Origin of the sequence: Nocardia sp. NPDC005825, assembly GCF_040630175.1 — a bacterium.
In the GTDB taxonomy this organism is placed as follows: Bacteria; Actinomycetota; Actinomycetes; order Mycobacteriales; family Mycobacteriaceae; genus Nocardia.
Genome location: NZ_JBEXXC010000016.1, coordinates 1 through 110,623 on the forward strand (window position 1 = coordinate 1; position 110,623 = coordinate 110,623).

Annotated in this window: 116 protein-coding genes, 2 pseudogenes and 1 riboswitch (1 of these 119 cut by a window edge); of the genes and pseudogenes, 46 read left to right on the forward strand and 72 right to left on the reverse strand. The window is 69.4% G+C overall.

Going from position 1 to position 110,623, the window contains the following annotated elements; translation table 11 throughout:
• Positions 1 to 112: 112 nt before the first annotated feature.
• Positions 113 to 1,150 carry a beta-ketoacyl-ACP synthase III gene (locus ABZ382_RS31115; RefSeq protein WP_357096415.1) on the reverse strand — a complete coding sequence of 346 codons (1,038 nt, stop codon included), beginning with the start codon at positions 1,148 to 1,150 and terminating at the stop codon, positions 113 to 115.
• Between the two features lie 97 nt (positions 1,151 to 1,247).
• Here ABZ382_RS31115 and ABZ382_RS31120 point away from each other — a divergent pair, with 97 nt between their 5' ends.
• The 3 genes from ABZ382_RS31120 to ABZ382_RS31130 all read left to right on the forward strand — a co-directional run bounded on the left by ABZ382_RS31120 (position 1,248) and on the right by ABZ382_RS31130 (position 3,382).
• Positions 1,248 to 1,832 (forward strand): TetR/AcrR family transcriptional regulator, encoded by a 585-nt coding sequence (locus ABZ382_RS31120; protein ID WP_357096418.1) that lies wholly within the window; start codon positions 1,248 to 1,250, stop codon positions 1,830 to 1,832.
• Positions 1,833 to 1,923: 91 nt separating this feature from the next.
• On the forward strand, positions 1,924 to 2,940 hold the full coding sequence (locus ABZ382_RS31125; RefSeq protein WP_357096421.1) for an aldo/keto reductase: 1,017 nt from the start codon (positions 1,924 to 1,926) through the stop codon (positions 2,938 to 2,940).
• A 4-nt stretch (positions 2,941 to 2,944) separates the two neighbouring features.
• On the forward strand, positions 2,945 to 3,382 hold the full coding sequence (locus ABZ382_RS31130; protein ID WP_357096423.1) for an RpiB/LacA/LacB family sugar-phosphate isomerase: 438 nt from the start codon (positions 2,945 to 2,947) through the stop codon (positions 3,380 to 3,382).
• On the opposite strand, the gene ABZ382_RS31135 is transcribed toward ABZ382_RS31130, so the two are convergent.
• From ABZ382_RS31135 to ABZ382_RS31150, 4 genes are all read right to left on the reverse strand, one after another.
• Positions 3,383 to 4,978, reverse strand: a complete 1,596-nt coding sequence (locus ABZ382_RS31135) for an acyl-CoA synthetase (RefSeq protein ID WP_357096425.1) — start codon at positions 4,976 to 4,978, stop codon at positions 3,383 to 3,385. It lies immediately after the preceding gene.
• Between the two features lie 34 nt (positions 4,979 to 5,012).
• Positions 5,013 to 5,471 (reverse strand): gamma-glutamylcyclotransferase family protein, encoded by a 459-nt coding sequence (locus ABZ382_RS31140; protein ID WP_357096428.1) that lies wholly within the window; start codon positions 5,469 to 5,471, stop codon positions 5,013 to 5,015.
• Entirely contained in the window at positions 5,468 to 6,244 is a 777-nt protein-coding gene (locus ABZ382_RS31145; RefSeq protein ID WP_357096431.1) for an MBL fold metallo-hydrolase, read from the reverse strand. Before ABZ382_RS31145 ends, ABZ382_RS31140 begins: the two co-directional genes overlap by 4 nt.
• Positions 6,245 to 6,334: 90 nt before the next feature.
• Positions 6,335 to 7,243: a LysR substrate-binding domain-containing protein gene (locus ABZ382_RS31150; protein WP_357096434.1), complete on the reverse strand. Its 909-nt coding sequence runs from the start codon at positions 7,241 to 7,243 to the stop codon at positions 6,335 to 6,337.
• Positions 7,244 to 7,350: 107 nt separating this feature from the next.
• Between ABZ382_RS31150 and ABZ382_RS31155 the strand changes: the two genes are divergently transcribed.
• The 4 genes from ABZ382_RS31155 to ABZ382_RS31170 all read left to right on the forward strand — a co-directional run bounded on the left by ABZ382_RS31155 (position 7,351) and on the right by ABZ382_RS31170 (position 10,124).
• A complete protein-coding gene (locus ABZ382_RS31155; RefSeq protein ID WP_213556646.1) occupies positions 7,351 to 7,938 on the forward strand; it encodes a peroxiredoxin in 588 nt (195 codons plus the stop codon).
• A gap of 24 nt (positions 7,939 to 7,962) precedes the next feature.
• Positions 7,963 to 8,502, forward strand: a complete 540-nt coding sequence (locus tag ABZ382_RS31160) for a carboxymuconolactone decarboxylase family protein (protein WP_357096437.1) — start codon at positions 7,963 to 7,965, stop codon at positions 8,500 to 8,502.
• 158 nt (positions 8,503 to 8,660) lie between these two features.
• Positions 8,661 to 9,410, forward strand: coding sequence for an HNH endonuclease family protein (locus tag ABZ382_RS31165; RefSeq protein WP_357096440.1), 750 nt, complete (start codon positions 8,661 to 8,663; stop codon positions 9,408 to 9,410).
• Between the two features lie 21 nt (positions 9,411 to 9,431).
• Positions 9,432 to 10,124 carry a PhzF family phenazine biosynthesis protein gene (locus ABZ382_RS31170; RefSeq protein ID WP_357096442.1) on the forward strand — a complete coding sequence of 231 codons (693 nt, stop codon included), beginning with the start codon at positions 9,432 to 9,434 and terminating at the stop codon, positions 10,122 to 10,124.
• A 4-nt stretch (positions 10,125 to 10,128) separates the two neighbouring features.
• Here the strand turns inward: ABZ382_RS31170 and ABZ382_RS31175 are convergent, their stop codons facing one another.
• The 3 genes from ABZ382_RS31175 to ABZ382_RS31185 all read right to left on the reverse strand — a co-directional run bounded on the left by ABZ382_RS31175 (position 10,129) and on the right by ABZ382_RS31185 (position 12,602).
• Positions 10,129 to 10,488, reverse strand: a complete 360-nt coding sequence (locus ABZ382_RS31175; protein ID WP_357096445.1) for a VOC family protein — start codon at positions 10,486 to 10,488, stop codon at positions 10,129 to 10,131.
• A 150-nt stretch (positions 10,489 to 10,638) separates the two neighbouring features.
• Positions 10,639 to 11,865: an aminotransferase class III-fold pyridoxal phosphate-dependent enzyme gene (locus tag ABZ382_RS31180; protein ID WP_357096448.1), complete on the reverse strand. Its 1,227-nt coding sequence runs from the start codon at positions 11,863 to 11,865 to the stop codon at positions 10,639 to 10,641.
• A gap of 128 nt (positions 11,866 to 11,993) precedes the next feature.
• Entirely contained in the window at positions 11,994 to 12,602 is a 609-nt protein-coding gene (locus ABZ382_RS31185; RefSeq protein WP_357096451.1) for a DUF5134 domain-containing protein, read from the reverse strand.
• A 189-nt stretch (positions 12,603 to 12,791) separates the two neighbouring features.
• Between ABZ382_RS31185 and ABZ382_RS31190 the strand changes: the two genes are divergently transcribed.
• Entirely contained in the window at positions 12,792 to 12,986 is a 195-nt protein-coding gene (locus ABZ382_RS31190) for a hypothetical protein (RefSeq protein WP_357096454.1), read from the forward strand.
• A 323-nt stretch (positions 12,987 to 13,309) separates the two neighbouring features.
• Positions 13,310 to 13,765: a GNAT family N-acetyltransferase gene (locus tag ABZ382_RS31195; protein WP_357096457.1), complete on the forward strand. Its 456-nt coding sequence runs from the start codon at positions 13,310 to 13,312 to the stop codon at positions 13,763 to 13,765.
• Positions 13,766 to 13,775: 10 nt separating this feature from the next.
• Here the strand turns inward: ABZ382_RS31195 and ABZ382_RS31200 are convergent, their stop codons facing one another.
• Positions 13,776 to 14,405, reverse strand: coding sequence for a Pr6Pr family membrane protein (locus ABZ382_RS31200; protein WP_357096459.1), 630 nt, complete (start codon positions 14,403 to 14,405; stop codon positions 13,776 to 13,778).
• A gap of 138 nt (positions 14,406 to 14,543) precedes the next feature.
• Between ABZ382_RS31200 and hrpA the strand changes: the two genes are divergently transcribed.
• Positions 14,544 to 18,776 (forward strand): ATP-dependent RNA helicase HrpA, encoded by a 4,233-nt coding sequence (gene hrpA / locus ABZ382_RS31205; RefSeq protein ID WP_357096462.1) that lies wholly within the window; start codon positions 14,544 to 14,546, stop codon positions 18,774 to 18,776.
• A 111-nt stretch (positions 18,777 to 18,887) separates the two neighbouring features.
• Here the strand turns inward: hrpA and nrdR are convergent, their stop codons facing one another.
• The 3 genes from nrdR to ABZ382_RS31220 form a co-directional block, all read right to left on the reverse strand.
• Positions 18,888 to 19,364 (reverse strand): transcriptional regulator NrdR, encoded by a 477-nt coding sequence (gene nrdR / locus ABZ382_RS31210; protein ID WP_357096465.1) that lies wholly within the window; start codon positions 19,362 to 19,364, stop codon positions 18,888 to 18,890.
• A gap of 105 nt (positions 19,365 to 19,469) precedes the next feature.
• The gene (locus ABZ382_RS31215) at positions 19,470 to 20,693 is read right to left on the reverse strand and encodes a hypothetical protein (protein WP_357096468.1); all 1,224 of its coding nucleotides are present in this window, start codon (positions 20,691 to 20,693) and stop codon (positions 19,470 to 19,472) included.
• A 178-nt stretch (positions 20,694 to 20,871) separates the two neighbouring features.
• The gene (locus tag ABZ382_RS31220; RefSeq protein ID WP_357096471.1) at positions 20,872 to 21,276 is read right to left on the reverse strand and encodes a hypothetical protein; all 405 of its coding nucleotides are present in this window, start codon (positions 21,274 to 21,276) and stop codon (positions 20,872 to 20,874) included.
• A 318-nt stretch (positions 21,277 to 21,594) separates the two neighbouring features.
• Here ABZ382_RS31220 and lexA point away from each other — a divergent pair, with 318 nt between their 5' ends.
• Positions 21,595 to 22,287 (forward strand): transcriptional repressor LexA, encoded by a 693-nt coding sequence (gene lexA, locus ABZ382_RS31225; RefSeq protein ID WP_357096740.1) that lies wholly within the window; start codon positions 21,595 to 21,597, stop codon positions 22,285 to 22,287.
• A gap of 68 nt (positions 22,288 to 22,355) precedes the next feature.
• On the opposite strand, the gene ABZ382_RS31230 is transcribed toward lexA, so the two are convergent.
• The 5 genes from ABZ382_RS31230 to ABZ382_RS31250 all read right to left on the reverse strand — a co-directional run bounded on the left by ABZ382_RS31230 (position 22,356) and on the right by ABZ382_RS31250 (position 27,001).
• Positions 22,356 to 22,820, reverse strand: a complete 465-nt coding sequence (locus tag ABZ382_RS31230) for a DUF2231 domain-containing protein (RefSeq protein WP_357096474.1) — start codon at positions 22,818 to 22,820, stop codon at positions 22,356 to 22,358.
• An 86-nt stretch (positions 22,821 to 22,906) separates the two neighbouring features.
• Positions 22,907 to 23,554, reverse strand: a complete 648-nt coding sequence (locus ABZ382_RS31235) for a hypothetical protein (protein WP_357096477.1) — start codon at positions 23,552 to 23,554, stop codon at positions 22,907 to 22,909.
• A 291-nt stretch (positions 23,555 to 23,845) separates the two neighbouring features.
• The gene (locus ABZ382_RS31240; RefSeq protein ID WP_357096480.1) at positions 23,846 to 25,519 is read right to left on the reverse strand and encodes an alpha/beta hydrolase; all 1,674 of its coding nucleotides are present in this window, start codon (positions 25,517 to 25,519) and stop codon (positions 23,846 to 23,848) included.
• A gap of 80 nt (positions 25,520 to 25,599) precedes the next feature.
• Positions 25,600 to 25,908: a hypothetical protein gene (locus tag ABZ382_RS31245; protein ID WP_357096483.1), complete on the reverse strand. Its 309-nt coding sequence runs from the start codon at positions 25,906 to 25,908 to the stop codon at positions 25,600 to 25,602.
• Positions 25,909 to 26,020: 112 nt separating this feature from the next.
• Positions 26,021 to 27,001, reverse strand: coding sequence for an acyl-ACP desaturase (locus ABZ382_RS31250; RefSeq protein WP_357096486.1), 981 nt, complete (start codon positions 26,999 to 27,001; stop codon positions 26,021 to 26,023).
• A 221-nt stretch (positions 27,002 to 27,222) separates the two neighbouring features.
• On the opposite strand from ABZ382_RS31250, the gene ABZ382_RS31255 reads away from it, so the two are divergent.
• Entirely contained in the window at positions 27,223 to 28,260 is a 1,038-nt protein-coding gene (locus ABZ382_RS31255; protein ID WP_357096489.1) for a YbhN family protein, read from the forward strand.
• Between the two features lie 17 nt (positions 28,261 to 28,277).
• On the opposite strand, the gene ABZ382_RS31260 is transcribed toward ABZ382_RS31255, so the two are convergent.
• Complete coding sequence (locus ABZ382_RS31260; RefSeq protein ID WP_357096492.1) at positions 28,278 to 28,532, reverse strand: hypothetical protein; 255 nt, start codon at positions 28,530 to 28,532, stop codon at positions 28,278 to 28,280.
• Positions 28,533 to 28,703: 171 nt separating this feature from the next.
• Here ABZ382_RS31260 and ABZ382_RS31265 point away from each other — a divergent pair, with 171 nt between their 5' ends.
• Together ABZ382_RS31265 and ABZ382_RS31270 are read left to right on the forward strand one after the other, a co-directional pair.
• On the forward strand, positions 28,704 to 28,979 hold the full coding sequence (locus ABZ382_RS31265) for a YggT family protein (RefSeq protein ID WP_357096495.1): 276 nt from the start codon (positions 28,704 to 28,706) through the stop codon (positions 28,977 to 28,979).
• A gap of 44 nt (positions 28,980 to 29,023) precedes the next feature.
• On the forward strand, positions 29,024 to 29,536 hold the full coding sequence (locus ABZ382_RS31270; protein WP_357096497.1) for a DinB family protein: 513 nt from the start codon (positions 29,024 to 29,026) through the stop codon (positions 29,534 to 29,536).
• Between the two features lie 66 nt (positions 29,537 to 29,602).
• On the opposite strand, the gene ABZ382_RS31275 is transcribed toward ABZ382_RS31270, so the two are convergent.
• Positions 29,603 to 30,577 carry an oxidoreductase gene (locus ABZ382_RS31275; RefSeq protein WP_357096500.1) on the reverse strand — a complete coding sequence of 325 codons (975 nt, stop codon included), beginning with the start codon at positions 30,575 to 30,577 and terminating at the stop codon, positions 29,603 to 29,605.
• A 249-nt stretch (positions 30,578 to 30,826) separates the two neighbouring features.
• On the opposite strand from ABZ382_RS31275, the gene ABZ382_RS31280 reads away from it, so the two are divergent.
• Positions 30,827 to 32,086 (forward strand): KasA/KasB family beta-ketoacyl-ACP synthase, encoded by a 1,260-nt coding sequence (locus ABZ382_RS31280; protein ID WP_357096504.1) that lies wholly within the window; start codon positions 30,827 to 30,829, stop codon positions 32,084 to 32,086.
• Positions 32,087 to 32,506: 420 nt separating this feature from the next.
• Here the strand turns inward: ABZ382_RS31280 and ABZ382_RS31285 are convergent, their stop codons facing one another.
• Positions 32,507 to 33,283, reverse strand: coding sequence for a GntR family transcriptional regulator (locus tag ABZ382_RS31285; RefSeq protein ID WP_357096506.1), 777 nt, complete (start codon positions 33,281 to 33,283; stop codon positions 32,507 to 32,509).
• Positions 33,284 to 33,425: 142 nt separating this feature from the next.
• Between ABZ382_RS31285 and ABZ382_RS31290 the strand changes: the two genes are divergently transcribed.
• The 8 genes from ABZ382_RS31290 to ABZ382_RS31325 all read left to right on the forward strand — a co-directional run bounded on the left by ABZ382_RS31290 (position 33,426) and on the right by ABZ382_RS31325 (position 41,059).
• On the forward strand, positions 33,426 to 34,874 hold the full coding sequence (locus ABZ382_RS31290; RefSeq protein WP_357096509.1) for an AarF/ABC1/UbiB kinase family protein: 1,449 nt from the start codon (positions 33,426 to 33,428) through the stop codon (positions 34,872 to 34,874).
• Positions 34,875 to 34,949: 75 nt separating this feature from the next.
• Positions 34,950 to 35,516, forward strand: a complete 567-nt coding sequence (locus ABZ382_RS31295) for a DJ-1/PfpI family protein (RefSeq protein ID WP_357096511.1) — start codon at positions 34,950 to 34,952, stop codon at positions 35,514 to 35,516.
• A gap of 80 nt (positions 35,517 to 35,596) precedes the next feature.
• Positions 35,597 to 36,742: a TDT family transporter gene (locus ABZ382_RS31300; RefSeq protein ID WP_357096514.1), complete on the forward strand. Its 1,146-nt coding sequence runs from the start codon at positions 35,597 to 35,599 to the stop codon at positions 36,740 to 36,742.
• Positions 36,743 to 36,866: 124 nt separating this feature from the next.
• Positions 36,867 to 37,439: a sigma-70 family RNA polymerase sigma factor gene (locus ABZ382_RS31305; protein WP_357096517.1), complete on the forward strand. Its 573-nt coding sequence runs from the start codon at positions 36,867 to 36,869 to the stop codon at positions 37,437 to 37,439.
• Positions 37,436 to 38,131: a Rieske 2Fe-2S domain-containing protein gene (locus ABZ382_RS31310; RefSeq protein WP_357096520.1), complete on the forward strand. Its 696-nt coding sequence runs from the start codon at positions 37,436 to 37,438 to the stop codon at positions 38,129 to 38,131. The genes ABZ382_RS31305 and ABZ382_RS31310 overlap by 4 nt, the downstream gene beginning before the upstream one ends.
• Positions 38,132 to 38,239: 108 nt before the next feature.
• Entirely contained in the window at positions 38,240 to 38,734 is a 495-nt protein-coding gene (locus ABZ382_RS31315) for a cupredoxin family copper-binding protein (RefSeq protein WP_357096523.1), read from the forward strand.
• 44 nt (positions 38,735 to 38,778) lie between these two features.
• Complete coding sequence (locus ABZ382_RS31320; protein ID WP_357096743.1) at positions 38,779 to 39,681, forward strand: metallophosphoesterase; 903 nt, start codon at positions 38,779 to 38,781, stop codon at positions 39,679 to 39,681.
• A gap of 160 nt (positions 39,682 to 39,841) precedes the next feature.
• Positions 39,842 to 41,059, forward strand: coding sequence for an Ig-like domain-containing protein (locus tag ABZ382_RS31325; protein ID WP_357096526.1), 1,218 nt, complete (start codon positions 39,842 to 39,844; stop codon positions 41,057 to 41,059).
• On the opposite strand, the gene ABZ382_RS31330 is transcribed toward ABZ382_RS31325, so the two are convergent.
• Positions 41,032 to 42,327 (reverse strand): oligosaccharide flippase family protein, encoded by a 1,296-nt coding sequence (locus ABZ382_RS31330; protein WP_357096529.1) that lies wholly within the window; start codon positions 42,325 to 42,327, stop codon positions 41,032 to 41,034. The genes ABZ382_RS31325 and ABZ382_RS31330 overlap by 28 nt on opposite strands.
• 199 nt (positions 42,328 to 42,526) lie before the next feature.
• Between ABZ382_RS31330 and ABZ382_RS31335 the strand changes: the two genes are divergently transcribed.
• Positions 42,527 to 43,138: a DUF4126 domain-containing protein gene (locus tag ABZ382_RS31335; protein ID WP_357096531.1), complete on the forward strand. Its 612-nt coding sequence runs from the start codon at positions 42,527 to 42,529 to the stop codon at positions 43,136 to 43,138.
• A 10-nt stretch (positions 43,139 to 43,148) separates the two neighbouring features.
• Here the strand turns inward: ABZ382_RS31335 and ABZ382_RS31340 are convergent, their stop codons facing one another.
• The 4 genes from ABZ382_RS31340 to ABZ382_RS31355 all read right to left on the reverse strand — a co-directional run bounded on the left by ABZ382_RS31340 (position 43,149) and on the right by ABZ382_RS31355 (position 46,982).
• A complete protein-coding gene (locus ABZ382_RS31340) occupies positions 43,149 to 44,114 on the reverse strand; it encodes a DUF1152 domain-containing protein (protein ID WP_357096534.1) in 966 nt (321 codons plus the stop codon).
• A gap of 39 nt (positions 44,115 to 44,153) precedes the next feature.
• Positions 44,154 to 44,864: an alpha/beta hydrolase gene (locus tag ABZ382_RS31345; protein WP_357096537.1), complete on the reverse strand. Its 711-nt coding sequence runs from the start codon at positions 44,862 to 44,864 to the stop codon at positions 44,154 to 44,156.
• 29 nt (positions 44,865 to 44,893) lie between these two features.
• Positions 44,894 to 45,859 carry an alpha/beta hydrolase gene (locus ABZ382_RS31350; protein WP_357096540.1) on the reverse strand — a complete coding sequence of 322 codons (966 nt, stop codon included), beginning with the start codon at positions 45,857 to 45,859 and terminating at the stop codon, positions 44,894 to 44,896.
• Positions 45,860 to 45,959: 100 nt separating this feature from the next.
• Positions 45,960 to 46,982 carry a GlxA family transcriptional regulator gene (locus tag ABZ382_RS31355; RefSeq protein ID WP_357096542.1) on the reverse strand — a complete coding sequence of 341 codons (1,023 nt, stop codon included), beginning with the start codon at positions 46,980 to 46,982 and terminating at the stop codon, positions 45,960 to 45,962.
• Positions 46,983 to 47,056: 74 nt separating this feature from the next.
• On the opposite strand from ABZ382_RS31355, the gene ABZ382_RS31360 reads away from it, so the two are divergent.
• Both ABZ382_RS31360 and ABZ382_RS31365 read left to right on the forward strand, forming a co-directional pair.
• On the forward strand, positions 47,057 to 47,659 hold the full coding sequence (locus ABZ382_RS31360) for a TetR/AcrR family transcriptional regulator (RefSeq protein ID WP_357096545.1): 603 nt from the start codon (positions 47,057 to 47,059) through the stop codon (positions 47,657 to 47,659).
• A 117-nt stretch (positions 47,660 to 47,776) separates the two neighbouring features.
• Positions 47,777 to 49,021, forward strand: a complete 1,245-nt coding sequence (locus tag ABZ382_RS31365) for a prolyl oligopeptidase family serine peptidase (RefSeq protein ID WP_357096548.1) — start codon at positions 47,777 to 47,779, stop codon at positions 49,019 to 49,021.
• Between the two features lie 31 nt (positions 49,022 to 49,052).
• Here the strand turns inward: ABZ382_RS31365 and ABZ382_RS31370 are convergent, their stop codons facing one another.
• Positions 49,053 to 49,748: a DUF2993 domain-containing protein gene (locus tag ABZ382_RS31370; RefSeq protein ID WP_357096551.1), complete on the reverse strand. Its 696-nt coding sequence runs from the start codon at positions 49,746 to 49,748 to the stop codon at positions 49,053 to 49,055.
• Between the two features lie 107 nt (positions 49,749 to 49,855).
• Between ABZ382_RS31370 and ABZ382_RS31375 the strand changes: the two genes are divergently transcribed.
• Positions 49,856 to 50,869 (forward strand): NADP-dependent oxidoreductase, encoded by a 1,014-nt coding sequence (locus tag ABZ382_RS31375; RefSeq protein ID WP_357096554.1) that lies wholly within the window; start codon positions 49,856 to 49,858, stop codon positions 50,867 to 50,869.
• Between the two features lie 3 nt (positions 50,870 to 50,872).
• Here ABZ382_RS31375 and ABZ382_RS31380 read toward each other — a convergent pair whose 3' ends face one another.
• The gene (locus tag ABZ382_RS31380; RefSeq protein WP_357096557.1) at positions 50,873 to 51,529 is read right to left on the reverse strand and encodes a hypothetical protein; all 657 of its coding nucleotides are present in this window, start codon (positions 51,527 to 51,529) and stop codon (positions 50,873 to 50,875) included.
• Between the two features lie 76 nt (positions 51,530 to 51,605).
• Positions 51,606 to 52,265: a hypothetical protein gene (locus ABZ382_RS31385; protein ID WP_357096560.1), complete on the reverse strand. Its 660-nt coding sequence runs from the start codon at positions 52,263 to 52,265 to the stop codon at positions 51,606 to 51,608.
• Positions 52,266 to 52,507: 242 nt separating this feature from the next.
• On the opposite strand from ABZ382_RS31385, the gene ABZ382_RS31390 reads away from it, so the two are divergent.
• On the forward strand, positions 52,508 to 52,834 hold the full coding sequence (locus ABZ382_RS31390; protein WP_357096746.1) for a hypothetical protein: 327 nt from the start codon (positions 52,508 to 52,510) through the stop codon (positions 52,832 to 52,834).
• A 6-nt stretch (positions 52,835 to 52,840) separates the two neighbouring features.
• On the opposite strand, the gene ABZ382_RS31395 is transcribed toward ABZ382_RS31390, so the two are convergent.
• The 5 genes from ABZ382_RS31395 to ABZ382_RS31415 all read right to left on the reverse strand — a co-directional run bounded on the left by ABZ382_RS31395 (position 52,841) and on the right by ABZ382_RS31415 (position 57,279).
• Positions 52,841 to 53,686, reverse strand: coding sequence for a hypothetical protein (locus tag ABZ382_RS31395; protein ID WP_357096562.1), 846 nt, complete (start codon positions 53,684 to 53,686; stop codon positions 52,841 to 52,843).
• Positions 53,680 to 54,399, reverse strand: a complete 720-nt coding sequence (locus ABZ382_RS31400) for an HAD-IB family hydrolase (protein ID WP_357096565.1) — start codon at positions 54,397 to 54,399, stop codon at positions 53,680 to 53,682. The genes ABZ382_RS31395 and ABZ382_RS31400 overlap by 7 nt, the downstream gene beginning before the upstream one ends.
• The gene (locus tag ABZ382_RS31405) at positions 54,396 to 55,184 is read right to left on the reverse strand and encodes an AfsA-related hotdog domain-containing protein (RefSeq protein ID WP_357096568.1); all 789 of its coding nucleotides are present in this window, start codon (positions 55,182 to 55,184) and stop codon (positions 54,396 to 54,398) included. Before ABZ382_RS31405 ends, ABZ382_RS31400 begins: the two co-directional genes overlap by 4 nt.
• Before the next feature lie 13 nt (positions 55,185 to 55,197).
• A riboswitch (SAM riboswitch) is annotated at positions 55,198 to 55,307 on the reverse strand.
• 38 nt (positions 55,308 to 55,345) lie between these two features.
• The gene (locus ABZ382_RS31410) at positions 55,346 to 56,569 is read right to left on the reverse strand and encodes an MFS transporter (protein ID WP_357096571.1); all 1,224 of its coding nucleotides are present in this window, start codon (positions 56,567 to 56,569) and stop codon (positions 55,346 to 55,348) included.
• Positions 56,570 to 56,712: 143 nt separating this feature from the next.
• A complete protein-coding gene (locus tag ABZ382_RS31415) occupies positions 56,713 to 57,279 on the reverse strand; it encodes a hypothetical protein (RefSeq protein ID WP_357096574.1) in 567 nt (188 codons plus the stop codon).
• Positions 57,280 to 57,444: 165 nt separating this feature from the next.
• Here ABZ382_RS31415 and ABZ382_RS31420 point away from each other — a divergent pair, with 165 nt between their 5' ends.
• From ABZ382_RS31420 to ABZ382_RS31430, 3 genes are all read left to right on the forward strand, one after another.
• Positions 57,445 to 58,365 (forward strand): hypothetical protein, encoded by a 921-nt coding sequence (locus ABZ382_RS31420; RefSeq protein WP_357096577.1) that lies wholly within the window; start codon positions 57,445 to 57,447, stop codon positions 58,363 to 58,365.
• Positions 58,366 to 58,449: 84 nt separating this feature from the next.
• Complete coding sequence (locus ABZ382_RS31425) at positions 58,450 to 58,782, forward strand: DUF732 domain-containing protein (protein ID WP_357096579.1); 333 nt, start codon at positions 58,450 to 58,452, stop codon at positions 58,780 to 58,782.
• Positions 58,783 to 58,981: 199 nt separating this feature from the next.
• Positions 58,982 to 59,353, forward strand: a complete 372-nt coding sequence (locus ABZ382_RS31430) for a hypothetical protein (RefSeq protein WP_357096582.1) — start codon at positions 58,982 to 58,984, stop codon at positions 59,351 to 59,353.
• A 32-nt stretch (positions 59,354 to 59,385) separates the two neighbouring features.
• Here the strand turns inward: ABZ382_RS31430 and ABZ382_RS31435 are convergent, their stop codons facing one another.
• The 8 genes from ABZ382_RS31435 to ABZ382_RS31470 form a co-directional block, all read right to left on the reverse strand.
• Entirely contained in the window at positions 59,386 to 60,114 is a 729-nt protein-coding gene (locus tag ABZ382_RS31435) for an enoyl-CoA hydratase/isomerase family protein (protein ID WP_357096584.1), read from the reverse strand.
• 49 nt (positions 60,115 to 60,163) lie between these two features.
• Entirely contained in the window at positions 60,164 to 60,580 is a 417-nt protein-coding gene (locus tag ABZ382_RS31440) for an AMP-binding protein (RefSeq protein WP_357096587.1), read from the reverse strand.
• A 308-nt stretch (positions 60,581 to 60,888) separates the two neighbouring features.
• Complete coding sequence (locus ABZ382_RS31445) at positions 60,889 to 62,034, reverse strand: acyl-CoA dehydrogenase family protein (RefSeq protein WP_357096590.1); 1,146 nt, start codon at positions 62,032 to 62,034, stop codon at positions 60,889 to 60,891.
• Positions 62,035 to 62,237: 203 nt separating this feature from the next.
• Positions 62,238 to 63,113 carry a lysophospholipid acyltransferase family protein gene (locus tag ABZ382_RS31450; RefSeq protein WP_357096592.1) on the reverse strand — a complete coding sequence of 292 codons (876 nt, stop codon included), beginning with the start codon at positions 63,111 to 63,113 and terminating at the stop codon, positions 62,238 to 62,240.
• A 70-nt stretch (positions 63,114 to 63,183) separates the two neighbouring features.
• On the reverse strand, positions 63,184 to 64,875 hold the full coding sequence (locus tag ABZ382_RS31455; protein ID WP_357096595.1) for an AMP-binding protein: 1,692 nt from the start codon (positions 64,873 to 64,875) through the stop codon (positions 63,184 to 63,186).
• Positions 64,876 to 64,912: 37 nt separating this feature from the next.
• Positions 64,913 to 65,464 carry a nuclear transport factor 2 family protein gene (locus ABZ382_RS31460; RefSeq protein ID WP_357096597.1) on the reverse strand — a complete coding sequence of 184 codons (552 nt, stop codon included), beginning with the start codon at positions 65,462 to 65,464 and terminating at the stop codon, positions 64,913 to 64,915.
• Between the two features lie 93 nt (positions 65,465 to 65,557).
• On the reverse strand, positions 65,558 to 66,832 hold the full coding sequence (locus ABZ382_RS31465) for a helix-turn-helix domain-containing protein (RefSeq protein WP_357096748.1): 1,275 nt from the start codon (positions 66,830 to 66,832) through the stop codon (positions 65,558 to 65,560).
• Positions 66,833 to 66,987: 155 nt separating this feature from the next.
• The gene (locus tag ABZ382_RS31470) at positions 66,988 to 67,614 is read right to left on the reverse strand and encodes a TetR/AcrR family transcriptional regulator (RefSeq protein ID WP_357096600.1); all 627 of its coding nucleotides are present in this window, start codon (positions 67,612 to 67,614) and stop codon (positions 66,988 to 66,990) included.
• A gap of 95 nt (positions 67,615 to 67,709) precedes the next feature.
• On the opposite strand from ABZ382_RS31470, the gene ABZ382_RS31475 reads away from it, so the two are divergent.
• The gene (locus ABZ382_RS31475; protein ID WP_357096603.1) at positions 67,710 to 68,507 is read left to right on the forward strand and encodes a thioesterase family protein; all 798 of its coding nucleotides are present in this window, start codon (positions 67,710 to 67,712) and stop codon (positions 68,505 to 68,507) included.
• Here the strand turns inward: ABZ382_RS31475 and ABZ382_RS31480 are convergent.
• Positions 68,479 to 69,303, reverse strand: coding sequence for an alpha/beta hydrolase (locus ABZ382_RS31480; RefSeq protein WP_357096606.1), 825 nt, complete (start codon positions 69,301 to 69,303; stop codon positions 68,479 to 68,481). The two genes, ABZ382_RS31475 and ABZ382_RS31480, sit on opposite strands and share 29 nt — an antisense overlap.
• Positions 69,304 to 69,418: 115 nt before the next feature.
• Between ABZ382_RS31480 and ABZ382_RS31485 the strand changes: the two genes are divergently transcribed.
• Both ABZ382_RS31485 and ABZ382_RS31490 read left to right on the forward strand, forming a co-directional pair.
• Complete coding sequence (locus ABZ382_RS31485) at positions 69,419 to 70,321, forward strand: helix-turn-helix domain-containing protein (protein WP_357096751.1); 903 nt, start codon at positions 69,419 to 69,421, stop codon at positions 70,319 to 70,321.
• 68 nt (positions 70,322 to 70,389) lie between these two features.
• Positions 70,390 to 71,862: a hypothetical protein gene (locus ABZ382_RS31490; protein ID WP_357096608.1), complete on the forward strand. Its 1,473-nt coding sequence runs from the start codon at positions 70,390 to 70,392 to the stop codon at positions 71,860 to 71,862.
• A 28-nt stretch (positions 71,863 to 71,890) separates the two neighbouring features.
• Here ABZ382_RS31490 and ABZ382_RS31495 read toward each other — a convergent pair whose 3' ends face one another.
• Both ABZ382_RS31495 and ABZ382_RS31500 read right to left on the reverse strand, forming a co-directional pair.
• Positions 71,891 to 72,505 (reverse strand): helix-turn-helix domain-containing protein, encoded by a 615-nt coding sequence (locus ABZ382_RS31495; RefSeq protein WP_357096611.1) that lies wholly within the window; start codon positions 72,503 to 72,505, stop codon positions 71,891 to 71,893.
• 54 nt (positions 72,506 to 72,559) lie between these two features.
• Positions 72,560 to 73,294, reverse strand: coding sequence for a hypothetical protein (locus tag ABZ382_RS31500; RefSeq protein WP_357096614.1), 735 nt, complete (start codon positions 73,292 to 73,294; stop codon positions 72,560 to 72,562).
• A 177-nt stretch (positions 73,295 to 73,471) separates the two neighbouring features.
• Here ABZ382_RS31500 and ABZ382_RS31505 point away from each other — a divergent pair, with 177 nt between their 5' ends.
• Positions 73,472 to 73,672: a hypothetical protein gene (locus ABZ382_RS31505; RefSeq protein ID WP_357096617.1), complete on the forward strand. Its 201-nt coding sequence runs from the start codon at positions 73,472 to 73,474 to the stop codon at positions 73,670 to 73,672.
• Positions 73,673 to 73,903: 231 nt separating this feature from the next.
• On the opposite strand, the pseudogene hflX reads toward ABZ382_RS31505, so the two are convergent.
• Positions 73,904 to 75,373, reverse strand: a pseudogene (gene hflX, locus ABZ382_RS31510) (GTPase HflX); the annotation flags it as partial.
• 105 nt (positions 75,374 to 75,478) lie between these two features.
• Positions 75,479 to 75,853 (reverse strand): MerR family transcriptional regulator, encoded by a 375-nt coding sequence (locus ABZ382_RS31515; protein WP_357096620.1) that lies wholly within the window; start codon positions 75,851 to 75,853, stop codon positions 75,479 to 75,481.
• A gap of 60 nt (positions 75,854 to 75,913) precedes the next feature.
• Between ABZ382_RS31515 and ABZ382_RS31520 the strand changes: the two genes are divergently transcribed.
• Positions 75,914 to 77,011 (forward strand): alkene reductase, encoded by a 1,098-nt coding sequence (locus ABZ382_RS31520; protein ID WP_357096623.1) that lies wholly within the window; start codon positions 75,914 to 75,916, stop codon positions 77,009 to 77,011.
• Between the two features lie 8 nt (positions 77,012 to 77,019).
• Here ABZ382_RS31520 and dapF read toward each other — a convergent pair whose 3' ends face one another.
• The 4 genes from dapF to ABZ382_RS31540 are packed head-to-tail and all read right to left on the reverse strand — an operon-like array spanning position 77,020 to position 80,489.
• Positions 77,020 to 77,940 (reverse strand): diaminopimelate epimerase, encoded by a 921-nt coding sequence (gene dapF, locus ABZ382_RS31525; protein WP_357096626.1) that lies wholly within the window; start codon positions 77,938 to 77,940, stop codon positions 77,020 to 77,022.
• Positions 77,941 to 77,945: 5 nt separating this feature from the next.
• Positions 77,946 to 78,767: a TrmH family RNA methyltransferase gene (locus ABZ382_RS31530; RefSeq protein ID WP_357096629.1), complete on the reverse strand. Its 822-nt coding sequence runs from the start codon at positions 78,765 to 78,767 to the stop codon at positions 77,946 to 77,948.
• Positions 78,768 to 78,789: 22 nt separating this feature from the next.
• Entirely contained in the window at positions 78,790 to 79,698 is a 909-nt protein-coding gene (miaA, locus tag ABZ382_RS31535) for a tRNA (adenosine(37)-N6)-dimethylallyltransferase MiaA (protein ID WP_357096632.1), read from the reverse strand.
• Positions 79,695 to 80,489 (reverse strand): hypothetical protein, encoded by a 795-nt coding sequence (locus tag ABZ382_RS31540; RefSeq protein WP_357096634.1) that lies wholly within the window; start codon positions 80,487 to 80,489, stop codon positions 79,695 to 79,697. Before ABZ382_RS31540 ends, miaA begins: the two co-directional genes overlap by 4 nt.
• A 174-nt stretch (positions 80,490 to 80,663) precedes the next feature.
• Here ABZ382_RS31540 and ABZ382_RS31545 point away from each other — a divergent pair, with 174 nt between their 5' ends.
• The gene (locus tag ABZ382_RS31545) at positions 80,664 to 82,100 is read left to right on the forward strand and encodes a DUF349 domain-containing protein (protein ID WP_357096637.1); all 1,437 of its coding nucleotides are present in this window, start codon (positions 80,664 to 80,666) and stop codon (positions 82,098 to 82,100) included.
• A 350-nt stretch (positions 82,101 to 82,450) separates the two neighbouring features.
• Here the strand turns inward: ABZ382_RS31545 and ABZ382_RS31550 are convergent, their stop codons facing one another.
• Positions 82,451 to 83,032: a hypothetical protein gene (locus ABZ382_RS31550; protein WP_357096753.1), complete on the reverse strand. Its 582-nt coding sequence runs from the start codon at positions 83,030 to 83,032 to the stop codon at positions 82,451 to 82,453.
• Between the two features lie 333 nt (positions 83,033 to 83,365).
• A complete protein-coding gene (miaB, locus tag ABZ382_RS31555; protein ID WP_357096640.1) occupies positions 83,366 to 84,892 on the reverse strand; it encodes a tRNA (N6-isopentenyl adenosine(37)-C2)-methylthiotransferase MiaB in 1,527 nt (508 codons plus the stop codon).
• A 255-nt stretch (positions 84,893 to 85,147) separates the two neighbouring features.
• On the opposite strand from miaB, the gene ABZ382_RS31560 reads away from it, so the two are divergent.
• The 5 genes from ABZ382_RS31560 to ABZ382_RS31580 all read left to right on the forward strand — a co-directional run bounded on the left by ABZ382_RS31560 (position 85,148) and on the right by ABZ382_RS31580 (position 88,746).
• Positions 85,148 to 85,876, forward strand: a complete 729-nt coding sequence (locus ABZ382_RS31560) for an amino acid ABC transporter ATP-binding protein (RefSeq protein ID WP_357096756.1) — start codon at positions 85,148 to 85,150, stop codon at positions 85,874 to 85,876.
• A gap of 24 nt (positions 85,877 to 85,900) precedes the next feature.
• On the forward strand, positions 85,901 to 86,740 hold the full coding sequence (locus ABZ382_RS31565; RefSeq protein WP_357096643.1) for a glutamate ABC transporter substrate-binding protein: 840 nt from the start codon (positions 85,901 to 85,903) through the stop codon (positions 86,738 to 86,740).
• 82 nt (positions 86,741 to 86,822) lie between these two features.
• Positions 86,823 to 87,503 (forward strand): amino acid ABC transporter permease, encoded by a 681-nt coding sequence (locus ABZ382_RS31570; RefSeq protein WP_357096646.1) that lies wholly within the window; start codon positions 86,823 to 86,825, stop codon positions 87,501 to 87,503.
• Positions 87,500 to 88,411 carry an amino acid ABC transporter permease gene (locus ABZ382_RS31575; protein WP_357096649.1) on the forward strand — a complete coding sequence of 304 codons (912 nt, stop codon included), beginning with the start codon at positions 87,500 to 87,502 and terminating at the stop codon, positions 88,409 to 88,411. Before ABZ382_RS31570 ends, ABZ382_RS31575 begins: the two co-directional genes overlap by 4 nt.
• Before the next feature lie 59 nt (positions 88,412 to 88,470).
• Complete coding sequence (locus ABZ382_RS31580; protein ID WP_357096652.1) at positions 88,471 to 88,746, forward strand: hypothetical protein; 276 nt, start codon at positions 88,471 to 88,473, stop codon at positions 88,744 to 88,746.
• A gap of 614 nt (positions 88,747 to 89,360) precedes the next feature.
• Here ABZ382_RS31580 and recX read toward each other — a convergent pair.
• The 3 genes and pseudogenes from recX to ABZ382_RS31595 form a co-directional block, all read right to left on the reverse strand.
• Positions 89,361 to 90,899 (reverse strand): annotated as a pseudogene (gene recX / locus ABZ382_RS31585) (recombination regulator RecX); the annotation flags it as partial.
• Position 90,900: 1 nt separating this feature from the next.
• A complete protein-coding gene (gene recA / locus ABZ382_RS31590; protein WP_357096655.1) occupies positions 90,901 to 91,938 on the reverse strand; it encodes a recombinase RecA in 1,038 nt (345 codons plus the stop codon).
• A gap of 171 nt (positions 91,939 to 92,109) precedes the next feature.
• Entirely contained in the window at positions 92,110 to 93,132 is a 1,023-nt protein-coding gene (locus tag ABZ382_RS31595) for an AsnC family transcriptional regulator (RefSeq protein ID WP_357096657.1), read from the reverse strand.
• A 95-nt stretch (positions 93,133 to 93,227) separates the two neighbouring features.
• Here ABZ382_RS31595 and ABZ382_RS31600 point away from each other — a divergent pair, with 95 nt between their 5' ends.
• Positions 93,228 to 94,625 carry an MFS transporter gene (locus ABZ382_RS31600; protein ID WP_357096660.1) on the forward strand — a complete coding sequence of 466 codons (1,398 nt, stop codon included), beginning with the start codon at positions 93,228 to 93,230 and terminating at the stop codon, positions 94,623 to 94,625.
• 3 nt (positions 94,626 to 94,628) lie between these two features.
• On the opposite strand, the gene ABZ382_RS31605 is transcribed toward ABZ382_RS31600, so the two are convergent.
• The 3 genes from ABZ382_RS31605 to ABZ382_RS31615 all read right to left on the reverse strand — a co-directional run bounded on the left by ABZ382_RS31605 (position 94,629) and on the right by ABZ382_RS31615 (position 96,567).
• Positions 94,629 to 95,081, reverse strand: coding sequence for a nuclear transport factor 2 family protein (locus ABZ382_RS31605; RefSeq protein WP_357096663.1), 453 nt, complete (start codon positions 95,079 to 95,081; stop codon positions 94,629 to 94,631).
• 35 nt (positions 95,082 to 95,116) lie between these two features.
• Positions 95,117 to 96,025, reverse strand: a complete 909-nt coding sequence (locus ABZ382_RS31610) for a pyridoxamine 5'-phosphate oxidase family protein (RefSeq protein WP_357096666.1) — start codon at positions 96,023 to 96,025, stop codon at positions 95,117 to 95,119.
• An 89-nt stretch (positions 96,026 to 96,114) separates the two neighbouring features.
• A complete protein-coding gene (locus tag ABZ382_RS31615) occupies positions 96,115 to 96,567 on the reverse strand; it encodes a VOC family protein (protein WP_357096668.1) in 453 nt (150 codons plus the stop codon).
• A gap of 155 nt (positions 96,568 to 96,722) precedes the next feature.
• On the opposite strand from ABZ382_RS31615, the gene ABZ382_RS31620 reads away from it, so the two are divergent.
• A complete protein-coding gene (locus tag ABZ382_RS31620) occupies positions 96,723 to 97,274 on the forward strand; it encodes a CGNR zinc finger domain-containing protein (protein WP_357096671.1) in 552 nt (183 codons plus the stop codon).
• A 7-nt stretch (positions 97,275 to 97,281) separates the two neighbouring features.
• Here the strand turns inward: ABZ382_RS31620 and ABZ382_RS31625 are convergent, their stop codons facing one another.
• The 14 genes from ABZ382_RS31625 to pgsA all read right to left on the reverse strand — a co-directional run bounded on the left by ABZ382_RS31625 (position 97,282) and on the right by pgsA (position 109,771).
• Positions 97,282 to 97,473: a DUF3046 domain-containing protein gene (locus ABZ382_RS31625; RefSeq protein WP_357096674.1), complete on the reverse strand. Its 192-nt coding sequence runs from the start codon at positions 97,471 to 97,473 to the stop codon at positions 97,282 to 97,284.
• 129 nt (positions 97,474 to 97,602) lie between these two features.
• The gene (locus ABZ382_RS31630; protein WP_357096676.1) at positions 97,603 to 98,751 is read right to left on the reverse strand and encodes a nucleotide disphospho-sugar-binding domain-containing protein; all 1,149 of its coding nucleotides are present in this window, start codon (positions 98,749 to 98,751) and stop codon (positions 97,603 to 97,605) included.
• Positions 98,752 to 98,839: 88 nt separating this feature from the next.
• Positions 98,840 to 99,553: a PIG-L deacetylase family protein gene (locus ABZ382_RS31635; RefSeq protein ID WP_357096679.1), complete on the reverse strand. Its 714-nt coding sequence runs from the start codon at positions 99,551 to 99,553 to the stop codon at positions 98,840 to 98,842.
• 101 nt (positions 99,554 to 99,654) lie between these two features.
• On the reverse strand, positions 99,655 to 100,806 hold the full coding sequence (locus tag ABZ382_RS31640; RefSeq protein WP_357096683.1) for an ROK family protein: 1,152 nt from the start codon (positions 100,804 to 100,806) through the stop codon (positions 99,655 to 99,657).
• Positions 100,807 to 100,831: 25 nt separating this feature from the next.
• Complete coding sequence (locus tag ABZ382_RS31645) at positions 100,832 to 102,256, reverse strand: ABC transporter permease (protein ID WP_357096686.1); 1,425 nt, start codon at positions 102,254 to 102,256, stop codon at positions 100,832 to 100,834.
• Positions 102,257 to 102,273: 17 nt separating this feature from the next.
• Positions 102,274 to 103,047, reverse strand: a complete 774-nt coding sequence (locus ABZ382_RS31650; protein ID WP_357096688.1) for an ATP-binding cassette domain-containing protein — start codon at positions 103,045 to 103,047, stop codon at positions 102,274 to 102,276.
• Positions 103,048 to 103,056: 9 nt separating this feature from the next.
• Positions 103,057 to 104,211, reverse strand: a complete 1,155-nt coding sequence (locus ABZ382_RS31655; protein WP_357096691.1) for a substrate-binding domain-containing protein — start codon at positions 104,209 to 104,211, stop codon at positions 103,057 to 103,059.
• Between the two features lie 137 nt (positions 104,212 to 104,348).
• On the reverse strand, positions 104,349 to 105,293 hold the full coding sequence (locus ABZ382_RS31660; RefSeq protein ID WP_357096694.1) for an NADP-dependent oxidoreductase: 945 nt from the start codon (positions 105,291 to 105,293) through the stop codon (positions 104,349 to 104,351).
• A 72-nt stretch (positions 105,294 to 105,365) separates the two neighbouring features.
• Positions 105,366 to 105,542, reverse strand: a complete 177-nt coding sequence (locus ABZ382_RS31665) for a hypothetical protein (RefSeq protein ID WP_357096697.1) — start codon at positions 105,540 to 105,542, stop codon at positions 105,366 to 105,368.
• A 174-nt stretch (positions 105,543 to 105,716) separates the two neighbouring features.
• Positions 105,717 to 106,622, reverse strand: coding sequence for a hypothetical protein (locus ABZ382_RS31670; RefSeq protein WP_357096700.1), 906 nt, complete (start codon positions 106,620 to 106,622; stop codon positions 105,717 to 105,719).
• Positions 106,623 to 107,156: 534 nt separating this feature from the next.
• A complete protein-coding gene (gene pspA / locus ABZ382_RS31675; RefSeq protein ID WP_357096702.1) occupies positions 107,157 to 107,981 on the reverse strand; it encodes a phage shock protein PspA in 825 nt (274 codons plus the stop codon).
• Positions 107,982 to 108,168: 187 nt separating this feature from the next.
• On the reverse strand, positions 108,169 to 108,534 hold the full coding sequence (locus ABZ382_RS31680; RefSeq protein WP_213556733.1) for a helix-turn-helix transcriptional regulator: 366 nt from the start codon (positions 108,532 to 108,534) through the stop codon (positions 108,169 to 108,171).
• An 81-nt stretch (positions 108,535 to 108,615) separates the two neighbouring features.
• Entirely contained in the window at positions 108,616 to 109,110 is a 495-nt protein-coding gene (locus tag ABZ382_RS31685; RefSeq protein WP_357096759.1) for a CinA family protein, read from the reverse strand.
• A 52-nt stretch (positions 109,111 to 109,162) separates the two neighbouring features.
• Complete coding sequence (gene pgsA / locus ABZ382_RS31690) at positions 109,163 to 109,771, reverse strand: CDP-diacylglycerol--glycerol-3-phosphate 3-phosphatidyltransferase (RefSeq protein ID WP_357096762.1); 609 nt, start codon at positions 109,769 to 109,771, stop codon at positions 109,163 to 109,165.
• A gap of 228 nt (positions 109,772 to 109,999) precedes the next feature.
• Between pgsA and ABZ382_RS31695 the strand changes: the two genes are divergently transcribed.
• On the forward strand, positions 110,000 to 110,542 hold the full coding sequence (locus ABZ382_RS31695; protein ID WP_357096706.1) for an amino-acid N-acetyltransferase: 543 nt from the start codon (positions 110,000 to 110,002) through the stop codon (positions 110,540 to 110,542).
• 41 nt (positions 110,543 to 110,583) lie between these two features.
• Positions 110,584 to 110,623, forward strand: partial view of a YciI family protein gene (locus ABZ382_RS31700; RefSeq protein WP_357096708.1) — the 5' end (the start) only. The gene runs 245 nt beyond the window's last position; the window shows 40 of its 285 coding nt (coding positions 1–40); its start codon is at positions 110,584 to 110,586; the stop codon falls past the right edge of the window.

Here is a 110,623-nt window from a genome sequence, read left to right on the forward strand (position 1 = left end):
TACCTTCTTCTCTAACAGCACCTAAACCACGCGCCCCGCACAGCCAGGCTGTGCGGGGCGCTTCGTTTTTCGTCGTTTCACACAACGGATTTCGTTGTCTGGCGGCCGATCGTCACGCGATCGCGGGGAGCGTGACCACCTGACCGGCGTAGGCCAGGCCCGCGCCGAAGCCCAGCAGCAGCGCGGTGTCGCCCGGCTTCGAGGCGCCCGAGCGCAGCAGCTGCTCCATCGCCATCGGGATCGACGCGGCGCTGGTGTTGCCCGCCTCCGTGATATCCCGTGCGACAGCGACGTTCTCGGGCATGTGCAGTGCCCGGACCAGCGCGTCGGTGATGCGCCCGTTGGCCTGGTGCGGCACGAAGGCGTCCAGATCCTCCACGTTCACACCCGCCTGGTCCAGCGCGTCGCGGCAGGCCTTCTCCAAGAACGTTACGGCCCAGCGGAATACGGCCGCGCCGTTCATCCGGATGTAGGGCCGCTCGGTGGTGCCGCCGCCGGCCTCCGCCGCGGCGACCTCGGCGAAGTAGGTCTTGAAGTCCTTGTCCTGCTTGATCGCGGCGGTCTGGCTGCCGTCCGAGCCCCAGGCCACCGGCCCGATGCCCTCGACGTCGGAGCCGCCGACCACGACCGCGCCGGCACCGTCGGCGAAGATGAACGCGCAGGTCCGGTCGTCCTGGTCGAGCAGGTCAGAAAGCCGCTCCACGCCGATCACCAGGACGTGGCGGGCCTGACCGGCGCGCACCAGGTTGGCTCCGTTGGCGAGCGCGTAGCAGAAGCCCGCGCATCCGGCCGAGACGTCGAAGGCGGCGGTGTCGTGCATGCCGAGTTCGGTCGCGACCACGGCTCCGGCGGACGGTCCCAACACCATCTGCGAGGAGGTGGCCAGGATGACCGCGTCGATCTGCTCGGCGGTGACCCCGGCGGCGGCGAGCGCGTCGCGGGCGGCGGCGGCGCTCATGCCGACGATGGTCTCGTCATCATCGGCCCAGTGACGGGCCTCGATGCCGGAGCGGGTCCGGATCCATTCGTCGGAGGAGTTGATGCGGTCGACGATCTCGGCGTTGGGGACCACCCGGCGTGGCCGGTACACGCCCAAGCCGAGCAGGGCGGCATGGGCTACCGGGGTGGCGGTGGCGATCTGGGCTGACATGCGCGGATTTCCTCTTTTCCCATATGAACCGATCGGTCCACATGGGTTAGGTTTAACATGGACCGATCGGTTCACACAAGGGCTGGAGGAAATTGCAATGACGGCGGGACCACGCGCCCGATTGATCGCGAGCACCATCACCACCGTCCAGGAACACGGCGTGCACGCGGCCGGTCTCAACGAACTCCTCAAACGCAGCAACGCCTCCAGAAACTCGCTCTACCAGCACTTCCCTTCCGGCAAGGGGGAACTGGTGGCCACCGCGGCCCGCATCGTGTCGCGCATGGTCTACTCCCACGTGAGCCGCATGTCCGACGCGCTGCCGGTCGCGCCCTCCCTCGACGCCTGGGTCGACGAGTTACTCGGCTTCTGGCGCGGCCAACTCGAGACCAGCGATTTCCGCGCGGGATCGTTCATGATGGCCGCCGCCCTCGACGAACTGGACCCGACCCTGCAGTCGGCCGCCGGTCAGGCCTTCTCCGAATGGACCGCGCGGCTGGCCGACGGCCTGGTCGACGCGGGCATCGAACGCGCCACCGCCTGTTCCCTGTCCGGCTTCGCCCTCTCGGTCATCGAGGGCGCGATCGTGCAGAGCCGCGCCCTGAAATCCGCCCTCCCCTTCACCGACGCGGGCACCCAGCTCACCGTCCTGCTGCACCACCACCTGCCCAACCGCCGCTGATCTTGACTTGGAGCACGCTCCAGGTCGTAGCGTTTCCGGGGCAGGCGGCCCAATGCCGCGAATTCCATTCCTACCGAGGAGGATTCATCGCATGATCGCGACCAGGAAGCTCCGCGAACTGACCGTCGGCGCCCAGGGCCTCGGCTGCATGGGCATGAGCGGCGCCTACGGCGTCCAGGACAATGACGCCGAGTCCATCGCCACCATCCACCGGGCCCTGGACCTCGGCGTCACCCTGCTCGACACCTCGAACGTCTACGGCCCGGAGACCAACGAGCGGCTGCTCGGCCGGGCCATCGCCGACCGTCGCGACCGGGTCGTGCTGGCCACCAAGTTCGGCATCGTCTGGGGTGATCAGGGCATGCTCGGCGCGCGCGGTGACGCCGCGTATGTGAAGCAGTCCTGCGACGAGTCGCTCGCGCGGCTGGGCGTCGACCACATCGACCTCTACTACCAGCATCGTGTGGACCCGAACGTGCCCATCGAGGAGACCTGGGGCGCGCTGTCGGAACTCGTGCAGGCCGGCAAGGTCCGCTACCTCGGCATCTCCGAGGCCTCCGCGGACACCATCCGCGCCGCCCACGCCGTCCACCCGGTGACCGCGCTGCAGAGCGAGTGGTCGCTGTGGACCCGCGACATCGAGGCCGAGATCGTGCCCGCCTGCCGCGAGCTCGGGATCGGCATCGTGCCGTTCTCGCCGCTGGGTCGCGGCTTCCTCACCGGCGCGATCACCTCCACCGCCGACCTGCCCGCCGACGACATGCGCCGCCGGCTGCCCCGGTTCGCCGACGGCAATATCGACGCCAATCTCGCCATCGTCGCGGCCCTGCGGGAGCTGGCCGAGGAGAAGGGCGTCACCGCGGGGCAATTGGCCCTGGCCTGGGTGCAGTCCCGCGGCGACGACGTGGTTCCGATCCCCGGCACCAAGCGCCGCACCTATCTCGAACAGAACGTGGCCGCCGCCGAGATCGTGCTGTCGCCGGAGGATCTGGCCCGCATCGAGGCCGCCGCGCCGGCCGCATCGGTGGCCGGGGCACGCTATCCCGAAGCGCTCGCGCGCGTCACGAACCGCCAGTCCCCCGAGCCCGGGCCTCGTCGAGGAGAATGACCGCATGAGGATTTCGGTTGCCGCGGACGAGGACACCGGGGTGGCCACGGCCGTGGTCGAGGAGCTGCGGACGCGCGGGCACGAGGTGACCGTGCACGGGGCCCTCGATCCGGACGAGCGCGACGATTGGGCGTGGGCGTGCGAGGCGGCCGCGCGCGACGTCGCCGACGGCCGGACCGAGCAGGCGATCGTGTGCTGCTGGACCGGCACCGGTGCGTCCATCGCCGCCAACAAGGTCGCCGGGGTGCGGGCGGCGCTGTGCGTGGACGCGTATACCGCCGAGGGAGCGCGGAAGTGGAACGACGCCAATGTGCTGGCGCTGAGCCTGCGCCTCACCTCGCGCGCGCAGCTGAGCGAGATTCTCGACGCCTGGTTCGCCGGGGCCCCGAGCGAGGACCCCGGCGATCGGGCGAATATCGCCCATGTGGATCTGATCGGCTGATCAGTCCTGCGCGGCCAGTTGCGCGTGCCGCGTGCGCAGTTCGCGCTTGAGGATCTTGCCGCTGGGGTTCTTGGGCAGCGCGTCGACGAAGGTCACGTACTTGGGGACCTTGTATCCGGCGAGGCGCTGTTTGCAGTGCGCGATGACGGCGTCGGCGTCCGGCTCGGTTCCGGTGCGTGCCACCACGATCGCCGCGACCGCCTCGATCCAGCGCGGATGCGGGATGCCGACCACGGCGGCCTCGGAGACGTCCGGGTGTTCGTAGAGGACTTCCTCGACCTCACGGCTGGCCACGTTCTCACCGCCGGTCTTGATCATGTCCTTCTTGCGGTCGACCACGCTGAGGTAGCCGTCGGCGTCCAGCACGCCCAGGTCGCCGCTGTGGAACCAGCCGTTGCGGAAGGCTTCCGCGGTCTTGGCGGGATCGTTCCAGTAGCCGAGCATGGCCTGCGGCGACCGGTGCACGATCTCGCCGACGACACCGACGCCGACCGGATTGTCGTCGTCGTCGACCACCCGGGTCTCGACATTGAGCGCCGGACGGCCCGCCGACCCGGGCTTGGTGAGCTGGTCCTCGGGTGCCAGAACCGTTGCCAGCGGCGAGAGTTCGGTCTGGCCGTAGAAGTTGGTGAGGCCGACGCCGGGTAGTCGTTCGGCCAGTTCGTGCAGCACCTCGACGGGCATGATGCTCGCGCCGTAGTAGCCCTTGCGCAGGGACGACAGGTCGTAGCTGTCGAAGTCGGGGTGGCGCAGCAGCGAGACCCAGACCGTGGGCGGGCAGAACAGTTTGGTGGCCCGCTCGGTTTCGATGGTGCGCAGCACCGTGGCCGGGTCGGGGCCGGGCAGCAGGATGCTGGTCGCGCCCAGCCACAGGTCGGGGGTGAGGAAGCAGTGCAGCTGGGCGCAGTGGTACAGCGGCAGCGCGTGTACCTCGATGTCGTCGGCGCTCATGCGGCCGTCGACGACGACGCTGGTGTACTGCGCGATCAGTGCGCGGCTCGACAGCACAGCGCCCTTGGGGCGCGACTCGGTGCCGGAGGTGTACATGATCTGGATGGGGTCGTCGTCGGCGACGAACACCTCGGGGGCGGAGGCGTCGGAGTGGGATTCCCAGGCGCTCACGTCCTCCCATCCGGTCGCTGGCGGCAGGTCGCCGAGACCGATGCGGCCGAGCAGCCGGATCCGGCTGTCACCCAGCTGTTTCACCGCGGCCTCGGCCTGCTCGGCGAGGCCGTCCTCGGCGATGAAACCGACTGCCCCGCTGTGTTCGAGGATGAACGCCACCTCGTCGGCGGTGAGCATGAAATTGATCGGCACCGAGATCGCGCCCAGCCGGGCCAGCGCGAAGTACAGCAGCACGAACTCGCGGCAGTTGTGCGAGTAGATCGCGACCCGATCCCACTGCCCCACACCGCGATCGGCCAGGCTGTGCGCGACCCGGTTCACGGCCGTGTCCAGATCGGCGTAGCTCTCGCGCCGATCGCGCCACACCAGCGCGGTCTTGTCCGGGACCCGGGCGGCGCTGCGCCGCAGCAGATCTCCGAGCGCCTGCGAGCGCGCGCCCGTCACGGTCCGATCAGTGCCCTGTGCATCCATGCGACCAACTTCTACCGCACGAGTGTGTCCCGTGTCATACAGTCTCGCTGAGCAGGACCAGATCCCGCCGCCACGCAGCACATTTCGACTCGTAATACGGTAGGTGCCCGGACTCGAAGTCCGCGGCCGACCAATCGGCCTCGGCGACCTCGGCGGTCCAGGTGTAGGTCCACGCGTACCCGACCCGCTCCCCCGCGTGCACCGACACCGGGGTCAGGTCGTACTCGTCGTCCTCGAAGGCGTCGAGCACCCGCCAATCGTCGACGGTGAGCCCGGTGAGCACGAAGCCCTCGGTCACGGCGTCGGCCGCGGTGACCAGTCCCGGGTAGGCCCGGCCGGGCAGCGCGGCGGCCCGCCGCCCGATCAACCGCGCGGGCTCCCGGTGCGGTACGCGGCCGATCAATGCGGTCAGTACAGCCTCGAACCGCAGGGTGCCGTAGACGAACAGTGGATCACTCGCCGCCGGAAGCCTGCGTGCCCACCGGTCGTTCATCGCCCGGCGATCCGCGCGAACAGCCCCGCGTCGTGGGAGTTGACGACGGTCACCGTGTCCCCGTGCAGCTTCCGCAGTTCCTGCAACCGCCGCTGGTTCAGCCGGTACGCCTCCCCCACGATGGACCCGGTCTCGTAGACCTTCCACCAGAACGGTGTGAACGGCTCCTCGGGGTGGATGCTGGACTCGGTGAAGAACGAGTCACCGGCGTGCAGGAGCCATCCGTTGCCGTGATCGATCGCCACGCCGGCGTGACCGCGGGTGTGACCGAGCAGCGGCACGACCAGGATCTCCGGCGGCAGCCCGGGCAGGTCGCGCACCGCGGTGAAGCCGAACCAGTCCTCGCCGCCCTCGACCTCGTTCACCATCCACTTGGGTCCGTGCGCCCATTGCGCGGCCCGGTAGCGCAGCTTCTCGGACAGGGTGGGAGTGGCGGTCGCGGCCCGGAATTCGGGTCCGTGGATGTGCACGGTGGCTTCGGGGAAGTCCGAGAGTCCGCCGGAATGGTCCAGGTCGAGGTGGGTGAGGATGATGTGCCGGACATCGCGCGGGTCGTAGCCCAGCGCCTGGATCTGGCGGATCGCGGTCTCGCCCTCGGACGGTTTCGCGCCCATCAGGAAACGGCTGGCACCCAGCATCTTTCCGGGCTGCCGCACGGCCTCGAGCCCGAACCCGGTGTCGACGAGCACGAGCGCGTCGCGAGTCTCGAGGAGCAGGCAGTGATCGATGACGCCGAATCCCATGGTGCCGCAGTTGAGGTGATGGACGCGCATCGCTCGAGCGTTTCAGACGCCCCAGAGTGACGCAACCGCGCAGGTTGTCGGATTTGCCGTGGCGCCCGGCGGACCGCCCGGCGCGCGGGCTCAGCGCGGACGGCCCTCGCGGATGATCTCGGCGAGCAGCTCGTAGTCGTCGCCGCGCGCGGTGGAGGACCGGAACGCCAGCCCGACCGTGCGGCCCGGCGCGGGCGCGGCGAAGGTCGCCACGTCAAGGGTGCCGCGCGCGGTCTCGGCCGGAACCGCCATGGCCGGGATCAGCGTGACGCCGAGGTCGCCCGCGACGAACTGCACCACCGTGGCCAGCGATGCGGCGCGGGTGTCGCCGACCGCGCCGGGGTGCGCGTCGTGGGTGCGGCACAGGTCCATGGTCTGATCGCGCAGGCAGTGGCCCTCGTCGAGGAGCAGCAGCGGCAGCGCGTCGAGGTCGGCCGGGGTCAGGTCGGAGCGGCCGGCCAGCTCGTGGCCGCGCGGCACGACCAGCACGAACTCCTCGGTGTAGAGCGGTATCTCGACCAGGCCGGGCGCGTCGGCGGGCAGCGCCAGCATGGCCACGTCGAGCACGCCTGAGCGCAGGCCGTCGAGCAGCCGGGCGGTCTGGTCCTCGATGACGTGCGGCGCGAGAGTGGGTACCCGCCTACGCAATTCGGGCAGCAGGGTGGGCAGCACGTAGGGGGCGACAGTCGGGATGATGCCCAGCCGCAGGGTGCCGCGCAGCCCCTCCCCGGCGGCCGACGCGACAAATCGGTCAGCGGCCTCGAGGGTCGCGATGGCTTGCGGCAGCAAACGTTTGCCGTCGGCGGTGACCAGCACACGACGCGTGCTGCGCTCGATCAGCAACAGCCCCAGGCCGTTTTCCAGTGATGCCAGCGCCTGGGATAACGTGGGCTGGCTCACGCCGAGCCGGGTCGCCGCGGTACCGAAGTGCCGGTACTCCGCGATGGCCACGAACGCACGCAGCTGTGACAGGGTGGGCTGATAAGTTTGATCAGTCACGCCTATGAGTGTAGTGCGACCGATCACCTTTACCTCTCACCGCTGTTCGGCCAGGATCGTATACAGAAGTCTCGACACAATCGGCATGACTACAACGAGGAGCATTCATGGCACTGCTGACCATCGGCGATCAGTTCCCCGCGTACAACCTGAAGGCTGTCATCGGCGGTGATCTCTCGAAGGTGAACGCTCAGCAGCCCGACGACTACTTCACCCAGATCTCGAGCGACGACTACGCCGGCAAGTGGCGCATCGTCTTCTTCTGGCCCAAGGACTTCACCTTCGTGTGCCCGACCGAGATCGCCGCCTTCGGCAAGCTGAACGAGGAGTTCGCCGATCGCGACGCGCAGGTGCTGGGTGCCTCCGTCGACAACGAGTTCGTCCACTTCCAGTGGCGCGCACAGCACGAGGAGCTCAAGACCCTCCCGTTCCCGATGCTCAGCGACCTGAAGCGGGAACTGGCCGCGGCCACCGGCGTGCTCAATGCCGACGGCGTCGCCGACCGCGCCACCTTCATCGTCGACCCGAACAACGAGATCCAGTTCGTGTCGGTCACCGCCGGTTCGGTGGGCCGCAATGTCGACGAGGTGCTGCGCGTGCTCGACGCCCTGCAGTCCGACGAGCTGTGCGCCTGCAACTGGAAGAAGGGCGACCCGACCATCCAGGCCGGCGAGCTCATGACCGCGTCGGTGTAAGCAAGGCTCGTAAGGAAATTCGTCGTGACCATCGATAACCTGAAGAACTCGCTGCCCGAGTACGCCAAGGACCTCAAGCTCAACCTGTCGTCCATGGCGCGCAGCACCGTGCTCAACGAGCAGCAGCTGTGGGGCACCCTGCTGGCCTCGGCCGCGGCCACCAAGTCCGCGACCACGCTGCGGGAGATCGCCGAGGAGGCGGCCGACGTGCTGTCGGCTGAGGCGTACAACGCCGCGCTGGGCGCCGCGTCGATCATGGGTATGAACAATGTGTTCTACCGCGGCAAGGCGTTCCTGGACGGCCGCTACGACGATCTGCGCGCGGGCCTGCGCATGCAGATCATCGGCACTCCCGGCGTGGACAAGGTCGATTTCGAGCTGTGGTCGTTCGCGGTCTCCTCGATCAACGGCTGCCAGCACTGCCTGGAGGCGCACGAGCACACGCTGCGTGAGGCGGGCGTGTCGCGCGAGGTGATCTTCGAGGCGCTGCGCGCGGCCGCGATCGTGGCAGGCGTGGGCCAGGCCGTGGCGTCGACCGAGGCGCTGGCCACGGCCGCCGTCTAGTCGATCACGGGCGCTGCCCGGGACGCGGATTCTCGACGAGGGGCCGGACACCACGGTGTCCGGCCCCTCGTCGCATCCGCTTGCATATTTGCCAAAAGATTGCTGCAATCCGGCAACAATGCCCGGAACATCCGAATTGCCCACCTAGACTGCCCGGCATGCCTCCGCGCTCCCGGACCCCTGCCCGGCGTCGCCGGCGCAGACTCTTCGCCTCCTCCGTGCTCCTGATCGCGCTCTCCGCGGGTGGCCTGGCGCTGTATCTGAATCGCCACGAGACCCCCACCGCCGAACCGACCCCGCCGCCGGAGCAGGCGGGCACCCCGATCCTCGACACCGCCCGGGCGCGGGCCGGACTGGACCGACTGCCCGTCGCCTGGAACCGCAACTGGGAGACCTACGACCGCAACGCGTTCGGCCCCGGCTGGTCCGGGCGCGGCGGCGAGCCGGTGCTCACCGGCGGGTGCACCGCGCGCGAACAGGTAATGAAGCGCGATCTCACCGAAACCCGTGTGGGCGACAGCAATTCGTGCCTGGTGCTGTCGGGGACGCTCGACGATCCCTACACCGGCGAGCGAATTCCCTACGACCGCTTCGCATCCTCCGATATCGAGATCGACCACGTGGTCGCGCTCGGCGACGCCTGGCGTTCGGGCGCCTCGCAGTGGAAGCCCGAGCAGCGCCGGACGTTCGCCAACGACGTCGGCAATCTGCTCGCGGTCCAGAAGCAGGCCAATCAGGAGAAGGGCTCCAAGTCGCCCGATCAGTGGCAGCCGCGGGAGGCGTACCGGTGCGATTACGCGCGCCGCTGGGTGAGCGTCAAGGAACGCTGGGGGTTGAGCGTGCAACCCACCGAGAAGAGCGCCCTGGCCGACATGCTCGATACCTGTGGGCCTCCCGCGAATCGATAACTGTCGGTAAGCTCGCGTGACATGACCGTTCCGGAGAGTGATAGCGCCCAGATCGAGGTCCTGCGTGTGTTCACCGACGCGGCCGGTCGATTCGGCAGCCCGCTCGGCATCGTCCGCCGCTCGGCCGTGGAGCACATCGACCATCAGGCGCTCGCCGCCCGCGTGGGGCAAGCGCTGACCGCGGTGATCGACGACCCGGCCGACGGGCGGGCGGCGATGCGCATCTACACCCCCGCCGTCGAACTGTCCTTCGCCGGGCGGCCCAGCATCGGCGCCGCCTGGTGGCTCAACGAGCAGCGGACGCCGGTGAAGGTCATCGATGTCCCGGCCGGGCCCGTCGAGGTCGCGCTCACCGAGGGGTTGGCCTGGGCCCGTGCCCGCGCCGCGTGGTCGCCGTCGTTCGAATTCCACCAGTTCGAGGATCCGGAGCTGATCGCCACCCTCGACCCGGCCGACTTCCCCAGCGGCCAGCACTACTGCTGGGCCTGGACCGACGAACCGCGCGCCGCGGTCCGCGCCCGAATGTTCGCCCCCGGCCTGGGAATTCCCGAGGACGAGGCCACCGGCTCGGCGGCCATCGAGCTGACCGCGCTGCTCACCCGCGGCCTGCACATCACGCAGGGGCAGGGCTCCCAGCTCTTCACCGAATGGGACTCCGACGGCTGGGCCCGGATCGGCGGGCGCGTAGCCGCCGACCATCCCATCGTGATCTAGGGATTCACCGAGCGACGCGCTGACCGAAGGCGAGCCGGTGGCCGCCGGGAATGCGCAGCACGAAATCGCGCAGCCCCCAGGGGTGCTCGGTCAGTTCGGTGGTGATCTCGCCGCGGTGCCGCAGGCAGTGCGCGTACAGCGCGTCCACATCGGCCACGCCGACATATCCCGCGGTGGTCTCGTTGACCGCCGGATTCGGCGTGCGCACCACCCCGAGTCCGACCCCGCCGCGGCGCAGCAGCGCCAATCCCATCGCGGGCTCGTCCACCTCGATCTCGAAGCCCAGCACATCGCGCAGGAATTCGACGGTGGGCGTGAGGTCGGCCACCTCGAGATTGGCCCGGTAGCTCTCGAATTCGACCATTTCCGCAGCATACTGCCGTTGCCGGGCCGAAGATTCGGTTGCGCGCCCGTGGGTGGCCGGTGAGATGGATTCCTACCGGCCGTGGCCCGGCTACGCCATGTGCCCGCTGGAGAACTGTCCGGCGGGCACGATCACTGATCCGGGCACGGCTCAGCCCAGAGCGGCGGCGAACCGCGCGGCCATCTGCACGACCTCGGCCTCGGTGATGACGAACGACGGCGAGATCTGCAGCGCGCCCTGACCGGCCGCGCGGGTCGAGACGCCGTGCGCGCGCAGGGTTTTCACCATGCCGAGCGCCTCGGCCGGATCGGCGAGCTGGACCGCGGCGACCGCGCCCAGGCCACTGCGCACCTCGGCGACGCGCGGGTGGTCGGCCAGCGGCGAGAAGTGCTCGTGCAGCAGCGCTTCCAGGTTCTTGCTGGCTTCCAGCAGGTTCTCGCGCTCGAAGATGTCGAGGTTGGCCATGGCCGCAGCGGCCGCACCGGCGTGGCCGCCGTAGGTGTAGCCGTGCCGCCACCACACGCCGCCGGAGAAGAACGGCTCGGCGATGCGGGGCGCGATGAAGACCGCGCCCATCGGGACGTAGCCCGAGGTGAGGCCTTTGGCGGTGGTCATCAGATCCGGTTCCAGCCCGAAACGCGAGGAGGCGAACCAGGATCCGCCGATGCGGCCGAAGCCGGTGACGACCTCGTCGGCGACGAACAGGATGTCGTTGTCGCGGCAGATCTGGCGGACCTCGGCCAGGTAGCCCTCCGGCGGCAGGTAGACGCCGCCCGCGCCGATGATGGGTTCGGCGAAGAAGGCCGCGATGCGCTCCGCGCCGAGCTCCTCGATGAGCGCGGTCAGCGCCTTGGCCTGATCCCATTCGATGGTGCGGGTGTCGGGCATGAAGACGCCGGTGTAGCCCTCGCCGTTGACCGGGATGCCGGCCAGCGAGGTGCCGCCGACGTGCATGCCGTGGTACGCCTTCTGCCGTCCGACCAGGATGGTCTTCTCCGGGCGGCCCATCTCCTGCCAGTAGCGGCGGGCCAGCTTGGCGGCGGTGTCGATGCCGTCGGAGCCGCCCGAGGTGAAGAAGATCTTGCTGCCCGGCACCGGGGCCAGCGCGGAGAGCCGCTCGGCCAGATCGCGGGTCACCGGCGAGACCAGGTCACCGAAGTTGGAGTAGTGCGCGACCTGGGTCAGCTGCGCGGCCACCGCGTCGGCGATCTCGCGGCGGCCGTGGCCGACATTGGCGAACCAGAGTCCGCCGGTGGCGTCGAGATACTCCGTGCCACCCTCGTCCCAGATGCGGGCGCCCTCGCCCCGCGCCACCACGAACGAGCCGTCCCGCTCGACCGCACCCATATCGGCGAAGCCATGCCACAGCGAACCCATCCAGAGCACCTCCATCACCCGATACCGGCCACCCCCAACCGGGCGAACCGACCTTTGCTCACTATCTAACCCCGGAGGACGGTGAACAGGTCGAACGGCCCCCGGCTGCGCCGGAACGGGCGGCGGGCTCAGCCGGCGGCGGCCGCCACGAGCATGTAGGCGGTGCCGAGGTCCATCACCAGGTGCGGCACCACGGCCGGGGCTCCGACCGTGCCGCCGGGGTGCGGGAACACTCCCGGCAAACGGCGGCGCAGGCCCGGCGTCAGCATGACGACGGCGTCGAGCGCGAACAGCGCGGCGAGCGCCCACAGCGGAGCGGACGCGGGTGGCCCGGCCACGCCGTGCTCGTGCGCCCCGTGCCCGCTCATCGCGTACAGCATGGCCGCGGCCGCCAACACGTGATACGCGAACGCCCCGGCGGTCCCCGCCTCGGCGTCCCCGATCCCGTTGCGCCACCGCAGGATCCGCTCACCCAGCACCAGCGTGAACACGACCACCATGGCCGTCAGCACCCCCCGCACCGCATGCGCGTCGACGGCGGTCGGGAACACCAGCATTCCCACCATGACCAGGCACATCACCAGATGCGCGGCATCGGATTCGCGATCCCCGCGCTGCCCGTCGCACCCGACCGGCCGCACCCGCGCCAGCCTGGCGACCACCAGGGCGGCGGCCACGCAGAAGGCGATCACCGCACTCCACCGCACCAGCCCGTACTGCTCCACGAACAACCCCACGCCCCACCACCTCTCACCGCGGCGACCGGCTCCCCTTCCATGCTGACATCCTCGGCGCACGCCGCCCGGAATTTGCGCTGCCGAATCCCCTGCCCCCGTACCGCCACTCGTGACCGATTGCCCGGCCGATTCGCTCGCCCGGCTCCCCTGAAACGTTCGTATCGAGAGAATGAACAGAGGAGTCACTCCATGCGTCACAGCCGAGCCGACCGCCCGCGCCGAACCGACGATCCCGTCGACCCGATCGCCGATCTCCGCGCGAGCCTGAACCTGCTGCGCTATTCCGTCGAGCAGATGACCGAAGCCATGAAGGGCATCCTGCAGGAGATGCGCAGCTTCGACGCGCGTCTGAGCGCCCTCGAGTCCGGCGTCGCCGAGCGCTGACCGGACCTGGCGATCGCGGACATGGCAACGGCCCGGAGCCTTGCGGCTACCGGGCCGTCTTCAAGCTTCGGGCCGCCGTGCACGTATCCGACGCCCCGCGCCGGCACTCTCGGAAATGTGCACTTCACGGTTCGCCCCACGACGCTCCGAACACCGGCCGGGTAACCCGAGGTGATCACGAAACCCATCCGGCCACATCGAGTGTCGCTGGTGCGAGGGGGACATACAGGGCACATGGGGGCCGACGGCACGCCAGGTCGGCGGGTTGGCGCGCACGGTCAGTCGACGGGCGGGGCCTGCCGGTGGCTCGCTAGCCTGACGAGATGCGGATTGTGGTCGAAGATCTGACCGGGCCCGAGGTGATCGGATTGCTCGAGGCGCATGTGGCCGAGATGCTGGCGAACTCGCCGGAGGACAGCATGCACGCGCTCGACGTGGCGGCGCTGCGCAAGCCCGAGATCACCTTCTGGTCCGCGTGGGACGGGACCGAGCTGGCCGGGTGCGGGGCGATCAAGGAGCTGGATCCCACCCACGGGGAGATCAAGTCCATGCGGACCACGGCCGGGTATCGCGGGCGCGGAGTCGCGTCACAGTTGTTGCGGCACATCCTCGCCGAGGCCGGGGCGCGCGGGTACGCGCGGCTGAGCCTGGAGACCGGATCGTCGGAGTTCTATCGGCCCGCGGTGCGGCTGTACGAGCGCTACGGATTCGAGCACTGCGGGCCGTTCGCGGACTACGCCGAGGACCCGCACAGCGTGTTCATGACCCGCGCGCTCTGAGGCCGCGGGGTCAGCGGCGAGCGACCGCCCGGGGTACCAGGCCGGTCACCGCGGCCACGATGACGCCGAGGATGGCGAAGACCACGGCCATCACCACCAGGCCGATGGTCAGGGAGCCGTAGCCCTGCTCGCGCGGATCGATGAACGGGTAGGGGTACCAGTCGGCGAAGGGGCCGCGGATCAGGACGTACGCGCCGTAGGCCAAGGGGTAGGCGAGCCAGCCGAGAATGAGTTTGACGGTCGGCTTGATCCCGGGAGCGAGCACCAGCAACCAGTCCGCGATCAGCACGATGGGGATCAGCCGGTGCAGGATGTCGTTGATCCACTGCTCGGTCAGCTGGACGTCGATGTTCGACAGCAGCACGGCGTAGATGATGAGGGTGATCGTCAGATAGAGGGTGGCCGCGCCGCGCACCAGTTCCCAGCGGCGGCCCTCGGGGTCGCGCAGGCCGCCGACCAGCAGCACGATGACGCCGATGATGTTGGACTGGATGGTGAAGTAGCTGAAGAAGTTCAGGTACGAGTAGTTCGGATTATCCAGATTCCGCAGCGGGATCCAGACCAGCGCGACGATGCCCACGATTGCGAGGACGACGCGTAGCGCCCGGATCCACAAGGGCGTACCACCTCTGACGACCATGGCCCAGATCGTCGCACGGGGAACGGCGCGAATGCGGACGATACGCCGATGCGGCACACTTCCGGCAAGCCCCCGGCCGGGCGATCCGAGACCGCGGCGACCGGTCCGGACCAACTCTTCGCTATCGTTGACAGTGCAATGACCAGGACCGCCGCCACCTCTCGCGAGCTTCGTTCCCGCCTGGCCGATCTCTCGATCCGCGACGAACATCGCTTGCGTCGCAGGCTCGACAAGGCCCGCGGTGGCGATCTCACCTCCCTCGAAGCCGAAATCGACGCCGCCCAGCGCCGGGTGGAATCCCGCCGGGCCGCCGTCCCGGCCATCGCCTACCCCGAACAGCTACCGGTCTCCGCGCGCCGCGACGACATCGCCGCGGCCATCGCCGCGCACCAGGTCGTGATCGTGGCGGGTGAGACCGGGTCCGGCAAGACCACGCAGCTGCCCAAGATCTGCCTGGAACTCGGGCGCGGGATTCGCGGCACCATCGGCCACACCCAGCCGCGGCGGCTGGCCGCGCGCACGGTCGCCGAGCGCATCGCCGAGGAACTGAACACCGAGCTCGGCGATGTGGTCGGCTACACGGTCCGGTTCACCGATCAGGCGTCGGATCGCACGCTGGTGAAGCTGATGACCGACGGCATCCTGCTCGCCGAGATCCAGCGCGACCGGCTGCTGCGCCGCTACGACACGATCATCATCGACGAGGCGCACGAGCGCAGCCTCAATATCGACTTCCTGCTCGGGTATCTCAAGCAGTTGCTGCCGCAGCGGCCGGATCTGAAGATCGTCATCACCTCGGCGACCATCGACCCCGAATTGTTCGCGCGGCACTTCAGTGACGAGAACGGCACGCCCGCACCGATTGTCGAGGTCTCGGGCCGGTCGTATCCGGTGGAGGTCCGGTATCGGCCGCTGTCGCTGGAGGTTCCGGTCACCTCCGAGGATCCCGACGACGAGGACACCGCGATCGTCGACCGCGACCCCACCGACGCCATCGGCGACGCGGTGCGGGAACTGCAGGCCGAGGGCGACGGCGACATCCTGGTCTTCCTGTCGGGCGAACGCGAGATCCGCGACACCGCCGACTCGTTGCGCGATCTGCGCCTGCCGCGTACCGAGATCCTGCCGCTGTACGCGCGACTCTCGGCGGCCGAGCAGCACAAGGTGTTCGAGGCGCACACCGGGCGGCGCGTGGTGCTGGCCACCAATGTGGCCGAGACCTCGCTGACGGTGCCGGGCATCCGGTACGTGATCGACCCTGGCACGGCGCGTATTTCGCGCTACTCCATGCGCACCAAGGTGCAACGGCTGCCGATCGAGTCGATTTCGCAGGCCTCGGCGCGGCAGCGGTCGGGCCGCTGCGGCCGTGTCGCCGACGGCATCGCCATCCGCCTGTACTCCGAGGACGACTTCGAATCCCGGCCGCAGTTCACCGAACCGGAGATCCTGCGCACCAATCTGGCCGCCGTCATCCTGCAGATGACCGCGCTCGGACTCGGTGACATCGAGGGCTTCCCGTTCGTCGAACCGCCGGACGGCCGCGCCATCCGCGACGGCATCGCCCTGCTCGAGGAGCTCGGCGCACTCGCCCGCGCCGAGGCCGACGCCTCCGCGCGGCGCGAGATCCCGGACGCCGGGCTCGTCCTCACCCCCATCGGCCGCGAGATGGCGCAGATCCCCGTCGATCCGCGCATGGCCCGCATGCTGGTGGAGGCCAACCGCGGCGGCTGTCTGGCCGAGGTCCTCATCATCGTGGCGGCCCTGTCGATCCAGGACGTCCGCGAACGGCCCGTCGAGCACCAGCAGGCCGCCGACACCAAGCACGCCCGCTTCACCATCGAGGGCTCGGACTTCCTGTCCTCCCTGCGACTGTGGGATTACCTGCGCGAACAGCGCAATGCCCTGTCCTCCAACCAGTTCCGCCGCATGTGCCGCGACGAGTTCCTGCACTATCTGCGCATCCGCGAATGGCAGGACCTGCACGGCCAGCTCCGCACCATCACGCGTGGTCTGGGCTGGAACACCGAGGGCTCCGACGCCCAATTCGACCGCACCGCAACCGGATCCGACGCCGGCGGCGAGGCCGCCCGGGGCCGTCGCGGCCGCGGGTCCGGCGGTACCCAGCGCGCCGATGGCGGGCGCGCGGGCGGCAGGTCCGTGGGCGATTCGTCTGCCGCCGGCGATACGGCTCGTGGCGCGCGGTCCGGGCGCGGCGGCTCGGGCAGCGGCGCTTCCGGTTCCGGCGGGCGCGGCCTGGCGCAATCGCTGGCGGCCAAGGCCGGACTGGCGGATGACTCGCTGCCGTGGGATGTGACGTCGATTCATCAGGCGCTGCTGGCGGGCATGCTGTCGCATATCGGGGTGCGGGAGGCGGAGAGCCGGGAGTTCCTCGGGGCCCGCAATGCCAAGTTCATGATCTTCCCCGGGTCGTCGCTGGCGAAGAAGCCACCGCGGTGGGTGATGGCGGCCGAGCTGGTGGAGACCTCCCGGCTGTGGGGTCGGACGGCGGCGCGGATCGAACCGGAGTGGGCCGAGCGGCTGGCCGGGGATCTGGTGAAACGCACCTATTCGGAACCGCATTGGTCGGCCAAGCGGGGCGCGGCGGCCGCCTACGAGCGGGTCACGCTGTACGGGATTCCGCTGGTGACCCAGCGCCGGGTGGATTTCGGCCGCATCGACCCGGAGCTGTCGCGCGAACTGTTCATCCGGCACGCGCTGGTGCAGGGCGAGTGGCAGACAAAGCACGACTTCTTCGCGCGCAATCGCGAATTGCTCGAGGATGTCGCCGATCTGGAGCATCGGGCGCGGCGTCGCGACATCCTGGTCGACGACGAGGTGCTGTTCGAGTTCTACGACAAGCGCATCCCCTCGGACATCGTCTCGGTGCGGCATTTCGACAGCTGGTGGCGCAAGACCCAGCGCACCGACCCGAACCTGCTCGACTTCACCGCCTCCACGGTGGTGAACGAGGAGGCGGCCCTGCTGGATCCGACCGCCTATCCCGACAGCTGGCGGCAGGGCGAGCTGACCTTCCCGGTCACCTATCAGTTCGAGCCGGGCCAGGCCGACGACGGTGTCACCGTGCACATTCCGATCGCCCAGCTGGCGCACGTGCGCTCGGTCGGCTTCGACTGGCTGGTGCCGGGTATGCGGGAGGAGCTGGCCGCGGCGTTCATCAAGACGCTGCCCAAGCAGTTGCGCCGCACCGTGGTTCCGGCCCCGGACTTCGCCAAGGCCGCGCTGGACCGCCTCACCCCGCGCGCCGAGCCGCTGCGCACCGGCCTGGCGCGGGAGCTGTCCCAGCTCGGCTCGGTGACCATCGCCGCCGCCATGCTGGACCCGGCGGGCCTGCCCGACCATCTGCGCATGACCTTCGCCGCCGTCGACCCGTCGGGCACGATCGTGGCCCGCAGCAAGAGCCTGGCCGAGCTGAAAACCCGCCTGGCCGAACAGGTCTCGAAGTCGGTGGCGCGCGCCAACAATGCTGCCGAGCGGGCCCCGGCCGCCGTGTGGACCTCCGAATCCCTCGGCACCCTGCCGTCCGCGGTCAAGCGTCAGGTCGGCGGGCAGACCATCACCGGCTATCCGGCCCTGGTCGCCGAGTCCGAGGGTGTGGCCGTGCGGGTGCTCAGCTCCCCCGCCGAGCAGGCCACCGCCATGCGCACCGGCACCCGCGCCCTGTTGCTGGGCGCGATCACCACCAGCACCCGCGCCGTCACCGCGGGCCTGCCGCCCACGGATCGGCTTGCGCTGAGCCAGAATCCGTACGGCACCCTCGACGCCCTGGTGGAGGACTGCCGCGCCTGCGCGGCCGACGAACTGATCGCCGCCCATGGCGGGCCGGTGCGCAGCCCCGAGCAGTTCCAGGCCCTGGTGGAGCAGGTCCGTCCGCGGTTCACCACGGCGGTGGCGAATATCGTCCGCTCGGTGGTTCCGGTGCTGGCCGAGGCGCATCGGGTGCGCGCCGCCCTCACCGACTCGCGTGACCGCGACGCCACCGACGATGTGACCCACCAGCTCGACGATCTGATCTTCCCCGGCTTCATCTCCGAGTGGGGCAGCGCCCGATTGCGGGAACTGCCACGGTATCTGGAGGCCGCCCGGCTGCGGCTGGAGGCGCTGCCCGCCGCCGCCAACCGGGACCGCGCGGGCATGATCGAACTCGATCGCGTGCACGCCGCCTACGACCGGCTGGTCGCGAACCTCCCGGAGAGCCGTCGCGGCGGCCGCGACATCGTCGAGATCTGGTGGATGATCGAGGAACTCCGGGTCAGCCTGTTCGCCCAGCAGCTGGGCACCCCGTACCCGGTCTCGGCGAAGCGGATCGAGAAGGCGATAGACGCCGCACGCCGCCCACCGCAGAAACGCTGACGACCGCGGCTCGGAATCTCCGTCGGAGACAGATCGGTCCGGCTCCGAATGCTCGGAGCCGGACCGTGAATCGATGGGACACGGGGCGCGGTGCCCCGCCGGGACGATCGGCTATTCCGCGGCCGCCCCGACCGCGTGCTCGTCGCGGTGCTTGCGGAGATCGGCGATCTCGCGCTCGAAATCCTCGGCGGAGCTGAAGGATCGGTACACCGACGCGAAGCGCAGATAGGCGACCTCGTCCAGGTCGCGCAGCGGTCCGAGGATGGCCAGGCCGACCTCGTGGCTGGGCACCTCGGGGGAACCCTTGGCCCGCACGGCATCCTCCACCTGCTGGGCGAGCAGGTTCAGGGCGTCGGAGTCGACCTCGCGGCCCTGACAGGCGCGGCTGACGCCGCGGATCACTTTCTCGCGGCTGAACGGCTCGGTGACACCGCTGCGCTTGACCACCGACAGGATGGCGGTTTCGACGGTGGTGAACCTGCGCCCACATTCCGGACAGGCACGTCGCCTCCTGATGGCGGTGCCTTCCTCGGCCTCACGCGAGTCGACCACCCTCGAATCGGGATGGCGGCAGTACGGGCAATGCATCCGGGATCCTTCGTCGATGCCTGGGTTCCACAGCAACCTCGAGCAATCTCGAGGATACCGTGACGGACGCGGTCGGCGGCGTCCGCCCGGGTCGGCGTCTCCGAATCAGGCCGTCAACCGCCATTGCGAGGTCATGTCGGCCAGCAGGTCCGGCAGCCGCTGGACGAGCCGTCCCTGGACCAGTTTGGCGGAGAACGGTTCGGCCAGAACCGGTCTCGCGACGGACGGGTTCGCGCACAGCTCCAGGTAGCGGGGCAGCAGGTCGTTGGTGATGTAGTTCCACCGCGTGTCGCGGTCGGCCCAGTTGAAGTCGGGCAGCGGGGCTCGCAGCGACATGGTTCCCGACGTCAGGGTGGTGGGCGCGAACACGCCGGGCGCCCGCACGCCGGGGACGGCGGCCTTTCCGGCGATGGTGCTGACGTAGGTCAGCACCCGGCCCATGGCCCCGCGCCCGTGCGAGGTGACATCCCACTGGTCGGCGATGATCTGGTTCTGTTCCCGGTCGGTCATGCGCAGCGCGGCGTCGGCGAGCCCTTCCTGGGTGCCACCGGCCAGTTCCCGCCAGGCCGTGATGGCGTTCTCGTCGAGCACCCCGGCCTGGTACATCTCCTCGACCCCGGCCGCGCCCGCGGCGGCGTACGCCTCGTGCATGGGCACCTGGTCGATGAAGATGTGCTTCTGCATGATCATCAGCCGGGTCTGATACCAGGCCAGGTCGTCGGCGGTGAGCCGCTCCCCCTCGGTGCCCAGCGTGCGGATGTCGGCGGGCAGGATGTCGAGCAGCGGCGTGGGCGTGCCGCGCAACAGGTCGGCGACCGCGTCGCCGAGCTGATGGATGCCCGGCACACTGACGATCGCGGACACGTCGCCCATGTCGAAGAAGCCCGAGGCGAAGGAGCCGCCGGCCAATCCGGCCAGTCCGGTCCACCAGTACTCCGGGTGAGAGTTGTTCAGCCGCAGGTAGTTCACGTACACCTGGGTGAAGGTGACGGTATTGGCCGCGACGCCGCGCCCGGGATCCCACCCGGCCAGATCGATCTCGGCATTGCGGGTGGCGACCACCAGCCAGTACTGGTGCAGCAGCGTGGCGTAGTGCCGCGGCGGCACCCCCGCCGCCCGCGCGGCGTCGAGCGCGCCGCGCAGGGTGTCGGGGTCCAGGGGCAGGGCGGGATTCAAGCCGCCGCCCGCCGCGCCGTCCCCGTTCACCGATGGCAGGTCCAGATATTCGGCGTACACGGTTTCGGCATGCACCGCCGGGGCGGTCACCAACCCGATCATCAGGCAGGTGAGCACTCCGGCCACCCGGACCAACCCTCGAACTCTCGGCATTACGCCCCCTGTCGCTCGCGCGCCGCCGTGCGGTCGCGCGGATGTAGCCTCTGTCACATTCAGGGGGACGGTAGCAACGCGTTTCAGTTTTCAATCTGCAATTTCGGCCACGTCATGGCCGGGGATCCCTATCCCGGAAACCGGCTACGACCGGGCAACCAGCCGAGCATCACCACTGCTATCGCACCGGGGGCTGCACCAGCTGCACCGTGGGCGGCGTGGTCTGCGAATCGAAGTCACCGGAGCGTAATTGCGCGAGACCGATCAGTCCGGCCACGGCGAGAGCGCTCACCAGCGCCGTGATCGCCAGTGCGGCGAGGCCGGTCTGGGCGCGCTGCATCCGGTCCAGCGGATGCATTCCGCGGGCGCGTCCCGCGGCGTGTCGCACGACGACATGATCGGTTCGAACACCCGCGCGAGACATCGGCCGCAGGCGTGCCCGGCAGGGCCGGCGGTGCAGGACCGGGTGCGCCGAAGCCCCGGACGGGGTGGCCGGGGACCGATCGGAACGCAGCTCCCAGGGGAGGCTGTCGAATCCCAAATCGCTTTCCAGAGTGTCGATCTCGCTGACCATGGCGCGCATCGAAGTAACCTCCAAGGTAGGGCGGGCCGCAGAGTGCTGGACAACTGACTCGATCATGTGTTCGATGAACTGATGTTCGAATTTCTACCACGGCGGCCCGGCAATGTCACTGATTTCCGCGACATGCGTCGAACAGATGTTTGATCACACGCGTCACACGGTCTACAGTCGAGTCACGAGTTGCCCGGACGTACGACACGGCGCGTGCGGGAACGAATTCCGGTGAGCGACAGCAGTGAACGGAGGACGGCGGCGGTGAGCGAACACGGCGGCGTGGACGGTGAGAACGGACCTCTTGGTCCCGAAGGTAACGGCCCCCTGTCCGAATCGTCCGGCGTCGGCGCCGATCTGACCGTGCGTCAGCGCCGAGTCCTGGAGGTCATCCGCACCTCGGTGCACGACCGCGGCTACCCGCCCAGCATCCGCGAGATCGGCGATGCCGTCGGTCTCACCTCCACCTCCTCGGTGGCGCACCAACTCCGGGCGCTCGAGCGCAAGGGCTACCTGCGCCGCGACCCGAATCGTCCACGCGCCGTGGATGTCCGGGGCCTGGACGAGACGGCGATGCGCGCCACCGGCGGCGTGTCGCAGCTCCGCGCGGTCAATGCGGAGGCGGAGTCCTCGGACGACCACCCGATCCCGACCTACGTCCCGGTGCTGGGCCGGATCGCGGCCGGTGGCCCGATCCTGGCCGAGCAGGCGGTGGAGGACGTCTTCCCGCTGCCGCGCGAACTGGTCGGCGAGGGTTCGCTGTTCCTGTTGAAGGTCGTCGGTCAGTCCATGATCGACGCGGCCATCTGCGACGGCGACTGGGTGGTCGTGCGCCAGCAGAACGTCGCCGACAACGGTGACATCGTGGCGGCCATGATCGACGGCGAGGCCACCGTGAAGACCTTCAAGCGCACCGGTTCCCAGGTGTGGCTGATGCCGCACAACCCCCTGTTCGAGCCGATCCCGGGCAATGACGCCCAGGTGCTCGGCAAGGTCGTCACGGTCATCCGCAAGATCTGACCGTGCCGCACTGTCGTGACTCGGTGGCCGCCCCGCAGACCGGCCGCCGGGTCACGACAGTCGTTTTCTCAGTGATTCACCACGCCGTTCCACACCGCGTGCGCGCCCGAATCCCCGGCCCGGAAGGTCTGCCAGGTGGCGGCCCCGCCGGCGGCCAGCGCGAGTACCGCGATCACCGCCACCAGCGCCCGGCCCACCGGCCGTTCCCGCCGGGACCGCAGCTGCGCGAAGGCGAGCAGCGCCGCCGGAACCAGTAGTGGCGCAACGAAATACGGCATCTGCTTCCCCAGCCGCGCGTGTTCGTCGAGCAGCGGCGGCATTCCCAGCTGACGCTGGAACCACTCCCCCGCGTCGACGGTGATCGGGGTCAGCACGGTCACCAGCACGGCCAGCACGACCACGAGCCAGATCAGCCGGGCGCGGGCCGCGGGCCATACCGCGCACAGGATCAGCAGGACCGCCGTCAGCGGAACCAGTATGACCACCGCGTGCACCAGCAGGACATGGGCGGGCAACCCATTGATTGTCGACATATATCGGATCTTTCGAACTCGGTGAATGCCCGGCCTAATCGGTACAACGTACGCCGGGCCTGTCCGGTTCGATCGCGAGCCGCGGGTCAGTCGGTTTCGACCGGCTCCACGATGCGGGTGAGCAGCTGGGTGGGCGCTTCGTCGGCCGGGGCCGCCGATTCCACGGCGACCGATTCGGCGGCTCGCGGCGCGGCGGCTTCCGGCTCCGGGGCGGGTGCGACGGCCGGTTCGGGAGCCGCGATCACCTCGGTGACCTGCGGGATCGATAGATCCGGCAGCGCGGCGGCGGCCACGTCGGACGTGCCCGCGAGAGCGGCGGCGGGGGTCAGATCGTGGACGGCCACCACGGCGGGGGCGTGAACGATCCGGCGGGTCGGCACTTCCTCGGCCGGGGCGGCGTCGGCGACGCCGGGCAGACCCGCGCCCGCCATGAAGCCGAGCACCTCGTACTGGGTGCCGAGGGTCATGACGGCCGAGCTCTTGTCGTGCGCGATGTACCCCTGATTGGTACCCAGGACCCGGCGCAGGGATTCGAGCCAGCGGTGGTCGAGCACGCGGCAGTCGGCCCACGGGAAGTACTCGAGTCCGGTGCGGAGGTAGAAGCGGTCACCGATCCGGGCGCCGCGCAACAGCTCCAGCAGCCAGGCGTCGATGAGATTGGGCTGGGCATTGCGGTAGATGCGCGAGCGCGGCGGGATCGAGCCGTTCGCGAATTCGCCGAAGTAGTTCAGCAACTCGCCCGGAAACTCATCTGGTTTCCCAAATCCGACAACATCCAAACCAAGAAGTTGCTCAGGAAGTTGGGCGGCGATCCTGCGCTCGTCATGCAGTTTGAACTTCCTATTGATGTTCTCAGTGCGCATTTGTCTCCGACTTCCCACTCCAACTTCACGAAACCCTAGCATGAACCCAACCGTTTCAAACTAGTTTGGTCGGCCGCCCAGAGTAGTGGTACGGCATGGTCCGCAACGAATCCGCTACCCGCAGTTGCGGCTATCTCGGCGCAACGAACAGGCCACTCGGCCTCATTGGCGATAGCGGCCCGCAATGACGTCACCCTGGGCGAGAAGACCCGGATTGCCCGGCTCCCAGTAGTTTCCGTGCGACAGCACATCGAATGGCAAGGCCCGCAACACGGGCAGGTCGAGGGTTGGCCCCGACGAAGTGAAAACCGTTGCGCGGAATTCGCGATCGACCGGGTTAACACCGTGTACTAATTGACCGAAGACGGGAACCGGGTCAGCGGGGTCGGCGGTGGCATAGACATGCGCGCTGTTGTGGCCCGCTGGAATACCCATCAAACGCAATTCTGAAACATTGTCCACTTCTATCCCAGGACTTCCCACCAGTACCACGTCATCGGCCGCCAGCGTGTTGGCTCCACTGGCGGCCGCCCCGATCACGGTGCTCCCATAGCTGTGGCCGAGAACGGTCTGATGGGACGCGAGGCCCAGATGGCTTGCCCGCAGTCCGGATTCGAACCGATCCAGTGCGAGCGCGCCCGCGTCGGCCCGCCGATCCCCCAGCGCCCCGGCCAGATCCGGCGGTGCGTCGTAGCCGTACCACGCGATGACCGACGTCCGGGCCGACGGATCGGACCGTTCGGCGGCGCCGAGCAGCGCTCGGACCCGTCGCACCCCGACCCCGATGGCGGTGAGCGGTGAGCCGGTGCCCGGCACAAAGGTCGCCACATGCGCGGCGGTGTCCGGATTGTTCAGCGCGATCGCGCCGTGCCCGGCGGTGTCGACAGCGAGCAGGAGGCGCCCGCCCGGTGCCGGACCGAGCTGCTCCTCCAGCGCCTCGTATCCCGCGACCCTGGTGAGCGCCTCGGCCCGCGCCGCCTCCCAGGCCCGCAGCCGCCTCCAGTCCCCGCTGGTGGTGGGCAGATTCCGACCGCGGTACCAGTCGGGGTGCCGGTCGACCAGCCGCCGGTCCTCCGCCACCGCCGCCGCGCGCAGCTTCCGCACGACGAGCCGGTTGTAGTGGTCACGGGCGAGCGCGGGCAGGCCGTCCCGATTCCCGATCAGCGGATCGGCCGCGAACAGCTCGTCGCGATCGGCGGGGCCGAGCGACTTCCACAGCGCACCCAGCGCTTTCGGATCCTCCGGCAGTAACGCCGTTCCCTGCAGGAACCCGCTGATCCGGGTGCTCGGCCCACCGCCGCTCGGATCAGACCGCAATTCCGTCAGCGCCACTGCGACCGTGGCGAGCCGGGCGCCGACCCGCTCGTCGATCTCCCCGGCGGTGTCGAGCAGCGGCACCAGCCTCGCTTGCAAGGCCAGCGCCTTCGCGTCGAACCCGGCCTGGAAGATGAAGTCCAGCGCCAGGTCTCCGATCTGGGAGTGTGGTCCGGTGACCGTGCCGTCCTCGGCGATCCGGCATCCGGTCTCGTGCGCCTCGTCGCGGATGTGGCCGACCAGCGCACACACTCGATCCAGTGCGCCCGCCTCGGCCAACGCGTCCGCGACCTCGATGAGGGCCGCGCCGATATGGTTCGCCGCCAGCTGGGATGCCACGGCCCGCACCGCCGCGGCGGTCGCCGCCGCGCCCCGCCACCCGGCCATGGCCGTGTCGACCGCCCGGGCGGCCCGTGCCTGCGCCGCCGAGAAGGCCGAATCGGCCTCCACCACAGCGGTACTCGCGCGGTCGGCGGCAGCGGGATCCCACCCGCACGCCTGGGACAGGCTCGCTCGCGCCACCGTCCCTCCCGCCCGTGACCGGATCGCCTACCGAACCTGCTTCATGGCAATAGGTGCTGGTCGGGGCTGGACGCCGACGGTCAGGAGGTGGCGTGCAGGTATCCGTCCAGCTCGGCCGATAGCGCCAGCTGCGTGGCCTCGTAGGTGGTGGCTCCCTGATCGGCCGCGTCGGCGAAGGATCGGAGCCGATCCGCCGTGTGCCCGAGCGCGGCGAGCAGCGGCTCGCCGACGGTGACCGCGGCCGCGCCGATGGCCGAATTGGGCATGGCCTGCCCGACTTTCGCGATCAGATCCACCGGATCGATATTCGTGACGGCGTCGGCCTCACCCCTGAGGCCCGCCGCCATGATGCGCAGCGCCGTGATGTCGGCGCGCAGCATGTCCGCCATGTTTCCCCCTGTCGTCGTGCACCACACCCTAGCGGCGGCCGGCCGGGTGGGCTCGGTGAGAACAGCGCGCTGTGGACAGCGCGGTGGCTGTTCACATTTCGGCGCCGGGCGCTCACTCCCCGCGGCGGGCGGCCTCGCGCGCCAGGGCGCGGTCGCGCTGCTCCTCGAAGCGCAGGACGTCGTTGCCGAGCCGCTCCAGGTAGGCGGCCAGGTCGTCGCGGATCCGCTCGCCGCGGCCGGAGTAGTCGGTGCGATCGAAGATGTTCCAGTGGCGCAGCACCGGCATGACCACCTCGTCGAGGTGCTGGCGCAGGTCGTAGATCCCGTATTTGGCGATGAGGACGCTGTTGCGCCGGAACTCGGGCATGCCCGCGCCGGGCATCCGGAAGTTCTCGACGACCGCGGCGACGGCCGCCAGCGCGTCGTCGGGAACCAGGTCCAGGGCCGCCGCGCAGATATTGCGGTAGAAGACCATGTGCAGGTTCTCGTCGGCCGCGATGCGCGTGAGCATGCGGTCGGCGCGGGGTTCGTGGCAGGCCTTGCCCGTATTGCGGTGCGAGACGCGGGTGGCCAGCTCCTGGAACGTCACGTACGCGACGCCGTGCAGGATGGTGTTGTCGCCGGTGCCGGTGGGGTCGTCGATGCCCTGGGAGAGGCAGATCATGCGGGCGCGTTCCAGTGCGACCGGATCGACGGCGCGCGTCACGATCAGATAGTCGCGGATGGTGATGCCGTGGCGATTCTCTTCGGCGGTCCAGCGGTCGACCCAGGCGCCCCACGCGCGGTCACGGGAGAAGGCGTGGGAGATCAGCCGATGATAGGAGGGCAGATTGTCCTCGGTGAGCAGGTTGGTGACCATGGCGGCGCGCGCGACCGGACTGAGCCGAGATTGATCTTGTTCCCAATCGATTCCGCCCATGGCGGCGAAATTGCGGCCCTCGTCCCACGGCACGTAATCGTGCGGATGCCATTCCTTGGCCAGCCCCAGATGCCGGTTCAGATTCGCTTCCGCCACGGGTTCGAGTTCCACCAGCAACTCCACCGGAGTCATCGAGCCGGTCCCGGGGGTCTCGGTGATCATGGATTTCGTCATGTCGTGTCCCTGTATTACGACTTGTCTCCCCATCCGTTCGTGAGCCTACTCGGGTATACGGCGTATCACCGGGGCCCGTTCACAAGACGACCGTTCCGTTGCCGATGGCGCACAGGACTATTCAGACAAGCCTGGTCACAGCCCTCCGATCGCGTTAATGTTGACCCCCGCGTATGCGATTCACCGGGGAAATTACGTCTGCGATACCTGAGGAGGGGCGGATGGCGGCCGTTCCCGCAGTGGCGAGGAAGGCCCTGCCCACCGTCGTGTGCACCCTGCTGGTGGCGGCCGCGGCCGTCTGGCAGCGGGACGCGGTCCTGACCGGAGTGCACGCCCTCGCCGCAGCGGACCCGCGCTGGCTGCTGGTCGCCGCGCTCGCCACCCTCGCCCTGTGGCCCACCTCGGTTTTCATGTTGCGCGGCTCCATCCCGGCGCGGCCGACCACCGGGCAGTTGTTCGCCCTGCAGCTCGCGGTGCCCGCCATCGGGCTGGTGCCCGCCGCCTCTCTGTTGCTGCGCCTGCGATTCCTGCGCCGGACCGGGCTCAGCCATACCGGGGCGATGGCGTCCATGGGGTTGATGGGGTTCGCCGCGCTCATGGTCCGGGTGCCCCTGGTGGTCGTCGCCCTGCTGGCCGCGCCGAGTCTGATGAGTCGCCATGGCGCACAGCCCCCTTGGCACGACCTCGGTGCGCGAATGTCGGGTACGTGGCATCACCTGGTGGGCGAGAGTCCTTGGCGCACAGCGCTGATCGCGATCGCCACGCTGATCGCGGCCGGTGTGGCGGCGGCCGTGGCGGGTCTGGTCCTGCATCGCCGAGTGGCCGCGCAGGGCGGTTGGCGGCGAGTGCCCGCACGACTGCGGCACGCCCGTTCGGACGCCGAGTTCGCGTGGAAGTCGGTGGCCACCACCGCTTTCCGGCCACGGCGGGCGGCGGCGCTGTGGATCTGCGCGCTGGTGCAGCCGCTGCTCATGGTAGTGGCGTTGTGGGCGGTGTTGCACGCGGTCGGGGCGAATCTCAGCCTGCCGGACACCTTCGTGGTGGAACTGGTGACCGTGGCGCTGGCGCCGCTGCTACCGTCCCCGAACGGCGTGGCCACCAAGGAGATCACCATCGCGGCGGGCCTCACCGCGGTCGCGGGACTGACCGCCGGGGTGGCGGTGGGCGCGGCCCTGGGATTCCGGCTCCTCACCTTCTGGTGCCAGATCCCGCTGGGCCTCGCCTCCTTCGCCTATCTGAACCACCGCCGCGCCATCTGACACGGCGGGGTCCCGGCTCAGTTGCTGGGCTTGCAGTCGATGGTCGCGTACTTGGCGATGCCGCCCCACTTGGTCTGCGCGACGCCCGCAGCCTGATACTTGCCCCGCTTGGCGTCGACGGTGAGGGTGGGCAGGGTCTGGCCGTCCCAGGTCTGGGCGTTGCAGGTCCAGGTCGGCGCGACGGCCTGGGCGGTCGCGGCGTCGACGGCGGTGACGACCGGGGTCAGCGAGAGGACGGCCACCGGCAGGCCGACCAGATACTTCATGCGCACGGGGACTCCTTGTGCGGTCGCGGGTGAGCTGGGCGAACAGCAGCCCAGATTCTCGCACGGCTCCGGCGAGCCCGCCCCGCGAACCGGACGGCCATGGTCGACGATGGGGGCACTTTCGACCGACGTCGGGCGTTGATCGACGTAAGGCCGGCCACGAAGAAGGAGTCCGCCATGTCTTTCCTAGGTTCACTGCTCGGGCTCGCCCTGACGCTGTTCATGCTGCTGCTGATCGCGCGCCTGATCATCGACTGGATCGGCGTTCTCGGCGACACCCCGCCCGCGCTGCGCAAGGCCCGCGATGTCGTGCACCGCCTGACCGAGCCGGTGATCGCCCCGGTCCGCCGGGTCCTCAAGCCGATTCGCCTCGGCGGCGTCCAGATCGACCTGGCCTTCACGGTGGTCTTCATCGCCGTGCTGGTGCTGCGCGCGATCGCCTTCAGCCTGTAGCAAACCCCGGAACATCCTCCGTCCCTCGACGATCGGATCGCACCATGACAAGCGCTGACCTGCTGGTGGACGCCTTCGGCCGGATCAAGGAGAACGTCCACGGCGCCGTCGCCGACCTCACCCAGGCCGAGCTCGGCATGCAGCCCGATGGCGACGCCAACTCCATCGCCTGGCTGATCTGGCACCTCACCCGCGTCCAGGACGACCACATCGCCGACGTCGCCGGCACCGATCAACTCTGGGCCGTCGGCGGCTGGTCCACCCGCTTCGATCTCCCCTTCGACGACACCGCGACCGGCTACGCCCAGAACCCCACCGACGTCGCGGCCCTCGCCGGCGTCCCCGCCGATCTCCTGCTCGCCTACTACGACGCCGTCCACGCCGCCACCATCGCCTACGTCTCCACGCTCACCGACGCCGATCTTCCCCGCATCGTCGACACCCGCTGGGATCCCCCGGTCACCCTCGGCGTCCGCCTCATCAGTGTCATCGACGACGACATCCAGCACGCGGGCCAAGCCGCCTACGTCCGGGGAATGCTCCTGCGCCGCCGGTGAGCGGTCACCGATCCAGTTCTGCGGCAGGACGATTCCGCTGCCTTCGCTGACCGAGGGGCGCGACGATCAGGACCAGGCGTAGGTGACGCCGGTCAACTTCTCGCTCAACTCCCAGAGCCGCCGGGCCTGGAAACGGCTGTAGGCGAGCGGATTCCGCAGTGTCCGGCGCGGATACCCGAACGTCTCGAACGCGGGCCCGCAGTAGGAGTTTCCGGCCAGCCCCGGCGTGGTGGCGGCGTAGAGCTGCGGCAGCGCGCCCTTCGCGTCGGATTGGGCCAGCGAGAACAGCATTCGCTGCTGCACCGCCGCGAGGGCCGCCGCCGCACCCTTTTCCGGTGTGGACGTGTAGAGATTGGTCGCCGACAGACCCGGATGCGCCGCCACCGCGGTCAGATTCACCCCCGCCGCCGCGGCCCGGCGGTGCAGTTCCGCGGTGAACAGCAGATTGGCGAGTTTCGATTGGCTGTACGACAGCCAGCGCACGTATACCCGCCGCCAGTTCGGATCCAGCCAGTTGATCATCCCGCCCCACGCCGCGATGGACGACACGGTCACCACCCGCGGTTCGGGGGCGCGCAGCAGCAGCGGCAGCAAGGATCCGGTCAGCGCGTAGTGGCCCAGGTGATTGGTGCCGAACTGGGCGTCGAACCCGTCGGCGGTGCGCTGATCGCGCGGCAGGGCCATGACTCCCGCATTGTTGACCAGGATGTCGATCGGCGTGCCGCGGACGTCGAGATGGTCGGCGGCGCGGCGGATGGAGGCCAGGTCGGCCAGATCCAGTGGCAGCACTTCGGGTTTCGGTCCGGTGGCGGCGGCCCCGACCTGTTCCAGGGCGGCCGCGGCCTTGATCTCGTTGCGGCAGGCCAGCAGGACGTGCGCGCCCTTGGCGGCCAGGGCTTCGGCGGTGCGCAGGCCGAGTCCGCTGTTGGCGCCGGTGATCACGGCGGTGCGGCCGGTCTGGTCGGGGATGTCGTGGATGGTCCAGCGGCGGGCGATCACGGGCGGGCTGGTCACGGTGGGCCGGTGCGGGGCCTCGGTCATGCGATCGGTCTCCTTGCAGCGAATCTCCGTCTGAGACAATGTACCCGGAGCTGCCGGACCGCGACAGTCGAGCGGGGGACCCGAAATCCCGCTCAAATCCGGTCGGTCGCATTTCGATCGGAGGCCCGCGCAGGTTACTTACCGGTTCTGAGTGTCGGTGCCACACTCCGGCGATTCTCGGGTTAACCTCGCAGGCGCTCGCGAATTCTCTGCAGGACTTGCCAATTGGCCGAAAAGGACACGCGAAAAGTGAATAGCCTCGCAGAATTCTCCACCCGGAATGGCGGATTCCGAAATGTCGTGGTCACCGCCGTGGAGATGACGACCTCGATCGCCCCTGACACCGAGGGCACCTGGCAGGGACTTTTGTCCGGAGCCAGTGGCATCAGCACCCTCGACGACCCGGAAATCACCAGGCTGAACCTGCCGGTAACCATCGGTGGCAAACTCGCGGCTGATCCGACCGGCGAACTCGATCGGGTCAAGAAGCGCCGCATGTGTTACGTGCAGCAAATGTCGTACGTGATGGGAAAACGCCTGTGGAACACGGCGGGCAACCCCGAAGTCGACAAGGACCGCCTGGGTGTGTGCATCGGCACCGGGCTCGGCGGCGCGGACACCATCGTGGACGCCAATGACGCCATGCGCGACCACGGCTACCGCAAGGTCTCGCCGTTCGCGGTGCCGATGTCCATGCCCAATGGCGTCTCCGGCGTGGTCGGGCTGGAGATCGGGGCGCGCGCGAGCCTGGTCACCCCGGTCTCGGCGTGCGCCTCCGGCAACGAGGCGCTGGTGCACGCCTGGCGTTCGATCGTGCTCGGCGAGGCCGACATGGTGGTGGCGGGCGGCGTGGAGGGCTACATCAATCCGGTGGCCATCGCCGGATTCTCTATGGCGCGCGCCCTGAGCACCCGGCTCGACGAACCCGAACGCGCTTCCCGCCCCTTCGATCGGGACCGTGACGGTTTCGTCTTCGGCGAGGCGGCCGCGCTGCTGCTGGTCGAATCCGAGGATCACGCGCGGGCGCGCGGCGCGAAGCCGTTGGCCCGCTTGCTGGGCGCCGGTCTCACCGCCGATGGCTATCACATGGTCGCCCCGGATCCCGAGGGCACGGGCTGCGCGCGGGCCATGCGCCGGGCCATCGAATCCGCGGGCGTGCGGCCCGGGGAAGTGGATCACGTGAACGCGCACGCCACCGGAACCAGCATCGGGGATCTGTCCGAGGCCAAGGGGATCGCCGCCGCGGTGGGGACGCACCCGTCGGTGTACGCGCCCAAGTCGGCGCTGGGGCATTCGGTGGGCGCGGTCGGCGCGCTGGAGGCGATCATCTCGGTGCTCACGCTGCGTGATCAGGTGATTCCGCCGACGCTGAACCTGGAGAATCAGGATCCGGACGTGGAGTTGGATGTGGTGCACACGCAGTCGCGCAAGACCGGGGTCGAGTTCGCGCTGAACAATTCGTTCGGATTCGGCGGGCACAATGCGGCGGTGTTGTTCGGTCGTTACTGACCGGTACAGTCGGGCGCCGCGGGTGCTCGGCGGACCGTAGGTCAGCGGGTCGTGCGTTTCGTATTCGGCCACCCCGGTTTCCCCGGTGTGGCCCGGGAAATGGCAGTGTTTACGCCGGAACCCGGGGGACACCAAACATCTTGGGAGCCGCCGGAATACGATAGCCGCGCACGACCCGTTACCTACGAGGGAGATGAACGCATGGCCGACCAACCGCCCGCCGAACCACCCACCCAGAGCGCCCGGGTGATCCTCGCGGTGCTGGCGCTAGCCATTATCAGCGCACTCGTGGCGGCGGCCATGCTCGCCGGAGGCTGATCGTCTGAGACATCTGCCCGAATTGCCCGAGATCCCGGCCCATTTCGCGCGCCGGGACGCAGCGCGAGTCCGGCGCAGCGTGAGGCCCGCGCAGCGCGACGTCTAAGCCGTCGCGCTGTGCGGACGGGTCCCCGAATCCGGGTCCAGCCCCGCCGATTCGTCGAAGCGGGCCAGCACCTTGTCGTGGTACATCGCGAACAGGTCCTCGAACAGCGCCAATTGCGCCGGTGAGGGCCCGCCCTCGGATTCCCAGACCGCGAGCAGGGCGCGCCACATCAGGACGTGCAGATCGGCGGAGACCGCGAAGTAGGCGTCGACCGCTTCGGGCACCTCGAACAGCATCTCCCCCACCGAGTTCAGCACCGCGCGCTGCATGGTGTGGCCCAGGTCGGTGAGAATCGCGCGCACCAGACCCAGCTCGATGTCGAGCAGGCGGGCGTGGTCGGGCTCCGCGGCGCGGGCCTCGGTTTCGAGCGCGTCGACCCGGGCGGTCAGTTCCGCGGGCGCGATGCCGCGCTCGGCGGCGGTGTAGTCGAGCAGGGCGTCGAGCACGATGGCGCGTTCGGCGGCCACGATATTGCCGAACATCTCCGAGGCGACCTCGGGCGCGGGCAGGCTGAGCCGGAACAGCCGCCGGTACACGTCCACCCCGCCGGCGCGGCGCACGTCGCGCACGCTGAACCCGCGGCCGCGGTGGGCGTCGACGAAGCCGTAGGACTCCAACCGGCCCAGCACCAATTGCGCCGTGGCCCGGTTCATCTCGAATTCCTCGGCGACCTGGCGAACCGACGGCATCAGGTCCCCGGGTGCGTATTCACCGGTCGCGACGCGGCGAGCGAGCTCGTCGGCGACATCGGCCACGACCGTCTGGGCACCCATCCCGTCACCTTTCGACAACTTTCGGATACGTCCCAGACAGTTTAAGCTCTGGTGTGCCAAACTGCACGTGCATGGGCTATTCCGCAGACCCTGACGCTGCCGTGCACTCGATGGCCCTGCCGCGCACACAATGGGGTGAGCAATGTCGATTCGGCGAATCCGGGAACGGACAGCGGGCGACCCCGGCGGCCCGCCGATCCGCGCTGCCGTCCGCAATGCCCGGATCGCCAGTCTCCCGGTCGCATTCGCGGGCCGCCAGGCCGCCGGCGTGGGCAAGCGCGCCCTGGGCCGTTCGGCCGCCGAGGTGGATTCCGAGATCCGGCTGCGCACCGCCCAGCACATCTTCGAGGTGCTGGGCGAATTGAAGGGCTGCGCAACCAAACTCGGCCAGCTGCTCTCGCTCTACGAACTCGCCCTGCCCGCCGAGATCGCCTCGCCCTACCGGACCGCGTTGACCCAGCTGCAGGAATCGGTGCCCACCATGCTGCCCGCCACCGTGCACGAGGCGATGGTCGCGGGCCTGGGCGACCAGTGGCGTTCGCGGTTCGCCGAATTCGACGACCGCCGCGCGGCGGCCGCCTCGATCGGGCAGGTGCATCACGCGGTGTGGAGCGACGGCCGCCCGGTGGCGGTGAAGGTCATGTATCCGGGCGCGCACGCGGCGGTGCTCGCCGATCTCGAACAGCTGCGCCGACTCTCGGTGCTGGCCACGGTGTTCGCGCCGGGCGCGGACGTGCCCGCGGTGACCGAGGCCATCTGTACCTGCGTGGCCGACGAACTCGACTACGTGGCCGAGGCCGAACATCAGCGCCGCTTCGCGCAGGCCTACGCGGGCGACCCGGACTTCGCCGTCCCGGACGTGATCGTCCAGCAGGGCGATGTGATCGTCACCGAATGGCTCACCGGCACACCGGTTTCGCGGATCATCGAGTCGGGTACGGCCGCCGAGCGCAGCCGGGTCGGCATGCTGATCATCCGTTTCCTGCTCTCGGCGTGGACCCGCACCGGCCTGCTGTACTGCGATCCGCACCCGGGCAATTTCCGGATCCTCCCGGACGGGCGGCTGGGCGTGGTGGATTTCGGGGCCTGCACGCCCTGGCCGCCCCCGGGGTTCGAGGAGCTGGTCGGCGAGGTGATGGACGCCGCGTTCAACGGCGGCATCCCGGAACTGGACGCGGCGGTCCGCCGCCACGGCTTCGTCCGACCCGGCCGCGACTACGACGTGGCCGCGCTCGCCGAGGGGCTGGACGCCGTCGGCGAGCCGCTCACCGTGCCCACCTTCCGCCTCACCACCGCCTGGCTGCGCGGCCACGTCCGCTCGGTGCTGGCGCCCCGGCTCTCGAACGTCCACCGCCAACTGGACATGCCGGCCTACTTCACCCCCTTCGCGCGCTGCTTCCTCACCGCGCTGGGCGTGGTGTGCCAACTGGAGACCGAGGGCCCGATCCGCGCCGAATTCGCCCGCTGGTCACCGGAACTGGCCGCGGTGTTCGACCGCTACGACACCCGCCACGCCGAGCCTGCCGACCTGGCGGTGGTGCGTCACCTGCGGCCGGTGCCGAACGTCCGGCGCGCCCGGATCGTCGGCTGAACCGAGAGCCCTCCGCCGAACCGAAAACACCTGGGCGCGCGGTCGATCCCGATACCATCGACTGGGAGGTGCGCCATGACGAAGGTGCTCTTGATCACCGGCGATGCCGCCGAAGACCTCGAAGTCATGTACCCGTACCAGCGGCTGCTGGAGGAGGGGTACGAGGTCGATATCGCGGCTCCCGCACGCAAACAACTCCAGTTCGTGGTCCACGATTTCACCGCGGGCTTCGACACCTATACCGAGAAGCTCGGCCGCACCTGGCCCGCCGATCTGGCGTTCGGCGAGGTCGATCCGGCCGAGTACGCGGCCCTGGTCGTGCCCGGCGGCCGCGCGCCGGAGTATCTACGCGGCGACCCGGACTGCCGCCGCATCGTCCAGCACTTCGCGCAGGCCGACAAACCGATCGCCGCGCTGTGCCACGGCCCGCTCATCCTCGCCGCGGCCGGGGTGCTGCGCGACCGGTCGTCGAGCGCCTACCCGGCGCTGGAACCGGATATCGCCGCCGCGGGCGGCCGCTGGGTCGACAGCCCGGATCACGTCGACGGCAATCTGGTCACCGGCCGCGCCTGGCCCGACCATCCGCGGTGGATGCGCGCGTTCCTGGAGGTCCTGCGCAAGGCGGCCCCATCGGTTCGCTGAACCAGGACATAGACCGAGTCTATGCATCCATCGGAATGCGGCCGCTACCGGCGGAAGTGCGGCCGGGCCAAGGTTGAGCCATGACCACAGTGACCTTCCGCCGAACCGTTCCCGCCGCGACCGCCGCCCCCGCGGGTACGGCGACCGCGGAACGTTCGGGCGGCCGGGAGCCGCTGCGATACCTGGCTCCGAACTGGTTCGCCGCGGTGATGGGGACCGGGATCATCGGGAACGCGGCGGCCACCCTGCCGACGCAGTTCCCCGGATTGCGGGGCGCCGCGACCGTCGTGTGGGCGCTGGCCTCGCTGATCCTGATCGTCCTGGCCGGGGCGTGGGTGCTGCACTGGCGGCGCTATCCCGAGGAGGCCCGCGGGCACGGGATGCATCCGGTGATGATGCAGTTCTACGGCGCCGCGCCCATGGCGTTGATGACCGTCGGCGCGGGCACCCTGCTGCTGGGCAAGGACGTCATCGGCTTGTCCGCCGCCGTGACCGCGGACTGGGTGTTGTGGTCGGCGGGAACGGTTCTCGGGCTGATGACCGCGGCGAGCATCCCCTATCGGATGATCACCCGGCACCGGTTCGATCCCGATTCGGCGTTCGGCGGCTGGCTCATGCCGGTGGTGCCGCCCATGGTGTCGGCGGCGCTGGGCGCGCTGCTGGTGCCGCACACTCCCGCCGGGCAGGCCCGGCTGACCATGTTCGTCGCGTGCCTGGCCATGTTCGGCCTGAGCCTGATCGCCTCGCTGGTCACCACCACCCTGATCTGGTCGCGGCTGCTGCACCACGGGCTGCCGCCCGCCGGGATGGTCGCGACCGTGTGGCTGGTGCTGGGCCCGCTGGGTCAGTCGGTGACCGCCGCGGGCGCGCTGGCCGGGGTCGCCCCCGGCGTGGTGGATGAGCGCACCGCCGCCGGCATGGATGTCTTCTCCGTGCTGTTCGGTGTTCCCACCTGGGGATTCGCCATGCTGTGGCTGGCCTTGGCGGTCGCGGTCACCTGGCACGCCCGCGCCTCGATGCCGTTCAACCTGACCTGGTGGGGCTTCACCTTCCCGCTCGGCTGCTGTGTCACCGGCAGCACCGCCCTCTACGGCCACACCGGCGCGGATCTGTTCGCGGTCACCGCGGTGGCGCTGTACGCGCTGCTGGTCGCCGCCTGGCTGGTGGTGGCCGCCAAGACCGTCCGCGGGCTGGTGCTGGGCGAGCTGCTGCGGCCCGCCCGCTAGGGCACGGTCCGGGACCGATCGTGCCCGATACGGTCGAAAGGGCCGCGCTGTAACCCCGCCCGCTATCTACTGACAGACGTGAACACGCGTCGGGTTCTTCGATGGATGCGGGAAGCGGCGGTTCATGGTGCGACGGGTCGAATCCGAGCGCCGGACGCAGCCGGCCGCGAGTTCCGGCTCGGGTCGGGAGTTGCGGCTGGTGTCCGGTGACAGCTACCCCGGCTGGGAAGCGGTGTACCGGGACAACGCGACCTGGGTGTACGCGTTGATGTTCGGTAAGGTCGGCAATCGGCCCGACGCCGAGGATCTGACCGCCGAGGTGTTCACCGCGGCGTTGAGACCGCTGCGCATGACGGCCAGTGTCCCCGAGGTGCGGGCCTACCTGCGGGCCACCGCCCGCACGGTGCTGGCCGCGCACTGGAAGGCCCGCATGGGCCGCGAGATCACCGCCATCGACGGCGACATCGCCGACGATCCGCCGGAGGAGTTCCACGACTCGGGCGCCGAGGCGCGTGCGAAGGCGGTGTTGTCCGAACTGCCGGACCGCTACCGCCGGATCCTGGAACTGCGTTTCCTGCAAGGTCTCTCGATCCGGGAATCGGCGCAGACCCTCGGGGTGACGGTGGCGAATGCGAAGGTGTTGCAGCATCGGGCGGTGCGGATGGCGGCCCAGCTGAATGAGCGAGGTGTGCGGTGAGCGGGCGGGATGTGCGGAGGTTCGTCGACGAACTACTGGCGGGCAAGCGGTCCACGGGATTCACCCCCGACGAGGCCGAGGCCGAGGAGCTGCGCGCGGCCATCGAGTTGCGCGCCGCCCGGCTGGGCAGTGACGCGCCCAGTGAGGAGTTCCTGAGCGGCCTGCACCGGCGGCTGGCCGCCGAGATGGCGGAGCCGGAGCCGGAATCGGCGTCGCCCACCGGGTATCGCCGCCGCAATCTGCTGATCGGCACCTCCGCCGCCGCGGCCGCCGCCACGGTCGGCGCGGTCGTGGATCGCACCCTGCTGGGGCACGGTGAGGAGGGTGCGCCACCCGCCGCGCGGCAGACGCCGCTGTCGCCCAATTCCGGTGCGTGGCTGCCGATCGCGCGGTCCGCGGATCTGCCGGAGGGCGCGACGGTGGCCTTCGACGTGGGGACGGTGAACGGATTCGTGCGCCGCGACAAGGGGATTCCGGTCGCGGTGTCGGGCGTGTGCACGCATCAGGGCTGCAAACTGTGGCTGGACGCCCCGGCCGAACGGCTGCGCTGCCCCTGCCATTCGACGTCGTTCTCGATCGAGGGTCAGGTGGTCACCCATCAGCTGCCGGTGGCGCCCGCGCCGCTGCCGCTGGTCCAGGTGCGCGAGAACAACGGCACCATCGAGGTGTTCGCGCCCACCGAGCCCGCCTGACGACCAATGGCGTTCGGGCGCAACGGTTCCCGTGTAACCCGCTCCCCTATCCATGGATGACCGGTTCGCAGCAGCGAACGGACCCATCCCGGACGGAGGACCGGATTCATGAGACCCACCCGTAGCCCGCGACGCGTAGCCGTCGCCGTCGGAGTCGCCGCGGCCCTGTTCACGGCGACCGCGTGCGGCTCCACCGGCGGCGGAAAAGCCGCGGATCCGGCCGCGCCCGGATTCACCTTCGCTTCCGGCACCGCCACGCCCGGCATGGTGCCGGACGGCGGGGGCCCGGCCATGTCCGGGATGACCTCGGCGGCGGGCACCTCCGCCGCCGGGGCGCCCGCGGCCCCGGCCGGGCCCGATGCCGTCGCCATCGACAATTTCGCGTTCGGTCCCGCCTCGCTGACCGTCCCGGTCGGCACCACCGTGACCTGGACCAACAAGGACGAGGAGCCGCACACCGTCGTGGCGAACGACGGGAGTTTCCGCTCGCCGACGCTGGGGACGGGCGCGACCTACACGTTCACCTTCCCCAAGCCGGGCACCTTCGCCTACGTCTGCTCGATCCATCCGTTCATGCACGCGACCGTGGTGGTGACGCCGTGAGCACCGCTGACGACTACGAGGAGGACTCCCGCGATCCGCAGCGGATGACCCGCCGTCAGCTCATGCGGCACAGCGCCTGGTTCGGCGCGGCGGTGGGACTGGCGGTGGTGGGCGGTGAGGTGGTGTCGCACGTGGCGGGCAGCGCGTCGGCCGCCCCGGCCCGGCCGACGCTGCGGTTCGCACAGGTCAGCGACAGCCACATCGGGTTCACCGGGACCGCGAACACCAGTGTCACCGACACCTTCGCCGAGGCCGTCTCACAGGTGAATTCGCTGGGGTATCAGCCCGATTTCGTGATCCACACCGGCGACTTGACCCACCTGGCCACGGCCGAGCAGTTCGATCAGGTCAAGCAGATGATGGGCGGGCTGTCGACGCCGCACGTGTTCACGGTTCCGGGAGAACATGATTCGAGTGATGACGGCGGCTCGCGATACCGGTCGGTCTTCGGTAACGGCACGCGCGGCGACGGCTGGTACAGCTTCGACATCGCGGGCGTGCACGTGATCGGATTGGTCAATACGCTGAACCTGAAGAACCTCGGCCATCTCGGGCAGGATCAGCTCGACTTCGTCCAGAAGGATGTGGCCGGGTTGTCCAGTGACACACCGATCATCGTGTTCAGCCACATCCCGCTGTTCGCCATGTACCCCCAATGGGGCTGGGGCACAGACGATGCCACGCAGGCGCTCAGCTACCTGAAGCGGTTCTCGTCGGTCACCTGCCTCAACGGCCATGTGCACCAGCTGTTCACGAAGACCGAGGGCAATGTCACCTTCTACAGCGGCACCACCACCGCCTATCCCCTGCCCAAACCCGGCGACGGGCCCGCGCCCAAACCGGTGACCCTGCCCGCGGGCAAGCTGCACGAGGCGCTGGGAATTCGCGAGGTGACCTTCCAGAAGGGGCGACAGCAACTCGCTATCAAGGAACAGGCGCTGAAATGACCACTGCCGACCGGCGTGTCGCTCGCGGGTCTCACATCGGTGTCATTTCTCAGGGATGACCTGGTGATGGAAGATCGAAAACGGCGAGTAATCTACTACGCTGGGCAGTAACAAGATGCTGTGCAGCGATGCGGCGCACGGCGATTACAGGAGGGAAGCCATGCCACCCCGCCGTTTTCGGACGAACGCCGCAGCGAGCGTATTGGTCACGCTCACGCTGGTGCTGGCGGCCTGCTCGTCCAATCTCCCGAGCGGGAAGGTCGGTCCGCGCACGCCGGTCGAGCAGTCCATCGTGGTGTCGCCCGCCCCGGGCTCGGACAAGGTGGATCCGTCGGCGCCGGTGAAGGTGAGCACCACCGGGGGCGTGCTGACCGACGTCGTGCTCAGCAATGAGGACGGCAAGGTCATCGAGGGCACCTACACGCCGGACAAGACCGCGTGGAAGCCCAACGACCAGCTCGGCTACGGCCGCACCTACACGCTGAAGGCTTCCGGCGTCGATGTGACCGGTCCCACCGGGCCGGTCACCTCCACCTTCACCACCATCAACCCGAAGAACCAGACCAAGGTGTACCTGAACACCACGGGCGGGCAGGCCATCGTCGACGGCAACAGCTACGGCGTGGGCATGGTCATCGTCGCACACTTCGACGAGGACATCCCGGACCGCGCGGCCGCGCAGAAGCGACTGGTCGTCACCACCGATCCGCCGGTGGAGGGCTCCTGGTACTGGCTGGACAACCGCAATGCGCACTGGCGGCCCAAGGAGTACTGGAAGACGGGCACGAAGGTGAACGTGGCGGCCAACCTGTACGGCGTGGAGGTCGGCAACGGGCTGTTCGGGCAGGAGGACGCGAAGTCGCACTTCGTGATCGGGCCCTCGCACGTGTCCATCGCCGACGACAACACCAAGCAGGTGCAGGTGTTCGAGAACGGTCAGCTGGTCCGCACCATGCCCACCTCCATGGGCCGCGGCGGCACCGAGACCATCGCGGGCAAGACGTTCTCGTTCTGGACCATGCCCGGCACCTACACGGTGATGGACAAGGCCAACCCGGTGATCATGGACTCCTCGTCCTACGGGCTGCCGATCAATTCGCGGCTCGGGTACAAGGAGGCCATCGGCTGGGCGACCCGCATCAGCACCGACGGCATCTACCTGCATCAGCTGGACTCCACCGTGTGGGCGCAGGGCAATACCGACCTCTCGCACGGCTGCCTCAACCTCAATCTCGACAACGCGCAGTGGTTCTTCAACTTCGCGCAGCCCGGTGATGTGGTGGAGGTGCGCAATACCGGCGGCGCGCAGCTCGAGGTGTGGCAGAACGGCGACTGGACGCTGCCGTGGGATCAGTGGCTGGCCGGTAGCGCCGGCTGACGCCGCTCGCGCGCGGCCAGTTGCCCGGTGCGCGCGAGATACCAGGCCGCGACACAGAATTCGGCGGCCACCGTGCCCCACACCAGCGTCCACACCGAGTGGGTGCGCAGGGTGAGCAGCAGGGCGGTGGCCGCCACCGCGGTCCCGATCACCGCGCCGATCATGATGCCGACGGTGTCCTGGCGGACCGGCAGGATCGCGGTGGTGACGAACGAGGTGGTGGCGGTCGCGACCAGGATGCACACTTCGACCCGCAGCATCGGCACCACGGCGCGGAACTCGTCGTCGTAGATGACCTGCACCGCGAGCGGCGCGGCGATCCAGATCCCCGCCACCGCGACGGCCGCCGCGATCACGCAGGCGGCCAGGGCGCGCAGCTCGTGCCGCCAGAAGCCGGGATCGGTGCGCTCGCGCGCCATCCGGGGCAGCAGCGCCAGCCCGATCGGATCCAGCAGCGACTGGGTGGCGCGCACGAGTTTGTCGCCCGCCGAATACAACCCGAGCGAGGCGGCGTCGAGCACCGACGAGTAGACGGTGGCCGTCCCCTGCCCGTAACTGGTGACCAGCAGCCGTGAGGCGAGCACGGGCGCGCCCTTGCGCAGGATCATCACCACCTTGCTCGGCCGTCCCGGCTTCCCGAACCGCTTGTTCGCATCCCACCAGGTCAGCGTGACCGTGACCACGGACGACAGCAGCAGGCACACCAGCACCACCTCGGCGTGCGGCAGCCGCGGCAGCACCCCGACCAGCAGCCCGAGATACGCCACCCGACCGGCGATCTGGTACGACATCGAGGCCCCGAATCTGGCCTGCCCCACCAGCAGCCAGTCCTCGGACATCGACAGGAACCCGCCCACGAACAATCCGAGCAGGATCATCCGCAGGTGCGCCCCGGCCCCGACAGACAGTCCCGCCGCGAGCGCCACCCCGAGCGCGCCGAGCCCGGCCGCCCGCACCGCGAGGTAGCTCCCCCGCAGTTCGTCGAGTCCTTCGTCCCCGAGCAGCGCGGCCATGAAGGTGTTGATCCCGAGATCCACGACCAGCGATCCGAGGAAGTACGCCGACATCCCGATGGCCAGCAGTCCGACGCCGCTCACCCCGAGCATCCGCGCGGTCAGCGGCACGGTCACCGCGGTCACCAGGAACTGCCCGTACTTTCCGAGGCTGACGAACCCGATGTCCCGCAGGACCGACAGCGGCCCGTCCTCGGCCACCCTCGCCCGCACCCGTCCGACCAACGCGCCACCCAGGTGTCGCCGATCCGCCATAGCGGTCCCTCTCTCCCCGACCGCGCACCCCGGGCCGACGACGAAATTCTCCCGCCGCACCACCGACCCCGCCACCCGATCCCGGCCGGTCGGGGGAAACCGTAACGCCCCGTTCAAATGAACCGCGCAGTCCCGCAACCGGACCCGCGACCGCGCCCAAATACCGGCCGCCTCCCCCCGGTGCCTGCACACTGGTCCCATGGAGATCACATCGGCCGTCGGAGCGATCCTCGGCGCGTTCGGATTGTCGGGCGCGGCGGGGCTCAATGCCTGGCTTCCGCTGCTGGTGGTGGGCGCCGCCGACCGCATGGGCTGGATCGACCTCGGCTCGTCCTACGGCTGGCTCTCCTCCACCCCCGCCTTGATCGTGATCGCCCTGCTGCTGGTCTTCGACCTCATCGGCGACAAGATCCCCGCCGTCGACTCGGTCCTGCACGCCATCGGCACCCTCGTGGCCCCCGCCTCCGGCGCGATCCTCTTCACCGCCGAGACCAGCATCTCCTCCAACCTCCCGCCCGCCGTCGCCGCCGTCCTGGGCGCGGTCACCGCGGGCAGCGTCCACGCGGGCCGCACGGTGGCGCGCCCCTTCGTCACGGGAACCACTGCGGGCGTGGGCAACCCGGTGGTCTCCACCGCCGAGGACGGCACCTCCCTGCTCCTGACCGTCCTGGCCCTGGCCGTCCCCGTCCTCGCCTTCGCCGCCATCCTGCTGCTGCTCATCTTCCTGGGCTGGTTGGCAATCCGAGCCCGGCGCTGGCTCCGCGCCCGGCGAGCCCGCAAGGACGGCCAACCGGACCGGCTCAAGCCGTGACCCCGCGTCGTCAGCCTGGAATCGCGCGTCTGGCCCGCAACGGAATTCGATCCCGAAACGCCTCGATGGCCGCCGCGACCTCGTACGGTGTCGCCGCATCCTCGATCTCGTTGCGGTACAACACCCGTCCCGCGACCGCGTCCAGGTCGAACCCCCACACCATGGACATGAGCGGGTTGATGAACAGCTCGTAATCCCCGCTCCGGGTCCGCGGCACCGACCGGTAATCTCCGAACTCGCCGCGCGCCGCATCGGTGATCGACGCACACACGATGCTCTCCCGATCGGGCGTGTTCCCCTGCACGTACGTCACCGCCTCGAGCCACTCGTCCACGGCCCGAATCCCCGGCGTCAAAGCGAAAACCCCATGGTAGGCGCCCATTCGGGCCAGCGCCGCCACGTTCTCGAGGAAATGCGCGTGGCACAGCCCGTGATGCGCGTCCACCCCGAAACCGACACACGCCACCGTCTTCACCGGCACATCCAGCGCTTGCACCGCCAGCAGGCTGGTGATGTCCTCGACCGGCGTCCCCAGCCCGGCCTCGTCCCCGGTCATCAGCAGATCGGTTCCCCCATCGACCAAGACGACCCCGTCGACGCCCAATTCGTCTGCCAGCCAGCGATAGGCGGCCCGGATCGCCTTGGTCCCACCCTTCTTGATCATGTACACCCGGTCCCCGTACCCCCGCTCCGCCAACCACGCGGCGAGGTGCTTCTCCGGGAAATAGGACTGCGGCCCATCGGAATCCGGGCGCGCTTCGAAAACGCCCGGTCCGACCTCCACCGCCGAGGTGCGCTTCGCGGCGGTGAAGGTCAGATTCGCGAGGAATACCGTGCACCCTCGTTCGATCAGGGACAGCGCGATCGGTAGCCCGCTGAGCACGTCGAAACCCCCACCGGCCCCGGCGATCAGAACCCGCTCACAGTCCCGGAGACGATGCAGGACCGGAGTATCGAACAAGGTGGGTGCTGGCACCGGGCCCAGTGTAGGCAGGCTTCGTGTCGGGAAGATGGCTCAGCGGTTGTGGCGGACCGCGCGCAAGATGAGGTCAGCGACCGCGTCGGGGCGGGAGACGCTGACGGCGTGGGAGGCGTCGACCTCGGTGGTGTCGGCCCCGGCGCGGGCGGCCATGAAGCGCTGGGCCTCGACAGGGATGTTCTTGTCGGCGGTGGTGATCAGGGCGAAGGCCGGGATGGTGCGCCAGGCGGCGGCCGCGGCCGGTTCCTCCAGGGCGGCGACGGCGACCGGGCGCTGGGTCACCGCCATGGTGGCGGCGGTGGGGACGTCGGCGGCGAACTGCTGGGGGAACTCTTCCCGGCGGATGTAGAGTTCGGCGGCTTCGCTGCCGTCCGCCCGGTGATAGGTCGCGGGGCGGGTAGTCGGGCCGAGGGTGGAGCCCGGGAACTTGCCGGTCAGTTCCAGTGCGCTCTCACCGATCTCGGGAATGAAGGCCGCCACATAGACGAGCGCGGTGACCTGCGACTTCCCCTGGGCGGCAACGCTGATGACGCTGCCGCCGTAGGAGTGCCCGGCCAGCACCACCGGGCCGTCGACGCTGTCGACGACAGAGGCGATGTAGTCGGCGTCGGAGGTGAGCCCACGCAAGGGGTTGGCTGCGGCGAGGACCGGGATGCCCTCGGCGGCAAGGGTTTCGATGACACCGTTCCAGCTGGAGGAATCGGCGAAGGCCCCGTGCACGAGGATGACGGTCGGGGTTGTGGTCATACGGTGTGCTCCTGAGCTGGGGTGGGTGGTCAGGCCGGGTACAGCGCCGCGCGCAGGGTCGCGACGGCCTGGGCCACAGCGGCTTTCGCGGCGTGCGTGTCGTGCAGGGCGTTGACCATGACGAAGTCGTGGATGATGCCGCCGTAGCGGACCTGGGTGACGGGGACGCCGGCGGCGCGCAGGTTCGCCGCGTACGCCTCGCCCTCGTCGCGCAGGACATCGGCTTCGGCGGTGATGACCAGGGCGGGCGGCAGTCCGGCGAGCTGGTCGGCGGTGGCGCGCAGCGGCGAGACGTCGATGCGGGCGCGGTCCTCGGCGCTGGTCGTGTACTGGTCCCAGAACCACTTCATGCCGTCGAGGGTCAGGAAGTAGCCGTCGGCGAACTGCCGGTAGGAGCCGGTGTCGAAGTTGGCGTCGGTCACCGGGTAGAACAGCACCTGCTGGGCGAAGGCGACGTCGCCGCGTTCCTTGGCCATGAGGGTCAGCGCGATGGCCATATTGCCGCCCACCGAGTCTCCGGCGACGGCGAGCCGCGTGGCGTCGAGGCCCTTGCTCGCGCCATCGGTGGTGACCCACTGCGCGATTCGGTACGACTGCTCGTTGGCGACCGGGTACTGCACGTCCGGCGAGCGATCGTATTCGGGGAACACGACGGCCGCCCGGACACCGACCGCGAGATCACGCACCAGCCGGTCGTGGGTGTGCGCGTCGCCGAAGACCCAGCCCGCGCCGTGGGTGTAGACGATGACCGGCAGCGGCTCGGTCACACCCTGCGGCTTGACGATGCGGGCGCGCACCGATCCGGTCGGACCGCCCTCGACGGTGATCCACTCCTCGTCGACCTCCGGCTTGAAGATCGGCGAATCCTGCACCGAGTCAACGGCTTTGCGACCCTCCTCCGGCGGCAGCTGGTAGAGGAACGGCGGCTGCGACGTGGCGTCCACGAACTCCTGGGCGGCCGGTTCGAGCGCGAGGTGGTGCGGGTTTCCGGACATGAGCGATCCTTTCCGCGACGCCGGGGTCGGCGCCACGGCATTCAGTTTCGTTCGGAAACACCTCGCGCCGCCCCGCGCTACGGGCCGCGAAATCCACGATTCAGGACACGGCCGCGATCGCCGGCTCCGGGGTGTCCGCCCAGCTCGCCGATCCGGTCGTCCGGAAACGTTGCTGGTAGCTGCGCGGCGAAACACCCAGGCGCGCAACGAAGGCCCGGCGCAGCGCCTCACTGCTGCCGTAGCCGGCGGCCATGGCGGCCTCGGTCACCGTGGACCCGGCGTGCAGCAGGTCGCGGGCGACCCCGAATCGGATGAAAGCCACGTATTCGGCCGGTGAGCGCTCGAGTTCGGATCGGAACAGCCGGGTCAGGTGGCGCACGCTGACCTGCGCGTGCGCGGCCAGGGTCTGCACCGTGTGCGGGAAGGCCGGATCCGCGCAGATCAGATCGACGACCCGGCGCACCAGCGGGCTGCGCGGCACCGGACCGGTCAGCGAGGCCGAGAACTGCGACTGTCCGCCCGCCCGCTGCATGTAGACCACGAGCAGCTGCGCCGTCCGCCGCGCCACATCCGCGCCGTGATCCTCCTCCACCAGCGCGAGCGCCAGATCCACGCCCGCGGCGACTCCGGCCGAGCTGTACAGGTTTCCGTCGCGCACGAAGATGGCATCGGCGTCCACCTCGACCGCCGGGTACCGGCGAGCCAGGTCCGGTGCGAACTTCCAGTGCGTGGTCACCCGCCGCCCGTCCAGCAGGCCCAGTTCGGCCAGCACCGCGGTCCCGCTGCAGATCGACACCAGACGGCGGGTGCGCGCGGACAGATGCCGGGCCGCCGCCCGCAGTTCCGGCGTCACGAATACCGACGCGGGCAGCTCACTACCGGGTATCACCACGGTGTCGAAGGACCCGGCCGCGGCCGCGGCCCCGTTCACCGCCACCTTCGCGCCGATCGAGGTCTGGACCTCTCGCCCGTCCGGAGACAGCAACACCACGTCGTAGCCGTGCACCGCCTGATTGGCCTCCATGAATACCTCGGCGGGACCGGCGAAGTCGAGCATCTTCACACCATCGAAGACGAGGATCCCCACCCTGCGCCGGTTCGTACCGGAAGATTTGGCTGACATGTCCACCAGTATTCTGGAGGCCAGCCTCCAGAACAAGTGAAGTGCGCGAGATCGCAGATTGATACGGTGACCCCATGGGCAGACCACGGCAGTTCGACGAGCAGGCATTGCTCGCCGCCGCGGTGGAACTCTTCTGGGCGAAGGGTTTCGACACCACGTCGGTCGAAGACGTCTCCCGCGCGACCGGTATCGGCAACGGCAGTATCTACGCCGCCTACACCAGCAAACGCGGGCTGTTTCTGGCCGCCTTCGAGCGCTATTGCGAGCAGCGCGCCCGTTTCGTGCGCGAGACCGTCGAGTCGGCCCCCGGCTCCGCCCGCGACGCCGTCCGCGCCCTCTGCCGTGCGGTCATCGACGACTGCGCCGCCCACCCCGACCACCGCGGCTGCCTGATGCTCAATAGCATCGCCCACCTCGCCACCCGCATCCCCGAGGTGGCCACCATCGCCACCCGCACCACCACGGCCATGGAAACCGCTGTGGCCGACCGACTTCGCCCGGCCATGCCCCACCCCGACGAAGCCCTGCTCTCGACGCTCGGCGCGAGCGTCATCATGACCACGCAGGGCCTCATCCAATTGAGCCGGATCGGCGTCCCCGCGGCCCGCCTCGGCGAGATCGCCGACGTGTCCTGCGAAATCCTCCCTCCGGACTGGGCCGATCTACCCCGGAGTTGAACGCTCCGGACAGGCAGCGAGGCCGCCGTCTATTTAAGTAGCGAGCAGTCGATATGTGTTGACTTCGTAGCAGGGCTCGGGTTCAATCGGCCGATCAGATGAAAGGAACTGCTTCCAATGAAGGTTCGGGGTCCGATTCTGGCCTTGGCGGTTGCCTGTGCCGCGGTTGCGGCGCCGGGCCAGGCAGGGGCGGACAGTCCGGCCGGGCCGGATGGCGCGGCGTTCTACAACCCGCCCGCCGCGGTGGTTCCCGGCGCGCACGGATCGCTGATCTGGTCCACGCCTGTGACGGGGAGTCCCGGGCTGCCGGGGGCCACGAACACGAAGGTGCTGTATCGGTCGGTCGATTTGCGGGGCAACACCGTTGCGGTGTCCGGGGTGGTGTCGGTTCCCGCCGGGACACCGCCGCCGGGTGGGTGGCCGGTGATCTCGTGGGCGCACGGCACCACGGGCACCGCCGATGTCTGCGCGCCGTCGATGGACACCGATGCCGGCTTCCTTTCCCATCCCTACACCTCGCTGACCGATCAGACACTGGCGCAATGGATTTCAGCCGGGTATGCGGTATTGAAGACCGACTACCAAGGATTGGGCACGCCCGGGGAGCACGGGTATCTGATCGGCACCACCGAGGCACGGGCCGTCGCTGACATCGTCACCGCGGCACGGGAGCTGGATCCGACGGTCGGGTCGAAGTGGGTCGCGGCCGGCCATTCGCAGGGCGGCCACGCGGCGGTGTGGACCGATGCGCAGGCGCAGGAGTGGGCGCCGGGTTCGACGCTGCTGGGGGCGGTGGCCTTGGCTCCGGCCTCGCATGTCGGTGCGGCGTACGCGGTTTCGGGGTCGCCGTTGGGGAGCCTGCTCAGCGGTAGCGCGGGGACGGGGAGCGCCGGGAGCGGCAGTGCGGCGCTCACCGGCAGCGCGCCGAGCGCCTTCACTCCCCTGATTCTGACCGGCGCATCGACGGCCGGGGACATTCACCTGTCCAGCATCCTGACCCCCACGGCCGCGAACCTGATGCCGCTGGCACAGACCGGCTGCATCGATCAGCTGCGCCAGAGCGAGTGGGGGCAACTGCCGTTGAACAAGACGTTCGCCTCCGGCGCCGACACCTCCGCGCTGCGGTCGATTCTCGACGCGAATGATCCGAGCTCGCTGACCTTCTCGACTCCCCTGTACGTCGCGCAGGGCAAGGCGGACACGGTGGTGCCGCCGACCGCCACCGATGCCATGGTGGCCCAGATGCAGGTGGCGGGTCGGCCGGTGACGTACAAGACCTATCCGGATGTCGATCATCGCTCGCTGATCGCGGCCTCGTCATCCGATGTACTCGCCTGGGTGAACAAGCTGTTCGGCCGCTGAGCCGGCGACTCCGGCCGGTCCGGGCAGCGGCTCAGGACAGGTCGGAGAACCGAACGGTGTGCGCGACGGCGGTGACGTGCAGGCCGTCCGAAGCGGGCGTGATCGACGTCAGGCGGGCTCCCAGGGGCAGCTTCTCCAGCGGGATGGTGAAGGTCAAGGCCTCGCTGAGCGCCGCCAGGGACAGGGTGGGGCCACCCGCCGCCGGCTGGATGGACGTCGGGGTCACGACGATGCCGTTGTCGGCGAGAGCCACGGTGACGAAGACCGTTGCGGGAACCGGGATACCGGCCACGGTGAAGGTTCCGGCGACGCGGAGGCCCTCGGGGCTGTCGGAGATGGACTCGACACCCGCCGGGGCGTAGCGCTGGACCGTGTCGTAGGGGACGCGGGCCGTGGCGGTGGCGGTCTCGGCGGTGAGGTTCTCGGTGCGCTTGTTGACGACATCGCCCAGCGGCGCCGAGACATTGGTGAGCTCGACGTCCAGGTCGCGGACGGAGATGTCGGGGTCACTCCAGTCGCCGATCCGGATGCCGATGTCGGAGTACGTGCCATCCAGGGCCTGGGTGAGGAAGGGGAATCCGCCGATGGTGACCTTGGGCTGCTCGGGCAGCTTGTAGTCGGCGGCGATCTGGCGGGCGATCTCGTTCTGGGCCATGCCGACCGCGACGCGGTCGCCGACGATCAGCGCGATCGCCAGCACGACCAGCAGGATCAGCAGTCCGCGCATGTGTTCATCTGTTCAGCCATGCCACCCATCATGCTGGCGAATCCCGGTGACGAGGACGGGCGCGCGGAACCGGGCACGAATCCCCACGAAATCGCCACAATGTACGCATGAAATCCACCCGCATAGTGCTCGCCTCCCGCCCGGTCGGGATGCCCGAGCAGGAGAACTTCCGGACCGAGACCGTGGAGCTGGAGCCGCCGCGACCGGGCGAGGCGCTGTTGCAGACGCTGTATCTGTCGCTGGACCCCTACATGCGCGGGCGGATGAGCGACGCGCCGTCCTACGCGCCGCCGGTCGAGGTCGGCGACACCATGTGCGGCGGCGCGGTGTCGCGGGTGATCGAATCCACCGATCCGGCACTGCAACCCGGCGATATCGTGCTCGGCTGGGCCGGATGGCAGACCCATTCGGTGGAGAACGTGCAGGCCCTGCAGAAGCTGGATCCGGCGGCCGCGCCGCTCACCACCGCGCTCGGCGTACTGGGCATGCCGGGTCTGACCGCCTACACGGGCCTGCTCACCATCGGCCGTCCGAAGCCGGGCGAGACGGTGGTGGTCGCGGCCGCCACCGGCCCGGTCGGCGCGACGGTCGGCCAGATCGCGAAGATCCAGGGCGCGCGGGCCGTCGGCATCGCGGGCGGCCCGGAGAAGGTGGCGCTGCTGCGGGACCGCTTCGGCTTCGACGCCGCGATCGACCATCGCGCACCCGATTTCGCCGAGCAGCTGGCCGCCGCCACTCCCGACGGCATCGACGTGTACTTCGAGAACGTCGGCGGCGCGGTGTTCGACGCGGTGCTGCCGCGCCTGAACACCTATGCCCGGGTTCCGTTGTGCGGCTTGGTCGCCAACTACAACGACACCGATCTGCCGCCCGGCCCGGACCGGCTGCCGCTGCTCACCTCGAACATCCTGCGCAAGAGCCTGACCGTGCGCGGCTTCATCGTGTCGGAGTTCTGGGATCAGATCGGCGCGTTCCAGCCGACCGCGGCGCAGTGGATCGCCGAGGGCAAGCTCACCTACCTCGAGGACATCGTCGACGGCCTGGAGAACGCGGTCGAGGCGTTCCAGGGTCTGCTCACCGGCAAGAACGTCGGCAAGCTGATCATCAAGGTCGCGGACTGACCCCTAGCGCATGGCGCTGATGTAGGGCCGCAGCCCGAGCGCGATGTCCACGCACACCCCCAGCAGCACATCGCGTTCCACGGGGTCGAGCGGGTGTTTCAGCCACAGCCGGGTGCCCAGGACGGGCACCGGTAGCGGCTGTCCCGCTCGATCCCACCAGAACGAGTCGTTGTAGAGGTCGTTCACCAGCCGCCCCACGGTCCAGCCGCCCGCGGTGCGCACCACGTCGAGCCGGCCGACTGCCACACCCATGCGGTCGAGTACGAGCAGCCGGAACAGTTCGGGTGTTCGGGGCTCGTCCGGGTCGGGCACGAAATGGAAAAGCGTTCCCGCCGTGGATCCGACGGCGGTGGAGGTGTCGGCGCGCTGGATCGAGCCGATGGAGGTGCCGTCACCGCGGCTGATCACGGTGGGCGCGGACTCCTTGGACTCCACCCACACCACCGAGCCGTCGGCGTAGGTGATGCGATGCCGGCCGGTGCCGCCGTTCTTGAAGCCGAACAGGATGGCGGCCTTGGCCCCGAGCCCGTTGCCGGCGCCCTGCACCCCGGTGGCGAGCGCGTCCTCGGGCCCCACACTGAAGGTGATCTCCAGGGCGTTGTTCAGCTTGTGCACGACCCGGCCCTCGATCATGGTCGAGCGCTCCTGCGACGCCGGCATCGTTCGATCGTAGGCCGGTGGCACCAGCGTGAGGTGGTTTCGCGGCGGCACGCCGGGGGCGACGCGCGCCCCGCATTCACTTGCCGGCAGGGAAGCCCACCGTGGCGAGTGCGGTCGTCCAGTCGGTCGCGATGGCGACCTGCGCGTCGCTGAGAGCGACCTTGCCGTCGCAGATCAGCGTGTGCAGCTTGGACTCGACGCCGTCCTTGGGGTTGTTCGGCCCCGCCCCGTCCTTGTGCCCCGGGGACGGCGGCTCGACCCACAGGTTGCGCGCGTCATTGGGGTCGCCGCCGAGTTCGAGGGAGATGAGGTGGTCGTACTCGCCGTCGCGGGGGTCGCCGGTGTAGCCGTAGGACTTGATGTTCTCGGTCTTTTCGCGGCCGGTGATATTGCTGTTGGGCCGAATCGAAGCGGTGTATCCCGACTTACAGATGGTGTCGGCCAGATTGGCCGCTGTCACTGTGGGATTCAGCGCGCCCGGCGTGCAGGCCGGGTCGGGTAGCGGCTCGCCCGCGGCGGTCTTGCGGTAGTGGCAGCTGCCGGGCGCGGGCTGCGCCTGCACGGTGTAGGTGCCCTGGGGTCCGGGCCCGACCGGGATCGCGGAATTGTTCTGTTTGGGCGCGGGCTGCGGAACCGCCTGGGCGGGCGCATTGGCCGGATGGGCGGCCTCCTTCGAGCATCCGATCGTCATGCTCAGGACCAGCAGGGCCATCGCAAGCCCTTTGTGCGCCTTCATAACATCCCCTGCTCGACCCGGACGGCAGCCTAATTGTGCGCTATCCCTTGGTGATCGGCCACTCGCTCACGACGACACACCGCGCGGAAACGCGGATCCCGCCGCCCGCCGAGCAATACATACCAACCGGTTATGCTGCACCAATGACAGCAGATCTGTCGCACTCTCCCGCGACAATCCACCCGGTCGGCACCAATGGAATTCGGGGTCGCGCCATCGCGCTCGCCGGCCTGCTGCTGGGCATGGGCACCCTGCACTTCCTCATGCCCAAGCCCTTCGACACCCTGATCCCGCCCCAGCTGCCGGGCGAGCCCCGCACCTACACCCACGTTTCGGGCGCGGCCGAGCTCACCGCGGGCGCCCTGCTCGCGATCCCGCGCACCCGCGGCCTGGGCGCGCGGCTGGCCGCCCTGCTCTTCGTCGCGGTCTTCCCCGGCAACCTGTACATGGCCTACGACTGGCTGAGCAGCGACCGCGCCCTGCCGTTGAAAGCCGGTGCCCTGCTCCGCCTCCCGCTGCAGATTCCGCTGGTGCTCACCGCGCGACGGGTGTACCGCGCCGCGCGGTGATCGGCCTCAGTCGGTGGTCAGGAACTCGTCGAAGGACGGGTCCGGCAGTTTGAGCTGGGCGTGGATATCGCCGCCCAGCCCGAAATGCCCTATCGCGCCGCCGTAGTTCTGCTGATAGCTCTGCCAGAGCACGACCACGCCGATGATGCGGTTCGCTCCCGGCAGCGCCGGATCCGGGAACGGGTTGGGCAGCACCGCCCGGTAGCTCGCGGCGCCGTGCTCGTCGGTGACGAACACATTGGGCACGCCCAGCGGCCCGGGCCGGGTGGGCGCGTCCCGGTCCAAGTCCTTGGCGCGCAGGGACATCACCGTGTACAGCGAATCCGGGATCAGCCCGGTGAACTCGAACCGGAACTCCGCCTGCCGCGCATCGTCCAGGTCGACGGTCACGTCCAGGGTGCCGCGCGCCCGCAGCCAGTCCCCCAGTGTCACCGGGCCGGTCAGCTTGCGTCCGTCCGCGGGCCGGAAGTCCGGGATGGGCGTCTGGTGGAACGGGTAGCTCGGCCGCGTCACGCTCGCGGCCTCGGGGAGCTGATCGGGCGCGAAGACCACCGGATAGTTGTTGGCGGGCAGCGGAAGCGGCAGCGTGTGCAGGACCCCCGCCGCATCCTCGTCCGGCAACTCGTCGGGCAGCTCCCGCACGATCGTGTACGCCGCCAGCTCGCCGAAGGCGGGCACGGGGGTGTCGGCCGCGACGATGGCTCGCCCCCAGCGCCGGGTGACGGTGCCGCCGGGCCCGGGCACGGTCAGGTATCCCACGACGATGAAATCGCCGTCGGCGTCGAGCACTTCGCTCGGCGGGTAGAGCGGCCCCTGGGTGGTCGGGGTGAGTTCGTAGCGCTTGGTCACCATACGGAGAGCACTTCCTGGTCGGAGAGGAGGCGGCCCGGGTCGTCGATGGACGCGCCGACCCGATCGGACAGGTGGATCCAGCCGGTGCCGTGGACGGCGAGCACCGCGTCGTCACCGCGATAGCCGGGGTGCGCGACGGCCCGCAGGAACGGCAGATCGCTGGCGTGATCGCCGTAGCCGTAACTGTTCTCCCGCGCGATCGCGTGTTCGCGCAGGAACTCGGTGACGGCCGCGGCCTTGGCCTCGCCGATCATGGGCCGCCACACCTCGCCGGTGAGCACGCCGTGCTCGTCGGCGACGGGGACGGTGGTGATGACGTGGTCGGCTCCGACCGCCGCCGCCACCGGTGCGACGGCCGCGCCGAACGAGCCCGACAGCAGCACTGTGGCGTGCCCGGAATCACGGTGTGCGCGCAGCCTTTCCACCGCGTCGGTGTAATAAACGGTGTCGCTCGCGGAGAATTCCGCGAACCAGCGCTGCCCGGCCGCGTCCAGTGCCGCGGCCTCGACTCCGCGATAGACCCGGTAGTAGTGCCGATTCACCTCCTCCCGCGGTGTGCCCGCGGCCGCCCGCTGCTGGATCTCCCCGGTCAGTCGCGCGTATTCGCCGCCGTCGTCCCCGTTCTCGGCCAGCCAGAACCGCAGGAACGCGAACATGCTCTTGACGGTGATCAGGGTTTCGTCGACGTCGAAGAACGCCGCGCCCGCGCTCATGCCGCCTCGTCGAGGTAGGCCGCGATCGCCTTGGCCGCCTTGTGCCGTTCGATCTGCGAGATGCGTTCGCTGGGCAGTGCGGCGTACCCGATGCGGGTGGTGGCGACGGCGCGGCCGAGCTGGCGCACCTCCACCTCGATGCTGAATTCCAGCTTCCCCGGATCGTCGATGGACACCGGGGTCAGCGTCGCGTGCAGGGTGGCGGGCAGCGGGAACAGGAAGGACTTGAACTCCAATTCGATGCTGTTCCACACGATGTAGAAGTGCTGTTCGGGCCAACGGCGGCCGTACTCCAGCTCGAACGCGCCGAGGAACAGCTGGCGCACCGCCTCCACGATCACGATCCCCTGCACATGCTCGCCGGTCTGATGGTCGAGCAGTAGTTCGTTGTCGCCGTGGATCCGCAGATCCGCCCGGAACACGGTCTCCGATTCCCGGACCAGCCCGGCCAACAGCACATTCGAGTGCTGATACTTGTGCACCTGATGGCGCGGGGCCGGTTCGGCGACCGCCCCGGCCACCCGCAAACCCGCCGGGGCGTGCACGATCGCCACATGCTCGACGTAGTCGAGATCGTGGCGGGTGACCCCCTGCCCGAGCCGTACGGTCAACGGCTCCTCCGCCGTCCGCCAGCGACCCGCGCGCAGCGCGGCCACCAGACCGGACACGGTGAACGCGCGATCGTCCGCGGCGATCCCGCGGAACCGGTCGGCCACCAGCAGCACCTCGCCGACAGCCGCCTCCGCCACGGTCGCGGACGCCGAATCGAGCTGAGCTACAGACATTTTCCCTCCGAGAACAAGACGCTTATGGCGACGCTCGCCGCCATCCGGTCGTCACCCGGAGCACCCCACCGCCCGGAGGGTTGCCGCCCAGCGAGCCGGGGCTTCGCGCTGGAACTCATGACCGTGAGCGAAACAGTATGGGGGGCAGATATTTTCGAGAATCATTTCAACCACGCCGATCGAAACCCGGCTACGGCGGCCAGGGCGGCGCCGGTCACCGCGAGCCCCGCGACGGCCAGGGCGACCGCCGAATAGCCGTGCTGGGCCACGAGATTCGCCAGCTGCGGGCCCGCGCTCGCGCCGACGAACAAGGCGAAGGTGTACAGCGCGGTAGCCGCGCCGCGGGCCGCACCCGCGCGGGCCGTGATCGTCTGGACGGCGGCGGGGGCGGCCACCGCGATGGCGGCGACGAACACGAACAACCACACCGCCACCCAGACCCCGCCGAGCGGCACCGCGGTCACGGCCACGGCGAACGCGGCGGCGCCCAGGGCGGCGACGAGGCGGGTGGCGGGGTCAATGCCGCCGAGCCGTCCGGCGAGCAGTGGAATCGCCACCATGGCGGGAATCGCGCTGGCCCGCAGGGCGAGCAGCGCGCCATTGCCGGAGCCCACGCCCTCGGGCGGAGCGAGCTGGATGCCGGTGTAGATGCCCACGAAGGAGCCCAGGATCGCCAGGCAGCTCAGATACAACAGCAGGAGCCGGGATTGCCGGAGCAGAGCCGCGAACGGCGCGAACACCGACCTCGGCGGAACGACACCGGTTCCTGGATCACCGTCGTCCGCACGGGAATCCGCCGACCGGACCGGCGGTTGCAGCACCACCCGCAGCACGACCGCCGAGACCGCGAACGCGATGGCCCCGGCCACGAAGATCGCGTGCCAGCCCAGCGCGTTCCCGATGAGCTGCGCCAGCACCTGCGCCACCACCCCCGCTCCGAGGAACGAACTCGTCAGGCAGGTGAGCGCGAAGATCCTGCGCTCCGGGGCGATCCGCTCCGACAGGTAGGCGAACGCCGCGGGGGCGAAGAACGACGCCGTGAGGCCCTGCAGGATTCGCGCCGACAGTCCGGCCACCAGACCGGGTGCGGCCGCCACCAGCAGGGTGCTCACCACGGTGGCCGCCAGCCCGGCGACGATCACCGGCCGTCTCCCCCACCGGTCCGACAGCGGCCCGGTCACCAGGAAGCCCGCCCCGTAGGCCAGCCCGAAGGCCGTGGTCGTCCAGGTGGCCGCGGATCTGGACGTATCCCAGTCCGCCGCCAGCCGATTCAGCACCGGCAGGACCACGTACAACTGCCCGACCACGAGGATCCCGACCGCGCACACCGCGCCCACGGTGCGCCCGACCGGCGCCCACGCCTCGGTCTCCGCGGGCGCGCTCATGAGCCCACGACCCGGACGCGGGCAGGGAGAAACAGCGAGGTGGTCATCGAATTCCTTTCGTGGACAACGGAGTCCACGTCTATCAATCCGAGACCACCGGGCACGACAGTTACGTGCGCGCTGATCCGAAGCCGGAGGACGGCTCAGGCCAGGATGAAACTCAACTGCGGTACGAAGTTGCCGCCCATGCGGATCCAGGTGTAGCCGAGCCATACGCCGGGGGTGACCTGGCGGATCTCGTCGTACACGTTCGGGGTCGGGGACGGCGTGTAGTCGAGGATCCAGGTGGGCTCGCCGTCGACGACGGACGACCCGGTATAGACGGTGGCGGGCCAGGCTTCCAGATCCGCGGGGGTCAGGCGGTTCTGGAGGTGGCCGCCGGTGGGGCCGGTATAGAAGTGCTTGCCGATCCAGACCAGCGGTGTCCAGGACTGCGTCTGGAGGGGCGCGGCGACCCAGCCGTCCTTCGCGCCGACCGGGACGTCGCCGGGCGGGGCGTCCCGATAGATCGCGTCCAGCTGTTCGGGCACACATTTGAACCGGAGTGAGTCCACAGTTGCTGATGTGTTGTCGGAGTACAGAACACAGCCGTTTCCGTGGTCCGCGTCGGCGTGCGCGGACACCGGGACAATCAGCGCCAGCACCCCGAACCCGACCGGGGCGAGGCTTCTTACGAGGCCATTTCGGAAGATCTCGCGGTATGCGCTCATGGTTGTCTCCACCGGGATGGTTCTCGACCCAGCGATGATCTTAGTTCGCCACAAAATAGCCGGTCAGCGCCGTCGCCGAACCGAGATCAGATCGACGCGCACTTAACAGGAAATTGACAGGTTTCCGCTGGAAATGTCTCGAGCTTCGTGTCGATGTAATGGAGCATGAGCTCGATTCAGGCCCGCACCCCGCGCGCACGGTGGTCGTGGATCGCGACCGGAGGCCTCGTCGCGGTGGTCGCCTTGTCGGCGCTGGGCGCGCCCGCCGCCTTCGCCACCTCGCACGACCAGGCCGGGCCGGGCCAGGCGCCCGAGGCCACCGCGCCCGCGGCGGTGGCCGTGCGGCATCCCATCTCGGTGACCGCCATCGCCCAGCAGATGCAGACCGCCATCCAGGCGGCCTCGCCGGGCACCACGGTCGGGATCGACGTGGTGGACACCACGACCGGGACGGCGATCGCCAGTCTCAATGCCGACCAGCAGTTCTACACCGCGTCGGTGGTCAAGCTCCTGATCGCGCTCGACACCCTGGGAAGCCAAGGCGCGCAACCGGATCCGGATACCGCCGCGAAAGTCACCCAGATGCTCTCGGCCAGTGACGACGACATCGCCGATCAGCTCTGGGAGCTCGGCGGCAACGACGCGATCATCGATCGGATGGTCGCGGCGATCGGGCTGACCGCCACCACCGCGCCCGAGGACACCGCGCAGTGGGGCGAAACCCTCACCACCCCACGCGATGTCGTGGCGATCTTCCACTACATCACCGCCACCGCCCCGGCCGCGACCCGCGATCTGATCCTGGGCGCGCTGCGCGACACCGCCCGGACCGCCGCCGACGGCACCGATCAGTTCTTCGGTATCCCCGACGCGCTCACCGGCAAGACCTGGGCGGTCAAACAGGGCTGGATGGACCTGAATTCGTCGACCACCCTCGACACCACGGGCCTGGTCGGCCCGTCGCCGGATCAGCCCTACCGGTACGCGGTCGTGGTGCTGTCGACCCAGCCGGCGGGCACCAGCTGGCCGGTGGCGGGCGCGGCGCTGACCGCCGGAGTGACGCTCCTCCATGCGGCGCTGAAGTAGGCCGAGCCGTCACCTTCGACAACGCGGCCATCGGCCGGGCGCGCGGTACGCTCGCCGGGTTCATTCGATGTTGAAGGAGAGTTCGTGGGTAAGAAGAGCCGTCTCGCTTCGGGTTTCGCACTGGTTGCAGCCGCTGCCGCCACGATGGGCGCGACCGCCGGAGTAGCCGCCGCGGAGCGCGCGCTCACCGGGCAGGAGCAGGTGTTCGTCACCTACCTGGAGGAGCACGGGGACATCCTGGTCGATCTGGACCAGAAGCTCGCGGCCGTCGATCTGGGCAAGGCGTACTGCTCGGCGCTGGCCGCCGGGGTGCCCCGGGACCAGCTGTCGACGCGCCTGCCGGGTGGCGCGGGCGAGGACGCCGAGGCCGCGCTGGTGCTGGAGGCGGCCACGGCCCCGGGCAGCCTCTGCGGCTGACCCGTTGACGTGATGCCTGCGGGCGCAACCGGAAACGGTTGCGCCCGCAGTTTTTTTCGCGCCCGTCCGTTCTATCTGATTGCGTAAGTTGTTAATTGCGTACCTTGCGGAATTCTTCAGCAAACCACATACCGCCGGGCCCGTACGGGCGTAGCGTCACCGCTCGCGAGAAACCGTCACGGCTAGGAGAGGAAAATCCATGGCGGACTTGGAAGTTGCCCTGAAGGACATGATGATGCTGGACGGCGCCATCGGCGCCGCCGTCGTCGACTACGGCAGCGGCATGCCCCTGGGCATGCTCGGCGGCTCGAAATCCCTGGATCTCGAGGTGGCGTCGGCCGGCAATACCGAAGTGGTGCGGGCCAAACTGCGCACCATCGAGCAACTCGGCCTCAATGAGGAGATCGAGGACCTGCTCATCACCCTGAACAACCAGTACCACCTGGTGCGCCCACTGCGCGGCCGCCGCTCCCGCGGCCTGTTCCTGTACGTTGCCATCGACCGCGCCCGCGGCAACCTGGCCCTGGCCCGGCACCGCTTGCGCGACATCGAGGAAACCCTCGAGGTCTGACCGGGGGCGCTGTCGCCGCCGGGGCGGTGGCGTCAGCGCCGGGTCAGACGCTCCATGGCGTCCTCGGGCATGCCGAAGGGGAGGTCGGTTTCGGTCTGCAGGGCCTCGGCGCGGGGCAGGTCGCGGGAATTGGCGTAGAGGGACTTGTAGATTCGGTTCGAGCCCGCGGAGTTGGCAGCGATCTGGGCGGCCAGACGGGCGACGAATTCGTCGAGGCCGACGTCGGAGACGCAGTGGTTCACCAGGCCGATGTCGGCGGCCTCGACGCCGCTGATGCGGCGGGCGGTGAAGCTGAGTTCCTTGGCGCGAGCCATGCCGACGCGCTCGGGGAGCCGGACCGACATGCCCCAGACCGGGGCCAGGCCCCACTGGCTGTGGGTGTCACCGAACTGCGCGGTGTCACCGGCTACGAGGAAGTCGCAGGCCAGGGCGAGTTCGAGGCCGCCGGTGAAGCAGTGGCCGCGGATCTTGCCGATCACCGGGACCGGGAACTCCTCGAGCATGGTGACAGTCTTGGCCTCGTCGTAGCGGAATTCCAGGGCGTCGCCCGCGGCGAGCGATTCCAGGTCGTGCCCGGCACAGAAGGAGCGGCCCGCGCCGGTGAGGACGATGCAGCGCACGTCCGCGCCGGACAGCGCGTCCAGGTGCGCGCGCAGCTCCTCGAAACTGCCCGTGGTCAGGGCGTTCAGCTTATCGGGCCGGTTCAGGGTGAGGGTGGCGACGCCGTGTTCGACCGTCTTGGTGACCAGCTCTGAACTCACGAGACACGCCTTTCCTCGGTGATCCGGCCCGCCGCCGGTCCCGTGTGGATCATGACAGATCCGAGGGCCCAAACAGGGCAAATGGACGCTTGGTGATTCCGAAGCCGGTCTCCGGATACCGCCGGATCCGCCCCGTCACCGCCCGGTCGTCGAGGACCACCCAGTACATGTCCTCGAAGGGCAACTCGTCGACGTATCGTTCCAGCGTGATACCCAGGCGCACACCGGAATCCGCACAGACGAACCGATTGCGCTCGTAGGGTTGAGCCGGATCCACCGACAGCCAACCGGCTCCGGCCTTGGCGACCGCCCACGCCGCCAGCACCCATTCCGGCGAGCACGGCATGCCGACCGCGAGCACCGCGTCCGGCACGACCCGCAGTTCGATGAGCAAGTGCGCCAGCTGATTCGAGCGCCGATCCAGGTCACGATAGGTGGCCCGGTGTTCGCTTCGCGATCCCTGCATACGCCCGGCTCCTCCAGGATGCTCTGCCGACGCCCCGGAATATCACCAGCTACCGACCGTGGGGCCTGCGCTGACGAGGCGAAAGTCCATCCACAAGACAAGGTCCGGACCATTTTGACAGAGCCCGTCGACGACAGGGCAACATTAGAGCAACCCATCGCGTGTCGGCCGGTGGCCCATTCGGGCCCGCTCCGGATCGGAGGAGCTTCCCAGGCCGGGCGTCGCCGCCCGGCATCCGGCCCGGCCACCGCGGAAACCACTGACGCGGAACGTATTCCGGTCGCTGTCCGCGGCGGCCGTCACCCGGGTCAGGTCAGCTTCAGGCTGCGGCCGATGATCTCCTTCATGATCTCGGTGGTGCCGCCGTAGATGGTCTGGATGCGGGCGTCCATGTAGGCCTTGGCGATCGGGTACTCACGCATGTAGCCGTAGCCGCCGTGCAGCTGCAGGCAGCGGTTGATCAGGTCGAGCTGCTCCTCGGTGGACCACCACTTGGCCATGGCGGCCTCCTCGACGCTCAGCTTGCGATCGTTGAGCAGTTCGATGCAGCGGTCGACGAAGACCCGGACCGCGGTGGTCTTGGTGGCCAGCTCGGCCAGCACGAAACGGGTGTTCTGCAGTGCGCCGATCGGTTTGCCGAAGGCCTTGCGGTCGCGCACGTACTGGCAGGTCAGCTCCAGGCAGCCCTCCATGGCGGCGGCGGCCATGACGGCGATGGACAGACGCTCCTGCGGGAGGTTCTGCATCAGGTGGATGAAGCCCTGGCCCTCGGTGCCCAGCAGGTTCTTGCCGGGGACGCGGACGTCGGCGAAGGACAGCTCCGCGGTGTCCTGCGCCTTGAGGCCGATCTTGTCCAGATTGCGGCCGCGCTCGAAACCGGCCATGCCGCGCTCGACCACCAGCAGCGAGAAGCCCATGGCGCCCGCGGCCGGATCGGTCTGGGCGACCACGATCACGATGTCGGCATTGATGCCGTTGGTGATGAAAGTCTTGGAGCCGTTGAGGATCCAGTCGTCGCCGTCCTTCACCGCGCGGGTCTTGATGCCCTGCAGATCCGAACCCGTGCCGGGCTCGGTCATCGCGATCGCGGTGATGATCTCGCCGGAACAGAAGCCGGGCAGCCAGCGCTGCTTCTGCTCCTCGTTCGCCAGCTCCAGCAGATACGGCGCGATCACGTCATTGTGCAGGCCGAAACCCAGGCCCGAGTACATGCCCTTGGTGACCTCCTCGGTCACGATGGCGTTGTAGCGGAAGTCGGCCTCGCCCCCGCCGCCGTACTGCTCCGGCACCGCCATGCCGAGGAACCCCTGCTTGCCGGCCTCGAGCCAGACCGAGCGATCGACGACTCCGTCGTGCTCCCACTGCTCGTGGTTCGGGGCCACATGCTGATCGAGAAACTTACGGAACGACTCCCGGAACAGCTCGTGTTCGGGTTCGAAAAGGGTGCGCTCCACGCCAACCTCCTACAGTGACCACATCGGCACCATCGCCTGTGTTCAATACCGTACTCGAAAGTCGAACGGAGGTTAACTTCACGGGCCGAGAAAGTGGTCCGAACTGCGACAGTCGCCCTTGACGTCGCGGAACGGAGGTCCTGAACCCGGGTAAACCTACCGGGAAGTCAGTGCGCCCGGGACCAGAGTCCGGGGCGGCGAGCTCAGAGGCCGAAGCGGCCGAGGGTGCGTCCCAGCAGGCTGCGACCGCGGTCCCGGTCGCGTTCGCCGAGCAGGAAGTCGAGTTCGCCTTCGAGGGCCTTCTTCACCACGGCCTGCAGTTCGTTCGCCGCGGCGTCGGTGTCGGGGATGTCGCGCCAGGGGCTGGTGTCGATCGGGGTGCCCACGGAGAAGTAGAAGCGCTCCGGCTTGGGCACCAGGGTGGGACCCAGCCCGCGGATCAGCGGCGGGGTCAGGGTCGAGCGCAGGCCCAGGCCCTCGACGGCCTTGCGCACCGGGAACATGACCGGGTGATCGCCGTCGAAGACGATGTCGAAGACGTCGTCGCCGCCGACCATGGCGATCGGGACGATGGGCGCGCCGGTCTCGATGGCCATCTTGGCGAAGCCGGTGCGGCCCTCCCACACCAGCTGATACTTCTGGCCCTTGCCGCGCATGGCCTCGCGGCCGCCGCCCGGGAACACCGCCACCGCTTCGCCCTGCTCGAGCAGCGTGGTGCAGTTGCGGCGGTTGCCGCGCACGATTCCCCAGCGGTGCAACACATCTCGCAGCCCCGGCACGTCGATGAGGACGTTCTCGGCGAGCCCCCGCACCAGCCGATCGTGGCGCACCAGGATCTCGTGCGCGAGCAGCGGCGCGTCGGTGCCGCCCGCCAGACTGTGATTGCCGACGAGCAGCACCGGGCCCTCGAGCGGGAAGTTCTCCATCCCGTAGAAGCGCGGGCTGAACCAGGCCCGCGACGGCGCGACGAGCGCGTCGATGATCCGGCGATCGGTATCGGTGAGATCGACGTGCAACGGCGCGCCGTCGGTCAGCCGCTTCGGCGTTTGTTCTTCGGACCCATGACTGTCGTGAGACAAGGCAACCCTCCCTGCAGATCTTTCGATAACTTCATGGTAACGAAAGTCCGCGCAGGTCACCGAATCAGGGTTAGAACAGGTTCCCCCGGCCGAATGAGACGAACTCGGCTTCGAGTTCCAATTTGCCGGAATCGGTCAGGCGTTCATATTCGGGCTTCCCGCGGCCGAACCAGCGGAAGAGCAGCTCGCCGGTGTGCCAGCGCTGTTCCTGGAGTTCACGTTTGAGCACCTTGTTCGAGCCGGTGACCGGGAGGCTACCGGAGACGCGGAGCAGGCGGGGCGCACCCTTGGAGCCGAGATCGTCCTGGGCCGTGAGGAATTCGGCGAATTCGACGGCGTCGAAGGCATCCGGGTCCGCGACCTCGATGGCCGCCATCACCCGGTCGCCCGAGCGCGGGTCGGGCACCCCGTAGACCGCGGCGGCGATGACCGCCGGGTGCCGCCGGATGACCTGTTCGATGGACAGCGTCGAGGTGTTCTCGCCGTCGACGCGCAGCCAATCGCCTTTGCGACCGCCGAAGTACAGGAATCCGGCTTCGTCGATATAGCCCAGGTCACCTGTCCAATACCAACCGTTCCGCAAACGTTCGGCATCCGCGACATCGTTTTTGTAATAGCCCTCGAATACGATCGCGCCCGCCTTGTCGACCATCTCGCCGACCGATTCGTCCGGATTCAATACACGGCCGTATTCATCCAATACCGCGCGCGGACAATCCTCGAGGGTGTCCGGATTCACGACCGCCACGCCCGGATGCGCCGGACGGCCCAGCGCGGCGGCCGGAGCCTCCGGATCCAGCGCCGCCAGGGCCGGGCCCTCGCTGGAGCCGTAACCCTCGAACAGCTCGGCCCCGAAACGGCGGCGGAACTCGGCCTGGTCGGCCACCGACGCCTCGGTGCCGAAACCGCGGACCAGGGTGGTGTCGGCGTCCTGCGGGGTGGCCGGCGTGGCGAGCAGGTAGCCCAGCGCCTTGCCCACGTAGGTGAAGAAGGTCGCGCCGAAATACCGGACGTCGGAAAGGAATCCGGTCGCGGAGAACTTCGGTGTCAAGCACACCGTGGCGCCGTTCACCAGGGCGGGAGCCCACAACGCCATGATCGCGTTGCCGTGGAACAGCGGCATGCAGCAGTAGTCCACGTCCTCGCGGATGTGCCCGAACTTGTCGCTGGCCGCGTACCCGAGGATGGCCAGGCGGCGCTGGGTGCACTTGACCGCCTTCGAGGTGCCGGTCGTGCCCGAGGTGAACAGCAACAGCAGCAGGGCCTCCGCACCGGCGTGCGCGACCGGCTCGGCCGCGTGCGCCGCCACCCGCTCGACATAGGCCGGGTCGTCCACCAGCAGGAACCGGTCCGGTTCCAGGCCCAGGTCCAGGGCGCCGAGCCGGGCCATGCCGGCGGCGTCGGTGACGATCAGCTGGCAGTCGACATAGCGGATGTCGGCTGCCAGCTGAGCGTTGCCGCGCGTGGGATTGATGCCGACCACGGTCGCGCCCGCCAGCGCGGCCGCACCCAGCCAGAAGACGAAGTCGGGCACATTGTCCAGCAGCACACCGATGTGGAACGGCCCGCCGCGCCGCAGGTCACGAGCCAGTTCGGCGCGCGCCGCCGACTCCCGCACCACGGCGTCCCAGGTCCAGTCCCGCTCCCGGGTGCGCAGGCCGAGCCGCTCGTCACCGAGCCGGTCGAGCAGCAGGCTCGCGATGTCCGCGCGCCGCTCGACCGGGGCCTGCGCCGCCGGGGTTGCCACTGATAGGTCCGTCATGTCCGATTCGCCTTCCATCTGCCGAGTCTCGCTGTTCTCAGACTGCCGAGTGCACGAGTTCGATGTATTCCGCGGGCAATTCGTCGAAGGACAGCTTGCGGATCTCGGTCGGGCCGGAGTGGTAGGAATCCTCGCCCACGATCAAGCCGTTCTCGTCCACCGGCCACAGCAGCAGCTGGCGGAACGCGATCAGGTAGTCGGCCTCGGGGTCGTCCACCGGAATGCCGATCTGGGCCGCGTACGCGCCCGGGTAGATCTGCCGCAGATAGCCCTCGGTGACCACGCAGTCGTCGTCGACCAGCAGCCGGTCCAGCTCGAACTCGAGGATGTTGGACTTGCTCGCCACGAACGCCGAGTAGTACGCGTGTACACCGTCCCAGCCCTTGGGGCCGACATCCTGGCCCGCCTGCCAGAAGTGGTAGTCCGGCTCCGGCGTCAGCGTCTTCATCAGACCGTCCAGGTCGGGCACGGCCTCGGCCTTCATGTGCTCGATGACGATCGAGAGCACCTGACGGTGGCGCTCATTGGTGGTGACGGCCAGCCGCTCCTCGAGCAGCTTCCAGGTCTTGGTCGGTTCCACGATGGCCATGGTCTGAATCTCCTTCTCCCGCACCGGCTCTGCCGTGCCCCACGATCCTCGCCGAGTGACGTGACCCGGATCACCCGCCGCCCGTCGCGGGTATCACCGCCCGGGCCCGACGCTTGTCGGGTCGGCCGCCGCCGGGGCCGACAACTGCGCGGACGACAGCGCCATCCGGCGCACGAACAACACCAGCGTGGCCGTGAACCGGTCCAGCGCGTCGTCCACATCCCACCCCATCACCGCCTCCACCTGCGCGATTCGCGCGGCCACCGTGGAGTGATGCAGATGCAGCTCGGTCGCGGTGCTCCGCAGCGTGCCGAAGACACAGAACGCCTCGAGGGTGTCGACCGCGAGCGCGCCCGCCTCGGTCGCCGCGAATTCGTTGATCCGCGTCACATCGGCGGTCCCCAGCAGCCGCTGCACCGGCAGATCCGCCAGCAGCTCCAGCGCCCCCAACCGCTCGAACGCGATCACCCGACGGCCGTGCCAGGTCGAGGACGCGAACCGCAACGCCCGTCGCGCCTGTCCCCACGACGCGGCCGCCGCCAGCGCCGGCAACCGCTCCCCCACCCCGATCCACGGACCCGCGACACCCGCCTGTGACGCCGGAAATGCCTGTACGACAGCGAAGTTCAACGTGTCCGAGAGTCCGCGATCCACCATGGAGGGACGGCCGGGCCCGGTGGTCGGGCCCGCCGCACCGGCGGCCTCGCCCGCGGGAAAGCCGTTCGCCGCGACCGGGCCACGCCCGTCGGACCCGACGCCCAGCGGCGCGAGATCCTGCACCAGCACCGCGGTGGTCGCCCCGATCACAGCCTGCCGCAGGATCGGCACCTGCTCACCGATGATCCGGACCGCCTCCACCGCCCCGGGCCCGGCGACCGCGAGCACCCTGGTGGCGCGCCCGGGATCCAGACCGAGCAGCCGCATCGCCCGGACCCGATCCTCGCGCCGTTCCTTCTCCGACAGCACCACCTCCAGCAGCGCCGGATCGTCCATCCCGAGCGGATTCGCCACCTGCCGCGACGCCGACACCAGCAAACAGTGCCGCAGTCGATCCAGCACCACCCCGTCGAGGAGATGCGGCCCGGCCGCGGACTCCGTCACCGCCGGCTCGGATGCGGCTCGGCGCTCCAACCACACGGCGGGGTCGGACCCGAGGGCATCGGCCGGGACGCCCGTGGCGGGGAGCAGACGGCCGGCCGCGTCGTAGCGGATCACGGTGCCCGACGGCCAGCTCGCGCCGACCGGGCACTCGGCCAGCAGCGCGGCGGCGCGAATCACGGTGTCGGCGTTGGCGGCTGATTCGTCGAAGGCGTCGAAGTGGGTGATCACGCGCAGCGCCGCGGCCGGGTCCGCACCGAGCTCGGACAGCCGGAGCGGATGCGCGGGCGGCGCGGACTCGGTCACGCTGCTCCCTCCACACTGATGGGCATCCGACCAGACTGACGAGCCGCCGGGGCGACCGGAAGGGAAACACGCGAATCGTCCAACTGGGTGGGACTGACCGCCGATGGATACCCGCGCGGTCAGCGCAGCGTGAACAGCCGCAGCGACGCCTCGACCACCCCGTCCCGGGCGTGGTGGCCGGGGTCGGTGTCGGGGCGCAGCCAGATCGACGCGTGATTGAGAATGCCGTGCAGACAGTGCAGGGCCACCGCGGGATCGGGGCAGTCGAAGGCGTCCGAGTCCATGCCGCGGTCGATGACCTCGCGGAAGATGCGGTCGTGGCGGCGGCGCATGGTCTTGATGGCCTCGCTGTGCTCGGCCGGCCAGGGGGCGGGGAACGAGAACAGCTTGCCCACCTCGGGGTAGAGCACGGTCAAGATGTGCAGCTGCTCGGCGATCAGGATCCGCAGCTGCTCGGCCGGGGGACGGTCGGCGGCCGCGTCCAGCGCTTCGCGCAGGCGGACCAGGACGTCGGAGGTGAGCTTCTCCAGGGCCGCGGAGACCAGCGCGTCCTTGCTCGGGAAGTAGTGGTAGAGGGTCGCTTTGGCGATATCGGTGCGCTCGGCCACGTCCTCGAAGCGCATGCCCTGGTAGCCGCTGCTGGACAGGATCTGCAGCGCGGTCGCGATCATCTCCGCCTTGCGGCGGTCGCGCCGACGGGCCGCGCGCCCGGGCGGGGCGGCCTCCTCGTCCACGGTCGTACTCATCGGTCGATCATATCCGCCGCTCAGGTCTATTAGACCGACCACACAGATGGTTTGCCGACTAGCCAGATCAAAACTCGACCCGTAGGTTGAGAAACGTGACCACGAACGCACCCGAGACCGCCTACTTCCGGCGCGTCGGCGAACACCGCTTCGTCCCCACCCGCCACGCGGGCGGCGCCTGGTCCTCCGGCGAACAGCACTTCAGCCCGGTAGCCGGGGTGATCGCCCACGAGATCCTGCGGGCTCGACCCGAACGCGGCGACCTGGTGCCGAGCCGCATCTGCTTCGACATCCTCGGCCGGATCGCATTCGAGGAGTTCGAGATTCGCGTCGAGACCATCCGGCCGGGCCGCACCATCGAGCTGGTGGAGGCGACGCTGAGCATCGGCGGCCGCGACACCATCAGTGCGCGAGCCTGGTTCCTGGGTGCACAGGACACTGGCATTGTCGCCGGCGGCGAGCCCGATCGACTGCCGCCTCCGGACGCGCTCGCGCCCTGGTCGCTCACGCCGGTCTGGCCCGGCGGATACATCGAATCGATCCAGGCCCGGCAGGTCGGAATCCCCGAGCCCGGCCGTGCCACCGCGTGGATCACCACCGACATCGACCTGGTCGAGGGCGAGGAAGTCGACCCCGTGGCCGCCTTCATCGCCCTGGTCGACACCGCGAACGGCATCGCCGTCCGCCAGGAACCCACCAAATGGATGTTCCCGAATGTGGACCTGACCCTGCACCTGTACCGGCAGCCCGAAACCCCCTGGGCCGGGCTGGACACCAGCGTCGTCTTCGGCCACGCCGGCCAGGGCCTGACCAGCACGGTCCTGCACGATCTGCGCGGCCCGGTCGGCTACGCCCAGCAGAGCCTCACCCTGCGGCCGCAGCCGACCACCTGACCCGCGCGCCGCGACACTCCCCGCGCCGGGCGACGAAATCCTGGATCAGCCCCACGAATTCCCTCGGCTGCTCGGCCATCACGACGTGCCCGGTGTCGACCTCCTCGTACACCGCGCCGGAGATGCCCGCGGCCAGCTCGCGAGCATTGGCCACCGGCAGGAAGCCGTCGTGCGCCGCGCCGATCACCATGGCCGGGGCCTGAATACGCGGCAGCAGGCCCCGAATGTCCAGGCGCAGCGCGAGTTCGATCTGCCGTCGCCTGCCGGGAGTCGGGCGGAAAGCGGTGGCCAGCTCCTCGACGGCGTCGCGGCCGATGGTCCGCAGATGGCCGCGGCTGAACGCGAGCAGCATCGAATACCGGGCGAACGTGTCGGCGTCACCGAGGAGATCACGCCAGACGGTCAGCGCATTGCGCAGGTACTCGTCGCCGTGGCCGGCGAAGGTCGCGACCGGGACGACGGTGCGAACCAGGTCGGGGTGCAGGGCCGCGAAGGCGGCCACCACCACGCCGCCGAGGGAGTGCCCGACCACGTCGACCGGACCCGCGCCGAGGTCCCGGACCACGGCGGCCAACTGCTCCACCAGTTCTTCGACGGTCAGATCCGCGCCGTCGTCGCGAGCCGCGTCGCTGCCCGAAAGATTCGGCAGCACCACCGTGCCGGTTTCCGCGAACGCGTCCTTGACCCGATCCCACGACCGCGCACCCGCACCGGCCCCGTGCACCAGCACCAGCGGACGTCCGGCGCCCAGCATCTCGTACGGCACCCGTGCTGTCCCCACCGTGATTTCCTTCATGTCCAGCTCCTTTCGCTCGATGTCATCGACCCTGCCAAGGGGGTCGAGCGATGAGGAGCGGAGAGTTTCCCCTAGGAGCGGCGCTCCCAGGCACCGGAAGATGGACGACATGACCATGGATCGCGACAAACTGGCGGACTTCCTGCGCCGATCCCGCGAGCGACTACAACCAGGGGACGCGGGCCTGGCCGCCGGACCGCGCCGCCGCACCCCGGGTCTGCGGCGCGAGGAGCTGGCCCACCTGGCCGGCGTATCAGCCGATTACGTGATGCGGCTCGAACAGGCCCGCAGCTCCCAGCCCTCGACGCAGCTGCTCGCCGCCCTCGCCCAGGCGCTGCGATTGAGCGCCGACGAACGCGACCACCTGTACCTGCTGGCCGGGCATCGGCCGCCCGCCGGAGCCCTGGCCGGGAACACCGTGCGACCCGCCCTGCGCTACCTGCTCGACCGCTTGGGCGACACCCCGGCCCAGCTGATCACCGATCTGGGCGACCTGCTCGCGCAGAATGCGTTGGCCGAGACCCTGTTCGGCTGCGTGTGCACCATCGCCGAGCCGGATCGCAATATCGTGTGGCGCTGGTTCACCGAACCGGCCGTGCGCGCCGCCTATCCCGCCGCGGACCACGAGAACCTGAGCCGCCTGCGCGTCGCGGACCTGCGCGCGGCCGTCACCCGCCGCGGTTACGACCACGCCGCGACCGCTCTCATCGAGCGCCTCGAAGCCGCGAGCCCCGAGTTCACGGCGCTCTGGCAACGTCACGAGGTGGCCGTCCGCCGGGAAAGCCATGTGCGCGTGCACCATCCGGCCATCGGCACCATCGAATTCGACTACGAACTGCTGCACACCCACGCCGAGGATCAGCGCCTGCGACTGTTCACCCCGCCGCCAGGCTCCCCCGCGGCCGAGGCTCTCGACGTCCTGCGCACCCTCGGCCCCGATATCGCCCACCGCTCACACCAGCCCACCGCGAACGTCACGGCGTCGTCGGAATCTCCTCCTGGGGCCCACCACCTCTGAAATGTTCTCAGAATCCCCTTAGTTGAGACCCCTCGCCCATTTAAGACACCGTGTCTTAAACTTCCGACGTGAAATTCAGGCACAAGACCACTCTGCTGGCAGGCCTCGGCGTCCTCGCGACCCTGGCGCCGCTGACCCCCGCGGCGGCCGAAGAATCCGGACTGCCACCGGGCGGCACCATGCCGCCGGCCAATCCACACATGTCGCACGGAACCACCAGCAATGCGCACGATGACGCCTACATGAGCGACTCGGTCGCGCACGCGGGCCCGAGGTCCGCCGACCTCGATGTCCGGCAGGTCTACATGGGGCGGGCGGACTCCCCGATCGGGGCGTGCATGGCGACCATGTTCGACAGCCGCGGCAACATGTTCTCCGAATGCGCTGGGCCGCAACGGGCCTGGCTGGTCTGGCTCGATCCGCACACCCTGGCGACCAAAGCCGTGTACGACCTGCCGACCGGGCCGGTCCCAGCGGTGTCGTACGTGTACATCGACGATCAGGATCGCATCGTGGCCGCGACCGCGAACCGGACCGTGGAAATCATCGAGGCGGTCTCGGATCCGCGGCCTTCCCTTCGGAAAGTGCGCGAGTACGACCTCACCGGGTCGCTGGTGTCCGGCGACAAGATCGTCGGCGTGATTCCCGACTGGGATGGGCGAATCTGGTTCGCCACCATGGGACACGGCACCATCTCCGGTGCGCAGGTCGGCAGCCGGGACGCGGTCGTGGGCACGATCGATCCCGGCACCGGCGCGGTCAGCACCATGCCGCTGCCGGGCGAAGCCATCGGGAACTCGCTGGCCACCGACGAAACCGGCGGCGTGTACATCGCATCCGATCGCGCCCTGTACCGGTTCGAAGCCGCCGGCAACGCGCCGGTCGTCGCCTGGCGCGGTGAATACGACAATTCCGGAGTCCACAAGCCCGGGCAGATCGCCGCGGGAACGGGCACGACGCCCACCGTGACCGGCGCCGGGTACGTGGCCATCACCGACAACGCCGATCCCATGAACGTGGTCGTCTTCCGGCGCGACACCGGCGCACAGGTCTGCAAGCAGCCCGTATTCGACTCCGCCGCATACCAATTGCCCGCGGGGTCGCCGGTGCACTACGCCAGCGCCACCGAGAACTCGCTGGTGTCGGTCGGCGACGGATTCATCGTCGAGAACAACTACGGCACCCAGCTGGTGATCGATGGCGGCAGCCGAGCCAGCTCCTCCGGCATCGCCCGCGTCGAGGTCGGGCCGGACGGCGGCTGCCACGTCGCCTGGACCAGCACGGAATCCGTGCCGTCAGTCGTGTCGAAGTACTCCTATGCCACCGGCCTGCTCTACAGCTACACCCGTGAAGCCGACCCGGCGGGCATCGGCACCTGGTACTTCACCGCCATCGACGCGGCCACCGGGCACACCGTGTTCAAGACCCGCACCGGTATCGGGCCCACCGCCGACAACACGTACTCGGCCATGACTCTGGGCCCCGACGGAACGGCGTACCTCGGCACCACCACCGGTCTGCTGGCTGTCTTCCCCCGTTAGTGCCGGGCGGCGGGCATCGTCCCGCCGCTCATTCCGGCCGGCACAGCAGGACGGTCCCCATGGCGATCAGATCTCCGGCGGTGCGGTGAATTCCCGCGACGCCCTGGCCCTCTCCCCGCTCGTCCTGCGCTTCCAGGTGCGCGAACGCCCGCGCCGAGAGCACCACGAACAGCCACAGCCGCTCCCGGATCAGCCGCGGATCATGATCGGGCAGCGCCTGTTCCAGCAGCGGCCCCGCCTGCATGGCCCCGACGAAGTGTGGGGCCCACCGCTGCTCGATCAAGCCGAGGCCGAGGTCGGTGATCATCCGATCGGTGAAGCGTGCGACATAGCTGGGATACCCTGTGGCAGCCAGGGTTTCGGAGGCCGGGACGATCAGCGCGGCGAGTACCCGCTCCACTGTCACATGCTCGGGATCAAGCTCGGCCAGCATCTCCCGTCGCCGCGGCTCCCCCCGCGCCGAGCGCGTGGTCACGATCGCCTCGAGCAGCCCGTCCTTGGTGCCGAAGTGATACTGCGCCGCCGAGTTGTTCCGCTGCCCCGCCTCGGCTCCCACCTGCCGCAGCGACAATGCCGCGAACCCCTGCCGCGCGATGAGCCGCTCCGCAGCCTCCACCATCCGCAACCGCGCATCCTCGCCCACCCCGCCACTCTAGAACCCCACCCGACAACAAGATCAGGGAGCTCTCCGGGCACGTCACGGCTTCGTCGGAATCTCCTCCCGGGACCGCACCTGATCGACCTCGATGATCAGGATCTCCCGCTCGTCATCGGTCAGCACCTTCAGAAACCCCGGCGGATTCTCCAGCACATACCCCATCACCGTGCCCCCGCGAGTCTCGATGCGCTCCAACGGCGCCCACGGCACCCGCACGATCGCCGCCGTCACCAGCAGGGCCAGAACCGCCACCACACCGGTGCGATGCATGACGAACACCGCGAACCGCCGCCCCCGCGCACCCCGATGCCCCGTGGCCTGCAACGCGATCATGATCGCGCCCACCACACCCGCGATGATGAGCAGCCACCACAACCGGTAGGTGGCCAGCAGCACCACCCCGAACAGCAACACGATGATCAGCAATACGAGATTCCCGGCGGTCCGGAACGACGGCTTCCCCAGCCGCCATTGATGACTCAACGACGCGGGCACCAGCACCGCCAGCACCACGCCCGTCACCGTCGGATCGGCCATCATCGTGCCGATGACCATCCGCGACGCGTCATCGAGCCCGATGGTGTCGGCCACCGACGCCGCCCGCACCCAGTCGTAATCCGACACCGCGAACAACCGCAACACCACGAACAACACCGCGGCCCCGGTCAACGACAGCCCGGTCGCCCACGCCTCACCGGGGCCCGCGCCGTCCTCGCCCTCCGAATCCTGACTATCCGCCCGCCCGGTCACCCCATCGCCACCGCCGGAAGCCATGCCGCGCAGCATAGCCACAGGTCAGAGCCGCCAAGCGTTGGCACGCCGCGCCGACGACGGCCTGATCCCGACACCCCGTCTCAGCGCTCCCAGACGCGACTTTCGAGGAACGACCGCCAGGAACGCGGTCGGGTGGGGAGACATCGGGCGCCGCGGCGGCGGGTCAGGGGGTGAGCCGTGCGGGCGATCAGTCATGAGGTGCCGGATTATCCGGTGCAGAATCTCGAGGTGGCGCGGCGCGGGCTCGAGGCGCATCGCGACTGCGGCAAGGAGTGTGAGGCCAAGCGGTATTTCACGGCGTTGGTGCCGCATCTGGAAGTGATCGCGCGGCGGCGGGCAGCTTCGGCGGGGTGGAATCTGTGGGCGCGGGAACCGTGATGTCGAACGGGCCCGGGAACGCCCCGGCCGGAAGCCTTGCGAAGGCTTCCGGCCGGGGCGGGTCAGAGTCGGGTCGGGTTACGCGGCACCGAATTTCGACGTGTCGGCCTCATGCTCGCCGTCAGCGTCGTCCAACTCATCGGTTTCGTCCAACTCGTCATCGTCCAGCTCGTCGACGAGGTCATCCTCGAGTTCGAGCTCTTCGACGTCGGTGGCCGGGCCGCCCGCGTAGGCGAACTCCGCCAGCTGGCCGGCGAGGCTGTTGGGGACGCGGGCGCGAACCCGGGTGCCCGATTCCTCGTGGTCGGTGCTGAGGATCTTGCCGTCCGCGTGGATGCGGGCCAGCAGGTCACCGCGGGTGTAGGGCAGCAGGACGCTGACCTCCACATCCAGGCCGCCGAGGATCTGGCCGAGGCGGTCGCGGAGCTGGTCGATGCCCTCGCCGGTGCGGGCCGAGACGAAGGCCGCGTCGGGCATCCAGCCGCGGAGCTGGGTCAGCTCCAGGGGGTCGAGGGCGTCGATCTTGTTGACCACCAGGAACTCCGGCGGCGCGGGCGTCTTGGTTTCGCGCAGGACGTCGGTGATGACCTCGCGCACGGCCTTGATCTGCTGATCCGGCAGTGCGTCGGAGCCGTCGACCACGTGCAGCAGCAGGTCCGCGCCGGTCACCTCTTCCAGGGTGGACCGGAACGCCTCGACCAGCTGGGTGGGCAGGTGGCGGACGAAGCCGACGGTATCGGTGAACACGACCTCACGGCCGTCCTCCAGCGCCGCGCGGCGGGTGGTCGGATCCAGGGTGGCGAACAGGGCGTCCTGCACCAGGATTCCGGCATCGGTCAACGCGTTCATCAGCGACGACTTGCCCGCGTTGGTGTAGCCGACGATCGCGACCTGCGGGATGCCGCTGGACGAGCGCTTGGCGCGCTTGGTGTCGCGGGCGGTCTTCATCTCGCGGATCTCGCGGCGCAGCTTGGCCATTCGCTCGCGAATCCGGCGACGGTCGGTCTCGATCTTGGTCTCACCGGGACCACGCAGACCCACACCGCCATTGCTGCCCGCACGACCACCGGCCTGCCGGGACATGGACTCACCCCAACCGCGCAGACGCGGCAGCATGTATTCCATCTGGGCCAGCGACACCTGCGCCTTGCCCTCACGCGAGGTGGCGTGCTGGGCGAAGATGTCCAGAATCAGCGCGGTGCGGTCGATGACCTTCACCTTGACGATCTTCTCCAGCGCGGTCAGCTGCGCGGGCGAGAGCTCACCGTCACAGACGACGGTGTCGGCGCCGTGCTCGAGCACCATGCCGCGAAGCTCGTCGGCCTTACCCGAGCCGATGTAGGTGGACTTGTCCGGCTTGTCGCGGCGCTGGATCAGCGCGTCGAGCACCTCCGAACCAGCGGTCTCCGCGAGCGCGGCCAGCTCGGCCATGCTCGCGTCGGCCTGCGCGGCCGTGCCCTCGGTCCAGACACCGACCAGAACGACCCGCTCCAGTCGCAGCTGCCGGTACTCGACCTCGGTGACGTCCTCGAGTTCGGTGGACAGACCCGCGACGCGACGCAGCGCGGCGCGCTCCTCGAGCTGTTGCTCGCCGACGGTCGGCGCGGCCGACCAGCCATCACGGCCGGTCTCGGGCGCGTCGTTGGTCTCCTCGTCGAGGTCCTCGGCGGGAGTGAACTCATACGTTTCTGGCTTACTCATACACCTCCATAGTCCCACGTCCCAACGAACGGCCGCACTCGGTTATTTCGGGGCGACCACCACGCCCATTCAGGGGCGACCACCATGCGGCACCCGCGGCACCGCTCACGACCTGGTCACGAACCGCTCCCCCGCGCGCACGATCACATCGTCGAGCACCTCGCGGGACCGCAGCAGGTCGGCGATCGACCGGTCGATGCGGTCGCGTTCGGCGCGCAACTCGTCCACCAGCTCGGGGGTGGCGCGCTCGTTCGCGCCGCCGTCGACGTCCCGCATGCACGGGAGGATCTCGAAGATCTTCTTGCTGTTGAGGCCGGCCGCGAACAGCTCCTGGATGTGGATCACGCGATCGACCGCGAGCTCCGGATAATCGCGTTGCCCACCGGGCGTGCGGACGGCGACCAGCAGCCCCTGCTCCTCGTAGTAGCGCAGCGACCGATCGCTCACGCCGGTACGTTTTGCCAGCTCACCGATTCGCATGCGGCACTCCGGAATCCGAGGCTTGCACCTCACATTGATGTCAGGTTTTACCTTACCGGCATGACGAACACAGACCTCTTCACCACCGGCCGCGTCGGCGAACTCGAACTCCCCAACCGCCTCGTGATGGCCCCGATGACCCGCAACCGCGCGGCCGCCGACGGCACCCCGACCGAGCTCATGGCCGCCTACTACACCCAGCGCGCGAGCGCCGGCCTGATCATCGCCGAAGCCGCCACCCCCAACCAGGTCGGACTGACCTACCCGAATATCCCGGCCATCTACACCGATTCGCACATCGCGGGCTGGCGGCGGGTCACCGACTCGGTGCGGGCCGCGGGCGGGCGCATGGTGCTGCAACTCCAGCACGGCGGACGCGTCGGGCACCCGGACAACAGCGGACTGACTCCGGTCGCACCGTCCGCCATCGCCCTGCCCGACACCGTGCACACCCCGACCGGGCACCAGGACGCCGTCACCCCGCGCGAACTCACCGTCGCCGAAATCCAGGACACCGTGGCCGATTTCGTCACCGCCGCCCGCAATGCGATCGCGGCCGGATTCGAGGGCGTCGAGATCCACAGCGCCAACGGCTATCTGCTGCACCAGTTCCTGTCCGACAACACCAACCAGCGCACCGACGCCTACGGGGGTTCGATCGCCAATCGGATCCGGTTCACCGTCGAGGTGGTGGACGCGGTGATCGCGGCCATCGGAGCCGAGCGGGTCGGGGTGCGGATCGCCCCCGGGGTGAACGTCAACGGCATCGCCGAGACCGACACCGACGAGCTGTACCCGGCGCTGGTGTCCGCGCTCGCGCAGCGGCGGCCCACCTACCTGCACGTGGTCTTCGCCGACCCGGAAAGCGGCCTGTTCCACCGCATCCGGAGCCTGTGGCCGACCACCCTGATCGCGAACCCGAACCTCGGCTGGGGCGTCCCGCTACCCGCCGACGGCGGAGCCGCCGCGGCCGCGGCACTCCTCGGCGCCGGCGCGGACCTGGTCTCGCTGGGTCGATCGTTCCTGGCCAATCCGGACCTGGTGGAACGCCTGCGGATCGGCGCGCCGCTCAACACCGTCCGCGACGCGCACCTGATGTACGTCGGCGGCGCGACCGGCTACACCGACTACCCGGTGCTCGACACGGTCGCCGCGTGAGCGAAGGCTCAGGCGTCCTGCCACCACTTGGCCGCGATGCGGCCCGTCGCCACCAGCTCCGACGGGCCGCGCAGCCACGCCGAACCGTTCTCGATACCGACGGTCACCATGCCGCCGGGGATGCGGACCTTCACATGCCCGACGTCCGAAGCGAGATCGAAACCGTCGCGAGCCAGGGCGGCGGCCGCAGCAGCCACGGTTCCCGTGCCACAGGATCGGGTCTCGCCCACGCCGCGCTCGTACACGCGCATGTTCACCCCCCGCTCGCCGTCGGAGCCGACAGTCAACGGGGTCAGGATCTCGACGTTCACACCGTGCGGGAACAGCGTGTGGTCGAAGCCCGGGGCATGGTCGAGGTCGAGGTCGGCCAGCAGCGCCGGGGTCAGGTCCGAATCCACGCAGGCCAGATGCGGATTGCCGACATCGATGCCGATCCCCGTGAATTCCCGCCCGCTCAGCGTCGCCGTCGAGGGACCGAGGTTCTTCACAATCCCCATGGCAACGGTCACTTCACCGTGCACCGGGTCGGCGTGGTGCACGACCACCGGCCGCGCGCCCGCGCGGGAGCCGACCACGAACTCGGAACGCTGCTCCAGCCCGGTCGCGACGAGGTAGTGCGCGAACACCCGCACCCCGTTGCCGCACATCTCGGCGATGGACCCGTCCGCGTTGCGGTAATCCATGAACCAGTCGTCCACGTCGACGCCCTCGGGCAGTGCGGCCAGCACGCCGGTCTCGATCAGCGCGCCCGCGCGGGCCACCCGCAGCACCCCGTCCGCGCCGAGCCCCCGCTGCCGGTCGCACAGCGCGGCGATCCGGGATTCGGTGAGCTGCAGCCAGGCGTCCGGGTCCGGCAGCACCACGAAATCGTTCTGGGTGCCGTGGCCCTTGCTGAATTCGATATCAGCGGCGCTGCTCTCGCTCGTCATGGTCATTACGGTAGCGCCCGGCGCTGACGCGAGATTTCGTAGAGGGCCACCGCGGCCGCGGACGGCATGCCGAGCGTGCCGTCGGTGGGGATGCAGACCAGTTCGTCGCACACCTGCCGCCAGCCCGGGGCCAGCGCCTCGGTCTCGTCGCCGAGCACCAGCACCGTGCCGCCGTCGAACTTCGCGTCGTCGAGGGCCAGGCCGCCGCGATCGTCACTGCCGACGATCCGTGTCGCGAGGCCACGCGCCCGCTGCCGGTCCCGGAACGCCGCCACCTGCGCCGGACCCGAGGCGCGCAACACGGGCACCTCGAACAGGGCGCCGTCGGAGGCGCGCACGCTCTGCGGGTCGTATTGGTCGGCGCCGGAACCGGTCACGATCACCCCGCCCGCCCCGAACGCCGCCGCCGATCGGATCAACGCGCCCAACCGGATCGCCGACGCCGGCCGGTCCACGACCACCACGGTCGCCGGATCCTCCGCGGTGCCCGGCGCGAAGTCCTCGAGCTCGGGCCGTTTCGTCACCGCGACCGCCACCAGTTCCGGCACCGGCTCCCCCGGTTCGGCCAGTTCGGCCATCACCTCCGGCACCAGGCCGATACCGGGCACGCCGCTGGAATCCAGCACCCGCCGCACCCACGGCGACGGTTCCGGATCGCCCAGCCGGTAGACCAGAGTCTCCAGCGGCCAACGGCATTCGAGGGCGCGGCTGATGGGCCGCATGCCCTGCACCAGGAATCGGGAATCCCGGGTGCGTGCGGCGCGGGTGGTCAGGTAGGCCTGCCACACCCCGACCGCGGCGGTGCGTGTGTTCGCGCGACGCGTCACTGTGGTTGTTCCTGTTCGTCCCTCAACGGTGAGGCTCGAGGAGGGCCAGCGCGGTCTCCGCCACAGCGGGATCCGCGCCGTCCACCCATCGCACCCGCTGATCTCGGCGGAACCACGACCGCTGTCGCCGGACATAGCGCCGGGTGCCGATGAAGGTGCGCTCCTGAGCTTCGTTCAGGTCGTATTCGTTGTCCAGGAAATCGAGGACTTGGGCGTAACCGATGGCGCGGCGGGCGGTTTGGCCGTGCCGCAGACCGTGCGCGAGCAAGCCCTCGACCTCGTCGAGCAGACCGGATTCGAACATCTTCGCGGTGCGCAGTTCGATGCGGGCATCCAGTTCGGCGGTCTCGCGATCGACACCGATAATGGCCGCGCCCCAACGGGGTTCACCGATCTGGGGCGCCGAGGCGGCGAACGGCTGCCCGGTCAGCTCCACCACCTCGAGCGCCCGCACCATGCGGCGGCCGTCGGTGGGCAGGATCGTCTGCGCGGCTACGGGATCGGCTTGTTTCAGCGCCTCGTGCACGGCGACCGTGCCGCGGTCGGCGAGCACCGTCTCCCACTTGGCGCGGATCTCCGGATCGGTGGCCGGGAAGTCCCAATCGTCCAGCAGCGCTTGCACGTACATCATGGAGCCGCCCACGATGACCGGGGTGCGGCCGCGCGCCATGATCGCCTCCACGTCGGCGCGGGCCGCCGCCTGATACGAGGCGACGGTGGCGGTTTCGGTGATGTCGAGGACGTCGAGCTGGTGGTGCGTGATGCCGCGGCGTTCGGCGACCGGGAGTTTCGCGGTGCCGATGTCCATGCCCCGGTAGAGCTGCATGGCGTCGATATTGACGATCTCGCCGTCCAGGCGTTCCGCCAGATCCAGGGCCAGGTCGGACTTTCCGGTGGCGGTGGGGCCGACGACCGCGACGGGGCGGGTCACGCGGTGACCCCGTTGCCGGCGTCGCGGGCCGGGCGCCACCCGCTGACGTGGTAGGCGACGCCGAACGGGGCTGCGGCGTAGCGGGTTTCGACCCGCGGATCGGCGGGGTCGGCGGCGAACAGGCCGGCCAGCGCCTGGTAGGCGGGCCAGCCCGCCACCTCGATCTCGGCGCACAGGGCGGTGTCGAGATCGGCGAGGGCCTGGCGGTCGCCCGCGCTCAGGGCGCGGTCGATGTCGGCCTGCACGCCCTCCGCGCGCTCGTCGAGGTATCGGGGAGCCTTCAAGGACAGGGTGGCCGCGCCGTCGGCAACCACCAGGACACCGACCGGTTCGGATTCTGCGTCGAGTTCCACCCGCAGCGCCCGCCCGAAGGCCAGACTCTCCTCCGCGGTGGCATCGGCCGAGATCAGACGGCATTCCGCGACGGTCTCGGGTGCAACCTGCTGACGTAGCCAGCCCGCGATCAGCGCGGGCAGCGGTAACAGGACATCCGCGACACGCTCGGCAACCGGGCCTGACAAACCGACCCGCACATCCACGCCGTAGCCCCGGAATGTGCCGACCGCGTCAGCTCCGATCACCCGGCCCGAACCGCCCGCGCCCGAGACCTCCCCCGGCTCCGCCACGCCGATGACGACCCATCGCGACACGCGGGCGGCCAACTCCTCGCCCGCGGCCAATACCGCAGCTCGCAGCTCCGCGACAGCCCCCTCGACGGCCGACCCGGCCGCACCCTCCAGTTCGGGAACCAGCACGGGCGGCGAGGGGACCAGTGACGCAACACAGAACACGCCGTCAACCGTAGCGCTACCGCACCTCACCAGCCCCACCCCCGCCGATCGCCGCGCCGCCGAAGCGGGCTCAAAGACAGCATTTCGCATCTCAGCCTGGTTGAATGGGATGAGCTAGACCGATGAGCTAGGGCGTAACCAGGCAGCCGTGACGCGCGGCAGGGACGAGGAGCTATGACCGACAACAACGGAAACGAGAAGGCTACCCACCCGGAGTCGACCCCGACGCCCCAGCCCGGCGCCGCCGTGCCTGCCCCGAGCGAGAGCGCCAAGCCATCACCGGCGGCCGCCGCCGCACCCCGTCCGGGGGGCCCGCGCCGCAAACCCGAAACTCCCAAACCGCACGCCATGCCCGGCCCGGCCGCCGCGCATCCGCACCCGGTCGTGGTGCCCAGCGTCAGCGACCCCAGCCAGTGGGGACGGGTCGACGACGACGGCACCGCCTGGGTCAAGACCGCCGACGGCGAGCGGGTGATCGGCTCCTGGCAGGCCGGCGACGCCGCCGAGGGTCTGGCCCACTTCGGCCGCCGCTACGACGATCTGGCCACCGAGGTCGCGCTGCTGGAGGCCCGCCTGGCCGCCGGCACCGACGCCCGCAAGACCAAGACCGCCGCCACCGCGCTTGCCGAAACGTTGCCGACGGCGTCTGTGATCGGTGATCTGGACGGTCTGTCCGCCCGGCTGCAGGCCATCATCGAACACTCCGACGAGGCGGCCGCGCACGCCAAGGAGGAGAAGGACCGCACCCGGCACGAGCAAACCGAGCGCAAAGAGGCCTTGGCAGCCGAGGCCGAGCAGATCGCCAACGACTCCACCCAGTGGAAGGTCGCCGGCGACCGGCTGCGCGAGATCCTCGACGAGTGGAAGACCATTCGCGGCGTGGACCGCAAGGTCGACGACGCGCTGTGGCGCCGCTTCTCCAAGGCCCGCGAGGCGTTCAACCGCCGCCGCGGGGCGCACTTCGCCGATCTGGATCGCGAACGCGCCGCCGCCAAGGGCCGCAAGGAAGAGCTCTGCGTCCGCGCCGAGGAGCTGTCCGGCTCGACCGACTGGTCCGGCACCGCCGCCATCTTCCGTGAGCTGCTGACGGAGTGGAAGGCCGCCGGTCGCGCCCCCCGCGAGGCCGACGAGCAGCTGTGGCGTCGCTTCAAGGCCGCCCAGGACGTGTTCTTCGCCGCCCGCAACTCGGCGGCCAGCGAACGCGACCACGAGTTCGAGCAGAACGCCTCCCTCAAGGAGGAGCTGCTCGAGGCCTACCAGCACATCAACCCGGAGACCGGGCTCGATGCCGCTCGCAACGCCCTGCGCGAACTCCAGGAGAAGTGGGACGCCATCGGCAAGGTGCCCCGCGAGCGCATGCACGACCTGGAATCGCGGCTGCGCGCCATCGAGAAGAAGGTCCGCGAGGCCGCCGACGCCCAGTGGCGCCGCACCGACCCCGAGGCCATGGCCCGCGCCGCCCAGTTCCGTGAGCGCGTCGCCCAGTTCGAGGAGCAGGCCGCCAAGGCCCAGGCCGCGGGCAAGACCCGCGACGCGGAGAAGGCCCTGGAGCAGGCCAAGCAGTGGCGCGAATGGGCCGAGGCCGCCGAGGGCGCGGTCAGCCAGCGCTGAACGGCGATCGCCTGGATCCCCTTGCGGCCCAGGCGATCACCAACACGTCGGTCAGAATGGCCGGGTGGCGACGATCGGGTCGCCACCCGGCCTTCTCGTTGCTCGGACTGGCCGGTCGCCCCATCGCCGCCGGAGCTCGATCGGGCGACGCCACCCACGCCGAATCGATGTCCAGTGGGCTGGACGGCCACCCGGCGACGCAGCAGAGGCGTCCGCCCCGAGGATTCGGCTACCGGAACCCGGCTGCCGCGCCACCGGGCCGTGGCCGCCGTAATACCCACGTCGCACGAAAAAGGCCCGGTGACAACCGATTCGGTTGCCACCGGGCCTTCCGGAACTCCTGCTGCGGCTCAGTCCTCGCCGAAGAGGCGGCGGCGCTGCTGGTCCTCGGCCTCGGCGGCGGCCAGGCGACGCTGCTCCTCGGCGGCCAGCTGGACCGAGGTGCGGGCCCAGACCACGCGAACCCAGTGGAAGGTCAGCACGATGATGGCGAGCGTCGCCACGATGAGGCCGACGCCCGGGCCCGCGCCGTGGTAGTTGCCGAGGCCGGGGGTCTGGCGGTGCCAGATGGACAGCACGCCGAAGACGCTGCCGACGGCGGAACCGGCGACGGCGATCCAGGCCAGCATCCAGCGGCGGGTGATGAGCGCGAGCACCGAGAAGCCGATGCCGAAGACCACCACGAACCAGACGAACACCCGCGACGGCAGGCCGATGTGATCGGCCTGGGCGACGGTGTCGTAGAGCAGCACGTCGAAGCCACGGGTCTTGCCCGCGTGCGGCAGCACCAGCGAGGCCAGCAGCACGAACACCGAACCGGCGACCACCATGGCCCGCATGCCCGGGTCGATCTCGCCGGCGATCTTGCGTTCGACAGCCTCGAGGTCCGCGCGGAACTGCTCGAAGTCCTGACTCCGGTCGGCCGCCTTCATGCTCTCCTCGTTCGCGTCGGGCGCCTGCTGCGACGCCGTATCCGATTGTGCTGCTTCGTCTTCCGGTTGCTCCGGCCGGTCACGAGGCTCGTCGGAGCCGGTGGGCTGCTGCTCGGTCATACCGCTGCGATCCTCGCTCACGCCTGGGTCGTCGAGTCCCGCACCGCGCTCGGGCGCGGCACCGGAGTGGTCGGCGGCGTGTCGGGCGGAATCCCGCGATGGCGATCCACCGCACGTCCCCCGCGATCCTGCCCTATGACGCTGCGTAGTTGACAGCCGACCCACGGTTCGCGGCGCCCGGGCGGGCCCGGGCACCCGCGAGGACGGCGTCCGCTAGTCGCCGCAGGCGGAACCGCAGCCCGCGGCGGCGGTCTCGACCACCACGGGCGCGCCGATGCTGGGCAGGCCCAGGCCGACGCCGATCGGCGCGGTCTTGGGGGTGATGCCCTGCTCGTGGGCGTCGCCCGCGCGGGTGCGTCGGTGGCTCAGCACCTCGCCGTCGGCGATCAGGTAGTGCGGGGCCGCGCCGGTGACGTCGATGGTGATGATGTCGCCGGGCCGGATTTCGCTGCCCGGGGCCGGGTTCGCGGTCGGGCGGAAGTGGACCAGGCGGCCGTCGCGGGCGCGGCCGGACATGCGGGCGGTCTTGTCGTTCTTCTTGCCCGCGCCCTCGGCGACCAGCAGTTCGACGGTCGAACCGACCAGGGCCTGATTGCCTTCCAGGGAGATCTGCTCCTGCAGCTCGATCAGCCGGTCGTAGCGTTCCTGCACGACCTCCTTGGGCAGCTGGTCGGGCATGGTCGCGGCCGGGGTGCCCGGGCGGATCGAGTACTGGAAGGTGAACGCGCTGGTGAACCGCGCCTGCCGCACCACGTCCAGGGTGGCCTGGAAGTCCTCCTCGGTCTCGCCGGGGAAGCCGACGATGATGTCGGTGGTGATGGCGGCGTGCGGCATGGCGGCGCGTACCTTCTCGATGATGCCGAGGAACTTGGCGCTGCGGTAGGAGCGGCGCATGGCCTTGAGCACGCGGTCCGAACCGGACTGCAGCGGCATGTGCAGCTGCGGGCAGACATTCGGGGTCTCGGCCATGGCCTCGATCACGTCGTCGGTGAACTCGGCCGGGTGCGGGGAGGTGAAGCGGATCCGCTCGAGGCCCTCGATGGTCCCGGCGGCGCGCAGCAGCTTCGCGAAAGCGCCACGGTCGCGCGGCTCCTCGGGATCGGCGAACGAGACGCCGTAGGAGTTCACGTTCTGACCCAGCAGCGTCACCTCGAGCACGCCCTGCTCGACGAGCGCCTGCACTTCGGCGAGCACGTCGCCGGGCCGCCGGTCGACCTCCTTGCCGCGCAGCGCCGGCACGATGCAGAACGTGCAGGTGTTGTTGCAGCCCACCGAGATCGACACCCAGCCCGCGTACGCGGACTCACGCTTGGCGGGCAGCGTGGACGGGAACGCCTCGAGCGATTCGATGATCTCGACCTGCGCCTGCTCGTTGTGGCGGGCCCGCTCCAGCAGCACCGGCAGCGAGCCGATGTTGTGGGTGCCGAACACCACATCCACCCAGGGCGCCTTCTTGACCACGGTGTCGCGGTCCTTCTGCGCCAGGCAGCCGCCGACCGCGATCTGCATGCCCTCGCGTTCGGCCTTGATCGGCGCGAGGTGGCCGAGGGTGCCGTACAGCTTGTTGTCGGCGTTCTCGCGCACCGCGCAGGTATTGAAGACGACCAGGTCAGCGGTATCGCCGGCCACGGCCTTGACGTAGCCGGCGTCCTCGAGCAGACCCGAGAGCCGCTCGGAGTCGTGCACGTTCATCTGGCAGCCGTAAGTGCGGACCTCGTAGGTCCGGGCCGGGGAATTCACTCAACCAGGGTAATAGCTGCCCCGCGCGGGCCCTAAACGCCATCGGCCGACGGCCGCCGATGGTCGCGGAGTTGTCGCTGAATCAACGCCCGACCGGCCGGGCTGGTCTCGGCGGCGTCAATCGCTGGTTACGCGCGGGTGTCGAGTCCCGGCACAGTCCGGGCCGGACCGGCAAAGACGAGCATTTCGGGCGCAAGGTGGTTAGGGTCACTGGTCATGACCGACGTGGCCGATTCCATCAGCACTCCCGCGCCGATGATCTCGATGCGGAATGTGGACAAGCACTTCGGCTCGCTGCACGTCTTGCGTGACATCAATCTCGAAGTGCCCAAGGGGCAGGTCGTGATCGTGGTGGGACCCTCGGGCTCCGGCAAGTCGACGTTGTGCCGAACCATCAACCGGCTCGAGACCATCGATTCCGGTGAGATCGCCGTCGACGGGGTGAAACTGCCCGAGGAAGGCAAGGCCCTCGCCAAGCTGCGCGCCGACGTGGGCATGGTGTTCCAGCAGTTCAACCTGTTCGCGCACAAGACAATTCTCGACAATGTGATGCTGGCGCCGGTGAAGGTGCGCCGCACCGACAAGGCCAAGGCGCGAGCCCGGGCACTGGAGCTGCTCGACCGGGTCGGCATCGCCAATCAGGCCGACAAATATCCGGCGCAGCTCTCGGGCGGACAGCAGCAGCGCGTGGCCATCGCCCGCGCGCTGGCCATGAGCCCGAAGGTGATGCTGTTCGACGAGCCCACCTCCGCACTCGACCCCGAAATGGTGTCCGAGGTGCTCGAGGTCATGGTCGGGCTGGCCCGCGACGGCATGACCATGCTGGTCGTCACCCACGAGATGGGCTTCGCGCGGCGCGCCGGCAATCGGGTGCTGTTCATGGCCGACGGGCAGATCGTCGAGGACACCGAACCCGAATCCTTCTTCACCGCACCGAAATCGGATCGCGCCAGGGACTTCCTCGGCAAGATCCTCTCCCACTGACTCCACAAGAGAACAGGACGTTCGATGAGGATCAACCCCGCGCTCAGGATCGCCGCCGGAGTGGCTGCCCTGGCTCTCGCTGTCACCGCGTGCGGCGGCAGCAGCAACAAGACCGCCAGCCAGCACGCCGCCGACGGCAAACTCACCGTCGGCATCAAGTACGACCAGCCGGGCCTGGGCCTGCACAACAAGGACGGCAGCTTCAGCGGCTTCGACGTCGACGTCGCCACCTACGTGGCCGACAAGCTGGGCGTGAAGGCGGAGAACATCACCTTCAAGGAGTCGCCGTCGGCGCAGCGCGAGACGCTGATCGAGAACGGGCAGGTCGATTTCATCGTCGCCACCTACTCGATCACCGACAAGCGCAAGGAGAAGGTCGATTTCGCGGGCCCGTACTTCCAGACCGGTCAGTCGCTGCTGGTGCGGTCGGACAACACCGACATCACCGGGCCGGATTCGCTGAACGGCAACAAGAAGCTGTGCTCGGTGAAGGGTTCCACCCCGGCGCAGAACATCAAGGACAAGTACGTCGCCGCCCATGAGGTGCAGCTGATCACGTACGACACCTACTCGCTGTGCGTGGAGGCGCTCAAATCCGGCGCGGTCGACGCGGTCACCACCGACGACATCATCCTGCGCGGTTACGCGGCGCAGTCGCCGGGCGCGCTCAAGGTGGTCGGCAACACCTTCACCGTCGAGAAGTACGGCATCGGCGTGAAGAAGGGCGACACCGAATCCCGCGGCAAGATCAATGACGCCATCGACGCCATGATCGCCTCCGGGGCGTGGAAGGCTGCGCTGGAGAAGGAGTTCGGCTCCACCGGATACCAGGTTCCGGAGCCGCCCAAGGTCGACCGGTACTGATTCGCGGACTCGTGCCGGGTGATTTCCTGCTGCTGAAATCACCTGGCACGCTTCGTTTTCCGATCGGAGGAATGGGGCAGTCGTGTTCGACTTGATCTCCAACTATCACACCAAGCTGCTCGACGCGTTCTGGGTGACCATCAAACTGACGCTGTACTCGGGGTTCTGGGCGCTGATTCTCGGCACCCTCGTCGCGGGCATGCGGGTGTCGCCGATTCCGATCGCGCGCTGGATCGGCACCCTGTACGTCAACATCATCCGGAACACGCCACTCACGCTGATCATCGTGTTCTGCTCCATCGGCCTGTACTCCACGCTCGGGCTGCGGCTCGCGGCGGAGGGGCCGAACAGCATCTCCGAGAACAACTTCCGGTTCGCGATCGTCGGATTGAGCGTCTACACGGCGGCTTTCGTCTGCGAGTCGCTGCGAGCGGGCATCAACACGGTGCCGTTCGGGCAGTCGGAGGCGGGCCGTTCGCTGGGGTTCACCTTCGGGCAGAACCTGCGCATGGTGGTGCTGCCGCAGGCCTTCCGGGCGGTCATCGCGCCGCTGGGCAGCGTGCTCATCGCCCTGACCAAGAACTCGACCATCGCCTCGGCCATCGGCGTCGGCGAGGCGGCGCTGCTCATGGCGGAGATGAACGAGAACGAGGCGGCCGTGCTCAATATCGGCGCCATCTTCGCGCTCGGGTTCGTGATCCTGACCCTGCCGACCGGCCTGTTCTTCGGCTGGCTGGCCAAACGATACGAGGTGGCGCGATGACCGCGGCGTCCGTGCTCTACGACGCGCCCGGCCCCCGCGCCCGGGTGCGCTACCGGATCTATTCGGTCATCGCGATCGCCGTTGTCGCCGCGGTGCTGTGGTTCGTCTACCGCGGGCTCGCCGACAAGGGTCAGCTCACCGAAGCCAAATGGAAGCCGTTCACCGAGAGCCAGGTGTGGAGCACCTACCTGCTGCCGGGTCTGCGCGGCACGCTCGAGGCGGCGGCGCTGTCCATCGTGCTGGCGCTGGTGCTGGGCATGCTGTTCGGCATTCTGCGCATGTCGGATCATCGGGCGATCCGCTGGTTCGCGGCCGTGGTGGTGGAGGTCTCGCGGGCGATTCCCGTGCTGGTCCTGATGATCTTCCTCTACTACCTGTTCGCCAAGCAGAACGCGTTCCCCTCCGATCAGCTGGCGCTGGCGGCGGTGGTGACGGCACTGACCGTCTACAACGGGTCGGTCATCGCCGAGATCGTGCGCTCGGGCATCCGCGCGCTGCCCAAGGGGCAGACCGAGGCGGCCGTGGCGCTGGGCATGCGCAAGACCCAGGTGATGGTGTCGATCCTGCTGCCGCAGGCGATCACCGCCATGATGCCGGCGCTGATCTCGCAGATGGTGGTGGCGCTCAAGGACTCCGCGCTCGGCTACCAGATCACCTACCTCGAGATCGTGCGCTCGGGCACCCAACTCGGCGCCGCGCAGCAGAACCCGATCCCGTCGCTGATCGTGATCGCCATCATCATGATCATCATCAACTACACGCTGACCGTGCTGGCCACCCGCGTCGAGAAGTGGCTGCGCACCCGCAAACGCGGCTCCCGCGCCGTGGTCGCGGCGGGCACCATCACCGCCCCGCCCGGCATGGACGCCATGGTGTCCGACGTTTCCCTGCAGAAACCGCCGAACTGACCGGTGCGGCTTGCCCGACCGCCGGACAAGCCGCTCCCCCAGCTCGCATACTGAATTTCATGACCGAAGACGACAGCGCTCGAAGAGAATTCGTCTTCGGGCTCTTCCTGGCCACGGTGCTCGCCCCGCTCCTCGCGGGGCTCACCACCTTCGCCGCCATCCTGGGCATGCACATGATCCGCGAGGCCCTCCACCGCCTCCGCGACGCACGCCGGGAGAAACCTCTGAAGCCCGAGTCCCCGCACCTGACCGCCCAGCGCCCCCTCCGTCATTCCGGCCACCGGCACGCGCGCCGCGCACTGTCCACCCGCCGCCCGGGCGGGGTCCTGCACTGACCTGCCGGGCAGTGGACATCGGCCGAACTCCTGCGCTACCACCTACGCGCGCCGGCGGACCGAGCACTCAGCTGCTTTGATCAGTCACCCGAGAGATCGGCCTCGGCCAGTTCGGCTTTCACCACCGCGTAGGCCGTCGACGCACTGAAGCCGCGGCGGGCCAGGAGGCCGACGAGGCGTTGGGTGGCCTTGGCGTGGTCCAGGTTTCGGGGCAGGGTACGGATCTTCGCGCGGACCAATTCGGCGGCACGGGCTTGTTCGTCGTCCTCGGCCGGGTCGGTCGGGGGTGGGGACGAGAGCTTCGAACGGCGCGGTGCGGGCGCTTTTCCCGATGTCCGGTCGGGTCGATCGGGGGCGAAGTTGGCGGCGTTCAGTTCCGCGGTCACGACCTTGTAGGCGGTGGCGGAGGCGTAGCCGCGGCGGGCCAGGAGGCCTACCAGGCGGCGGGTGGCTGTGTCGCGGTCGAGGGTCGGGGACAGGGTGCGGAGTTTGGTGCGGATCAGTTCGGTCGCGGATTCGGTGTCGTCGGAGGGGGGTTCGCGGCGGGCGTGGGTGGGGTTCGAGTCGCCGGTCGGCGTGGGCGCGGCGGCGCGGCGGGTGGTGGGTTGGGGCGGGAGTTCGGTGGTCACCACGTCGAAGGCGGTGCCCGGGTTGTAGCCCTTGCGGGCCAGCATGGCGACCAGGCGCCGGACGGCCTTGTCGCGGTCGAGTTCCGGGGAGAGGTTCGCGGCTTTACGGTGGACCAGGTCCGACGCACGAGTCCGCTCATCGGCGGGGGTGATCGCCTCCAGGGCCGGCTCGGCGTGTTCGGGTGCGATCCCCTTGCGCCGCAATTCCTCCGCGAGCACCTTCTTGCCCTTGCCCCCATAGGTGTGCCGCGAATGCACCCACTGCTGCGCGAAAGCCGCGTCGTCGATCAGCCCGACCTCGGTCAGCCGATCGAGCACCCGCTTCACCACATCAGCGTTGAACCCTTTGTCTGCCAACCGATCAGCCAACTCGAACCGGCTCCGCGCCCGATCGGTCAGCAGACGCAGGCAGATGTCCTTAGCCTGCGACTCGGTGCCGCCACCCGCCGTAGCAGCCGCACCGGCCGATTCCTCACCGGCCCCATTCCGCCCACGCCGACGGCCGCCCCGTCCAGGTCGACCGCCGTCATCCTCGGAGTCGGCACCAACGCCCCCGGGACGTTCCCGGTACTCCCCGCGCCGACGGCCACCGCGACGCCCGCGTCCACCGGCCTGATCCTGCCTGCCGCCGTCATCCGACCCCGGACCCGAGTTCTCATCGATATCGCCGTACGACTCCCGCGAAACCGAGTTCTCATCGGCATCGCCATGCGACTTCCCCGCATCCGAGTTCCTGTGAGTGCGACGTGCCCTGGGGCTGCGCCCCTCATCGGCAACCTCGTGCTCTGCACCGTCCTGATCCGCCACGGCCTTCGCGCGGCCACCTCGACCACGCCGATCCGACTCCGCCGCAGCCTGCGCCGCATTCGCGGCCGCGATGGCAGTGGCCTCGGCCAACGCGGCCCGTGCCGCGGCCAGCTTGTCGCCGGGGGCAGTGGGCGCTTCCTCTCGCCACTGCCCCGGCGAACGGCCTCGCCCGGTGGGCGAACGGCGTTGCGGGCGGGATGAATTCGGGGGCGGGACGGCGCGGGTCGGATCAGCGGCGGCGCCTGGTGGGCGACGGGCGGATTCATCGGCACGGCGTGGAGGTTCGGAGTCGCGGGGCGGCCGTGCGGATGTCGTGCCCGAGGAGACGGGATCGTCGCCGGGGGCTTCCGGATCATGGTCCGCGGCTTCGGAGTTCGAGCGCGTCGAGGCGGACGGGATCGGTGCGGCGTCGGTGGTTCGCCAGGTGGAGCGGTCGTCGCTCGGCGAATGGTGTTCGGGGACCGCGTGGTAGGAGTCGGTGCGGCCGCCGGAGGGGCCGTAGTTCCAGCCGCCGGCGGAGGCGTAGGGGTCGGCGGAGTCGCGGCCGAAGAGGTCGTGGCTCGGCTCGGCGGAGCGGGGGGTGGTGGAGCGGGAGGGGCGGCGGGCGGACTTGGCGTCGCGGGATTCCAGTTGGCGGCGGAGGCGTTCCACCGCGTCCAGCTGGGGGGTGGGCCCCGGCGGGATGCGCCGGGGCCCTTCGGAATCCCGCGAGGTCATGTCAGAAGTCGGCGGCGGTTTCCTCGGCGGCGGTGACGTCCGCGCCGATGCCGAGCTTCTCCTTGATCTTCTTCTCGATCTCGTCGCGGACGTCGGTGTTCTCGAGCAGGAACTTGCGGGCGTTCTCCTTGCCCTGGCCGAGCTGGTCGCCCTCGTAGGTGTACCAGGAGCCGGACTTGCGGATGAAGCCCTGATCGACACCCATGTCGATGATCGAGCCCTCCTTGGAGATGCCGAAGCCGTAGAGGATGTCGAACTCGGCCTGCTTGAACGGCGGCGAGACCTTGTTCTTGACAACCTTCACGCGGGTGCGGTTACCGACCGCGTCGGAACCGTCCTTCAGCGTCTCGATGCGGCGCACGTCCAGACGGACCGAGGCGTAGAACTTCAGCGCCTTACCACCGGTGGTGGTCTCGGGGGAGCCGAACATGACGCCGATCTTCTCGCGCAGCTGGTTGATGAAGATGGCGGTGGTGCCGGAGTTGTTCAGCGCCGAGGTCATCTTGCGCAGCGCCTGGCTCATCAGGCGGGCCTGCAGACCGACGTGGCTGTCACCCATCTCGCCCTCGATCTCGGCGCGCGGCACCAGGGCGGCGACGGAGTCGATGACGATGATGTCGATGGCGCCGGAACGCACCAGCATGTCGGCGATTTCGAGCGCCTGCTCACCGGTGTCGGGCTGCGAGACCAGCAGCGCGTCGGTGTCGACACCGAGCTTGCGGGCGTAGTCCGGGTCCAGCGCGTGCTCGGCGTCGATGAACGCCGCGACGCCGCCGTTGGCCTGCGCGTTGGCGACCGCGTGCAGCGCGACGGTGGTCTTACCCGAGGATTCCGGGCCGTAGATCTCCACGATGCGGCCGCGCGGCAGGCCGCCGATGCCGAGAGCGACGTCCAGCGCGATGGATCCGGTGGGAATCACCGCGATCGGCTGGCGCGCCTCTTCTCCCAGGCGCATGACCGCGCCCTTGCCGAAACCCTTCTCGATCTGCGCCAACGCCAGTTCGAGGGCCTTGTCACGATCGAAAGCCGGAGGTGCCATCGTCTGTCCCCTTCTCAACGGGTGAGTCTCATTCTGTGGTTGGCGCCCACGTTAGAGGGAGGCACCGACAACTTCCGACGACGAGCTTAGACGAACAGGTGTTCGATGCAAGCGACGCGCTGAACGACACGCGAAACGCCTGGTAGCTATCGTTCGGCAAGCTGACCGGGCTCAGGGCACGACCCCCACCTTCCGGTCATCCAACAGCGTCGACGACTGTTTGAATATCCGCAACGCCGACAGCACCTGCACATCGTTGATCCCCGGCAGCACCCCCAGCGACTCGGTGACATACCGGTACAGATGCGCGGTGTCGTGGCACACCACCGCGGCCACCAGATTCGTGGTCCCCGTGGTCGCCGCGACGAAAGTCACCTCCGGATGCGTGGCGACGGCCCGGCCCACCGCCTCCAGATCCCCGGGCCGCACCCGCATCCACAGCATGGACCGCGACACGTAACCCATTCGCTCCAAAGCGAAGTCGAGATCGAAGTACAGCACCCCGGAGGCGATGAGCTCGCTCATGCGCCGCGCCACCCGGCTCGAACTCCACCCGGTGGCGGTGGCGATCTGCGCGTAGGCGGCCCGCCCGTCGCGCCCCAGGATGGCCAGCATCGCCTCGTCCTCCCGCGACAGCTGGACCGATTTCTCCGGCCCCCGCGGCTCCCACATGGGCGGCCGCGGCCCCAGTTCACCGAGCTGCTCGGCCGTGAGCAGCGTGCTGTAGCGCGGCCACTCCTCGCCGAACGGGAATTGCCGCATCACCTCGTGCACGGTCAGCTCGAGCACCTGAGTGGCGCGCGGGATCATCCGTAACAGCAGCTCGTCCTGTCGTTCCACCGACCGCGGCCGACACACGCAGGTGACCTCGAATCCATTGGCCTGCAAGGACACCCAGCTCACATCCGGCTGCCGGGCGAGCGCCTCGGCCAGCCCGACCGCCCGATTCGGCGCGGTCCGCATGCGCAGGATCCACCGGGTGCGCCCGAGCGGCACCGTATTCACCTGCCCGGCGACGTGGAGCATGCCGCGCCGCCGCAGCGACCGGTAGCGGCGGGCGACGGTCTGCTCGGATACGCCCAGGATCGCGCCGAGCCGCGCGAACGGGATGCGCGCGTCGGTGACCAGGCCGTGGATGATCTGCTTGTCGAGCGTATCCAGAACGGCGGATTCGGCCGCGTGCTCAGCATCCATCGGAGGAATCTTTCGTCAGAGCCGGTGTGGCTAGGGGATGCCGGGCTTCATCGCCAGTCTAGGTGACGAAATCGCTCGTTCTCCCGGAGGTTCCCATGCGGAAATGGCTCCCCCTCGTCGCGGCCTGCCTGGGCACGCTGATGCTGCTCATAGACGTCACGATCGTGAATGTCGCCCTGCCTGACATCGCCGTCGACCTCGGCACCGGATTGTCCGGATTGCAGTGGGTCGTCGACGGTTACGCTCTCGCCCTGGCCGCCCTGCTGCTGGTCCTGGGCTCACTCGCCGACCGGGTCGGCGCCAAACCCACCTATCTGGTGGGCCTGGTCCTGTTCGCGGCGGCCTCGCTGGCCTGCGGTGTCGCGCAGTCCGCGGAAGTGCTGGTGGCCGCGCGCGCCGCGCAGGGCATCGGCGGTGCGGCCATGCTGGCGACGACGCTGTCGCTGTTGCACGCCACCTACACCGGCAAGGAGCGCGGTGTCGCGTTCGGCGCGTGGGGTGCGGTGGCGGGCGCGTCCGCGGGCATCGGCGTGGTGCTCGGCGGCGTGCTGACCGATCTGCTGTCGTGGCGGTGGATCTTCTTCGTGAACCTGCCCATCGCGGCGATCACGATTCCCTTGACCGCCATCGCTTTCGGCCCGTCGCCGCGCCGCGCCGATCGCGGCGTGGACCTGCCCGGCATGGCGGCGTTCGCGCTGGCGGCGACCGCGGTGACCTACGGCATCATTCGCGGCGGCGAACACGGCTGGACCGATGCCCGCGCGGTGACCGCCCTGATCGCCGGCGCGGCAGCGCTGCTGGCGTTCCTGGCCGTCGAATCCCGCAGCGCCGCACCGATGCTGCCGCTGACCCTGCTGCGTCACACCGGCTTGGTCGCGACCCTGATCGCCGCTCTCGGCATGAGTTTCGCCGCCTTCGCGGCCAGCCCGCTGATCTCGCTGTGGCTCCAGCAGCAACTGCACCTGACCCCGTTGCGGGCCGGGCTGTCGCTGCTGCCCATGTCGGTGAGCGCCTTCCTGACGTCGGGCGTGTTCGGCCGGCAATTGCACGACCTGTCGCCGAGGTGGTCGATCGGCGGCGGCCTGCTCACGATCGGCGTGGGCAGCGGGCTGCTCACCCTGATCGACGCCGGATCGTCCTGGACCGCCGCGGTTCCCGGGCTGCTGGTGATCGGCGCGGGTGTCGGCGTGATGGCTCCGCCGCTGGTGGCCGTGGGCATGGCCGCGGTCCCGCCGCAGCAGAGCGGGACGGCGGCCGGGGCGGTGAACACCGCGCGGCAGCTGGGCCTGGCGCTCGGGGTCGCGGTGCTGGGCACCGTGTTCCGCGGCACCGCCGGTGACGGCCGTCCGACGCTGCCGCACTTCGTGACGGGTCTGGATTCGGCGGTCGCGGTGGCGAGCGCCGTCGGAATCGTGTGTGGCGTCGCGGTGTTCGCGCTCTTCCGCACCCACGAACGCGATGCCGAACCGGCCCCCGCTCCCGCGCTGGTCTGACCGCTAGCGCACGGGGAGGAGGGCGTCGTCGTCCTCCTCGGTGCGCGGGCCGAAGATGCGACGCTCGGACTCGGCGATCGGCACATCGTTGATGCTGGCCTCGCGACGCGACATGCGGCCGTCGGGCGCGAACTCCCACAGCTCGTTGCCGTAGCTGCGATGCCACCGGCCCTGGTCGTCGTGCCATTCGTACTGGAAGCGGACGGCGATGCGGTTCTCGGTGAAGGTCCACAGGTCCTTGCGCAGGGCGTAGCCGTTCTCGGTGGACCATTTGCGCTTCAGGAAGTCGACGATCTCGGCGTGGCCGGTGAGGAACTCGTCGCGGTTGCGCCAGACCGAATCCTCGGTGTACGCCTGCGCGACCTTCTCGGGATCGCGGGTGTTCCAGGCGTTTTCGGCGGCGCGAACCTTCTGCTTCGCGGATTCCAGGTCGAAGGGCGGCAGTGGAGGACGCATGGCGGTGAGCCTTTCGGGTTGACGGGGATCGCGGGTCAGGGGTTGACCGGCGACAGCTCGGGGTCGGTCCAGCGCAGGGGTGTGGCGCCCGAGATCTCGACGACCTCGGTGACGGTGAAATCGATGGCGCATTGCGCGCCGGGCGTGAAAACCGCCTCGTCCCAAGTGATCTCGGCGGTTCCGGTGAGTTGCAGGGTGGCCCTGGTCCGCCAGTCGGGCACGAGCAGCCCACAGCGCGGATCGGCGGCGATATTGCCGAGGGTCATGAACATGGAGTTGCCGCGGTAGTCGGGCCAGCGCAGGCGGGTCGGGGAAAGCACCTGCAGGAAGCCGGGATTGCCGCCGCGATGGGAGGCGTCGGCGTGCCCGTCGGCGTCGGCGGAGGCGACGAAGAAGGTGTCGGCGCGCGAGACGAGTTCCCGCTGCGCGGCATCCAGCTCCGTGCCGCGGCGCACCTCCGGTGTCGTGCCCGCGATCCATTCCTCGACCCCTCGTCGGGAAATGTACTTCGGGCAGTTCGAATACACCTGTTCGGTGTCGATGCGCAGTCCGGTCGCGGTGGGCGCGATCACCCCGTTGACCCGCATGCGGCGGCGGGTCTGCGGCTGCAACGCGATCATCCCGACATGCCGTGTGCCGCGCAGCGATTCGGCCAGCGGGTCACCCGCCACCGGTGTCGCCTCGACTTCGATGACGCGCTCGCCGGCGGCGTGGACGAACCCGGGTGACCCCGCCAGCTGGCCCGCCCACATGCGGCCCGCGTCATCGGCCGCGGCCAGCACGATCATCGGCTGTTCGGCCAGGAATCGCGCGGCGGCGGCCGGAATGTCGGGCCGGATCATCCGGCCGACCCGCTGCGCGATGTCGGCCTGGCCCAGCCGCCGCTGCACCGCCAGTTCCCCGGGGTGATAGGCGACCCCGCCGGGCACTCGTATGTCGTTCATGTCCGTCTCCCTTCGGGGGCTCGGTTCGGTGGCGAGGCGCCGCGGCGGCACCCCATGCGAATCCCGCGGTGGCAGTCCGATATTCCGGCTCAGAAGAATCCGCAGGTCGGGGCGCTACCCGAGGGAGCGGGAGCATGCTCGGCGCCCGACGGCGCGTACACCTCGAGGCGGATGCCGTCCGGGTCGATGAAGAAGATGCCGCCGGAGGCCGCGCCCTCGCCGTGGGCGACGACGCCGTCGTGGGCGAACGCGACGTCCAGGTCCTTCAGCGCGGTCTCCACCGCACGGACCTGGTCGATGGTGTCGACCTGGAACGAGAGGTGGTGCAGGCCGGGAGTTTTCGCCGAGAACTCGCCGTCGCTCTGCTGCCACAGCGTGACCTGCAACTGCCCGTCCCGCCCGAGGAAGGCGAAGCGCTGCGCGCCCTCCCCGCCCGCGCCGAGCTGCTCGAAGCCGAGCGCGCGCCGATAGAAGGACACCGAGCGGTCGAGGTCGGTGACATTGAGGCCGATGTGCCCGGGGGCGAGGACGGGTGCGGTCATGATGAATCCCTTCGGAATGATCTAACCTATGTTGTTTGTTTGACAGGTTAGAAGCTAATCGCCGGGGTCACCCACCGTCAACCCCTATAGTTGATTTGTCTGGTTAGAAGGGAGTGGATGATCCGATGACGACAAGGAGCCGGTTACCCTCAGACGTGCCCGAACCACGCCCCCACCTCGGTGAACCGCCCGCGTTGGACCTGCTCAACACGCGCTGGATAGCGCAGACGGGCCCGCAGGATCTGCTCACCGATGTGGCCGGCGCCCGGCAGTGGCTGGCCGACAACGATCTCGACATGCCCGCCGACGAAGACACGCTCAATGCCCTGATAGCCGCCCGCGACGCGATCCTGCGCGTGGCCAAGGCCGACTCCGCGGATGATCCGCACATCGCCGACGACCTCAATGCGGTGCTCGCGCACGGCCGCATCCGCCGCTCCCTGACCGCAGCGGGCCCGGCCGACGTCCCCGAGGTCGCCGACCCGGCCTGGCTACCCGCCTGGCTCGCCGCCGACAACCTGCTCCACCTGTTGGCGAGCTCCCCCGAACGCATCAAGCAGTGTGCGCACCCGCACTGTGTCCTGTGGTTCCTGGATACCTCGAAGAACGGCACCCGCCGCTGGCATTCCATGGCGGCGTGCGGCAATCGCGCCAAGGCGACGCGGCACTATGCGAAGAAGACCCAGTCGGAGCAGTCCGCCGGGTAACCCGAATTCACCAGCGCGACTTCGGTACATCGAATTCCGCGCACAGCGCCCGCCACACGTCGCGGGGATCGATCCCCGCCTCGATGGCCTGCGCGCCGGTCCGTCCCATGGACGGCAGCACGTGATCGGTCAGCAGCGCGTCGGCGCGCGCCGTGCCGAACTCGGTATGCATCAACTCCTGAAACTCCGTCAGCCGCACGGCCGCGAGCCTACGCCACCGCGCGGATCCGGCCGGTGGCCTACCGGTCCGACCGGATCGGCCGACTCGTGCGCGACCGGTCGGTCCGGAGCTCGCACGGCTGGTCCGGCACCCGTCCCGCAGGCGGCGTCAGAGCACCACGGCGTGACAGATCTCGACCGGGTCGACGGTGTCCGCGATGCCGGCGGCGGCCGACTCGGCGGCGGTCTTGTAGGCGGGATCGTCGAGGATGCGTTTCACCGCGTCCCGCAGGGCCTCGGGGGTGAGCGGCCGCACGAACCGGGAACTGCCTTGGCGGGCCGCGCGATTGGCGAGCTCCCACTGATCGCCGCCGCCGGGAACGGTGACGATCGGGACGCCTGACAGCAGGGTCTTGGCGAGCAGTCCGTGTCCGCCGCCGCCGATCACCACCGAGGCGTGCCGCAGCAGTTCGTCCTGACGGCCCAAACCGGCTGTGGCCCAGGACGGGAGGCTGGTGGGCGGGGTGTCGAGGGTGGAGATGGCGACCCGGACGCCCGCGCCCTCGAACGCCTCCAAGGCGGCCTCCGCCAGACCGACCTGGCCGGTCTGAGCGGTGGAGGGGGCGACCATGACCAGCGGTTCGTCGCCGGGCGGCAGGTCGAGAATGTGCGAGGTGGGCTCCCACAGCAGGGGCCCGACCAGGTGGGCGTTCTCCGGCCAGTCCGGCCGCGGCACCTCCAGGGCGGGCAGCGTGGCGATCAGCCGGGCATCGGGCCCCGGATCCTCCGCGGGCAGGCCGATACTGGCCCGCGCCTGCTCACGCTGCACTTCCCCGCGGCGCACGGCCCGCGAGCTCAGTCCGCGCAGCACCGAGTCCCGGGCCCGACCGCGCAGCCCCTCCCCCGCCGCGAGGCCACTCCCGATGGGCGGCAACCCCTTCGACTGCAGGTACAGCGGATGCGGCGACAATTCCACCCACGGCAGCCTCAAACGTTCCGCGGCCATCCCGCCGCCGGCGGTGAGCACATCCGACACCACGAGTTCGGGCAGCATGGCGCTCAGATCCGGCAGGATCTCGGTCGAGATATGCGCGGCCCGTTGATGAATCCGCGCCCCGGCGTCATTGTCGTCGTCCTCGGCCCGGGGCGCGAGGCCCTTGAGCCGCCGCACCCCGATCCCGGCGTCCCGCGCGGCGTCGAACCAGCGCGGGCTGGTGAACAGCACCGGCTCGTCCCCGGCCGCCAGCAATCGCTCGCACAACGCAATCGCCGGAAACGCATGCCCCGGATCAGGCCCGGCCACCACCGCTACTCGCACCAGGCCAGGGTGCCACACCCGCCCGACACATCCGGAACCTCACCCACCTTCCGGTTTCGTGCCGCCGGGCGGGCGGCGAAGTCCCCGGTCAGCCCGCGAAGTGGTACAGCTCGAAGCTGAGGGCCCGGGCGGCCGGGAAGCCCTCCTTGGGGCCGGTGGTCATCTCGATGACGGCACGGGCCTGGGCTTCGACGGGTTCGGGACTGAGGACCTCGAGGTAGCGGCGGTGGGCGGTGAGGGATTCGACGGCGGCCTCGACGGTGTCGGTGACGTCGAGGCCGTGGCTGCCGTCGCCGACGCCGTAGACGGCGGCCCAGCGCGGCGACCAGGCGGGCAGGTCGGCGATATCGGGGTGGATCCACTCGTTGCCCGCGTCGGAGACGGCGTCGAGGGCGGCACGGCCGACGGCGCGGTGGTCGGCGGAGTTGACGTAGCCGCGGGCCCAGGTGTCGCCGAAGTTGAACAGGAGCACCAGCTCGGGGCGGTGGCGGCGGATGGCGGCGGCCAGGTCGCGCCGCAGGGCGAGGGATTCCTCGATGCGGCCGTCCGGGTAGCCGAGGAATTCGACCGAGCTGACGCCGACGATCTTCGCCGAGGCCCGCTCCTCGTCCTCGCGCAACGGCCCGGCCTCGGCGGGCGACAGCCCCGCGATACCGGCCTCACCGCTGCTGACCAGCACGTAGCGAATGTCCTTGCCCTGCCCGGTCCATCGTGCGACCGCCGCGGCGGCCCCGTACTCGATGTCGTCGGGATGCGCCACGATGACGATCCCCCGCTGCCAGTCCTCGGGAAGTTGCTCCATGCCTGTATTCAACTCCGGCCGCACCGGCCCGCGCCACGAGGGCACGAACTTCGCACCCCGGACCCGCGTCGCGCCGCCCGCGCCGAGCCGGCGGCGGCGGATCACAGCATGCTGAGCACGCCCTCGAACGCCGCCTCGGCCGCTCCCAGCAGTTTGAGATCCGGTCCCAGACAGGACTTCTCGATCCGCACCCCGCCGAACGCCCGGCTCACCATGCTGCGCCGGTGCACTTCCTCGCGCACCCGCGCGATCGCCGCGTCGGGCAGCGCGGTGAACAGGTCGCCCAGCACCACCAGTTCGGGCCCGAGAATGTTCACGACATTGACCAGCCCGAGCGTCAGCCAGTCCAGGTACTCGCCGAGCTGGGATTCCCAATTCCCGCCCAGCGCACGCAGTTCGGCCACGATCGCGCCGCGCGGCCCGTGCTCGGGCATGCCGAGGGCCCGGCACAACGCCGCCTCCCCCACCTCGCCCTCCCAACAGCCCTCGTTGCCGCAGTAGCACTTTCGCCCGCCGGGCCGCACCGTCATGTGCCCGATCTCGCCCATGTACCCGGCCTGCCCGCGCAGCAGCGCGCCCTGGGCGATGAGCCCGCCGCCCACCCCGACATCGGCGGATACGAACACCGCGTCGGCGGCGGTGCGCCCCGCGCCCCGGACATGCTCTGCGAGAGCGCCGAATTCGGCGTCGTTGCCGACCGTGACCGGCACCTCCAGCACCGCCCGCAGCCGCTGTCCGAGCGCCACCTCGCCCCAGCGCAGATTCGCGGCATTGTGCACCAGCCCGTCGGCGCGCCGCACCACCCCGGGCACGCACACCCCGGCCGCGACCGGCCGCAGCCCCAGATCCTCAGCCAGGATCGCCGAGGATTCCGCGACGTGGGTGATCACCTCGTCCGGTTCCCGTTGCCGCCCACGCAGATTCCAGCTGTTGCGGCCCAGGATCTGCCCGCCGAACCCGACCAGCGCGATCCCCACGTGCTCGACCTGCACGTCCACCGCCAGCACCACCGCCGCCTCGGGTTGCGGCAGCACCAGCAGCGACGGCCGCCCGGCGCCACGGGCCAGGCGCGGCACCTTCTCCTCCACCACGCCGTCCTCGGCGAGCCCGTCCACGAGCATCTTGATGGTGGATCGGTTGAGCCCGAGTTCGGCCGCGAGGGTCGCGCGGGTGGCGGGGCCTCCGGTGTGTAGCAGCCGCAGGAGGGTCGACCGGTTGAACCGGCGCACCTCGTCCGGACGGGCGACGGTCATGAACTCGGATATACCATCGCGCGGCTCACCGGCCGGACATCGCCACGCGGCGTCTCGACAGCGCGTCGACGGAGGCGGCCAGCAGCAGCACCAGCCCGGTCACGATGGACACCACCGCCGCTGGTTGCCGCAGCAGGCCCAGCCCGTTCGACACCACCGCCAGCACCGCGCCGCCGATCACCGCGTCGGCCACCCGCCCGCGCCCGCCGAACAGCGACGTCCCGCCGATCACGGCCGCGCCGACCGCGAACAGCAGCGTATTGAGCCCGCCCGCTTGCGGATCCACCGAACCGACCTTCGAGGAGTAGACGATCGCCCCGACGGCCGCGCACGCGGAACTGATGACGAAGACGCTGGCCCGCAACTGGGTGACATTGATGCCCGCGCGCCGCGCGGCCTCGACGTTGCCGCCGACCGCGTAGATATGACGGCCGTAGGTGGTCCGCGTCAGCACGTAGGTTCCGGCGACCAGCAGCACCAGCACGATCGGAACCACGTACGGCACACCGGAAATGACGATCAGCGAGCTCGGCGACCGGTTGACGGTGAGCAGCGCCGTCACGACGACCGCGAAGATCACCAGCGCCGAGACCTTCACCACCACCAGCGCTGTCGGCCGCGTCACCAGCCCCCGCCGCCGGCGCAGCACATGCCCGCCGAGCGTGACCGCGGCGTACCCGCCCGCCGCCACCACGCACAGCACCCAGCTGCCCACCGTCGACAGATTCCCGTTGGCCACCGCGTCGAGCACAGGCGAGGAACTGATCCCCAGCACCCCGCCCTCCCCGATGAGCTGCAGGATCACGCCCTGCCACGCCAGGAACAGCGCCAGCGTCACCACGAACGACGGCATCCCGATCTTGGCGATCAGGAACCCGGTGATGGACCCGATGGCCGCGCCCACGCACACCGCGAGCAGCATCTCCACCCACGGATTCGCGGACAGGCCCAGGACTGTCAGCAGAATGCCGAGCAGCGAGAACGCCACCCCCGGCCAGATCCGCAGCAGCCCCGCCAGGATCGCCGCCAGCGCCAGCATGGCGTTGAACACGAAGAACACCGTCGACCCCATGCCGGTCAGCAGGTTCCCGTTGTCCACGTAGTGCATGGCCAGCACCGCGCCCGCCACCCCGGAGGCCGTGCCCGCCGACAGGTCGATCTCGCCGATCAGCAGCACGAACACGATCCCGATGGCGATGATGGTCTGCCCGGCGCCCTGCGCCAGCAGGTTGGCGATGTTGTTGAGCGAGAAGAACACATCCGAGAGGGCCGAGAAGAAGACGATCAACGCGACCAGGCCGAGAATCGCGGGCAGCGAGCCGATCTCGCCGCCGCGCAGCCGAGCAACGTAGTCGCTCAACGCTTCTCGCACCGATAGCGTCGTGGTGTCGATTCCGAAGTCGGTGACGGCGGTCCCGGATTCGGCCGTCGCGTCCGAAACATTGGTCATAGCGGTGGATTCCTCGCTCACAGCGCCACCGCTTCCGGACGCGCCAAGCCGAGATCCCCCGAGCGTCCGGCGGTGATCAACTCCACCACCTGCCCGGTGGTCACATCGGCGGTCCGCACCTGCGCGGCCATCCGCCCCAGGTACAGCACCGCGATCCGATCCGCGACCTCGAACACGTCGGCCAGGTTGTGGCTGATCAACATCACCCCGAGCCCCTGTTCGGCCAGCCGCCGCACCAGATCCAGCACCTGCCGTGTCTGCGCGACGCCGAGCGCCGCGGTGGGTTCGTCGAGCAGCACCAGATTGCTGTTCCACAGCACGGCTTTGGCGATCGCCACGGTCTGGCGTTGCCCGCCGGAGAGTGCCGCGACCGGGGTGCGCACCGATTTCACGGTGCGCACCCCCAACGAGGCCAGGGTGCGCCGCGCCGCCTCCTCCATGCTCGCCTCGTCCAGCAGCCACGGCTTGCCGCGCTCCCGGCCGAGGAACATATTGGCCACGATGTCGAGATTGTCGGCCAGGGCCAGGTCCTGGTAGACCACCTCGATGCCGAGCGCCGCCGCGTCCTTGGCGCCACGCAGGTGAACGGGTTCGCCTCGGAATCGCACCTCGCCCGAATCGGCGGCATGGATTCCGGCGACACATTTCACCAGCGTGGATTTGCCCGCGCCATTGTCGCCGACGAGTGCGGTGACCTCGCCCGCCGGCACGGTGAGGTCCACGTCGTGCAGCACGTGCACCGGTCCGAAACTCTTGTTCAGGCCGGTGATCCGGAGCAGCGGCTCATTCATGCCGAATCCTCAGGCGATGCCGAGCGCGGAGCAGGCGGACTTCACGTCACCGGAGCAGACGTCACCGGCCTTCACGAAGCCGGAGTCCACCACCTGCTTGACCTCGGTCTTGGTGATCGGTTGCGGTTGCAGCAGCACCGATTTCACGTCCCGCTTGCCCTTCGGGTCCTGGCTCACGGCCTGCGCCAGCGCGTCCGCGGCCGCCTTGTCGCCCTTGGCCAGGGCGACGGCGAGCTTGGCCGCGTTCTCCGCCTCCTCCTTGATGGGCTTGAACACGGTCATGTACTGGTCCCCGCGCAGCACCGCCTTGAGCCCGTCGACGGTGGCGTCCTGACCGGTCACCGGCACCTTGCCATTGAGGCCGTTCTTCTTCAGCACCGTGATCACCGCGCCCGCCAGGCCGTCATTGGCGGCGACCACGCCGTCGACCTTGCCGCCGTTGCCGGTGAGGATCTGCTCGAAGGTGGTGCCGCCCTTCTGGTTGTTCCAGTCGTCGATGGGCTGGCTGCGCACCAGTTTCAGCGCGCCCGAATCGTAGAGCGGCTGCAGGGCCTTCTGCTGGCCCTGATGGAAGAGGGTGGCGTTGTTGTCGGTCGGGGCGCCCTCGATCTCGACGACCTGTGCGCCGGGCTTGTCCTTCAGCGCGGTCGCCAGGCCCTGGCCCTGCAGCTCACCGACCTTCACATTGTCGAAGGACACGTAGTAGTCGGAGGATCCGCCGAGGTTGAGGCGGTCGTAGTCGATGGTCGGGATGCCCGCCTTCTTGGCCTTGGCCGCGACGGCGCTGCCGACCTCGCTGTTGATGGCGGCGATCACCAGGACCTTGACGCCCTTGGAGATCATGCCGTCGGCGAGGGTGGTGAACTTCTGGACGTCGCCCTGCGCGTTCTGGACGTCGGCATCGAATCCGGCCTGGTTCAAGGCATTGCGCAGCAGGGGCTTGTCGAAGGATTCCCAGCGGGCCGAGGTGGCCGTCTCCGGGAGGATGACACCGACCGTCCCGTTTCCCCCGCCGCCGGCGGGAGCGTTGGACGTGGAGGTGTCGGTACTGGAATTGGATCCGCAGGCGGTGAGGGTGAGCAAGCCGGACAGAGCCAGCGCGGCGGCGGCGTAACCCCGTCGACGTCCGGACTTCTTCGGCGGGAGCGCGCTTTTCGTCCTCATCAGGGTGACCTTCTTTTCCATGACGCTGCACGCGGCGGCCACTGGGTTGCGACCGCACACACGGCATATGTTGTGGGCAACAACATATGCCGTGTGTGGTCATGGAGGGGACGATTCGCCAAAACTGGCGACGCCGATCAGGGCAGTAGAATGACCTTTCCACCGGCGTGGCCGTCCATCACGAACGTATGCGCCGCAGCCACTTCCGCCAGCGGGAACGTCTTCGCGATAGCCAGATCCAGCTTGCCCGCCGACAACAGCGGCAGCAGTTCACGCCAGGCGTTGCCGCGGATCTCGGTGCCCGGATCCGCGCCAGGGCCCTGACCGAGCACCTTGAAACCGTCGGAGGCCGCGCGGCCGAAGGCCACGATGCTCGCGATCCGGCCGCGATCGGCGACCAGTTCGAGGGAGACGTCCACCGCCTCGTCGGTGCCGGCCGTGTCGATGGCGGCGTCGATTCCGTTGGGGGCCAACGCCTTCACCCGATCCGCGAGACCGGGACCGTAGGCGACGGGTTCGACGCCGTAGGCCCGCAGCCGCTCGTGACGACTCGGCGAGGCGGTGCCGATCACCCGCGCGCCGCGCGCGACCGCCAGCTGAGCGGCCAGCGCGCCGACGCTGCCCGCCGCGCCGTGCACGAGCACGGTGTCACCGGGGCCGACGGCGGTGGCGGCGAGCAGATGCACCGCGGTGCCGCCGACACTGAGCACGCCCGCGGCCTGCTTCCAGTCCACGTCTGCGGGCTTGGGCACGACGCGCGCGGCGTTCGTGGTGACCGCGGTGGCGTATCCGCCGCCCACCGTCGCGATGACCTCGTCGCCGACCGCGATCGGCCCGGCCGGGCCCACCGCGTCGGGGCCGACGGCGGTGACCACCCCGGCCACCTCGAGCCCCAGCCGGATCGGCAGCTTGCTCGGATCGGTGCCGAACGCACCGCTGTAGAGCTTGTAGTCGAAGGGATTCACCCCGGCGGCGCGCACCGCGATGGTGACGTCACCCGGCCCCGGATCGGGCACATCGACGTCGATGAGCGACAAGACTTCCGGTCCACCGTAGGCGGTGGCAACGACAGCAGTAGCCATACGGCGATCATACGGAGAACGGACCGCCCGCCCGGGTCTCCCCGGGTAGACGGTCCGTCGTGGGCCGTACGGTCAGAACTTGCTCAGCGGCGACTTGTCCTTCGACCCCGACACCGCCTTGTACAGCAGGTACAGGCCGAAGATGACCGCGCTCACCATCAGGATGGGGAACAGGCTCTTGATCAGCGCGCCGAGAATCATGAAAGCGATCCAGACGAGGACGACGACGCCGAGAATCTTCCAGAACATTCCTTGCCTCCTAGTTTCCGAACCGCCGTCCGCGCGATCCGACACCATCCATACTGCGTCGGCCGGTCGAGAAAATCACCAGGTCAGCCGCGATATCCGGGACAGAATCAGGGTTCACCCCGAGGCTTGCCGCGGATGCGGGAGGTTCTCGGGGATTGCGCGCGCGGAAACGGCTCAGGGACGCGTGCGGAAGCGCTGGTCGGCCAGCTCGGTGAGCGCCTGCGCCCACCCGTCGAGCCGATCGGCGGCATCGCGCAGTCCGACCATGGCCCAGCCGAGATCATCGGCCACCGCCGCGCTTTCGGGCACGGCCAGCACCCGGGCGGCCGCCTCGACCATGCCCTCGAATTCGACGACGCCACCGTCGAGACGGATCGACACGGCCCGAACGTGCTCACCCAGAGGCGAATTCGACCCCAGCGCACCGGCGGCCTGCTCCATGGCGACCACATCCTGGGCGAGGGCATGCAGGGCGGCCGCACCCGACGCGGCAGTCTCGAGCGTGTCGTCGAGATCATCCACCGGCAGTCGCCCGGACCGCGCGATCTGCGCGTGCAATCCGTGCAGGGCTCGCTCCGCCCGCACCAACCGCGCGATCGAAGCCCGCGCCGCCGACCGGATCGGCGGCAACTTTCGCGGCACGAACGCCGCCTGCGGCAGGGGCTCCCGCCGCATGTCCAGATACCGCCGCGCCGTCACCGCGGTCCCGGTCACCAAGGCGACCGCGCCACCGCCGACCACGACCACCGCCCACGCGGGCGCCGAGATCAACACCAGCCCAACGGTTCCGGCCGTCGTCAACCCCGAGGCGGTCCCGAGCCGGAAACTCCGCCGCCGAGCCCGCCGCCGCTTCCGCAGCTCCCGCTCCCGCGGATCCGCCCACTTCCGCACGGCGACCAACGCCTGCTCCCCCACACCCCGCAAGGTGTCCGGCAGCCGCTGCGCCAACTCCTCGGGCTCGAACCCGGTGGGCGCCAACACCTCCCGCACCGCTTCGGTGGCCCGCTCCCGCCGCGCCCGCTTCTTCGCACGCCGACCGGGCGCTCCAACCTCGGAACCCGCCGACGGGGTACGCGGCACCGCCGCATCGATAGGCGCGCCGAATTGTCCAGTGGCTCCGGGCGGTACCGCGCCCGACGGCTGCGAGTTCGAGGGGGCAGGCGGCAGGTCGCGTCCGATCGGACGCTTGCGGCTGCGCCACCCTGTCGATGCGGCTGTCGGCGGCGTCTGTGGCACGGCGTGCGGCGCTGACCGGGGCGCACGCGGCGGGGCCGCCGTCGTCGACTGCGCGGGATCGGATTGCGCGGGCGCGGTGGCGGCTCGGGCAGTGGATCGGTCATCGAGGGGCGCGCCTGCTGCAGCGGCGGCCTGACCGGCCGGATTGGGTTCAGCCGCCGGGAAATCAACCGGAGAGGGTGCAGAAGCCGTTCCGGGCCCGGAGGTTTCGGGCTGCGCGGGCGGCTGGGAGTTTGCGGGCGCACCGAAGGGTGCGGGGAAGCCCGGGATGGGATCAGGGGTTTTCGTCCGGGTTCGGCGGAGAAAACGGGCAGGGGAGGTCGCGGGACTCTGGTCGGCCCGCGATCTCCCCATCGTGTACTACTTTCCGCGCAGCAGTTACTGCTGGGCGGCCTGGCCCTTGTTGAAAGGCTGCGCGGCCGGCTGGGCGGGCTGGCCCTGCGGGATCTGCTGCTGGGCGCCGCCCGACGGCAGGGCGTCGCCGCGCATGGAGGCGCGGATCTGCTCGAGGCGGCTGTGGCCGGCCATCTGGATCGAGGCCTGCTGGACCTCCATCATGCGGCCCTGGACCGAGTTCTGGGCCAGCTCGGCCGAACCCAGGGCGTTGGCGTAGCGGCGCTCGATCTTCTCGCGCACCGCGTCCAGGCTCGGGGTGGTGCCGGGGGCCGACAGGGTGGAGTCCATCTGCTGCAGCGAGGCCGAGACCTGCTCCTGCATCTTGGCCTGCTCCAGCTGGGACAGCAGCTTGGTGCGCTCGGCGACCTTCTGCTGCAGCAGCATGGCGTTCTGCTCGACGGCCTTCTTGGCCTGAGCGGCGGCCTGCAGCGACTGGTCGTGCAGCACCTTCAGGTCCTCGACCGACTGCTCGGCCGTGACCAGCTGCGCGGCGAAAGCCTCTGCGGCATTGGTGTACTGGATCGCCTTCTCGGTGTCGCCCGCGCCGGTCGCCTGGTCGGCGAGCATAACCGCCTGGCGCGCATTGGCATTGAGCTTCTCGACCTCGTCCAGCTGACGATTGAGCTTCATCTCCAGCTGGCGCTGGTTGCCGATCACCGACGCGGCCTGCTGCGACAGGGCCTGATGCTGGCGCTGGGCTTCCTCGATGGCCTGCTGGATCTGAACCTTCGGATCCGCATGCTCTTCGATCTTCGAGTCGAAGAGGGCCATCAGGTACTTCCAGGCCTTCACGAACGGATTAGCCATCGATTGATCCCGCCTCCATATGACGTGCCGCGCCCCGTAGCGCGACAGTAGTGCGCGACCGTCGCGCACCCCTGTTGTCCCATATCTCCACTGTGCAACGGTCGTTCCAGAGATTTCGGCAACAGCACGACCTCTCCGGGACGAAGCCTACAGAGAATTTATCCCTTTCGGCCCCTCAGTACAGCGATCACTTGGCGGCCACCAGCACCAGACGATCCGACTTGGGGGCCGGAATCACGATGCGGGGGCCGAAAGTTCCGTCCGCGGCCATCGCCACGTCACCATCGCCACCCCGGACGGGCACCTTCGCGGCGGCCTTGTCGGCGTCGGCCATGGTGGAGCTCACGTCGAACAGCACCTGCGCCAGCGGGACGTCCAGGGCCTGGCAGATGGCGGCGAGCAGCTCGCTCGACGCCTCCTTGCGACCCCGTTCGACCTCGGACAGGTACCCCAGGCTCACTCGCGCGGAGGTGGAGACCTCACGCAGCGTCCGGCTCTGGGCGACCCGAGCGCGCCGCAGGCTTTCCCCGATGGCTTCTCGCAGCAGCGTCATCTCGTTCTCCTCACACTCGTCTCGCCGGACCCAGCGTTTGACTGGACAACGTCCGGCGTCGGCCGCGCGTTCCCGGTGTCGTCACTCGCCCCGAACCAAGCGGACGAGCTCGGTGACCGCGGCGCGTACCGCGCCCACCCTGATCGTCCACCGGTCTCCCGGCAACTTCAACCGAAGCACCTCGGTGGACTCCGGACCCGCTATACCAACAAATACCGTGCCAACCGGTCGGCCGTCCTGTGGTTCGGGTCCGGCGACCCCGGTGAGTCCGATTCCCCAGTCCGCTCCGCACCGCTCACGTGCGCCGACGGCGAGTTGCTCGGCGGTGCTCGCGGACACCGGACCATCCGAGGTCAGCGTGTCGGCACTCACACCGGCGAGCGACGCCTTGAGGTCGGTGGCGTAGACGATCAGCCCACCCCGCAACACCGCGCTCGCGCCCGGAATTCCCGCGATGGCCGCGCTGAGCAGTCCGGCGGTCAGCGACTCCGCGGTGGCCACGGTCTGCTCGGCCGCGATCAGGGCGGCCACCAGGTCGGCGGCGGGCGCGGAGGTGACCAGCGGGTCGGGCGGGATGGGACCGGCGGTCGCTACGCGCGACAGCAGGCCGTCGATGTCCGGCCGGACCTCACGCGGCACGACTGCCGCCCGGCGACCCGAACCACAGCCGGGCCGCTTGCACGACGTAATCGAGACCGGTGACCACCGTCAGCAGCACGGCCAGGTACATCAGGTCCATTCCGGCCGTGGCGAAGGCGCCCGAGAGCGGCAGCAGCAGCACGCCGATCGCGACCGACTGGACCAGCGTCTTGAGCTTGCCGCCACGGCCCGCCGGAATCACCCCGCGCCGGACCACGGCCAGCCGCAACAGCGTGACGCCCAGCTCGCGGGCCACGATCACCAGCGTGATCCACCAGGGCAGATCGTGCAGCATGGACAGCCCGATCAGCGCGGCCCCGATCAACGCCTTGTCCGCGATCGGGTCGGCCAGCTTCCCGAAGTCGGTGACCAGACCGTATTTGCGGGCCAGTTGCCCGTCGATGCGATCGGTGATGGCGGCGACGCCGAACGCGGCCGCCGCGACCCAGCGCCACTGCGGGTCGTGTCCGCCGCGGGCGAACAACGCCATCAGGAACAGCGGCACGATGAGAATGCGCAGGATCGTGAGCACATTGGCGATGTTCAGCAGCGGCACCGGCTTCGGCTCGACCAGCGTCTCCGCCCGGTGCGCGGCCAGGGTGTCCGGCCGGTCGGCCTGCGGGCGAGCGGCGGGCACGAAGCCCGGACTCACCGCGGGACGGGGGTCGGCCCAGCGCCCCTCGATCTCGTCACGCTGCACCGTCACCAGCGCCCCCACCGGCCGCGGGACCGGCCACGGTTTCCGGACCAGGCCGGGATGCGGGAGAGCTGGATGTGCGACACACCGACAAGCCTATCGGTACGCGGGCCGACTACTGTGCACCCCATGACAACACGGGCACCAGACAGCGGTTCGATCGGCGGGCAGGCGGCGGGAGCGCCGGTCGTCCGCCGAGCGCGAACCTCTGACGTGCCCGAGATCAAACACCTCATCGACATCTACGCCGGCCGCATCCTGCTCGAGAAGAACCTGGTCACTCTCTACGAGGCGGTGCAGGAGTTCTGGGTCGCCGAGCGCGACGGGGTGATCCTCGGCTGCGGGGCGCTGCACGTGCTGTGGGCCGACCTCGGCGAGGTGCGCACGGTCGCGGTGCACCCCGACATCAAGGGCACCGGCGCGGGGCGGCTGATCGTGGAGCAGCTCATCGCGGTCGCGCGAGAGCTGGAGTTGCGGCGGCTGTTCGTGCTCACCTTCGAGGTGGAGTTCTTCGCCCGGCACGGGTTCGCGGAGATCGAGGGCACGCCGGTGACGGCGGAGGTGTACGCCGAGATGTGCCGGTCCTACGACACCGGTGTCGCCGAATTCCTGGACCTGTCCTACGTCAAGCCGAACACGCTCGGGAATACCCGAATGCTGTTGACGCTCTGACTCTTCCGTATCCGTCACCGACTTCGATCAGGAGCGTGCCCATGGCCGTCTTCGCCATCCACTACGTCTACTCCGAGGCCA

Coding starts and splice junctions, on each gene's coding strand:
- ABZ382_RS31415 (WP_357096574.1), bottom strand. CDS start 57,279: ATGAGCGCATACCGCGAGATCTTCCGAAATGGCCTCGTAAGAAGCCTC.
- ABZ382_RS31370 (WP_357096551.1), bottom strand. CDS start 49,748: ATGCGCGGACTGCTGATCCTGCTGGTCGTGCTGGCGATCGCGCTGATC.
- ABZ382_RS31380 (WP_357096557.1), bottom strand. CDS start 51,529: ATGCCGGCGTCGCAGGAGCGCTCGACCATGATCGAGGGCCGGGTCGTG.
- ABZ382_RS31345 (WP_357096537.1), bottom strand. CDS start 44,864: ATGACCACAACCCCGACCGTCATCCTCGTGCACGGGGCCTTCGCCGAT.
- recA (WP_357096655.1), bottom strand. CDS start 91,938: ATGGCACCTCCGGCTTTCGATCGTGACAAGGCCCTCGAACTGGCGTTG.
- ABZ382_RS31265 (WP_357096495.1), top strand. CDS start 28,704: ATGTCTTTCCTAGGTTCACTGCTCGGGCTCGCCCTGACGCTGTTCATG.
- ABZ382_RS31595 (WP_357096657.1), bottom strand. CDS start 93,132: ATGGATGCTGAGCACGCGGCCGAATCCGCCGTTCTGGATACGCTCGAC.
- ABZ382_RS31470 (WP_357096600.1), bottom strand. CDS start 67,614: ATGAGTACGACCGTGGACGAGGAGGCCGCCCCGCCCGGGCGCGCGGCC.
- ABZ382_RS31600 (WP_357096660.1), top strand. CDS start 93,228: ATGCGGAAATGGCTCCCCCTCGTCGCGGCCTGCCTGGGCACGCTGATG.
- ABZ382_RS31155 (WP_213556646.1), top strand. CDS start 7,351: ATGGCACTGCTGACCATCGGCGATCAGTTCCCCGCGTACAACCTGAAG.
- ABZ382_RS31580 (WP_357096652.1), top strand. CDS start 88,471: ATGACCGAAGACGACAGCGCTCGAAGAGAATTCGTCTTCGGGCTCTTC.
- ABZ382_RS31170 (WP_357096442.1), top strand. CDS start 9,432: ATGACCGTTCCGGAGAGTGATAGCGCCCAGATCGAGGTCCTGCGTGTG.
- ABZ382_RS31615 (WP_357096668.1), bottom strand. CDS start 96,567: ATGACCGCACCCGTCCTCGCCCCCGGGCACATCGGCCTCAATGTCACC.
- ABZ382_RS31330 (WP_357096529.1), bottom strand. CDS start 42,327: ATGGCGGATCGGCGACACCTGGGTGGCGCGTTGGTCGGACGGGTGCGG.
- ABZ382_RS31365 (WP_357096548.1), top strand. CDS start 47,777: ATGAAGGTTCGGGGTCCGATTCTGGCCTTGGCGGTTGCCTGTGCCGCG.
- ABZ382_RS31500 (WP_357096614.1), bottom strand. CDS start 73,294: ATGGCTTCCGGCGGTGGCGATGGGGTGACCGGGCGGGCGGATAGTCAG.
- ABZ382_RS31375 (WP_357096554.1), top strand. CDS start 49,856: ATGAAATCCACCCGCATAGTGCTCGCCTCCCGCCCGGTCGGGATGCCC.
- ABZ382_RS31165 (WP_357096440.1), top strand. CDS start 8,661: ATGCCTCCGCGCTCCCGGACCCCTGCCCGGCGTCGCCGGCGCAGACTC.
- ABZ382_RS31360 (WP_357096545.1), top strand. CDS start 47,057: ATGGGCAGACCACGGCAGTTCGACGAGCAGGCATTGCTCGCCGCCGCG.
- ABZ382_RS31140 (WP_357096428.1), bottom strand. CDS start 5,471: ATGAACGACCGGTGGGCACGCAGGCTTCCGGCGGCGAGTGATCCACTG.
- ABZ382_RS31215 (WP_357096468.1), bottom strand. CDS start 20,693: ATGCCGAGAGTTCGAGGGTTGGTCCGGGTGGCCGGAGTGCTCACCTGC.
- ABZ382_RS31400 (WP_357096565.1), bottom strand. CDS start 54,399: ATGAGCGCGGGCGCGGCGTTCTTCGACGTCGACGAAACCCTGATCACC.
- ABZ382_RS31550 (WP_357096753.1), bottom strand. CDS start 83,032: ATGAAGGCGGCCGACCGGAGTCAGGACTTCGAGCAGTTCCGCGCGGAC.
- ABZ382_RS31325 (WP_357096526.1), top strand. CDS start 39,842: ATGCCACCCCGCCGTTTTCGGACGAACGCCGCAGCGAGCGTATTGGTC.
- ABZ382_RS31275 (WP_357096500.1), bottom strand. CDS start 30,577: ATGACCGAGGCCCCGCACCGGCCCACCGTGACCAGCCCGCCCGTGATC.
- ABZ382_RS31180 (WP_357096448.1), bottom strand. CDS start 11,865: ATGGGTTCGCTGTGGCATGGCTTCGCCGATATGGGTGCGGTCGAGCGG.
- ABZ382_RS31650 (WP_357096688.1), bottom strand. CDS start 103,047: ATGAATGAGCCGCTGCTCCGGATCACCGGCCTGAACAAGAGTTTCGGA.
- ABZ382_RS31175 (WP_357096445.1), bottom strand. CDS start 10,488: ATGGTCGAATTCGAGAGCTACCGGGCCAATCTCGAGGTGGCCGACCTC.
- ABZ382_RS31560 (WP_357096756.1), top strand. CDS start 85,148: ATGATCTCGATGCGGAATGTGGACAAGCACTTCGGCTCGCTGCACGTC.
- ABZ382_RS31655 (WP_357096691.1), bottom strand. CDS start 104,211: ATGAGGACGAAAAGCGCGCTCCCGCCGAAGAAGTCCGGACGTCGACGG.
- ABZ382_RS31640 (WP_357096683.1), bottom strand. CDS start 100,806: ATGACCGTCGCCCGTCCGGACGAGGTGCGCCGGTTCAACCGGTCGACC.
- ABZ382_RS31565 (WP_357096643.1), top strand. CDS start 85,901: ATGAGGATCAACCCCGCGCTCAGGATCGCCGCCGGAGTGGCTGCCCTG.
- ABZ382_RS31460 (WP_357096597.1), bottom strand. CDS start 65,464: ATGGCCATCGTGGAACCGACCAAGACCTGGAAGCTGCTCGAGGAGCGG.
- ABZ382_RS31455 (WP_357096595.1), bottom strand. CDS start 64,875: ATGACGGACCTATCAGTGGCAACCCCGGCGGCGCAGGCCCCGGTCGAG.
- ABZ382_RS31515 (WP_357096620.1), bottom strand. CDS start 75,853: ATGCGAATCGGTGAGCTGGCAAAACGTACCGGCGTGAGCGATCGGTCG.
- ABZ382_RS31295 (WP_357096511.1), top strand. CDS start 34,950: ATGACGAAGGTGCTCTTGATCACCGGCGATGCCGCCGAAGACCTCGAA.
- ABZ382_RS31605 (WP_357096663.1), bottom strand. CDS start 95,081: ATGCGTCCTCCACTGCCGCCCTTCGACCTGGAATCCGCGAAGCAGAAG.
- ABZ382_RS31130 (WP_357096423.1), top strand. CDS start 2,945: ATGAGGATTTCGGTTGCCGCGGACGAGGACACCGGGGTGGCCACGGCC.
- ABZ382_RS31115 (WP_357096415.1), bottom strand. CDS start 1,150: ATGTCAGCCCAGATCGCCACCGCCACCCCGGTAGCCCATGCCGCCCTG.
- ABZ382_RS31320 (WP_357096743.1), top strand. CDS start 38,779: ATGACCCGCCGTCAGCTCATGCGGCACAGCGCCTGGTTCGGCGCGGCG.
- ABZ382_RS31410 (WP_357096571.1), bottom strand. CDS start 56,569: ATGAGCGCGCCCGCGGAGACCGAGGCGTGGGCGCCGGTCGGGCGCACC.
- ABZ382_RS31290 (WP_357096509.1), top strand. CDS start 33,426: ATGTCGATTCGGCGAATCCGGGAACGGACAGCGGGCGACCCCGGCGGC.
- ABZ382_RS31440 (WP_357096587.1), bottom strand. CDS start 60,580: ATGCAGGGATCGCGAAGCGAACACCGGGCCACCTATCGTGACCTGGAT.
- ABZ382_RS31485 (WP_357096751.1), top strand. CDS start 69,419: ATGGATCGCGACAAACTGGCGGACTTCCTGCGCCGATCCCGCGAGCGA.
- ABZ382_RS31390 (WP_357096746.1), top strand. CDS start 52,508: ATGGGCACCCTGCACTTCCTCATGCCCAAGCCCTTCGACACCCTGATC.
- ABZ382_RS31575 (WP_357096649.1), top strand. CDS start 87,500: ATGACCGCGGCGTCCGTGCTCTACGACGCGCCCGGCCCCCGCGCCCGG.
- pspA (WP_357096702.1), bottom strand. CDS start 107,981: ATGGCTAATCCGTTCGTGAAGGCCTGGAAGTACCTGATGGCCCTCTTC.
- ABZ382_RS31480 (WP_357096606.1), bottom strand. CDS start 69,303: ATGAAGGAAATCACGGTGGGGACAGCACGGGTGCCGTACGAGATGCTG.
- ABZ382_RS31695 (WP_357096706.1), top strand. CDS start 110,000: ATGACAACACGGGCACCAGACAGCGGTTCGATCGGCGGGCAGGCGGCG.
- ABZ382_RS31350 (WP_357096540.1), bottom strand. CDS start 45,859: ATGTCCGGAAACCCGCACCACCTCGCGCTCGAACCGGCCGCCCAGGAG.
- ABZ382_RS31250 (WP_357096486.1), bottom strand. CDS start 27,001: ATGACGAAATCCATGATCACCGAGACCCCCGGGACCGGCTCGATGACT.
- ABZ382_RS31545 (WP_357096637.1), top strand. CDS start 80,664: ATGACCGACAACAACGGAAACGAGAAGGCTACCCACCCGGAGTCGACC.
- ABZ382_RS31430 (WP_357096582.1), top strand. CDS start 58,982: ATGGCGGACTTGGAAGTTGCCCTGAAGGACATGATGATGCTGGACGGC.
- ABZ382_RS31680 (WP_213556733.1), bottom strand. CDS start 108,534: ATGACGCTGCTGCGAGAAGCCATCGGGGAAAGCCTGCGGCGCGCTCGG.
- ABZ382_RS31135 (WP_357096425.1), bottom strand. CDS start 4,978: ATGGATGCACAGGGCACTGATCGGACCGTGACGGGCGCGCGCTCGCAG.
- ABZ382_RS31125 (WP_357096421.1), top strand. CDS start 1,924: ATGATCGCGACCAGGAAGCTCCGCGAACTGACCGTCGGCGCCCAGGGC.
- ABZ382_RS31245 (WP_357096483.1), bottom strand. CDS start 25,908: ATGGCGGACATGCTGCGCGCCGACATCACGGCGCTGCGCATCATGGCG.
- ABZ382_RS31405 (WP_357096568.1), bottom strand. CDS start 55,184: ATGTCTGTAGCTCAGCTCGATTCGGCGTCCGCGACCGTGGCGGAGGCG.
- ABZ382_RS31420 (WP_357096577.1), top strand. CDS start 57,445: ATGAGCTCGATTCAGGCCCGCACCCCGCGCGCACGGTGGTCGTGGATC.
- ABZ382_RS31665 (WP_357096697.1), bottom strand. CDS start 105,542: ATGTTCTGGAAGATTCTCGGCGTCGTCGTCCTCGTCTGGATCGCTTTC.
- ABZ382_RS31610 (WP_357096666.1), bottom strand. CDS start 96,025: ATGAACGACATACGAGTGCCCGGCGGGGTCGCCTATCACCCCGGGGAA.
- ABZ382_RS31385 (WP_357096560.1), bottom strand. CDS start 52,265: ATGAAGGCGCACAAAGGGCTTGCGATGGCCCTGCTGGTCCTGAGCATG.
- ABZ382_RS31195 (WP_357096457.1), top strand. CDS start 13,310: ATGCGGATTGTGGTCGAAGATCTGACCGGGCCCGAGGTGATCGGATTG.
- hrpA (WP_357096462.1), top strand. CDS start 14,544: ATGACCAGGACCGCCGCCACCTCTCGCGAGCTTCGTTCCCGCCTGGCC.
- ABZ382_RS31120 (WP_357096418.1), top strand. CDS start 1,248: ATGACGGCGGGACCACGCGCCCGATTGATCGCGAGCACCATCACCACC.
- ABZ382_RS31520 (WP_357096623.1), top strand. CDS start 75,914: ATGACGAACACAGACCTCTTCACCACCGGCCGCGTCGGCGAACTCGAA.
- ABZ382_RS31660 (WP_357096694.1), bottom strand. CDS start 105,293: ATGGCTACTGCTGTCGTTGCCACCGCCTACGGTGGACCGGAAGTCTTG.
- nrdR (WP_357096465.1), bottom strand. CDS start 19,364: ATGCATTGCCCGTACTGCCGCCATCCCGATTCGAGGGTGGTCGACTCG.
- ABZ382_RS31315 (WP_357096523.1), top strand. CDS start 38,240: ATGAGACCCACCCGTAGCCCGCGACGCGTAGCCGTCGCCGTCGGAGTC.
- ABZ382_RS31300 (WP_357096514.1), top strand. CDS start 35,597: ATGACCACAGTGACCTTCCGCCGAACCGTTCCCGCCGCGACCGCCGCC.
- ABZ382_RS31270 (WP_357096497.1), top strand. CDS start 29,024: ATGACAAGCGCTGACCTGCTGGTGGACGCCTTCGGCCGGATCAAGGAG.
- dapF (WP_357096626.1), bottom strand. CDS start 77,940: ATGACGAGCGAGAGCAGCGCCGCTGATATCGAATTCAGCAAGGGCCAC.
- ABZ382_RS31395 (WP_357096562.1), bottom strand. CDS start 53,686: ATGGTGACCAAGCGCTACGAACTCACCCCGACCACCCAGGGGCCGCTC.
- ABZ382_RS31145 (WP_357096431.1), bottom strand. CDS start 6,244: ATGCGCGTCCATCACCTCAACTGCGGCACCATGGGATTCGGCGTCATC.
- ABZ382_RS31335 (WP_357096531.1), top strand. CDS start 42,527: ATGGAGATCACATCGGCCGTCGGAGCGATCCTCGGCGCGTTCGGATTG.
- ABZ382_RS31220 (WP_357096471.1), bottom strand. CDS start 21,276: ATGCGCGCCATGGTCAGCGAGATCGACACTCTGGAAAGCGATTTGGGA.
- ABZ382_RS31645 (WP_357096686.1), bottom strand. CDS start 102,256: ATGACCAATGTTTCGGACGCGACGGCCGAATCCGGGACCGCCGTCACC.
- ABZ382_RS31355 (WP_357096542.1), bottom strand. CDS start 46,982: ATGTCAGCCAAATCTTCCGGTACGAACCGGCGCAGGGTGGGGATCCTC.
- ABZ382_RS31255 (WP_357096489.1), top strand. CDS start 27,223: ATGGCGGCCGTTCCCGCAGTGGCGAGGAAGGCCCTGCCCACCGTCGTG.
- ABZ382_RS31190 (WP_357096454.1), top strand. CDS start 12,792: ATGCGTCACAGCCGAGCCGACCGCCCGCGCCGAACCGACGATCCCGTC.
- ABZ382_RS31635 (WP_357096679.1), bottom strand. CDS start 99,553: ATGGAGCAACTTCCCGAGGACTGGCAGCGGGGGATCGTCATCGTGGCG.
- ABZ382_RS31230 (WP_357096474.1), bottom strand. CDS start 22,820: ATGTCGACAATCAATGGGTTGCCCGCCCATGTCCTGCTGGTGCACGCG.
- ABZ382_RS31200 (WP_357096459.1), bottom strand. CDS start 14,405: ATGGTCGTCAGAGGTGGTACGCCCTTGTGGATCCGGGCGCTACGCGTC.
- ABZ382_RS31305 (WP_357096517.1), top strand. CDS start 36,867: ATGGTGCGACGGGTCGAATCCGAGCGCCGGACGCAGCCGGCCGCGAGT.
- ABZ382_RS31285 (WP_357096506.1), bottom strand. CDS start 33,283: ATGGGTGCCCAGACGGTCGTGGCCGATGTCGCCGACGAGCTCGCTCGC.